Genomic DNA, 108,083 nt, shown 5'->3' with positions numbered 1-108,083 from the left:
TCCGTATGGCGCTCATAAATTCCGTATGGCGCTCATAAATTCCGTATGGCGCTCATAAATTCCGTATGGCGCTCATAAATTCCGTATGGCGCTCATAAATTCCGTATGGCGCTCATAAAAACAAGCCCTCCGCTTCGCTAGGGCTTGTTTTATTAGAAATTGCTATAAGACTGACCGCCATCGACGTTCAGCGTGCTGCCGACGACCCAGGAAGCTCTCTTAGAAGCTAAAAATACTGCTACATTTGCAACTTCTTCGACTGTACCGAAACGTCCAGCCGAAATATGTTCTTGAACGAATGCATTTATTTTATCTGGATCTTGTTCCAATCTTTTTTTCCAATTTCCTGTCTCATGCAATATAGAACCAGGAGCTACCCCGTTTACACGGACACCTTTGGAAATCATCTCATCTCCAAATGATTTAGTGAAAGAGATCATTGCCGCTTTACTTGCATTATAAGTCGGCTTTCCGCCTGATTCACGGCCGAAGATGGATGAAATATTAATAATGGCTCCCCCATCGGCATTAGCACTCATCACTTCAGCAGCTTTCTTGCTCAAGTCCACAGCTGACAAAAAGTTCAGATGCATCGCTTCTTCAAATTGCTCCATGCTAGTTTCCATAACAGTTGATCCATTACTGCCGCCCGCATTGTTGACGAGTACATCAATCGTGCCGAACTTCTCCAAGAAGTCTGTCATCACACGTTCCCGATCATGTTCATTTGTAACGTCCCCTTGAAAAATCTCGATGCCTGCTTTTTGAGTAGATTCCAAATCACTAAAGGTCCTTCCTACAATTCCAACTTTTGCACCTTCATCCAGAAATGCATATGCAATCGCCTTTCCGATGCCTTTTGATCCGCCTGTAACGAGGACTGCTTTTCCTTCGAGTTCTAAGTTCATACAATAATCGCCTCCTTTATAAGCTGAATAATTTTTTGATGAGAAACAGGAAACGGATACTGATCGAGTTCGTCTGCTGTTACCCATTTCCAATCGGGCGGCAGCTCTTCAGAACCATCCAGCATTTTCCCTTGCCATATATTGATTTCCCATTTTAAGTGTGAAAAAACATGCTCAATATAGCCTGCCTTTTCCTCAAGCAAAACCTCGACACCAATATTTTCATCCAAATATCCTTTTAACGAATCTGTTTCTGCATTTTTGTTTTCACCAACATATTCGGTATTCGGAAACTCCCACATGTTTGCCAGCAAACCTTCTGAAGGTCTTTTGTGAATAAGGAAACGTCCATCTTCTCCAGTTAAAATTCCTGCTGCCATCTTTGCTTTTCTGACCTTTGTTTTACCAAGCTTAACAGGAAGCTCATGCTGTTTTCCTTGCCCGAAACCTTTACAAAGCTCCCTCATCGGACAAAGCAAACAAGCTGGTGATTTAGGTGTGCAGATTAACGCACCAAGCTCCATCATCGCCTGATTAAAGGATGACGGATCCTCGTGGGATATGAGTTCACGAACAGCTTTTTCAAACAAAATCCGGGTTTTAGGCTTGCTGATATCTTCTTCTATTAAGAGTATTCTTGATAAAACACGCATCACGTTGCCATCGATAGCAGGTTCAGGAATGCCATAAGCAATACTTAAAATGGCTCCAGCAGTATAAGGACCAACACCTTTCAAACCTGCTATTTCCTTTGGTGTATCAGGCACTTTTCCGCCATAAGATTCGCATACTTCCTTTACAGCGGTTTGTAAGTTTCGAACTCGGGAATAATAACCTAGACCCTCCCAAGCTTTAAGTACTTTCTCTTCATCAGCATAAGCAAGATCTTGAAGAGTAGGAAAAAGACTTGTGAACCGTTCGAAATAAGGAATCACCGTATCCACTCTTGTTTGCTGAAGCATGATTTCGGATACCCAGACACGGTAGGGATCCTGGTTTTCGCGCCAAGGCAAAGTGCGCTTATTTACACCATACCAAGTAAGCAATTGTTCTTGAAATTGTTTCACATATGACGCATCGAGGGAAAATAAACTATTACTTGTTGTGTTCAATTTAGAAATCTTCCTTTTCGTTCATTTTTTCAAACGCCCAGCAGTGAATTTTTTCTGCTCCCCCTGACACAAACGGGAAAAGTTTTGAAAAAACAGGGTGATCTGAAGACGTACGTTTTTCTTTTATCGTTTCATATGCTTCTTTATCGTTAACCTTAAAATATTCAACATAAAGCGACGGCTGATCCGCAGCTTTGTACCACTGAATGTCGGCTGCGCCTAGTTTTTTAAGCTCGTCAATCACAGATGCCATTTCGTACTCATATGATTGAAGTGTCTCTGGATTTACTTTATACTCCATGAAAACTGTTAACATTAACTTTCACTCCATTCCCTTTATAGGAGGTGGTCGCCTTGGATACAGGCACACATATTGTGATGGGGTTGGGATTAGGCGGTTTAGCCATGCTGGACCCTGCAATTGCAAATGATCCAGCGACATCCCAAGCCATCCTTGCCGGGACTTTAATCGGTTCCCAGGCTCCTGATTTTGATACTATTCTAAAGCTAAAAAACAACGCAGTCTACATTCGTAATCACAGGGGTTTAACCCATTCCCTGCCAGCATTGGTGATTTGGCCGCTTCTATTATTCGGTATCATTTCACTATTTGTCCCGCAGCCAGATAGCGGAAAGCTGCTCTTATGGACCGCTATTGCTGTTTTCCTGCATGTTTTTGTAGATATTTTTAACGCTTATGGTACACAGGCATTATATCCTGTATCAAAGAAATGGATTGCTTTAGGTGTGATTAGCATCTTTGATCCATTTATCTTTTTCCTTCATATCGCTGGACTTCTTCTATGGTATGTGGGAATGCACCCAGGATATACGTTCTTGGCCGTATATGTCATTCTTGTCTTTTATTACATCTGGCGCATTCTTGCACGTCAAAAGGTAAATAAAATCGTTTTAGAAAAAATACCAGAAGCAGAAGAAATATATGCGAGTCCCACAATGCGCTGGGGACAATATCATTTGGCCATTAAATCAAAGCATGAATTTTTCGTTGCTGGTTTAAAAAATGGAAAAGTGACGATCTGGGATACATTTGACAGGCTCCCCGTTCCCCAGACAAAAATCGTCGATGCGGCAAGATTGGATAAAAATATTTCTGCCTTTCTATCCTTCTCCCCTGTTCACAGATGGGAAATTGAAAAAAATGATCATGGACATATGGTCCAATTTATCGATTTAAGATACAGAAGCAAAGGTCACTATCCCTTTGTTGCCATGGTCCAGCTCGATGAGAACCTGAACATTATCACATCTTATACGGGATGGGTATATTCTGAAGACCGTCTTAAAAAGAAAATGGATTTCTCACCGATGGATCTTTTAAACAACAATGAATAAGTAAAGAGACGGGCTTAGTTAATAGGCCCGTCTTTTTTAATGAATCGCTGAAATTTCGGATTGCTGGAGAAGTATTCGTGCAGCTTGTGGCCGTAGGAATTAATGAGCTGTGTCACCATTTTCTCGGTTACATTTTGTCCCTCATATTCCCTCCCTGCTTTTGCGCGAGTTGATTCAAAATCTTCCCATAATCCTTCCACCCATTCCCTGGATTCTTGACAACTTAGGCCAGGGTTCACTTTTTGAAGCATTTTCGCTAATCTGTCAAAACGCTCTTCCATTATTCTCCCTCCTTATCCAATTTTTAAAGAAAGCCCCGTCACATAAAGGTTTCTATTACGTTTCATACTAGTTGAGAACCGATTTAAAGGAGGTAATACCACATGCGTAACAAATCGAAAAACTTCCCTAATCGGATCTCCTTCTCAGGTGAGCCGAGAGCAAAAGAAGAGTTCTCTTCTAAACGGCCAGATGGATCAACTCGCGACCATCCACAGGAGCGAATGTTTCTTTCCAATCAACACCGAGATGATCAGTAACTCTTGCGGTTATGAATTTCATTCTGGGGGGTGAATCAGTTGAACAAGAAAGATTACTTCTCATCAACACGATTTAACGGAAAATACTCTGACCCCTTTCACTCTCCGCGTGCCAATTCGAAGCATGCGTACAATCAAGTGAATGGGGAGACCCAGCAAGCACTAAATAACTATGTGCTTGAAATTCAAACACGTAAGCGTTCATAGTGAAGAATAAAGAAGCGGTCCTGTTATCGCTTCTTTATTTATGTTTCGTAAAGCTTTGTTGTTCTTGAAAGTGGTTGATTTCCGTTACAGGTGCTCGCTTTCCGGGGGGCGTGCGGTGAGCCTCCTGCCGCTCTGCGCCATAGGAGTCTCACCTGTCACACTCGTCCCCCAGGAGCCTCGCACCTTCCACTACAATCAACTTGTCGAAGAAGTCTTTTACAAATCCTTTAGTTATTCCAGCACCGAAATCGGCAGTGCCTCTAAATTACTTTGTTTATTTTTATAGCCCCAGGCAAAAATACCATTTAAGTATAGAACAGAAAAAGTGGAGCCGGGATCTCCTTGTATGCCATATTCTTTTCCGCTTTCAATGGTTGCAGGATCCATCAGATAGCATTTAGCCATAGCAATTTTGCGTTCATGAACAGCGTACTCACTTACCATGCCCATCTGTTCTGCTTTTTGTGCTTTTGCCCTTAAGGAAGCAATTTCTGCTCTAATTTCAGACTCAGTCATCTCGCTAAATCTTTTTTCCATTTGAATCTTTCCTCTCTTTTCTGTACGCTGAAACGTGGATTCAAACCTACTTTACATAGGAGTGATTATTTTGAATAAAACTGTCATTATTACAGGCGGCGGTTCAGGTCTTGGCCTGGCCTTAGCAAAGCAATACAGCAAAGAATTTAATGTATGCCTGATCGGGCGCACGGAAACGAAACTTCAGCAAGCCGTACAATCTATAACGCAAAATGATAATCGCGTTTCCTATCAAGTTTGCGATGCTGCCAATTATGAGCAAGTACAAACCGTTTTACAGGCAATATTTGAAAAAGAATCTGTACACCTTTTAATAAACAACGCAGGAATTGGTGTTTTTGAACCTCTAAACGCCTTAACAAAAGACGATATTGAGCTCATGGTCAATACAAATGTGTATGGAACGATTTATCCTTCACAAGCAGTCTTTCCTCTTTTTAAAAAACAAGGCTTCGGCAAGGTCATTAACATTATCTCTACTGCCGGCCTAAGAGGAAAAGTGAATGAATCTGTCTATTGTGCGACTAAATTTGCTGTACGCGGTTTTACAGAAAGCCTCGTTAAAGAATGGGAAGGAACCGGTATATTCCCTACAGCGGTCTATATGGGTGGCATGGATACGCCATTTTGGGATGAGACAGATCACATTAAAGACCGCTCCCGTTTAAAATCTCCAGAAACGGTAGCAAAAATGATTTTTGATCAGGACGATAACCGATCAGAAATTTTTATAGATCGTTAAGCTCTTCACCATTTAGAACTTCCGATATAACTGATGAATCAAAGCCCTTGCTGTATAAAAACCGCTTCATGCGTGACTCGTACTCATAACCGCTGTATTTCTTATACTTTTGATGCGCTTTTTTCGCATGAGCCAGCAGGGCTTCTTTTTCTTCTTCAGCAGTCTGGCTGATCTTTGCTTCTTGGAAAGCCATCTCAATCACTTCCCAATTGAATCCTTTTTGCTGAAGCTGCTGAGCGATTTTTTGCTTTTGCTCTTTTTCAGAACGTTTTGCATTGCTTCTGAATTGTTTTTGAATAAACTTCACGGAAGCCTCCAGCTGTTCCTCATATGTGAACTGGTCAAGCGCTTCTTCCGTATCGCCTTCACCGATTCCTTTTTTCTTAAGCTCCTGGCGGATAGCACCCGGTCCTTTAAAAGAAGTATTCATACGAGTTTTCACGAACGAATCCGCAAAAGTTTTATCATTAACAAAATCATACTCTGATAATTTATCGATTACCCTTTTAATCGTGGATTCAGTGACCTCTTTTTTCATAAGATACGCTTCTATTTCATGGGCAGTCCGCATTCGATACGATAAAAAATGGAGTGCTTTATTAAAGGATTTTCGATATTCGTCTTCTTCGATGATTTCTTCCCATTCATTCTCATCGATCTCCATACCTTTTTGCAGCTGAAACTTTATTAAAACATCAGCATCCACGCTAAAAGCGAACTCTTCTTTTTTTCCCTTTTGAATAAATACATTAAATCGTTCATCATTTTTTTGCTGAGCAGAAATCCTTGTTATTACAGCCATCTACCCACCTTCTTTCAACCATTAGTGTACCATAATTCGTTTTTTATTAGAAAAAAGCATCCTCCCATTAGAGAAGATGCTTTTTCGTGAAAGTGCAGCCTGCACTTGTTCTTAGCTTATCAACAGCGCTTTGCGTTAGCGCCATATTTATTTTCAAGTAATTCCGCAAAGAACTCCTTTTCAGTTGGAGGTTTCTTTTCAGGATGGTTTTTCTCCAAATGTTTTACATAAGCTTGGTAGTCAGGCAGGTTTGATATGCCTTTTCCTATATAAAAAATCACTTGAAAGATACTTCTCACCCATTCCCAAGCGGCTTTAGAACTCATGAAACCTCACCAAGCTTTGTCTGTACAAATGGCTCTTCAACCGTTTCTAAAGGTTTATCACTCTTGATGGCTTTATACCAGATTCTCATTGCATCAATTAGCACACCTAAAATAAGCAGCATAAAGATCGCTGTTAAATAAGCGTTTAATGTGTTATTAAAAACAAGACGCTCTGCAGCTTCAATGGATGGGACAGTAGGCGGCAAGTTTCCGCTTGCTGCAGCTTCTTTCATAACCTCTGCCTGCTTTAAGAAACCAATCTTCGGGATATCAGAAAAAATCTTTTGCCACGCAGCATAGAATGTCACGATCATCAACCAGGCAAGAGGCATTAACGTTACCCACACATATTTCTTTTTCCCCATTTTTAAGATAACAGTGGTTGCTACAATTAGAGCGATTGCAGCGAGCATCTGGTTAACAATACCGAACAATGGCCACAGGGTATTAATTCCTCCTAAAGGATCTGTAACACCAACTACCAGGAAGTAACCCCAGCCTGCTACAACAAGTGCACTTGTAAAATAAACGGCGGCCATTGAATCCGTTTTTCTAAGTGGTTTATACACCTGGCCCAGAAGATCCTGAAGCATAAAACGCCCTACCCTTGTACCTGCATCAATGGTGGTCAATATAAACACCGCTTCAAAAAGTATCGCAAAGTGGTACCAGAAAGCCATCAATTGAGGCCCGCCTATAACTTGTGAAAATATTTGTGCAATACCCACAGCGAGTGAAGGTGCTCCTCCTGTTCGGGAAAGAATAGACTCTTCATCTACATTTTTAGCAAGTTCATTAATCTCATCAGCTGAAACGGTATAGCCCCATGAAGAAATCGTTGTTGCTGCTGTGGCAACATCAGGACCAATTGCTGCCCCTGGTGAATTGATTGCAAAGTAAATTCCAGGAGTTAATAATGTTGCAGCAACCATAGCCATAACAGCTACAAAAGATTCTGTCAGCATCCCCGCATAACCTACCATTGGAGCATGACTTTCATTTGCAATCAATTTAGGTGAAGTTCCTGAAGAAATAAGAGCATGGAAACCAGAAACCGCTCCACATGCAATCGTAATAAACAAGAACGGAAATAGATTACCTGCAAATACAGGACCAGTACCATCAATGAACTTTGTAAGAGCAGGCATTTGAATTTCAGGCATAACAATTAAAATACCTAGTGCCATCATTCCAATTACTCCTACTTTTAAGAATGTGCTTAAATAGTCTCTCGGTGCTAAGAGCATCCAGACAGGAAGCACTGATGCTAAGAAACCATAAATAATCAGCATCCAAGCCAATGTTTCACCATCAAATGTAAAAAGTGGTGCAAGTGTTGCGGAATCAGCAACCCATTGACCGCTGATCAATGCGAAAACTAATAAAACAAAACCAATTATTGATGCCTCTCCAACTCTACCCGGTCTTAAATAACGCATGTAAATGCCCATAAACAGAGCGATAGGAATCGTCATTGCAATCGTGTAGGTACCCCATGGACTGGATTTGAGTGCATTAACAACGACCAATGCAAGTACTGCAATTAAAATGATCATAATAGCAAAAACACCGATTAAAGCTAAAATACCTCCAACTGGTCCAATTTCTTCTTTAGCAATCTGACCAAGTGATTTACCTCTGCGTCTCATAGAAATTATTAAGATAACAAAGTCTTGAACTGCCCCCGCCAGTACTGCTCCGACAATAATCCAAATAGTCCCTGGCAAATATCCCATTTGTGCAGCTAATGTCGGACCGACAAGTGGACCAGCTCCTGCTATAGCTGCAAAGTGATGTCCATACAAAACCCATTTATTTGTTGGGACATAATCTTTTCCGTCCGTGTATCTTTCAGCAGGTGTAGCATTGTTTTTGTTGAGGCTGAAAATCTTTGTTGCAATAAATCGCGCATAAAACCGATAAGCGATCGCATACGTACACAAAGAAGCAACTACAAACCAAATAGCGTTGATCTTTTCATCCCGTTGCAGAGCAATGACTGAAAGTGCAATTCCTCCAGCTAGCCCTATACCTATCCACAAAAGCGCTTTCAAAAAAAGATTCTTCTTTTTTGCGGGTACATTTCGTTGAAGCTCCATATGCATTTTCTCCTCCTCAATAGTGGTACTATAATATGTACAAGATGAATTATAACAAATATTCTTAATTTTTAAATAATATTATGATAAGAGGTGGATTTTTTTTGAAAAATATTTTAATTACGGGAGGCACAGGTTTTGTTGGAAGTGCACTGACAAAATATCTAACCTCATTTGGAAATGAAGTATTCATTCTTACAAGAAGCAATAAAAAGACAAACGAAAGAAAAGTTCATTATGTTCAATGGCTAGCCGAACAAGAAACTGAGCTTCCTCCTATTGACGCTGTGATAAATCTTGCTGGCGAGTCCATTAATGGGAGATGGACTGAAGAGAAGAAGAAAGCAATTTTAAACAGCCGTTTAAAAGTGACCGAAAACCTTTTGCGACTCGTTCAAAAAATGCCCCAAAAGCCTGAGGTATGGATTAACGCTTCAGCAATTGGCTATTATGGCACTTCAGGATCGGAAGTGTTTACTGAAAGAACAACATCATCTGGTACCGATTTTTTAGCCGAAGTTGTAAGAGCATGGGAAACAAAAGCAAGTGAGGCAAGTGAGTTAGGCTGCCGAACTGTGATTACGAGGTTTGGACTCATTCTTGGACGAAATGGCGGTGTCCTTCCCCAGTTGTCTCTCCCTTATCGTTTTTTTGCAGGAGGAACTGTTGGATCCGGCAGCCAATGGGTTTCATGGGTTCATATAGAGGATGTTGTATGGGTAATTCAAAAAGCCATAGATGACAATGATTATAGAGGTCCTGTAAACGTTACCTCTCCCAATCCTGTTACGATGAAAGAGTTTGGCCAAGTTACAGGTGAAGTGATGCACCGTCCGCACTGGCTGCCTGCCCCTTCATTTACATTTAAGCTCCTTTTTGGTGAAATGAGCATGCTGATCTTAAAAGGCCAGCAAGTACTTCCTGAAAAAGCGATAAACTTAGGTTATGTGTTTAAGTTTCCTCACCTAAAGGGGGCTTTACATGATTTGTTACAATGATAATAATAGGCTGTTTTCCTAATACTTGTTGCTACTAGATGATGTTGATTTCCGCTCCAATCAACTAGTCGAAGAAGCGTACTCCAATAAAATGTTCAAAAGCAACAATTTTTTCGAAATGAGCCTAATAAAAACAAATGACTAGGTGATTCATTATGAAGAAGTTAATTCAAAAAGCAAAAGTATATCCAATAACAAGCTCTGAGCTGGAGCAAGGAGATGTATTAATAGAAAACGGCAAGATCGTTGCCGTTGAAACTTCAATAGAGCCTGCTTCTGAAATGGAGGTTATACATGCAGAAAACCTTCATCTTCTCCCTGGATTTATTGATGTACATACACATCTGGGTCTTTACGATGAAGGAACTGGCTGGGCCGGAAATGATGCTAATGAAACACACGAGGTGCTTACTCCGCATATTCGTGCGATCGATGGCTGTCATCCTCTGGACATTGCATTTAAAGATGCTGTACGATTCGGGGTTACGACCGCCCACATCATGCCAGGAAGCGCGAATGTAATCGGCGGCACGACTTCAGTTATTAAAACACACGGCCATGATATAAGGAAAATGATTATTAAAGAAACGGCAGGACTTAAAATTGCACTAGGAGAGAATCCTAAACGGATTCATAGCGGACGCCACAATGATTCCATTACCCGCATGGGAATTATGGGTATGCTCCGTGAAGCTTTTTACCAGGCACAGGGTTCTGCTTATCAAGATAATCTTCGTGTCGCCCCGATTGCTGCAGCATTAAATCGCGAAATACCTGTGCGCATTCATGCTCATCGTGCAGATGATATATTGTCAGCTATCCGTTTTGCAGAAGAGTTTAACCTGGATTTCAGAATTGAGCACTGTACAGAAGGACACTTAATTGCAGATTTGTTAAAAGATTTAAATCTAAAGGTCAGCGTTGGGCCAACATTAACCCGAAAGTCTAAGATTGAACTAAAAAACAAAACATGGGACACGTATCGCATACTATCTGAAAATAATGTCGAAGTTTCGATCACAACTGATCATCCATATATCCCTATCCAATACTTGAACGTTTGTGCAGCTATTGCAGTACGGGAAGGATTAAGCCAAAAAAAGGCGCTTGAAGGAATCACGATTGCACCAGCCAGAAACCTTGGAATAGCGAATCGTGTCGGAAGTATTGAACCCGGGAAAGATGCTGATTTATCCTTATGGACAGAGCATCCGTTCCACTTTTCTGCAACCCCTGTTATGACGATGATTGAAGGCGAAATAATTTACAAAAAATCTACAAAATAACTATTTTCTTTTTTAGAAAAATGTCTTATGATACAAGAAGAGCAACATGCGGATTTTAATTAATCCGGTCTAACTAAAAAGTGCTCCTTTGAACACCAAAATTATTTTCATAAATTAAATATTGAGCAAGGGAAGGCAATTGGTGCGCCACCAGCTATGACTGGTCCTAGTGGGTTCGATTCCCACCCCGAATTAATTTTTATTCTTAATTCGAGGGTGGGGGATAATTCTGCCCTCTAGGAGGGATTAAATTGTTGAAAAAGCGTGATTTATCAGAAAGTCATGTTCTTTACAATTTAATGGTGCACCCAGACGTCTTCCCTTTTGTACGTCAAAAAGCTGCTTCGTTTGAAGAATTCATGTTCTTAACGAAGCAAACGATCGAGGAAGAAGACCAAGGAAAAATCATTTCCAGAACGATTTTGGATGAGTGGCATAATCCTATCGGCACCATTAATTTATTCGATGTTCAAGATGGCTACGGGTTTCTTGGAACATGGATAGGTCAGCCATACTTTGGCAAGGGTTATAATAACATAGCAAAAGAAGCATTCTTTTCTGAGTTATTTTTTGAAAAGGATATTCATACCGTATTTATGAGAATCCGAAAGGTAAACATTCGCTCACAAAAAGCTGCAGAAAAAATCCCTTATGTGACACTTGCAAATGAATCACGCAAGGATATTTATGACCAGCTCAATCAAGGCGAAGAAATTTATAACCTTTATCAGATTGAAAAAGATAACTATTTAATGCATCAGCTGCGTACTCAGCCGCTTGAAGTGGCAGAAGAGCAATTAAAGGAAGCTTAATACACGTAACATGTTAATAAAGCCTGCACATACTAAGACCACCTTCATCTTTTGAAGGTGGTCTTTTTTTGGCTTTTTCGGTACAACTTTGATGCTCTTGAAAGCAGTTGATTTCCGTTACAGGATGCTCGCTTTCCGCGGGGCGTGCGGTGAGCCTCCTGCCGCTTTGCGCCCTAGGAGTCTCCACCTGACCGCTCGTCCCGCAGGAGTCTTGCACCTTTCACTTCAATCAATTTTTCAATGAAGAGCAACACAAAAAACTTTAGAAAATTTTTAAAGGAGGTCTTTATTATGAAAAGCAGCAAACGTGAAGCTAAAGAGCGAAATAATGATTTAACCAAAACGCAAGAAGTCACTTACAAAGAGGAATTAAAATCTGCAGAATCTGTTGCAGAAACTAAAGAAATGACGAATGAAGACTATTCATAAGTGGTGAATTCTTCCTGTATCAGAATTTAGTATTCTGCACATTCTAAGTTCGAGGGCAAGTTCCTCACAAGCTTTTGATTTACGTTTCAAACATTGTATATCTTTAAGGAGGTATTTTTGTGGAAAAACGTAACCGAAAGTCCCCATCGCACAACAAAGCTAATGCTTCTCAAGCCAAAGGACTTGACGTCGAGTACTCAAGTGAATTGGCAGATCAAAACGATCTTGAAGCGCAAGCTCGTGCACAAGCCGCTGACCGACGCCAACAAAAAGGCCGTCGCTAAGTGCAAAAAGACCTGCTGGGATAGCAGGTCTTTTTTTAATATAAGGAATTTTCGAAAGTGCATAACCTGTGGATAAAGTTATCAACAGTCATGTGTATAATGTGAATAAATTGATAAACCATATAACTTATTATGTGCAATTCTGTGCAAAAATTGTGGATTACACACAGTTTCTGTGGAAAACCTTGTGGATAGTGTGTATATATCAGAATTTTTGAAGCAATAAAATTATTATTTTACTGAAAGATCTTTAATAATTTTTGCTGGGTTTCCACCTACAACTGCATTATCTGGGATATCTTTCGTGACTACTGCTCCTGATGCAATAACAGCATTGTTGCCGATTTTTATCCCCGGATTAATAATTGAACCGCCTCCGAGCCAAACATTATCTCCAATATGAACAGGTTTTCCAAATTCTTTACCTGAGTTTCGTTCATCAGGATCTAATGGATGTGTTGCCGTATAGATATGAACTCCGGGGGCGAGCATGCAGTTATCTCCAATACGGACTTCACAAACATCTAAGATTGTACAATCAAAGTTTGCGTAGAAGTTTCCCCCAACATGTATGTTGTACCCGTAATCACATCTGAAGTTAGGTTCTATACCAATGTTTTCACCCGTTGAGCCAAATAGTTCTTTAATCAGCTTACTCCTCTTTTCGGTCTCGTTCTCGAGAGTTGCATTGTATAATCTCGTTAACCTTCTGGCTTCTATGCGCTCTTTCTCTAATTGCGGATCATTTGACCGATACATTTTGCCGTTAATCATCTTTTCTTTTTCTGAAGTCATAAGAAAGCCTCCCCATGCTAACCTGGTTTTATTTTAAGACCAATGAACAAACAGCTTCTACTTGTGCGGTTTGGGGAAACATATCCACAGGCTTTATATTTTCAACTTCAAATCCTTTACTTATCAACATGTGGACATCTTTTGCTAAAGTTGAAGGATTACAAGAAACATAAACCATTCGTTTTGGTTTTATCTTTGCAACGGTTTCAAGAAATGCTTGATCACAGCCCGTTCTTGGCGGATCTACAACAATCACGTCAGGTCGCCAGCCTTCTTTTAGCCATTTAGGCAGCAGTTTTTCAGCTTTGCCCGTTTCATACTGGGCATTCGTAATCCCATGTTTCTCAGCATTTTTTCTAGCATCCTCTATTGACTCTTTAATAATGTCCATACCTCGTACTTCTTTTGCCCCATCAGCCAGCCACATACCTATTGTTCCTGAGCCGCAATAAGCATCTACCACCTTTTCTTTACCTGTCAGTTTAGCCTGCTTTTTTACTTCATCATAAAGTTTAACTGTCTGCTGCGGATTTAATTGAAAGAATGCACGTGCAGATAGTTCAAAGCTAAGATCTCCTAAATGCTCTGTTATCGTGTCTTTACCGTATACCTCTTCTGTTTGATCACCAAAAATTAATGATGTTTTTTCTTCATTAACATTTTGAACAAATGAAGTTACTTGCGGAAGACGTTTTTTGACCTCTGCTATGAACAGTTCTTTTTTAGGAAAAGCTTCTGTAGCAGTAACAAGAACAAGCTGTATTTGATCGGTACGAAAAGCAGTACGAACCACAATTGTGCGGATGCTCCCTGTACGCTTTCTTTCGTTATATACAGGAAGGTTAAGATCACGTATGATCTGTTTAACTTTATTCGTCACGATGTTCGTATCTTCGTGCTGAACCAGGCAGTGATCAATATTGATCAGTTTATGAGAATTGCTGCTGTATAGCCCAGCAATGACTGTATCATTTATCTTGCCTACTTGAAACTGGCTCTTGTTTCGGTAATACCATGGTTCTTTCATTCCAACCGTTTTCTCTAGAGGAAGTTTCTCTTTAGAAATTTTGGTGTATCGTTCAAACGCCTGAGCCACAATATCTCTTTTTTCTTTTAACTGTGACGGATAGGTTAAATGCTGAAGCTGGCAGCCTCCGCATTCCTCATAAATGGGACATGGAGGAGTGGTCCGGTTTTTTGACTTCTTTTTAATCTTTTTAATTTTTCCCTCTGCTCTGTTCGGAAACACTTTTGTGATTTCCACATGAATTTCTTCACCAGGAAGAGCACCAGGAACAAATACCACTTGGCGTTTATAAAATCCGATTCCTTCTCCATTGATTCCGAGTCGTTTGATCGAAAGCGGAAACGTTTGACCGATTTTCATGATTGGATTTTCTTGCTTTGTATATTTCATATTTTTTCACTCATTTCTTCGCTAAGAAGTTGCTTTTCTTATTGTAGACGAAACGAACCGCTTCTACCAACTTCATCACACATTAAGCGATTTTTATTCATAAAAAAAGCGCCCTTGTATCATACAAAGGCACTGTTTAAGGATTAAATAATAAGGGAGGTGCAGACTTTTTCAGCTGTAAGTCATCAAGGCTTTTGAAAGTATACCCTCTCTTTTGAAGAGCTTCTATCGTTTTCTCTAATGCATCCGCGTTGTCTTTTGAAACGGTATGCAATAATAAAATGCTGCCTGGATGGATCTGTTTCATGATCTGGTTGTAAGAATACTGCCAACCACGCTGTTTGTTGGTTTCCCAATCGAGAAATGCAAGTGACCAAAACACATGAGTGTAGCCTTCTTTTTTAGCAATCATAATCGTTCTTTCACTGAAAACGCCTCTTGGCGGACGCAGATAGTGCATATCTGTTCTACCGGTTAGTTCCGTGTATCTCAGCTTTACTTTTTCTAATTCATTTTTTAATCGCGAATCAGAAACTTGTGTTAAATCTGGATGATGATATGAATGATTACCTACTATATGCCCTTCTTCAGCCATTCTTTTTATTAGGTGAGGGTGAGTTTTCATAAATTGTCCGGTTACAAAAAAGGCAGCAGGGACTTTGTTTCGTTTCAATACATCCAGCACATTATCTGTATATCCGTTTTCATACCCATTATCAAACGTTAAATAAATGTCTTTTTTGGTTGAATCCCCTATAAAAAGACTGTCATATTTTTTAATGAGTTCAAGATATCTCGAATCAGTGGTCGGTGGAGTTTCTTTCCCCTTTTTTTCAAAAAACCACTCCAGTCTTTGATTCGATACACCTCGTTCGGCATAAATTACATGTGATTGGGTGAAAAATAAGATGGAAACCAAAATCAGGCACAGGAGCCGGTTGATTTTCATAAGAACTTTCCTCCTTCAAACGACAACCTATACCTTTATTGTGGTTTGATTAGCCAAAACCATGCTAGGGATATTAAGGAAACCCGAAATATAAGGAGTGATTGATACAAAATTTGTTGAGTGTTGTCGACTCGCGGCTTTATGACCAAAACTCGCGGGATTAACTCCAAAACTCGCGGGATTATGCATCAAACTCGCGGGATTAAAGCTTTTTCCAAGGATTCCGCTCTCACTGGGCACCCAAATCCATAGAAAAACCCGCAGTTTAATACCATAAACTGCGGGTTTAGCATTTTTTATTTAAAAACCGGATCTTTAAACTGGTTCAGCTTCTGTAAAGATGATTTTTCAACATGTTCATGAAGGCTATTTCCGTGAGAATCCATCGTTACGACAGCGGTAAAGCCGTTAACACGGATATGCCACATCGCTTCAGGAATACCAAATTCCATTAGATCGACACCTTCAACCTTTTCCATGCATTCCGCATAATACTGTGCTGCACCGCCGATCGCGTTTAGGTATACACCGCCATGCTCTTTAAGGGCAGCCAGTGTTTTTGGTCCCATGCCGCCTTTACCGATTACAGCACGGATTCCAAACTTTTTCATGATGTCTCCTTGATATGGCTCCTCACGAATACTTGTGGTTGGCCCAGCAGCTTTTACTTCCCAGTTTCCTTCAGCATCTTTTGCCATAACAGGTCCGCAGTGATAGATGATCTGGCCATTTAAGTCGATCGGAGCAGGATTATCCATAAGATGCTTATGAATCGCGTCGCGCCCAGTATGCATCATGCCGTTAATTGTGACAACATCTCCAACCTTCAGCTCACGTATTTGCTCTTCTGTAATCGGAGCTTCCAAAACAATGCTTCTTGTTTTCTCTTCTTGATGCTCTAGTGCTGCAGCTGCTTCCTCATCTGCTTTTTTAAAATCGATCTCTTCGCCTTCTTGATACAGCCATTCTTGGATTTCTCCAGTATCAGCGTTCAGCTTTACACCTAAACGGCGATATGCCCAGCAGTTATAAGCAACAGATACGAAAAAGCTAGCAGGGATACGGTTAATAACGCCTATTTTACAGCCTAACAGCGTCGTTTCTCCGCCGAATCCCATCGTTCCAATTCCGAGTTTATTTGCGTTGTCCATTACATACTCTTCAAGCTTGCGAAGGTTTTCATTCGGGTTAACGTCATCTACTGTACGGAACAGCATTTCCTTTGCAAGTTCATATCCAGATGTGCGGTCTCCGCCGATCCCAACTCCAATAAAGCCTGCACTGCACCCTTGTCCTTGTGCTTGGTATACAGAGTGCAAGATGCATTTCCGGATACCATCCAAGTCACGTCCCGCTCTTCCCAAGCCCTCTAATTCCGCAGGCAGACTGTACTGGATATTTTTGTTTTCGCATCCGCCTCCTTTTAGAATAAGGCGAGCATCGATATAATCTTCTTCCCATTGTTCGAACTTGATAACAGGAGTTCCGTCACCCAGGTTGTCTCCAGTGTTATCCCCAGTAATGGAATCAACAGAGTTCGGACGAAGCTTCGTATCCTTTGTTGCATCTGCAATTGCCTGGCGGATCGCCTTTTTCATCTTAATCTGGTTCGCACCTACAGGAACTTTAATTTTAAATGTAGGAAGTCCTGTATCTTGGCAGATCGGTGATACATTCTCGTCTGCTTTTAAAATATTATCTGTAATCGTATCTAAAGACATAGCTGCGCGAGTTCCTGCATTTTCTTTAAGTTTTGCTGCAAGAATGGCACGGCGAACGTCTTTTGGCAATTTGGTTGATGTTTCTACAATCAGTTTATACATACTTTCCTGAAATTTTTCCATCTCTCCACTACCCCTTTATGACTTGGCTTTCGTAAGCGTAATCACTATTAATGCTTCCATTATAACAAAAAAATCCGTTCCTTTAATAAAGAAACGGATTCCAAAATTATTTTTCTTCCCAATCGTGACGGAATTGTTTGCACTTTTCTTCTAAGTCATCAAGCATTCCAATAATTCTGTCGATCTCATCAATCCCGGCTGTTTCAGCATCTATAGAATCTAAAACATCAACTAATAAATCAATACGGTTTTTAATATATTCTTTTTGAGAGGATTTATCCTGAATAGAGTTACCCATGTTAATCTCTCCTTTCCATCCATTCTACTTTAACAAGGCCAGACGCTTTTGCCAATATTAGATTAGGCTTTTCACAACTTAAGTTTACCCTTTTTCTTTACCAATTGTTCAGTTAAGATAAGTATTGTCCATTTTGGAATGAAGGAGATTTTTATAATGATTACAAAAGCAGCTTTAAAAGCAATAACCCCTGACTATGATCCATGGGAAGCTTATTTAGATATACACGAACATCAAAAACTGCAGCTGTCTAATATTGAGATTACGACTACTACACTCTGCAACATGCGATGTGCGCACTGTGCTGTCGGTTATACACTGCAAACAAAAGACCCTGAACCGCTTCCACTGGAGTTAGTCATAAAAAGGCTTGATGAAATTCCTCAATTAAGAGCGTTCAGTATTACGGGCGGTGAGCCTATGCTGTCATTGAAATCAGTAAACAGCTATGTCGTTCCTCTTTTAAAATACGCAAGAGATCGGGGTGCCCGCACACAGATCAACTCAAATTTAACGTTAGATTTAGCGCGCTACGAAAAAGTTATTCCATACTTAGATGTACTTCATATCTCCCACAACTGGGGTACACTGGAGGAGTTTTCTGAGACTGGTTTTGCCATGATGGAGAAAAAGCCTTCGATAGCACAAAGAGAAGCCTATTTTTCAAGGCTGACTGAAAATGCACGTGCTCTTACAAATGCAGGTGTTATGGTTTCAGCTGAAACTATGCTTAATAAAAAGACAGTTCCTTACTTGGAAGACATACATAATCATATACTTGAGATGGGCTGTCAGCGGCACGAAATACACCCGATGTACCCAAGTGACTATGCTAGCACGCTAGAAACAATCAGTCTTGATGAAATGCGTGAAAGCATCCACAGACTTCTAGATATACGAGATAAAAAGACATGGATGCTGTTTGGAACCTTGCCTTTTTATGCCTGCTCCGACAACAAGGAAGACCTCCAATTGCTGAGAAGGCTTCAGTCTGAGGAAAATGTAACGGTTAGAAATGACCCTGACGGAAGATCACGACTGAACATAAATATATTTGACGGCAATATTATCGTGACTGATTTCGGTGATGCTCCTCTGCTTGGGAATATAAAAGATACAAGCCTGCTTAATGCATATAATACTTGGAATGATTCTAAGCTCGCTAAAGAACTTGGATGCCACTGCCCTGCTGTTAAATGCCTTGGTCCTAATGTTCTTGTTAAGCATTCTTATTATCAAGATATTGATTTTTCCGGTAGAACAGCAAAGCTTTAAAGAGGTAAAAAGTTATAAACTTTACAAAAGTAAGTTTAAAACGTATAATAAAAGGCAAGTATTAAACTGTAGTTTAAGCTTTGTAGTATAGAGGTGAATGATATGGATTACAGCACTATGTGTCCGAAATATGAAGTAGCCATGGATATAATCGGTAAAAAATGGACAGGACTCATCATCCGAGTGTTGATGGACGGTCCTAAACGTTTTAAAGATATTAAATCTCAAATTCCCGAGATGAGTGACCGTATGCTTACTGAACGCATGAAGGAATTAGAATCAGTTGGAATAGTAAATCGCAACGTTTATCCGGAGACTCCTGTAAGAATCGAATATTCACTAACGGATAAAGGAAATTCATTAAAATCAATTATTAATGCTATACAAGATTGGAGCGAACAGTGGGTCGACCATTGTTAGTCTCTGTATAAGAAAAAGGACAGCCTCTAGACGCTGTCCTTTTTTACATGCTGCTCGTATGAAAACGGAATGATACGTGGTCTTGGATTGGAATCCAAGCCCCGATTCCCTGCTGTGTTACGTTCTGAATGACGATTTTTCTTTTTCCGCCTTTTAGAACAATGTACACTTCTCCATAAGTAACTCTTCCTCTTTCGTTAACTGCCGGAACATAACTGTGTAAGTATCCGACTTGCTTCGGAGAAACATGGTATACGTTTGATTTCTTTGTTCCTGCACCTATTGCTGTCTGAAAAGCAAGCGGCAGTTTTGATTTTTCCGCTGCTGTAATGAGCATCATCTTTTGAACCGCTTCGCTGTTTGGAATAGAAGCTGTCAGTCCGCCGCTCACTTTTTTATGAGCTGTCTGGTTGTAATATAATTTAGCTACTGCCTTTGCCCCTCGGTTATCCAAGCGATTTGTATTGATATGCTGGTGCTCCCAGTTTACTGTAGTCTCCGTTGATTGATAAGAAAGCGGCCATTGACCTAAGTAAATTTTAGCACGGTACCAAAATGCCACTTTAGATGCATTAATGCTTGATTCATTCAGAAGTCTGATAAGATCAGGATTCGTGATCGGCACATCAGATGTTTTAAGCATCGCCTTTGCAAGCTTGCTTGGCTCAAGATATGGGAGATCTTGTGCTGAGTTAGGGTACGTATTTTCTTTAGAGATGCTTAGCACCGAACCAGGAACTTTTATGTCTGCGTTTTTGCCAGCTTTGTCATCCACTTTTTCAGCTGTTTTTTCAGTTGTTTTTTCTGACGGTTTTTCTGCAGGATTTTTAGTTGTTTTTTCCGCTGCAAACGCCTGGTTTGTAAAAGCAAAGAGCATAACGAATATGATAATAAAAATTCTTTTTCTCATAATTTCCTCCTTTACCCCTATTTTTTTCTATCACATGAAATTTATCCGCGAGTACTGCTCTCTTTCTCTGGGGTATTGTTGGAAATAAAAAAAGCCCCGATTCACAGTTAGAATCAGGACTTCTTACTATGCGTGTATTTCAAAGCTTTCGGTGATGTTGATGCTGTCTTTAACAGACTGCACCATCGAACAATTTTTACGAGTTACCACTAAAGCTTTTTCTACTTTTTCATGCGGAAGTTCATTTCCCTTTATTACAAAATGCAGATGAATGTTTGATACTCTGTTTGCTTCCTTTTCATCACGTGTCACTTTTGCTTGAACATCAATGTTTTCGTATGGCAGTCTCATACGTTCTAACACTTTTCTTAAAACACCCCCGCTGCAAACCGCTACAGATGATACAAGCAGCTGAAATGGCCTGAATCCATATTCGGCATCTCCGCTTATTTGCAGTGTTCCATATTCAAAGGTCGTTTCAAATCCTTTTTCATTCATTTTAAAGTCCATCGTCACACACCTCTGGTAAAGTTTTTATTCAACTTTTAACTGCATCCATTGTACAATGGTTTTAGTTTGTTTTGAAAAGGAGATGCTCATGCAGCTTTCAACATATAGATTCTCTGTTTTAGTCAGCATTGTTTTTATTTCTGGTTTCGCACAAGGAATGTTATTGCCGCTGATTGCGGTTATTTTTGAGCAGAACGGAACCTCTGCATCGTTAAACGGTTTCCATGCTACTGCGCTGTATATCGGGATTCTGATAGCTTCCCCGTTCATAGAGAAGCCCCTGCGCAAATTCGGCTATAAACCGCTTATTATGTTAGGTCTCTTAGCAGTAATATTATGTTTTTCTTTGTTTCCAATCTGGAAAGTATTTTGGTTTTGGTTCGTGCTGCGGCTGCTTATCGGAATCGGTGATCATATGCTCCATTTTTCTACTCAAACATGGATCACTTCAAATAGTCCAGAAAACAAGCGGGGACGGAATATCTCCCTTTACGGTATAGCTTTCGGTGCTGGTTTTGGAATCGGACCTCTCATGACAAAAATGCTCGAGGTAAACGAAAACCTGCCGTTTTGGTTAGCAGCAGGGCTTTGCTTAATCTCTTTTATACTAATGACAAGTATCCGAAATGAAAAACCTGAGACCGAGTCGGCACGAATGGCTGGTGTTACTGCATTTTCACGTTATAAAGATGTTTTTAAAATTGCTTGGGTTTCATTGCTACCTCCGTTTGCATACGGGTTTTTAGAAGCAACACTTCATGGTTCTTTTCCTGTGTTTGCCCTTCGCAACGATATAAGTCTGGATTGGGTAGCAGTTTTATTGCCTGCATTTGTATTAGGCAGCCTGGTTTTTCAGCTTCCATTAGGGGTGTTAAGTGATAAATATGGACGAAAGCCTATTCTGATTTTTTCTTTCGTTTCAGGGTTTTTCTCGTTTTTAGCTACCTATTGGACAATGCATTCCTTCTGGGTACTTCTTGCACTGTTCTTTTTCTCGGGTATGTTTGTTGGATCTATGTTTTCTCTGGGAATCGCCTATATGAGTGATCTGCTTCCAAAATACCACCTTCCTGCCGGCAACATTTTAGCAGGAATCAGTTTTAGCATCGGAAGCATGTCAGGTCCATTAATCGGTGGGAGTTTTATCAGCTGGTTTAAAGGCGGTGCTTTTGTTTTTGCGATCTGCGGTATGTTATTTATTCTCTGCCTTCCGATTTTATTTACGAAAAGCCGCACTTCTGCTGATGCTGTACAGACAAAAACAGCATAGGTTAAATATTTTTTTGTACTTTACCCATATTATGAAAAGCAGGAATTTTGACATTGAATGCGCAATCTTTAAACTAGAATTAATGATACTTACACAATTTTGATTTATAAGGAGTAGATTTGTATGATGAGATTACGTTCGGATATGCCTGAACTTAGCGGTGCAACAGAGTGGATCAATAGTGAGGTCTCTAAGAGCGACCTTGTTGGCGACAAGCCGACCCTTATTCACTTCTGGTCAGTCAGCTGTGGTTTATGTAAAGAAGCAATGCCAAGCATCAACCAGTTCCGAGATGATTACAAAGATGAACTGAACGTTATTGCCGTTCATATGCCCCGTTCCGAAAAGGATCTTGATCTTGCACAGATCAAAGAAGTTGCTGCAGAACATGATATTACACAGCCAATCTTTGTAGACAATGACCATGCATTAACGGATGCATTTGAAAATGAGTATGTTCCTGCTTACTATGTATTCGATGCAGAAGGAAAGCTTCGTCATTATCAAGCTGGCGGAGATGGAATGAAAATGCTGACAAAACGTGTTAACCGTGTACTAGGAAAAGAAACAAAATAAAAAACCGGGCTGAGCCCGGTTTTATTTTTTTCTCTTTTTTCCATTAAAGGGTCTTTCCATTAGACGAAATAGAAGGGCAAAGAACTTATAGATAAATAAGCCTGTCATTGCGCCTAATCCGTTAAGAAGTATGTCATCGATATCAAAAATTCTTTTCGCATATTCGTATTGCAGCACTTCAATAACAAAGCTCGTACCAAACCCGATTACAAACATAAGCCGCCATGAATTAAACACACGGAATATTAAAGGCAGCAAAAGACCAAGCGGTAAAAATAAGATAATATTGCCTATGATGTTCTTAAAAATCAGGTAGTAGTCTCCGCTTCTCCACATGAGGCGTATACTATCGAACAAAACAAGATTTGCTGATTTTCCATATACGTATTCATTAAATGAGAAAAGCGTGGCTTTTATAAGAACAGCCATGTAAACAATAAAGAAAAGTGCACCTATTACACTAAAAAATATTCTAACTTTTTTCATATTGCCTTTCTCCTGCCTTTATTTCAAAAATTCCCATAAGTGCCTTTTTAAGTTTAACACGCAAAGGTCTTAAGGAGATACAGGTAAAAGACACAAAATCTCTCCAATATTTTTCTTCAAACTTACGCGGTGTATTTCCCCTTTTGCTGTTATTTTTAGCATTGTTGCTATTGAAAGTGGTTGATTTCCGTTCCAGGTACTCGCTTTCCGCGGGGCGGGCGGTGAGCCTCCTTGCGCTTTGCACCTTTAGGAGTCTCACCTGTCCCACTGATCCCGCAGGAGTCTCGCACCTTACACTCCAATCAACTATCAAAGAAGAGTCTTTTACACAGATGTCCATTTTCTAGCCTTTTTAAAAACAAAAAATAACAGAATGGCTGTCACGATAATTGCAGCGACGGGGAGCATATATTCTTCTGCCTTTGCGCCGACATCTTTCCACTGCAATCCAAATTGTTTCCCAAGATAAATATAAAATGCAGTAATCGGAAACATCGCAATAAATGTATAGAGGGAAAATACCCAAACATTCATTTTTGCCATGCCGCACGGAACAGATATAGTAGTCCTTACGCCAGGAAGGAACCGTCCGAAAAACGAGACTCCTGCACCATACTTCTCAAAAAAGCGATCAGCAGCATCAATTTCTTTTTCTTTAATAAAAACATACTTGCCGTACTTGATCAGAAAAGGTCTTCCGCCATATCTGCCGAGTGCATATAGCGTCAGCGGGCCTAGCGTACCTCCTAAAGTTCCTGCAAATACAGCAAGCCAGTAATTCATATCACCTTCATATACCCAAAACCCTGCGAGCGGGAGAACAAGCTCAGCGGGAACAAATTCAAAAGTAAGTGCAATAATAAGTCCAAAATAAGAAAACTGCTTTAAAAATTCAATAAATGAGAGTATAAGCTCTTCCATCTTATCTCCCTCCCTTTCTGTCCAGAGGCACAACGAGAAACATTATAACACAATCAAAATTGCTTTAAAGTCTTCGCAATAAACCAAAAAAAGCCGCCCGTAACCGGACAGCTTTTATTTATTAATGAAAGTTGTTCTTTTTGTTAGCACTGCTGCTTGTCTTGTGTTTACTTTCATTTTTGTTGTTCTTGCTCTGGTTTGTGTTTTGTTTGTTGCTTTTTCCCATTTAGCAATACCTCCTTAATACAAGGTACTACTAGCTTTTCCAATCATTCCGCCTTTAACAAGCCCCTTTTCTTGGCAAAATCGATCTTATATTTATGGAATGTAGCATTAAGTACACCGCCGGAAAGCAGTACGATTCCTGTTAGATAAAACCACAGCATGAGTACAATAACAGCTCCAATACTTCCATACGTTTGCGAATAATTCCCAAAGTGATCTACATAAAAAGCAAACCCTAATGATACGATCTGCCATAAAAATGTAGCAAAGAGAGAACCATACCAGATTTCACTGTATTTTAACTTTTTGCACGGGGCCATATAGTAAAGAATAGAAACAACGGTTGCGATGAGAAAGAAACTGATAAGCCATCGAAGTACGGACCAAATCGTCAGAAATTCATCACTTAAACCTAAATAGGAAAATGCTGCATTGCCCAGCATCTTACCGAACACCGGGAAAACTAAAGCTACAATAAATGCAAAAACAACGCCAAAAGTTAAAAAGATCGATAAGAGCCTTGTCTTTACAAAGCCTCTGCATTCTTCAACTCCATATGCTTCGTTCAATGTTTTAATAACAGCATTAATGGCGTTTGATGCTGACCAGATAGTAGCTAAAATCCCGATAGATAGCAATCCTCCGCTTCTTCCTTCAAGTACTGCCAACAAATTTTCTCTCACTGAATCCATTGCCTCTGCCGGTACAAAATGTTCGAGCAGATCAAGTGCTTCAGCAGGTTCTATAAAGAAAGCACCAAGTGTCAGTAAGAAAATTAAAAAAGGAAACAAAGATAAAAGAAAATAGTAAGCAAGCTGTGCTGCCAGCCCTGTTACATCACCTCTTTTAAAGCCGTGCATAAATTCAATTCCGAAAGATTTTGCCTTCATGTGTTTAAGAATATGCCATAAAGTCAATGGTCCTCTCACCCCTAACTTAGTGTATATTTCCTTTATCATTCCCTTTCCTTATGGTGATAAAAACTTTTTTCGACAGAAGTTTATATTTTTTTATAATGGGTAACTTAAGAATAATTCCATATTACAACCACACAAAAAAAAGGAGGAATTTTAAATGAGTTTATTATGGGCACTTATAATTGGAGGAATCATCGGTTGGTTAGCAGGACTATTAACAGGGCGTGACGTACCAGGTGGAATCATCGGTAACATTATCGCTGGTTTCGTTGGTGCTTGGTTAGGTGGCTTACTGTTAGGAGACTGGGGTCCAACTGTTGCTGGTTTCGCGATTATTCCAGCTATCATCGGTGCTATCGTAGTCGTACTTATTGTAAGCTGGATTATGCGCAGCATGCGTAGCCGTGCTTAATTAAGAAACACCAAAAGAACATAACCAACAATCAAAGAAAGCTGGCTCAAAAGATCTAAATCAAGATCTTCTTGGGCCAGCTTTTTTCATTACTTAGGGATATTTAAAGAAATATAATCACACATTATATTTGTAAAAATGAATAAGGAGGAAATGAAAATGGACGCACAACGCGCACAAGAGATCTCTGAATCATCTGCCATGGCTAACGTAACATATAATGGACAAAGCATTTATATTGAGCATGTTGATCAGCAAAATGGAACAGCTACAATCCATCCACTCGATGAACCAAACAACAAACAAAGTGTTTCAGTTTCCAGTCTAGAAGAACAATAAAAACAACCCACCACATCCTGTGTGGTGGTTTGCTTAATCTTTATTTAAGATTATTTTCTAATGATTGTTGCTTTCAACTCATTTCTTCATTGACAAGTTGATAGGAGTGCAAGGTGCGAGACTCCTGGGGGATCAGCGGGACAGGTGAGACTCCTAACGGCGCAAAGCGCAGAGGAGGCTCACCGCACGCCCCCCGGAAAGCGAGCATCCTGGAACGGAGATCAACTACTTTCAAAAACTAAAATATACGAAAACAGCCTTAGTTAAAACCGTTTCTTAAATACATAACTCGGCTTTTCATAATGCATTTTTTCTTCATAAAAACGGTGAGCATCTATACGATTCAAATTCGAACTCAACGCCACACAGTTACAGTTGTTCTGAACCGCAAATGATTCCAAAAAGGCTAGCAGTTCCTCCCCATACCCCTTTGAACGTTCCTCTGAATCCGTAATCAGATCATATAAATATACATGTTTTCCATCATAAAAGTTCGTTAGAATGGCGAATCCTGCAAGTGCAACAATCTTTTCGTTATGGTAATTCGCAAATAATGTGTAGCCTTCTTTTTGCATTTGAAGAAATAATTCATAAAACAAGTCCTCTGAGAGATGCGGCCGCAGCTGGTTCATCACAGGAAAAGCTTCGCGTACTTCATGTTCTAATGACAATTGCCTGATCTCACCCATTGTTACTCCTCCTGATTAAAGAAGCGATTCTCTATTTTTTATCTCGATAAGCAATCTTTCGCACCCGGCTGTTACTAGGTCATATACTTCTTGAAAATTACCGGTAAAATACGGATCTGGTACATCTTCAAACTCATTCTCAGGCACAAAATCAAGAAGTCTTGCAATCATGCCTGTCTCCGATTGCCCAGCCATCTTGTGCATGTTCCCAATGTTCTCAGCATCCATTCCAATAATATAATCAAATTGTGTCAGATCGTTCGTTTTAATTTGACGCGCCTTTTGACCTTCAAATGATATTTGATTCTTCGTTAAAATATTTCTTGTGCCTTCATGCGGCGGTTCGCCTACATGCCAATTGCCAGTTCCTGCAGAGTCTATCGATATTTTCCCCTCTAGACCCTCTTTTGTAACGAGATCCTTAAAAATAGCCTCAGCCATTGGTGAACGGCATATATTTCCTAAACAAACAAAGAGTACTTTAATCACGATTCATACCCCTTTCTTTTTCCCTTTAAATTATAACATTTCTGACCAATTTCAAAAGGAATTCTACAGCAAAAAAGAAAACCGGGCTTTTCTTCAGCCAGGTTTTCTTCTGCGGCATTTAAGCTAGATATGCTTCACGGACTTGTTCATTTGTAATTAATTCCTGTCCCTGCCCTGCCATCACTATTTCCCCAGTTTGTATCACATACCCTCTATGTGCAACCTGCAGAGCCTGATAGGCATTTTGTTCGACCAAAAGAATAGTCATCCCTTCTTTGTTTAAATCACTGATTATGTCAAAGATTTGTTCAACAATAACTGGCGCTAATCCCATGGATGGCTCATCCAGCAGCAATAGACGAGGCTTTGACATTAACGCCCGTCCTATCGCAAGCATCTGCTGCTCACCGCCGCTCATTGTGCCTCCCTTTTGGCTCAAACGTTCCTGAAGACGGGGAAAGTATTGAAACACTTTTTCCATTCGTTCTTTTACGATCCTTTTATCTTTTACAATAAAAGCACCCATCTCAAGATTCTCTTTTACAGTTAGTCTTGGGAAAATTCTTCTTCCTTCAGGGACATGAGCAATTCCGGTTTGTGCCGTCAAATGAGCCGGCTGTTTTGAAATATCTTTTCCTTCATAAATAACGGTGCCTGTTTTTGGCATCACCTGGCCGCTGATCGTTTTTAGCGTAGTCGATTTTCCTGCGCCGTTCGAACCGATTAATGTAACGATCTCCCCTTTTTCAACAGAGATGCTGATCCCCTTTAGCGCATGAATACCACCGTAAAATGTGTTTACATCATTCAACTGCAAAATACTCATTGTTCTCCCCCTTACGCTGGTGTTACGGCACTTTTTCCAAGATAAGCTTCAATCACTTTTACATTATTGCGGATCTCCGCAGGTTTTCCTTCAGCAATTTTTTCACCATGATCCAATACAAAAATTTGTTCCGAAATTTCCATTACGAGCTTCATATCATGTTCAATCAATACGATCGTGACATCAAGATCCTCTCTCAAACGGTGAATGAATTCTGTTAACTCGCGCGTTTCCCTTGGGTTCATTCCAGCTGCTGGTTCATCGAGCAGAAGGAGTTTCGGTTTTGTCGCTAGAGCACGGGCTATTTCAAGCCTCCGCTGCGCTCCGTATGAAAGATTTTGAGCATCTTCATTCAAATGCTTAGCAAGACCGACATATTCAAGCCAATGATACGCTTCTTCCTGTGCACGCTTTTCTTCCTCTCGCACTGTTTTAGTTTGAAAAAGTGTTCCGACTAGACCTGCTCTTAATTGTTTGTGCAAACCTACCATCACATTTTCCAAAACTGTAATGTTTGAGAACAGACGGATATTCTGAAACGTTCGTGCAATACCTTGTCTTGCAATATCATGCGGTTTCTTTCCGATTAAGGAAGTTGAGCCGAGCTGCACATTCCCTTTATCAGGCTGATAGACACCTGTAATCAAATTAAAAAAAGTAGTTTTCCCCGCTCCATTAGGACCAATAACGGCTGTTATCGAACCTTTTTCAACGGTGATATCCACTGAATTAACAGCAACGAGACCGCCAAATTGTTTTGTTAAATTGCTCACTGTTAAAATAGACATTTCATACCGCCCCCTTAAGCTTGAAATCCTTTATCAGGTTCAACCGTAATCTGTTCTTTTCTGTGCTTTTTGGAACCCTCTTTTAAAGATTCCTCATCGAACACAGGATTTTTCGCAGGAATTAATCCTTGAGGGCGATAGATTGCAAATACGATTAGGATAGCTCCAAAAATAAATCGCTGCATTTTAGCTGGTGCCAGTGCCTCTGGAAAACTTATTACTCCGTTAAGGCTTAACTGGTTCAAGTAATTCGTTACTTCCGTGAGAACTTGTAGGTTTAAAATGGTGATTACCGCAGCCCCTAAAATAACGCCAGGCACACTGCCCATTCCTCCTAAGATAACCATTACGAGAATCGTAATAGACTCGAGCAATGTAAAGCTTGTAGGATCAACGAACGTCTGCTTAGCTGCAAAGACGACTCCCATCATTCCGGAGAAAGATGCTCCGATCGCGAATGCCAGTAGTTTTGTCCTTACAAGGTGAATTCCCATAGATTGTGCAGCAATCTCGTTTTCTCGAACCGCTTTCCATGAACGGCCAATCTTTGAATATTCGAATCTTCTTACAGCCAGAATGACAAACAGTAATATTGCTAGAACGATAAAATAAAACTGATTCGGATACACGAATTGATAGCCGAAAATTTCAGGCGGCTTTACAGAAGCAAGCCCCATCGCACCGTTCGTGATATTAACAGGCTTATCAAGGTTGTTGAAAACAATTCTGATTATCTCCCCAAAGCCGAGTGTTACGATTGCAAGATAATCACCTTTTACACGCAAAACCGGAATACCTAGAAGCACTCCGAAAAGTGCCGCTACAAAACAGCCAATCAAAATAAAAATCCAGAAGCTCTCCCCAGATAGCGGAAAATCACCGAATGGCATAAAATTAGCCGCCTGACCAGTAGCAAAGATTCCGTACGTGTAAGCGCCAATGGCAAAGAATGCAACGAATCCGAGGTCCAAGAGACCAGCCAAACCGACTACAATGTTCAATCCAAGTGCCATCGCAACATAAATTCCTACAACTGTAGCCACTTCCATATAAGACTGGTATCCTGGTCCTGTACTTGATACGAATGGTATGACACCAATCAAAACCACACCTGCAACTACCCATTTTAATCGGTCAGGCAGTTCAGTGTAGTACAAGAGAAGCAAAGAAAATAACAGAAGAAGAAATGCTGTTACAGAAGCTTGAGCCAAATATAAGCTCAGTGAAGTTACTAACACATAAAGCACGAGAAGTATGATTTGAGCCAGTTTGTTGCCTTTTAGTTTATTTGTCAGCTTATGCATGCACCTTCACCTACACTTTCTCAGTAACTGCTTTTCCAAACAGTCCTTCTGGTTTAAAAATCAAAACTACGATCAAGATCGCAAACGCAAAAACATCTTTATATTCAGCCCCAAAAATACCGCCGGTTAAAAGCTGGAGATTAGCAGCAGCAAACATTTCTAGAAGTCCCAGCATAATACCGCCTGCCATAGCTCCCCGAATATTTCCGATTCCGCCTAGTACTGCGGCTGTAAATGCTTTTAAGCCAAGGATAAAACCAATATAAGGATCGATCGTTCCATATTGAACGGCAAACAGTACACCCGTTGCTCCTCCAAGAGCAGATCCGATAAAGAAAGTTAGCGAGATGACTTTGTTCACGTTGATCGACATGAGCGATGCTGTTTCACGATCTTGTGCAACAGCTCTCATCGCCATTCCCCATTTTGTTTTATTAACGAAAAAGTCCAGTCCTATCATCATTAGCACGACAGAAATGATGAGGATAATCGTTGAAGTCTTAAAAAACGCATCACTGAATGATGAAGAAATGCTAGAAAATTTAATAGCAAACTGCTCATTAAACATGGAAGGGCCAGTTAAAATGTAGTTCCCTCTCTTGTATTCCGTTATAAAACGAACCAAATCTTGAAGCAAAAACGAGACACCAATCGCAGAAATCAGTGTGATAAGCTTAGGAGAGTTCCGAAGCGGCCTGTAAGCCATCCGTTCAATACCTACACCCATAAATCCGGTGAGAATGGAAGTAACGACCAGCACAAGAATCAAAGCCAGAATTGCAGGCATAGCAGCCAGCCAGCCCATTCCTGTCATCAAAATGAGCATCGCTACACCTATAAATGCACCTGTCATGAAAATTTCACCATGAGCAAAGTTGATAAGCTCCAATATTCCATAAACCATTGTGTATCCAAGCGCGATAACCGCATAAATTGCACCAAGAGCTATACCATCTACAAGCACTTGAGGCAAGGATTGAATAATTTCAGCTAACATAAATATTCCTCTCTTTCACAACTAGGGAGTTTATGTAAAAAAGAAGAGGGATATGGCCTTTAGGGTCATTCCCTCTCATGTAAACGTTGGTTTACTTACTGATTTCGCCTTCTTGAACTCCAGGATATTTAGCTTCACTGAATTTATAGATATATACTTTAGCGAACTTGTTATCACCTTTGTCATCGAATCCGACTTTTGTTACTACACCTTGAAAATCTTGAATTTTACGGATTGCTTCTGCAACTTTCTCACGGGATGGAAGATCTCCATCATTGCCTTCAATTGCAGCTTCCAGTCCTTTTAATAGAACGCTCATAGAATCATAGCCATAAGCAGAATAAGATTCTACGTTCTTGTTGAATTTCTCTTTGTATTTTGAAGAGAAATCTTTGCCTTCTTCTGTTTTGCTCGCATCAGCCGCAACAGATGTGTAGTATACGTTTTCTACAGCATCGCCTGCGATCTCAACAAGTGTAGAAGAGTCCATTCCGTCTCCGCCCATGAAAGGAATCTTGATCCCTTTGTCACGTGCTTGACGAATCAGCTGGCCGCCTTCTGTATAAAGTCCGCCAAAGAATACTAAGTCAGGTTTCTTTGACAGTACTTGTGTAAGAACACCATTGAAATCTTTCTCTCCAACAGTAATTCCTTCATATCCAAGAATTTCAGCCCCTGCATCTTCAGCTGCCTTTTTGAACGCATCAGCTAATCCTGTTCCGTAAGCTGTTTTATCTTGGATAACGAAAATCTTTTTAGCTCCTAATTTATTAATCGCAAAGTCTGCACCTGCAGGACCTTGGAAATCGTCACGTGCAACGATACGGTTTACTGTCTTAAGTCCGCGGTCTGTAACTTCCGTAGCTGTATTAGCTGGAGAAACCATCGGAACGTTGTACTTTTCATAGACTTCAGATGACGGGATAGAAACACCTGAGTTCAAGTGGCCGACTACCCCAAGGATGGATTTATCAGAACCGATAAGCTGGGCGTTAGCTACACCTTTTTTAGGGTCAGCTTGATCATCATATGGCTGAAGCTGAAGCTTGTACCCTAAATCTTCAAACTTCTTCTTGTTTTCTTCAAGAGCAAGCTGCGCACCAAGTTTAATAGATTCTCCCAGTGTTGCACTTCCTCCTGATAATGGAGTCTGTGTTGCAATTTTAATAACCTTCCCGCTTCCTCCACCACTGCCTCCTGATCCTCCCGAAGCATTGCAGCCTGCTAAAAGTCCTAAAGACAATGCAGAAGCTGCTAATACTTTTAACCCTTTTTTAATCCCCACCTAAAATCCCCCTCGAAAGAATATTTTGATAATTGCAACTATTTAAAAAAATATTACATGAATCTGCGGCAGTAGACAACTAAAATTTTAAAAAAATAGATATTTTATTTTAAATTTAAAAGTTTTCCCTAATGTTCAACAAAATCCCTAATATTTCGCAGCTAGAACTTTAGTAGGAAAAATAAAAAATCCGCTGAAATGTACTCAGCGGATTTCATCAATTAATTTTGATTTGACAGTATTTTTACGTGATACTTTCTAGTCCTTGGTCCATCAAATTCACAAAAATAAACGCCTTGCCATGTTCCAAGTAGCAATTCGCCATTCTGGAACAATATTACTTGTGAGGAACCAACCGTGCTGGCTTTTAAATGAGAAGCTGAGTTCCCTTCAGCATGTCTGTACTTCTGATGTTCCCACGGATATACTTCGTCAAGCCTCATCAGCATGTCTTTTACCACATCAGGGTCTGCGTTTTCATTAATAGTAATGCCAGCTGTGGTATGCGGACAGTACACATACATCACTCCGTCTTTTAAACGCTGCTCCTCCAGATAAGCTTGCAGTGAACTCGTAATCTCATACATTTCGTCTCGCTGGTGTGTTTGAATCGTAAACGTTTGAGCCAATTCCTATCCCTCCTCTACACTTCTTAATTTGATGATTCCCTATAAAAAACCTTTTTATATCGGAAATTATATAGAACAATGATTACATAAGCAGTTTTTTAATGATAGCTTAAGAATTTTCGGTATCGCTCGTAAATCTCAAGAAACGGTCGCAAATCCCAAGAAACGCTCGTAAATCTCAAAAAACACAAAAATAATAAATCCCCAAAAGGACATTTCCTTTTAGGGATGATTGGAATATGTTATTTTCTATGAACTCTCGTACGGTCACCCGCGAGCTTTTTCCAGCGTGCTTTTTCTGCAAGAGCCAGTTTTTGATCTTCTTTTCTGGCAAAATAAGCGAGTTCACGCTGAAGCTTTAGGAAGCTGTTATAACGTTCTTCATCCAATTCACCGGTTTCAATAGCAGTCTGGACGCCGCATCCCGGTTCATTATTATGTGTACAGTCACGGAACCGGCATTGCTCTGCAAATGCCTCAATATCCTGGAAGCTCTGACTTAAACTGTTGTCACCTTCCCAAAGCTGCAGCTCGCGCATTCCTGGTGTGTCAATCAGTATTCCGCCGTTTTCAAGTACGAGCAGCTCGCGGTGAGTCGTCGTATGCTTTCCTTTTCCATCTTCTTCACGAATATCGTTCGTCTTCAATACTTCCTGGCCAAAAAGCTTATTGGCTAGCGTTGACTTTCCAACCCCAGAGGATCCTAATAGCGCGACTGTTTCTCCTTCTTTTATAAAGGAAGATAGTTCATCAAGACCCGTTCTTTTTTCCGCACTGACTGCGAAAGTGGGTACTCCAAAAGCTATTGTCTCCACTTCATCCATATACCTTTGTACATCCTCGCACAGATCAGCTTTACTTAGAACGATAACTGGTGCAGCACCGCTTTCCCATGCCATCAATAAGTAGCGCTCCAATCTGCGCAGATTAAAATCTTGATTTAGCGCATTCACTAAAAATACAGTGTCTACGTTAGTCGCTACAATTTGTTCTTCTGTCGTCAGACCTGCTGCTTTCCTTGAAAACTTGCTCTTTCGAGGCAAGATCCCATGAATATAAGCTTTTCCTTCTTGAGGAACAGCTGAAACAGCAACCCAATCACCTACTGCAGGATAATCGTGTCTTCCAGTAGCGTTGAATCGGATTTTCCCGGTAATTTCGCCAAGCAGTTCACCGTGTTCAGTAAGAACGTCATAAAGACCTTTATGCTCAACGCTGATCCTGCCCGGAACAAGTAATTGATTTTCATATGCTTTAAAAGCTTCTTCAAATGTTTGATTCCAACCTAGTGATTTTAAATTCAATGTAATACCCTCCGAATAAATGTTGTCTAATTTTTTGTAATAAAAAAGAACCGCAGAATACGGTTCTTTAAAGAAAGAGAGGTGCTCAAATAACCTCTTTTTCATATAAAAAACCATGAACTGATTGCACAGCCCATGGTTAAATGACAAATTTAATCGCAGAAATTACAAATCAAAAAACGTTATCTGCTATCTTTCATTGTCCCAAAAGGCTGTACAAGAAACAATACACTCTCTGAAGTCAATCCTTTATGTTGTCTCATCATACATCCCTCCTTGGGTTTTGTTAGAATAATTTACTTCTCCACTATACCAGTATATGCATATTTTGTAAATAGATGCATTCAGATTATTTTGTTATTGAAGAATTATCTCGATAGCCTTTAATAATTCTTTTTATCATCTCTTCATCCATTTGGAGTGGTTTTTTATCTAATGATTTAATTAGTTTTTGCGTGTTTGAGTCATCAAACGCTATGTTTCGATTCAAATAATTCTTATATACATCAACAACATTGTTTAACAGCTGTTCTTCTTCAATAAGATTTGGCTCATAATCATACGGTGCAAGCTTGAAAAGGTCGAGTCCAGCCTTGTCTCTCATGATTTGAAATACATCTGCACTTAACGGCGGATTGCTGTTTGTAATATGATATATGTTATCTTCTCTGCCTTTTTGCAGCACATCTGATAAAACATCCGCCACATAATCTACAGGAACGAGATTCTGCGTGCTGCCTTCCTCACACAATAAATGAAAAACGCGGTCACCCAGTCCTTTACGCTGAAATCTCTTTTTGAAAACTTCCAGACTTCTCATTAATCCATAAAGAGTAAACTTCGAATCAGCTTCACCTGTTTCCGAATCGCCGATAATGATGGCAGGTCTTAAAATTGTAACGTTGAAGAATTTTTTATAATCCATACAGAGGTGTTCAGCTTTACACTTGCTTTCCTCATAAGGATTATTAAAAGAACGGTCTAGCGAATGAAGCTCTTCTTTTGCAAATTCATCTTTTCCTAATGTGTAAGCCGTACTCACGTAGTAAAAATGCGACACACCCATTTTTTCCGCTGCTTCTAGTGCATATTTAGTGCCAGAAAAATTTATTTGAAAAAGTTCTTCTTTTAGATCAAGATCAAACTTTACAAGGGCGGCCATATGATAAAAAACATCAATTTTATTGGCAAGTTCCTGTTGAGTCTCTTTGTTCATACCCAGATAAGGAACTGTAATATCTCCTTTAATAATATGAATATCGCCTTTATGATCAGCTGTCTTTAGAAGAAGCTGTTCTGCTTTTTTTATATTACGCGCCAGTACAAATAACGTATGTCCTTCACGCGCTAGATTTTGAATTAAGCGTCCACCTAAAAAACCGGTAGCTCCGGTAAGAAATATATTCATTAAGCCGGTTCCTTCCTATTCCTATATCAGCATATTTTCTCTTCTATAGTAACACATCATCTTAAAGATGGCGCCGTATTCATGGGGTTTTGTACAAGCTTCCTCAAAAAAATAAAGCCGCTAAATGCAGCTTTATTTTTCATCATCAAGTTTCGCAATATTTACCGCTGGCATCTCATTGTTCATATAGTCAGTAGGATGACCATCATCTTCCTGATTTTCATCATAGAAAAATTCATTAATTTCCTTTTCAGCATGTGCTGTTGGATCTTCATGCTGATTTTTGGATTTATGTTCCTTGTCCATTGCTATTCTTCCTTTCCACAGTTTTCACAAGCTTTAAATACTTCCTCATATTGAAGCCTTTCGTTAGCATCAAACTTATGATTGCAATAGCGAATGATCCCGTCTTGGTCGATCACAAAACAAGAACGAATTGCGGTACCATTCTTTTCGTTTAATACGCCAAAAGCTTTTGTCACTTTTTTATGCCAATCGGCTAAAAGCGGATAAGGAAGCGTTCCAAGGCTAGCAGAGAAAACATTATGGGAATAAATATGATCCACACTTATCGCAAGCACTTCTGTATTAGCATCTTTAAAACGCTGGTAATCCTCTTTCCAAGAGGTGATTTCCTTTATTCAGCCAGGTGTGAAGTCCAGCGGATAGAACGCTACAAGTACATTCTTATTGCCTCTGAAATCTGCTAAAGAAATATCTTTTTGAAGCGTGGATGGCAACGTAAAATCTGGTGCTCGATCGCCCGTATTTAACAACTAACACACCTCCTTAGTTCTCTTGAATATAGTTCCCTGTTCCTTTAAAAGAAAACGTTGGAATATATAGTTATTCTTTAATGTATGCGGCAGGGAAAGAGCTTGTCCCCATAAGTGCTGAGATTGTTGGATACATTATTAAAGATGCGGGTGTAGCTGTCTAACGGATATAGAGGAAAACTAGCGAAAAAACATCAAATTTAGAGTGGACATACTAAGAAATCGTACAAAATTAGGCAGCTTGGCTGAAGCCAAGTACTTAATCACCGGTTTTGTTGGCACTTTGAAGTTCAGAAGGAGCCACCTAGAATTAATTTCACCAAAAGTACCAATATTTCATCATCTTTGGTGTTATATTGAAAAATCTAATCATTATTTTCACCAAATTGGTTATTTTATTGACACTTCTACAAGAACAAAAATAAAAAAGCCAGGGGACACTACCCCTGACTTTCAAAAACAATTATTTTACTTCAATTACAGCTGTCTCTTCTGTAGTTCCTTCTTCAGTTGCTGGTACTTCAACAACTTCAGGAGCATTTTCTTCTAATACATCTTCAACTGCTAAAATAGCTGCATTAATTGCTGCATAAAGTTTCGCATTTTCACTTGCATGCTCTGCTGCTAAAGAACGGATCTTGTTTAAAAGAGCAGTAACTTCTTCAGTTGCTTCTTCTTCAGTTGTAGTTTCTTCTGTCGCCGGAGCTTCTTCAGTCACTTCTTCTTCAGTCGTAGTTTCTTCTGTTGCTGGAGCTTCTTCAGTCGCTTCTTCTTCAGTCGTTGTTTCTTCTGTTGCTGGAGCTTCTTCAGTTGCTTCTTCTGTTGTTGTTTCTTCTGTTGCCGGAGCTTCTTCAGTCGTTGTTTCTTCAGTTGCTTCTTCTTCAACTGGAGCTTCTTCTGCTTCTACCGCGTGAACAGCAGCGTTTGGTGCAGCATGCAGCTTCGCGTTTTTACTTGAACGCTCATATGCATTAGAGTTGATTTTGTTTTGAAGAGATTTGTTTTCTTTTGCTTCTTCTTCAACTTCTTCAGTTGTTTCTTCAGCTGCTGGAACTTCGTCAGTTGCTTCATCTTCAGTCGCAGTTTCCTCAGTTGCCGGTGCTTCTTCAGTCACTTCTTCTTCAGTAGTAGTTTCCTCAGTTGCTGGTGCTTCCTCAGTTACTTCTTCTTCAGTCGTTGTTTCTTCAATTGCCGGAGCTTCCTCAGTCACTTCTTCTTCAGTAACTTCGTCTTCTGCTGGTACTTCTTCAGCATCTACAGCATGTACAGCAGCGTTTGGTGCAGCATGCAGTTTCGCGTTTTTACTTGAACGCTCATATGCATTAGAGTTGATTTTGTTTTGAAGAGATTTGTTTTCTTTAACTTCTTCTGTATCTTCAGATTCTTCTTCGTCAGAATTTTCTTCATCAGAATCTTCGTCTTCTTTTACTGCATCTTCGTCAGCGATTTCATCTGTGTCTTCTTCTTCTTTTACCGGATTATCTTCATTTTCCTCTTGGATCTCTTCCGTGTCAGAGTCATCATCGTCTTCTTTCACAGCTTCTTCATCAGAGTCCACATCAGTATCCTCTTCGTTGCGAGTTGCATCCTCTTCTTCAGCTGCAGTTTCATCCGTTTTACCTTCATCACTGTCTGCTTCAGGGATTTCAATTTCAATTACTTCAGTTTCCTCTTCCTCAACTGGAACTGTAACCTCAGTTGGTTCCTCTGTTACAGGCTCAGTTACTACTGGCTCTTCTTTTTCAGCAGGAACAGGATAAATAGCTGAGTTAGGAGCAGCATGTTCCTTTGCATTTTCACTTGCATGCTCTGCACCTTGAGAGTGACTCTTATCTTTAACAGGCTTTTCAGCTTTTGCAGGTTTTGCTGCTTTTTCAGCCTTAACCGGCTTTTCAGCTTTAACTGGCTTTTGAACTTTTACAGTAACTTTAGATGGTTTTGCATACTTCTCATCCTTAGCTTGTACTTGTCCTTGAGATGCTTTTGAGCTTTGGGCTTTTATCGCATGCTCTGTTTTATGACCAGCCGCTTCAGCAGCACCTGTTCCTACAACTGCCGCAAGAGTTAATGTTCCAGCAAATACTAAAGATTTTACAAATGTACGGTTGACTTTTTTCATTATAATTCGCTCCTTAATTTTCAAATGGTTGATTTAATAACATCACAATATCTCCATGAAAAATTAAAGAGCAGTTTCCGGTGGCATTGATGGCGGTGCGTTCACCCATTGACTTCTCAAGAGGTCCATTCTGCTAAAATACACAGAAACTTTTTCACTATCAGCAAAGATTAACGGCAGGACCAAATTAGCCTTAACATTGGCTAAAGGCGCTCCTCCATTTCCAGCGTCCTTAGAGGATGATGAATGTGAAGAGCTTTGTCCAGCATTTAATGGTATTGCCTTTGTATCCGGCTGTACGGGAAGTTCTTTAGAAGGAAGCTCGATAGGAAGTTTTGATACAGCTTTTTCCCGCTGTTCTTTAATCTTCTTTTTTGATAGAAGGAGCTTCTTCTTTTGTTCCTCCTCTGCCGTTACTTCAGGCAGTACTGATTGGTTTATACGCGTTTCTGTATGTATGTACTTTGATGTTTCAGCCCTTTTCTTCTCGGGCTGATTTATTGGAACATTCTTTTTGAGTTGTCCTTGAGGAACTGATTTTTTTAGTCCATTCGAGTATTTTGTTTGCTGAGAAGACCTATTTTTTTCAGCAGCAGCATTCTTCTCTTTGGCTTCATACCTTTTCTCTGAACCTTTAGAGATAGATGTATCCCCTTTCATTTTCTTCGTCTTAGCTTCAGAAACTTCAGGTTTTGATACATTCTCTTTAAGAGATTCTCGGTCAGGAATATCAGCTTTTGCATTATCCTGTTTAAGATCCGATTGAGTTTTTTGTTCAGCTGCTGAATTTTGTTTATCTTCATTATTTTTCTCGGCAAATACTTCACCAGGAATAAAAAGGATGGCACCTGCGATCAAACCTTGCATAATGATGCTTGGAATTCGCACAAATTCACCTCCCTTCTTTCATCTATATAATACATCCAATTTATGTTTTATTTGTCGGTCTTTGTCCAAAATAGTCATTACTTCCTAAAGAACCATAATTTCAAAAAAAATCAAGAGGGACTTGTGTCTTAAATTGGAGAGAAGTAAATGGCTTAAACATGAAACTTTACAATAAAAAAATCGTATAGTTATATTGAAGAAAGGTAAGGAGGTAGATATTATGAGAAGTGCTAATCCTGCTTTAAAAAGTTCAACCTTTAATAAATTTGGAGGAACATCTTTCAGTAAACAGATGACATTATCAGGAACAGTTTATAAAACGTTTATTTTACTGGTCATTTTAATGGCTTCTTCCTTTTATACTTGGCATCAATATAATTTAGGGGAACCTGTAGGACATTTAATTATGATTGGTGTGATCGGGGGACTCATTTCAGCTTTAATCATTGCCTTTGTTCCTAAGACTGCCCCGCTCCTGGCGCCGGTTTATGCAGCTCTTGAAGGTTTAGCGGTAGGCGGAATATCAGCAAACTTTGAATCTCAGTTTAATGGAATCACAATGCAGGCCGCGGCATTAACATTCGGTACGCTATTTGCCTTGCTGCTCGCTTATATGCTCCGAATCATAAAAGTTACACACAATTTCAGATTGATCGTTTTCTCTGCAACAGCCGGAATTATGCTTGTTTATCTTACGAGTTTCATTTTAGGTTTTTTCGGAATCGATATTCCCTACCTTCATAGTTCAGGACCAATAGGTATTGGTATCAGTCTATTTATCGTAGTCATAGCGGCGCTTAATTTGGTTCTTGATTTTGACTTTATCGAATATGGAGCAAGCCAGCGTGTTCCCAAATACATGGAATGGTACGGTGCATTTGGCTTGATGGTAACGTTAGTCTGGTTATACTTTGAGATTCTTCACCTATTAGCAAAGATTAGACGAAACTAACAAAGAGAAGCCCGCGGGCTTCTCTTCTCTTATGAAAGGATCATTATCCACCTGTTAATCGTCCACCATCCTATGCCGATGTTAACGGCAAATAAACCAATTCTCATAACTTTATTCTGGTGGGTTATGAGCTGAGCAACATATAAAATCCCCCATAGAACGAGGATCAGAACCGACCATAACACCCCGTTTAGATCACCTTGCATAAATGCTCCATAGCTATAGATTAATGTATAGGGCATCAAAAGGATGGCTGTCAGAAAATACATCCCATGTACCGTGTGTCTGCTCACTGAACTAGAGAGCGGGGCTGATTTAACAGCTAAACTATATAATAGAGCTATTCCAATTCCAGACCCAAGGAAAAATAGAGCCTGGAAGATTTCATAAAAGAATATCGGCAAAACTTGAAGGGCATCGACCCAAAGAATTCTGCTATAAAACAGCAGCCATAGCATAGGGATGACACTGGCTATCGAGACAAAGGTATTAATTCCTCTATAGACAGCAGAACCTAGCAGCATAACACTAAAAATAAAAAACAGAGAACCTAGCAGTTTGCTGGAAAATAGTAAAAGAAAACTATATAAACAGAGAAGAACGGCAAACGCAATATGAAGAATATAATCATATTTTGAATGCTCAGCTTGTTTAAATGTACTGTAAATTGGAATCATGCTGCACCTGCCAAGTCTTGTCGTGTTTATACATTTATCGACATGTATCTATAATTACTTAAATTATTCTTTCGGCACTTTAACAACACCGCGAATGTGCCACATGTTAATAAGCTCAATTCTTTTACGGTATTGTTTTGCCTGCAGCCTTCCCTTTTTGTATCTTCTTTTTAACAGCTGCAAGTAATCTTCAATCTTAAGATGATAATCATTCATGCTTTATACCCACCCTCGCCATTTTTCTCACTGTCATATTCCCGAAAATAGTCGATTTGTAACATAAAAAAATCTAAAAGATTGCTACTTTGGAATATTTTTAGTTGAGTAGGCTTCTTTGACTAGTTGATTGGAGAGTAAGGCGCGAGACTCCTGCGTGCCAACTACCTGAATATACTTCTTGCAAGGCATGCGACGAGGAACATGCTTCGTTAGGATTTGCTTATAGACGCAGGAGCACACAAACTTACTTGATGGTAAGACTCCTAAAGGTGCAAAGCGCAAGGAGGCTCACCGCACGCCCCGCGGAAAGCGAGCATCCTGGAACAGAAATCAACATCTACAAAAGCAACATTGCTTAAGAAAAACAGGGATAGTTAGGAAAAAACAGCTACAAGGTTGCAGCTGTTTTAAAATTATTCGCCGAGTTTTTTAATTTGTGATAACAGATCATTGTAAACAGCGATATCATCCAGTAATCCGCTTTGTTCGAGCAGATCAGCATTCAGTTCCCCATCTTTTATGACTGTTAAATATTTATCAATTCCCTCTTGAAGCTTATTATTTTGTTCAATCACCTGATTGTGAACATCTTCAAACACAGAAGGCGGTGTTAAATCCCCAAACTCACCAATGTCTGATTTCATATCTTCCAGCAGCTGTTCAAGTTCTCCTCTCGCCTTTGGATCGTTTACTGCCGTTTCTGCAATTGCAGAAATCTCTTTTGAAAATTGTTGTACATCATTAATATATTCAGTAGCTTCAGGTACATAGTTCAGGCCATTCGTTACTTCATTCACTGCTGAGCAACCTGTTAATACCGTGATTGATAATATAGCGGCAATTAAAGTCTTTTTCATTTGTTTCTCCTTTTCCCTTTTATATTTGGAATGGATTTGAATTAAAAAAACGCCCCTTTTGTCTTGAGCGTCTCAATTTCTGCTTATTGTTTTATACGGCTGCTGATGCTTTAAGTTTCATTACTTTCTTAACGAGTAAAAAAGATCAGTGAACTTATCGATTACATTCTCAAATTTTAATTTTTCCTTCTCACCATAAACCTTTGATTTTAAACGTTCAGGGTTAATAGAGGACAGTTCTTTCAAATAAGCTTCAATCTTTTTTAGTACGGCATTAAAACGTTCCAGCGAAATTTCTTTTTTATACATTTTAGAATCCTTAATACGGTCTTCAAAAAGCTTCTGGAGCGTTTCATTAGAAAATTTAATATCTACTGCTTTTCTCGCTCCATATCCGTCCACGATATAAAACATGGTTGTTCCTTCTGACTTTTTGCTAGGATCAGCAAACTTTATTTCTGAAGTCAGGCTTCCGACTCTTACCTCCATTTTAAACGAACCTGAAGAAAACACCTGGTTTGGCGCAAGTGTTACAACAGGATTGTTCCCTGAAGGATTGTTTGCTGGAGGATTTTGAACTGGCGGGTTTGTTTCCTCTATTGGCAGCTCTATTTCATTCGGTGGGCCACTTTCCCCGTTTTGATTTTCTGGTTTCCCAGGTACATGTTCCTTAACGATATCTTCAATTTGGTTCCATAATAATTCCCGGACCGTCTCTAATAATCCTTCAGCAGATTTTAAATGTTTCTTTACTTGCCCTTGCGGAGAGTCTGCAAGCGATGTCTCCAGGTCATTCTTTAAACTGAGCAAAAACTTTTCAAGTGACTCAGAGACTTCTTCTTTAAAGGTATCTAAACCCATTTCAGGAGTTTCTTTCAGCTCACCTTTAATAGAATGGATAAAGTCAGCGGAGCTATCCGCTAATTCATGCCTCCAGTTGCTATAGATCCGTTCCGCTTCTTTTGCTCCTTGATGATGTTTCTCTATATCTTTTCTGGTATACGTTTTAAAAGGTTTATTTTCATGAACACTCTTTTTAAAATAGTCTTCTCTTTTATTTTCTTTATAAGGTTTCTCGGGAGGAACGGCTTCAAGATGCTGCTTTTTTACATAATTCTTTTTCAAATGCCCATAAGCAAAATGGTTTCCCCGATTATATGAAAATGCCTGTGCAGCGTGATTTACCATCTTGAAAACCTCCTTTACCGTTGATTTTTGTTTTTCTTCCTGACTTTTAGGACAAAATAAAAAAGCCCACAACAGAAGATACGATCTTCCTAATGCCGGCCGGTTGCATCACTAGCTCCACATACTTATAGATGCCCAAATAAAAAGTATGCTTCCACGCTTCCATTAATTTCAATTATCATAGCAAGAATCTTCGGCAACAACATATTTTTTCTGCTTATGAAATAAACTTCATTGACTAGTTGATTGGAGAGTAAGGTGCGAGACTTCTGCGGGATTAGCGGGATAGGTGAGACCAATCAATGTCGCAAAGCGACGAGTGGGCTCACCGCACGCCCGCGGAAAGCGAGCACCTGGAGCGGAAATCAACAACTTCCAAAAGCATCAAAGTTTACAAAACAGCCTTTAATTAATAAGAAAGGATGAAGAAAATGAGTAATAAGGATAAAGCTTATGAAGGAAAAGATGAACTGTACTTAGATATTGATAGGATGATTAACGAAGGAATGGCTGGCGGTACTGTGGCAGACACTGAAGATCTTAAACAAATCGGATATGATACTGATATTACCTCACAAGAAGAACCGCCAACAATTGCTGGTGAAAGAGAAGAAAAAGATAAATAAAGAAACAAAAGGATGCCCTAAATATAGGGCATCCTTTATAAGTTATATTACAAGGGCTTAGAAATCTCAGTAAGTGCATCTCCTGCTTTATCATTGTCTTCATGTTTAACAGCAAGGTCGCCTAATGAAACAATACCAACCACATTTCCATTATCCAGAACTGGAAGTCTGCGTATTTGATATTCAGACATTAGGTTCTTAGCCTCATCAATCGTCATATCAGGTGTCCCTGTAACAGGATCTAATGTCATAACATCACTGACTGTACCTTCAATATTCCCGTCAGCAACACATCGAATGACGATGTCCCGATCGGAAACAATCCCTTTTAGTTCCCCATTTTCAGAAACCGGAATAGAGCCTACTCCTAAACTTTTCATCAAGCCGGCAACTTTAGTAATTTTCGTATTTGGTTCACACGTCTCAATATCTGAAGTCATAATATCTCTTAATTCCATTTTATCGCCTCCTAATAGGTAATACGGTTATTCTGTACCTTTTTAAGAGGAAAGCTAAACCTTTCAACTGCAGCTCGAGCATCAATATTATTGAGCCTTTATCAGTCTGATTTTCTTTAAAACTTCTTGATACCTTTGATCAAGTCTTATTTTCTCTTCTTCATTCAAGGTTAATGAAAGCTGCCCGATTAAATCTGTCATTTCAAGTTCAAGCTTCAGTAAATGATCTTTGTGATCTGTGGTTTTTAGACCTGGCTTTTTATCGCCATTCTTATTTTCAAGATATTCCTTATAGCTCCCCTCAAACCAATATGCTTTTGGAGGCTGAAGCTCCAAAACATGCGTTGCTGCTTTTTCCATTAATCTTCTATCATGTGTTGCAAGGATAAAGGTACCAGGATACGCGATCAAGACTTCTTCTAATGCTTCTCTCGTAAACAAATCCAGATAATTCGTCGGCTCATCAAGCAATAACAAATTATAATCATTTAAGAATAGCTTCGCTAATGCGGTTTTCATCTTTTCTCCGCCGCTAAGCACCTCAACTTTTTTAAATACATCTTCACGTTTAAATAATAGCCTCGCTAATATTGTTCTTACCCAGGTTTCATCATATAAGCTGTTTTCCATGACATTTTCTAAAATACTTTTTGTCTTATCAAGAATATTGAGATGCTGATGAAAGTAACCGATTTTAAGCTGCTTCGATTTTTCGATCTGTTCATTTCCTCTATATATTGTTTCTAAAAGGGTTGATTTTCCTGTTCCGTTTTTACCTGTTAAAACAACCTTCATCCCTGGCTTTACAGTAAAAGATAGGTCAGTAAACAGCTGACGCTCGTCATACCCAACGGAAAGTTGTTTAACAGCCAGCGCTTGTTTGCCATGAATGACTGAAAACTGCTGAATATCAAAATCGATTTTAGGCTGTTCTTTTGGCTTTTCTTTCTTATCCATCATCTCGATTCTTTTTTCAATTACCTTCGAAGCTTTTTCCAAAGACCTTTTTGCGCTTTTGACCTTCATCTTCCCCAATTTCGCTTCACTATGTGACATGCGCGCCGGTTTATCTTTCATGCCCTTCGCTTTTGATGATTTCTCTTTTGCGGCATTCTCCAGCCTCGTTTTTTCTTTTGTGTATTGCTCATATTCAAACTGCTGCCGCTCTTGTTTTTGCTCTTTTTGAATAAGATATTCTGTGTAATTTCCGTGATACAACGTAAATGTTTGCGGATCAAGCTCGATTATTTTTGTGCAAACCATATCAAGAAATGTTCTGTCATGAGACACGAGCAATACAGCACCTTTATGATGATTAAGAACTTTTGCCAGCTGATCCATCCCATCAACATCCAAATGGCTCGTCGGCTCATCAAGAATAAGAATGTCAGGCTGCTGCTCAAGAGCTGCCGCTATCTGAGTACGCGTTTTTTCACCGCCGCTCATTGTTTCATAGTTTTTCCCTTTTAGGTTCCACTGACCTTCACTTCTTGCTGTAATCGTTTGTGAACCTTCTTCAAACTGGCTGACAACAGCGACCGTGCCGTAGTGCTGAACAAATCCTGAATCTGCTTCTTCCATCAGGGAAAGCAGCTTTAAGAACGTTGATTTTCCTGTTCCATTCAGCCCTACTAACCCAATACGATCTTTACTAAAGAGCTGAAATGGCTCTGTTTGTTTTAAAATTAATTTTCCTTTGTAAGACTTTTCAAGTCCGATTGATTCCAATAAAAGCATAAAAAAACCTCCCAGTTTTACTAGAGAGGTCTGCCCACGCCGAATATCACCATACAACCGCGTGAAAAAACGATTTTTTGGCAACAAAAAAACAGGCCTGTAGTTAAGTCCTAAAAATGGGCAGAGTAATCCTATCTAGCGTTCTACTTAATTATTCAAGTAAATGGCTAAAAATAAGATTAATTGCTCATTGGACGTATACACCTGTTCCTTCCGTTATTTTTCTAAATTGTAAGCGATAACCCAAACTGCAGTCAAGCTTCATTTCTTATTCCTGTACCCATTGCAGGTTTACTTTTCTTTGATTGGCACCAGGTCTTGTATCTTTCAGCATACGGATAAAAAGCAGCCCTTTTCGGTAATGCGCTTGAACAGGATCTTGGTGTACCCGGACAGGAAGTGTGATCTCCCGCCTAAATTCCCCAAGCTGAAATTCTTCGGTATTCAAGCGATAGGAATCAAGAGAAATAGATAATTTCCCTTGCACCGTCAATTTGAATGGATCTACAAGTACTTCTACGTCATCCGTGCGGTTCAATCCAGGCATCGCAAGTACACAGCAAATTTCCTGAGGTGTTTCGTATATGTTGCAAAGCGGATTTTCGTTCCTTATATCAGAACTCGGTGCTTCATTTGGTGCAAAGAACTGATCGCCAAAGTATTCTTCCGCCATTCTTTTCCAGTCCATCATTTGTTTCCAAGTGTCCATTCCTATTCACCTCTTATGAAGGCGGTCCTAAAGGAACTGAAGGAAGATCAGGATCAGGAATTTGAGGAGCCGGACCTATATGACCGCCTGTGTTAAATAATTGCGAGACCGGTTGTATAACGCCAGCGCTGCCGATCTGGAGTACTGAGGAATTTTGAATGCCTTCTACTTTTAATTGCTGAATTACAATTGTCTGACTGACAAACAGATTCATGATTCCTCCTCCTCAATTTCTGGATAAGGATCTTTAAGAAAGTTACGAATATGCTTTACACGGGATTGCAGCGTCATTTCGTTGACTGAGCCTATATGAAGAAGTGCGGAACTTGATACACCGAGAATATCAATTTTGCCAACTCTTATAAACGGACAAGCGTTAAATGTTTTTTTGATTTGTACTGACGGACATACAGGAACAACGACTGGCTGCGAAAAAATGTCGTACTTGTTTAACGGGATATCAAACCTGCCAAAATCTGTACGTTCTCTTTGAATAGCAAGAGCAGCAGAAAAACATTGAATTTTTTCCGTATCCCCTGTCTGGAGTATGGAAGATGAGGCAAGTGAATTTAAGATCACTTCATCAACTGCAGATGTTCTGTACATTTTCTCACCTCTATAGCGGAACGAGTGATGTTCCCAAAACAAGCGACTCAGGCGGAGTGTCAAACGCTGACCCAAGATTGATGCAATCTACATCTCCTACTAAAACAACAGAGGATAAACCTACTCCGATGATGTTGATCTCACCAACAAACAGCTCATGGTTGGTTACGCAAAATTTCACTCTCTCCACCTCCATCTGCCTTTGAATCTTTTAAGTGAACGATGAATGTTTCAATTCCCCGGTAGATATCCTCTTTCGTTTTTTGAAGAATATCTTTGCGGCCCCGCTCATCTTTTGGTTCATATTTTGTAAGATAATGCTTTATTCTTCCCGGCACCTGACGCTGAACATCCTCCAAGATAAAAACACGGTATGATTCATCAAGCGGAACATTTATTTTATTTTCAAGAGATTTCAGATACACAGGAGCTTCTTTTATAAAAAACTCATCCATCGCTTTTATCATTTCACGGTAATTAGGATTTTCTATGACACTTCGCTTCATTTGCCCTGGCGTTTGAACTGTATTCTGGCCGATATTGAATTGCTCGATTAAATCTTTGCTTTCAGCGGAATGGCCTATGCCGATATGAAGGGTTCCCTCAAGCTTTTCTACTTTTAATTGATCAAACTTGTATTCTACCGTTTTAGGTTCATCAGCGAGTACATTAACCTGCTTTTTAAGCTTTTTTATCTGAAGTTCCAATACTTTAATTCTGTCATTCTGGTCCTCGATCATCTGTTTCATCTTGCTTAAATAATAGTTGTTCTCCTCGTTCATACAAACATCAGCTCCTTAGTAAGATGTATGCCTTCTTGCTAAGGAATTTGCATGTCGCTTAAAAATTTGTAGTGTTAGTGTTGTCATTCACATCCGGGTCCTGCGTATACGTAACGTTGTAGCCATTATGCAAACAAAGATTATCACCTGTATTAAATGAACCAGCACCTGCATAAGTTTTGGCATAACTAACCGGGCAGATCGTCTGGACGTCACCTACATGGAATACGGAACCGCTTGAAACGGAGTTTACAGAAATCTTTCCTACGATAGCCGGCATACACGTTCAGTCCTTTGTAAGGTTCTCCTCATATGCTATGCATACGCCCATCTTCCTGTGATAAAAAACATCCATTCACCTTTAGGCTCCTACCTACATAAGCTATCTCAAAGGGACGACGTCACACTCGTAAAACCTTTTTTATAAAAAGGAGGTGTTAAAGTGCCCTGTTTGATTGTTGCACCTATCAACATCAATGCGGCAGAAGGGGTTGTGAATTTCGGCGATACGCTAGTAATCAACCCTAAAACTACAGGGAAAGGGTACAATGGCGCTGGCGGCGGGAATACAGGGAACTTTATACAGACCATCTCTGTTGTCAGTGCTACAAATACGTTGGATCCTGATGTTTTTGATTCGAATAATGCCGGAAATGCGTAGGGGGAATAGCGGATGTTTGGAAGAGGTCCTTTAAATCCTTTCTCTAATAACCGATCTATGGATGACTGGCTTAAATCGTTTGAACAGTTCGTAAACAAAGGGTTAACCCAGTTTGAGCGTTACGCTGACCAAATATCATTTGATGTTGATACAGAAGAGACTGCTCAAGATTATAGAGTCTATGCCAATCTTAAGGCATATAATCCTGAAGATATTCAAATTGAAGTTCTAAACCAGGGTCTTCAGATTAAAGCTCAAAGAGAAGAAATCAAATCGATGAAGAATAAGCGTACGGGGCATTTTCAGGAGAGAAAGTCCATGAAACGAACAGAACGATTTGTACAATTGCCTTTTATGTTTAGAAACGAAGATATAAAAGCTCAGTACAATAACGGCATCTTAATGATTACCGTGAATAAGAGTAATGGAGAAGCTGCTAACCCGACTGTTCCGATTGAGGTTGCAAATGAGAAGAATGATAGTGAATTTGAAGAGTGAAATATGAAGGCCCCTCTTTTAAGACTAGAGGAGCCTTTTCTTCGTTTTATCTGCCTAATGTAGGAGCCAGCCACACTTCACCTGTTCCTTCAAATACATGTAAATAGCCTTCCCCGCTAGTTGCAGATCCAACGATGGAAGAAGATGCGCGCTTGACTGAAAAATCGATGTCTCCTTTTCTAAGAAGAGCGAACGTACCGTCTACTTGAAGCTTTTCATCATTCAACTGTACTTTCATAATCTGGTCTAGCGGCACTGGACTTTGCAGGACACAAAATCCCGAACCCTTTAATCTTGTCTGAAACAGCCCATCATCACCTTTTATAGAAGACGTTAGTTTTTGTCTTGAGACACCAAGCTGGACTGTAGGCTCCGCGGCATAAAACATTCCTTTATCTGCAACTACTTCTTCTTCGTTAAGGTTCATTAGAAGGTAATGTCCATAAGAAGGCTCTAAATAGATCTCTCCCGTACCCTCATAGAGAGGCTTGAACAAAGACTCATCCGTCAGAATATTTGAAGCCATCTTTTTCATAAAACCGCCAACACCGCCTGCGTTACTTTTCAGCTGCAAATCACCCTTCATAAACTGAAGAGCACCCGCCTCAGCTTGTACCGCACCTTGACGTAGTGTAATCCTAACTTGTTTCAGTTTAATTCCCGTTTCCTTTGCATAATAAGATGAACTGGACCCGGCACTCGTTACAGGCAATTGTTTATATTCAAGGACTTCAAACGTTGCACGGCGTCCTTCCTGTTTTTCTATTACTGTAAACAGAGAATCATTCATGTTATCACCCTCCTCCTAACTAGGATACCAAAGAGTCTCTTAACCTAGTCAAAGCATGGTATAATTCACATAAAATTATAACAAAAGAGAGGCGTGATTTTTTTATGCAAAATAAAATCATTCTAGTCACTACAGATTCTTTTGGTACTGGCAATGACCCTGCCCTTGGCGAAAATGTGATGGAAACGTATTTTACTGTTTTAAAACAGCAGACGGATCTCCCGGCAGCTATCTTTTTTATGAATCGCGGTGTTTACTGCCTGACAGAACAATCATTGTGCTCCCTTCACCTGAAAGAAATCGAAGAAAAGGGAGTTAAAGTGTTCGGCTGTAAAACTTGCGTGGACCATTACAATGTGGAGAATGAACTGGCAGCTGGAGAAATCTCAGGAATGGCGCATTTCGTTGAACTATCGGCGCAATATGAAGTCATTACGATTGCTTAATACATAAATTAATCGATGGTAACCGAATCAAAAAACGCACACCCCCAACGTCGGGAGTGTGCGTTTTTACAATTTATCTGCGCTTCTCTTTAATAATTCTCTTCTCATGCGATGTTGGCTCTTCCCTGATCACAGTCTCTCGGTGTACGGGTTCTTTTCTGACTGTGAAAAGACGCTTAAGCAGCATACCCACCACTCCATAGACAATGATCGCTATGATGGTTGAAAGCTCTACAACAAAACCATTTGCGAGTTCGATGTTCGGGAATATAGCTTTGAAAGGCAGCAGCAGCGGCTCACTTAATCCGTATATCAGCTGAGCAAAGGCGGCTCCTTCATTTGCGTTGAACAATTGGAAAATGAAACGTAAAACTAAAATTAATTGAATGATGCCTACAATAAATGAAATAATCGTTGCAGGTACGGAACGTCTCATAACAATTCCCTCTTTTCAGTGGATTTGCTCATAAGATACCCGTAAATTCTACAAATTAAGCATTCGTTGCAGGCTTTAATGTCTTATCGTAGTTTGCAAGCAATTGTTTCGTGAAGTCCACTAGTTCCACTTGCGGAATCAGACGGCATTCTGCTAATCCTGCTTTCCCTTTTTTTACTGTGTGACCTGCTTCCTCATATGCATTGCCGATCTCTTCAAAAAGTTCCTCACGATAAGAAACTTGAGTAAAAGTCTTCCAAACGCGCTGGCCATCCAGATAATATGGTCCTGCGTTCTCTTCTGTTTTTGGGTTAGGAACACGGTGTTCTGCCAGATGCATCGTCGTATTAGATTCATAGCCCACGCCAATTAAAAGAACGTGGCCACCCAGTTCATACATTTTCCCAAGCGGTGAATCCTCTCCTAAAGCAAAATCAAGAGTTTGACCGTTTATGATCGTTTCTTTATTTTTCCCCCACGCCGCAAAAGATTCAGTAGGATGGTTGCTTCTTATTACTCCAGGAAACGTTCGAAAAGCTTCAACAATCGCTCCCATAAAATAGGTCGGTGTAATCTCAGGATCAAAAGCCGGCATTTCATCACGAATGACTGGCCACCATTCTTCAGGTACTGGCGGATTCAGCCAGCCAGCGGGATCTGAATAATGAGCAGTATGTGCAGGCATCACAAGTGTTCCTTCTTCTGTAATGATATCCATTAAAGCTTGTACGACTGCAACCGGTCCTCCCACTACCCAGCCTAGCGATTTTAGGGAGGAATGCACAATTACGGTCATGCCTCTTTGTAAACCCAGTTTGCGGAAATCTTCTGCTAAAGAAGACCTCGTTTTTGGAAAATCAGTTTTTAATTCCATTCAGTTCACTCTTTTCTACGGGATCTTTTTTTAAAATGATTGTCCTTTTAAATATCTTTTTTCCAAAATCTTCATTGAAATAAGTTGATTGGAGCATAAGGTGCGAGACTCCTGCGGGATCAGCGGGACAGGTGAGACTCCTATGGACGCAAAGCGTCGAGGAGGCTCACCGCCCGCCCCGCGGAAAGCGAGCATCCTGGAGCGGAAATCAACTGCTTTCAAGCAACAACAATGATTATGAAAACAGCCCTTTAACATGTTTTTTTTATTATAACAAGCAATTGGATGAATTTGGTGATGATATCATTTGATTGTTTTTGATTGCATTTGAATGTTTTTGATTGAAAAATGTAAGGGCTTACGTTAAACTGGGGTCAATGAATGAAGATTGTGGGAGGTTTATAAAATGTTAACTCCTGAAAGGCACCGTAAAATCATTGAACGTTTAGGCGAAAAGCAAGTCGTTACGATACAAGAACTAGTTGAAGCAACATCTTCTTCCGAATCAACAATCCGGAGAGATTTGAGCCAGCTTCAAAAAGAAAAGAAACTTAAACGAGTACACGGAGGCGCTTCTCTTCTGCACCAAAAAAGTGAAGAGCTAAGCGTGGTCGAAAAGTCGGCAAGAAATTCTTCAGAAAAAGAGAGAATCGCAAACTTTGCCGCAATGATCGTGAATGATGGCGACTGTATCTACATTGATGCCGGAACGACAACCCAGTTAATGATCCCTCATTTGAAGGATAAAGCGATTACAGTGGTAACGAACGGGATTTCTCATCTAGAGGCTTTGACTGAACACCAAATTACTACGTATTTGGTCGGCGGTCTCGTTAAACCCAAAACCAAAGCACTTGTCGGCAGCGGAGCACTTAACAGCTTAAGCTCTTACAGGTTCGATAAATGCTTCATGGGAATAAACGGCATACACCTTGAGGCAGGGTTCACTACACCTGACCCAGAGGAAGCAGCTGTAAAACGGCTGGCAATCTCTCTTTCACAAGAATCTTTTATTCTGGCTGATCACAGCAAGTTTAACGAAGCTTCATTCTCGAAAGTTGCTGATTTAAATGAGGCAGTCATTTTAACAAACGAAATGGACGAAGATGCTGCTTATGATTTTGAAGATAAAACAGAAATAAGGGTTGTGACATCATGATCTATACTTGCACACTCAATCCATCCATTGATTACGTAGCAAGAGTAAATGACTTTAAAGAAGGCCATCTGAACCGGACAGAAACAGCACAAATGTATCCTGGCGGAAAGGGAATCAATGTTTCGAGAGTCCTTAAGCGTCTGGGAATTGAAAGTACTGCTTTAGGATATACCGGTGGCTTTACGGGAGAATTCATAAAAGAATTTCTCACAAATGAAACGATTACCCACGATTTCATAACAGTTTCGGATGTTACAAGAATCAATGTAAAACTCAAATCCGAAAAAGAAACAGAGATTAATGGACTTGGTCCAAGTATCCCTTCTTCTAAGCAGCAAGAACTGCTTGAAAAGATAAACAGTATGAATGAAGGTGATTTTCTCGTTTTAGCGGGTAGTATCCCTCAATCTATCACAGAAGATTTTTACGGAGAGATTGCAAAAGAATGCCTTCAAAATGGTGTAAAAGCAGTTATTGATACAGCAGGAACGACACTTATAAAAACTTTTCCTCATAGCCCATTTTTAATAAAACCTAATCATCACGAACTGGGCGATCTTTTTCAAACTAAGATTGAGAGTATTGAAGACGCGTTTTTTTATGGGAAGAAATTGCTGAATGAAGGTGTGGAGAATGTCATCGTTTCTATGGCTGGCGAGGGAGCAATCTTCCTTAATAAACAGCACGCTCTTCTTGCTAATGTACCAGCTGGAATCGTGAAAAATTCTGTTGGCGCAGGAGATTCAGTAGTAGCTGGTTTTCTATCAAAGATTATCCAGCATAACGATGTTCAAACCGCATTTAAGTACGGTGTCGCTTCAGGAAGTGCTACTGCATTTTCGGAGGATCTTTGCACAAAAGAGCTAGTTGAAAAATTAGTAAAAGAAATCTCTATTAAAGAGATATAAAGCTTTACCTTATGGGGAGGTAGTATTATGAAAATCACAGATTTACTTACGAAAGATACCATTATCTTAAACCTGGCCGCTCGTACGAAAGAGTCAGTAATCGATGAACTAATCGAACAGCTGGATGCTGCGGGCAAGTTAAATAATAAAGAAGAGTATAAGAAAGCGATTTTAGCGCGTGAAAACCAGAGCACAACAGGTATTGGCGAAGGCATCGCAATCCCGCATGCTAAAACAAATGCCGTCAGTCACCCCGCAATAGCATTCGGCCGTTCTCAAGACGGTATTGATTATGATTCATTGGATGGTCAGAACGCTCATTTGTTCTTCATGATCGCAGCTTATAAAGGCGCAAACAATGATCACTTAGCCACCCTTTCAAGACTTTCAAGCTTTTTGATGGACACGGAGTTCAGAAAAAAACTCAAAACCGCTGCAACGAAAGAAGAAATTCTGCAGGCTATTGACGCTAAAGAGAAAAAGATGCAAACAGAAGAAGACCCTATCGTTTCAGCATCACGTCAAAAAATCTTAGCGGTTACAGCCTGCCCGACAGGCATAGCCCACACATATATGGCGGCCGATTCCCTTAAAGCAAAAGCAAAGGAAATGGACGTAAATTTAAAAGTTGAAACAAACGGTTCGAGCGGAATCAAGAATGGCCTGACAAAAAAAGATATTGAGGAAGCCGACGCGATTATAGTAGCAGCGGATAAGCAGGTAGAAATGGACCGTTTTGACGGAAAGCATGTTATTCAGGTTCCTGTTGCTCAAGCGATCAGAAAACCAAAAGAACTTATTCAGCAAGCACTTGATCAAGATGCACCTGTTTATAAAAGCAGCGGCTCCTCTCAATACGGTGAGAAAAATAACACATCGAAAAGCGGAAGATCAGGATTTTACAAGCATTTAATGAGCGGTGTATCAAACATGCTTCCTTTTGTTGTCGGCGGAGGTATCTTGATCGCCATCTCATTCATTTTTGGAATTAAAGCCTTTGACCCGAATGATCCTTCTTATCACCCGATTGCTGAAGCGTTAAATACGATCGGCGGTGGGAATGCTTTTGCATTAATGATCCCTGTACTTGCCGGATTCATTGCGATGAGTATTGCGGACAGACCAGGTTTTGCTCCTGGTATGGTCGGCGGTTTTATGGCTGCAACAGGCGGAGCTGGATTTTTAGGCGGATTGATTGCTGGTTTCTTAGCTGGCTATCTCGTTCTTGGCTTAAAGAAAGCGTTCAGTACATTGCCAGATTCACTGGAAGGCATCAAGCCTGTTCTTCTTTATCCATTGTTCGGCATTTTACTGACAGGTCTTATTATGATGTACATTGTAATCGAACCTGTAAAAGCACTGAATGATGCGCTGACAGTTTGGCTGAAAGGAATGGGGACTGGGAACCTCGTATTGCTTGGGTTGATCTTAGGCGGAATGATGGCAATCGATATGGGCGGTCCGATCAATAAAGCTGCCTTTACATTTGGAATCGCGATGATTGATGCTGGTAACTTTGCGCCGCATGCTGCGATTATGGCTGGTGGAATGGTACCGCCGCTTGGGCTTGCATTATCAACCACATTATTCAAAAAGAAGTATACGAAAGCTGAAAGAGAAGCCGGCAAGACAAACTACATCATGGGTGCTTCATTTATTACCGAAGGAGCTATTCCCTTTGCAGCTGCCGATCCAGGTCGTGTCATACCTGCAGCCATCGCAGGTTCAGCTGTCGCTGGGGCACTTTCCATGGTATTTGGCATCGGGTTGCCTGCACCGCATGGCGGAGCATTCGTCATTCCGATCGTAAACGGCAACCCTCTTCTGTACGTATTGGCTATTGTAATTGGTGCAGCGGTTACCGCGTTTATCGCTGGACTTCTAAAGAAAGAAGTTAAAGAATAAAGAACAAAAGAGGGTGACTCCGTATCCGGAAACCCTCTTTTTCTTATGTGGAGTATTTTTTGGTGGAAATTTTACGGTACGTGTTCTTTTCTTTATTACACGTTCGCCCAATAGCGATGGAGTTTCACCCGAACTTAAGCACGTTTCGCCCCAACTAGTCATGGTTTCGCCCCATCTGCTTTAAGTTTTACCCCATGAAGCTTCATCTTCACCCAAGCATAATTTCTCGCTAAAAATCCTTGAGAATGGCGAAGAAAAAGACTCAAAAGGCTTCTTTCAAAACCAGTTGAGTCCTAATAATCTTACTTTATGCAGCTGCATGTTCATCTTTATCTGCTTGTGATTTCTTTTGGCCGATGCTCCACCCTGTGTACGCGAGCAGCAATGTAAACATTGGTGATAACCATAAGAACAATGCGTATGGAATGTATTCAATAACTGACACTCCAAGTGTTGACGCGAAGAATGCTCCGCTCACGCTCCACGGAACGAGCGGGTTCACGAGTGTTCCTCCATCTTCCACTGTTCGTGACAAGTTCTTTAATGGTACACCTGATTTTACGTATGCATCTTTTAACGCCTGCCCAGGTAAAAGAATGGACAAGTACATCTCGCCTGCAAGCAAGTTTATTCCTACGGAAGAAGCTAATGTTGTTGCAATAAGCTTCCCAGCTTTTTGCGCAGTGTCTTTTACAGCACCAAACAATAGATCAAACAGTCCAAGTGCTTGAATCACTCCGCCTAAACCTAGTGCAATAAGTACAAGTGAAATCGACCACATAATCGACAATAAGCCGCCTTTGTTTACGATGCTGTCTACTGTTGCGTTTCCGGTTTCCATCTGTAAACCGTTCTGCATCACGTTCATCACTTTTTGTACAGTCAGATCTGGCACTAGGAAAAATGAAACCGCAATTGAAACGACTACAACTGCTAATAAAATTGGAATGATCGGAAGTTTTCTAAACGCTAATACAAGTACAACGATCGGTGAAATAAGCGTTACTGCATGGATCGGAAATTCATTGGAAAGTACAGATTGAATCTGTTGAATTTCCTCAAAATTAGCGGCTCCTGTCCCTTTTCCACCAAGAACAAAAAATGCAACTGCCGTCAGTATGAATGCTGGTACTGTTGTCCACATCATATGGCGAATGTGTTCGAACATGTTCACACCGACAACACCAGGTGCGAAGTTAGTAGAATCTGATAATGGCGACATCTTATCACCAAAACATGCTCCGGAAACAACGGCTCCGGCTGCCAATGCCGGATTAACACCTAACACGTGTCCGATTCCCATTAGAGCGACTCCAACCGTACCAACCGTCGTAAAAGAACTTCCCGTAAACGATGAAACGATCACTGTAATAAGGAGTGCGCTGACAGCGAACCATTCTGGCTGAATGATATCCATACCGTAAAACAGCAGCGTAGGAACCGTTCCGCTTAACATCCAGCTGGCAATAACAAGACCAACCGTTAAAAGAATCATGATCGGCTGAAGACCTGCAATAATTCCATTAAACATTCCCTTTTCGAGGGTTTTCCAGCTGGCTCCAAATGCCGCACCAACTGCGGACAGTAAGACTAAACAAACAAGCAATGGAATGTGTGGTTCTACTTTTATAAAAACAAGACTCGTAAACATAACAGCAAAAATCGCTGCAAATAAAACGAGCGCTATCTGTAATGAGATTTGTTTTTTCATAATGATGTATCACTCCGTTCGTATAAATCATAAATTTCACTTACACGCTTAAACGCTTTTATGCGTTGAAGTAAATGAGTAACTGTTTTACATACTAACGGTCTTTACAGATGCTGTCAACACTTTAAGAGTGGTAAATTAAAGTAAAGACTAATATTGGAGGGTGTTCAATTGTATAAAATTCGAAGTTCTGTGAAGGCGTTAATCATACATAATCATCACCTACTCACGATTGAAAAACAAAGCGGTGATAATAAAAAATACATAATGCCCGGCGGCGGACAGGATTTTAATGAAACACTATCAGACGCTGTTGCCCGTGAATGTATGGAGGAACTTGGCGTGAAGGTTGAAGCTGGCAGGCTTCTGTGGGTGCGAGAGTTTATTAGTAAAAATCACATTTCTGATCAGCTTATGGACAATCAAGGACACATTGTAGAGCATATTTTTGAAGCTTTTTTGAAGGAGATTCCAGAGAAATTTGAACCGAAGCAGCCGGATTCTACTCAAAAAGCAGTTGTTTGGCTGCCGATTGACCAGCTTTTGGATGTTAACTACTATCCTAAGGAGATGATCCCGTTGATTCAAGGGATAAATAGCGGTAATGGTGTCCTTGAGGTGTATGTGGGAGATATTAATTAGTGGCGGAAGATCATGAATCCGAAAGTTTTAGGCGTGAATCCAAAAATTTTGCTCTTCAATCCAGAAATTTTATGCGTTTATCCACGAGTTTACATTTTGCCGACAATAACCGACACGCCAATTGCCATAAAACCAACAAAAAAAGGAGCGAGGCAAATTCCCCCTCACTCCTTCATTCTCCTATCTCCCCCGCCTCGCAAAGTCCACAAATCGAAACTTATCTAATCGGTGGCGGGATTCGGTATATTGAAAAAGACTAGCATCGTCGAGATACACATAATTTTTAACAACGACAATGTGCTGAAATCCATCTAGATCCATCAGCTGTTTATCTTCTTCTGTACACTCAACGACTACGATTTCTTTTTTTGCAAAGCTGATTGTTAATCCCAGCTCTTTTTCTAAATAAGCATAAATGGATTTTTCACCGATTTCTTTTGACAGCTTCGGAATGTATTTTTTCAAGAAAAAATCCTTGTCCAAAATGATGGTTTCCCCATCAATCTGTCTGGAACGGATTACTTTCCAAACGAGATCATTCGAATCAGCCTGCAGCTGCTGCTGTAAGAAAGTGTCTGGTTCAATCAATCCAAACTCATGAACGGTCGTTACACTGCTTTTCCCCATCGTTTCTGACAGCTCTTGAAAGCTGACTAGCCCTGAAACAGGAAAACTGAACTTGTTCGTCTCAAGGACGATCGAGCCTTTCCCCCGGATTTTTTGAATAAATCCGTTTTGTGATAAAAGGTTCAGCGCCTTTCTAACTGTCTCTCTTGATGTTTCGTATCGGTCTGCAAGTTCGTGTTCAGATGGAAGCTGAGTGTTCGCCCCAATAATTCCTTCTGCTATTTGTGAAGAAAGTTCTTGATAGATTTCTTGAAATTTATTTTTTCGCATCATTATTCACCATACTTATTGTAGCATTATTTTTTCAAGTGAAAAACGACAGATTCATACGGTCTCATCATAAATGAAGAAAAATCATCCGGTGCAGAATCATAGTTGCTTATCAGCACATCCGCTTTATAGCCTTCAGCCTTATTTTCTTCAGGCATAGTGAACTTTGTCTCCGTGCCGTAAAAGTTATTAACGACCAGCAGTTTTTCGCCATTATCGCCGTTACGGAAATAAGCAAAAATCCCAGGGTGATCCTCTAAAATAAGCTCATAATCACCATATGTCATAATGTCCAGATCTTTTCTGAGCTGATTCAGTTTTTGATAATGATAAAAGACGGAATTATCATCCTTAACAGCCGCTTCTGCATTAATTTCTTTATAGTTCTCCGCAACCGGAATCCAAGGCTCACCTGATGTAAATCCAGCGTTCTCTTCAACGTTCCACTGAACAGGCGTACGGGAATTATCACGGGATTTATGCTTCAGAATTTCTAAAATCTCATCTTCACTTCGTTCTTCTTTTTTTAAGAGCTTGAACATGTTCAAGGACTCGACATCGCGATACTGCTCGATCGAATCGAACTTCGGATTTGTCATGCCGAACTCTTCACCTTGATAGATGTAAGGTGTACCTTGCATCATATGGATCGTTGTGGCAAGCATTTTTGCTGATTCTACACGGTACTTTCCATCATCCCCATAACGGGATACGATTCTTGGCTGATCATGGTTGCACCAAAAGAGCGCATTCCAGCCTCCGCCTTTATGCATCTCGACCTGCCATGTGGATAAGATCTCTTTAAGCTTCAAGAAATCAAAATCAGCAACACTCCACTTTTCACCATTCGGATAATCCACTTTCAGATGATGAAAGTTGAAAGTCATGCTTAACTCTTTACGGTCTGGATTTGTGTACTTTACACAATTGTCGATCGTTGTAGATGACATTTCTCCTACGGTCAACACATCATACTTCGAGAACACCTTTCTGTTCATCTCCTGCATATATTCGTGAACGCGCGGTCCGTCTGTGTAAAATTTACGGCCATCACCAGGTGCCACTGATCCATCATCATCAGGAAACTCTTGATTTTTTGAGATTAGATTAATAACATCCAGACGGAAGCCATCAACACCCTTCTCAAACCAGAAGTTCATCATCTCATAAACTTTCTGGCGGACCTCTTCGTTTTCCCAGTTGAGATCAGCCTGCGTAACGTCGAAGAGATGAAGATAATATTGTCCTGTTGCTTCATCTAATTTCCATGCAGAACCTCCAAATTTGGAAACCCAGTTCGTCGGTTCGCCGCCATCAACAGGATCCTTCCAAATGTAAAAATCTCGATACGGGCTGTTTTTAGAGGAACGGGACTGCTCAAACCATTCATGTTCAGTGCTTGTGTGGTTTACGACAATATCCATGATGATTTTCAGATTTCGTTTGTGCGCTTCAGCCAATAAGCGGTCGAAGTCTTCCATCGTTCCATATTCATCAAAAATTTTATAATAATCACGGATGTCATATCCGTTATCACGCTGCGGAGAATCATAGATCGGGGTCAGCCATAATACATCGACCCCTAAGTTCTTCAGATAATCCAGCTTATCAATGATCCCTTGAATATCTCCAGTTCCGTTCCCTGTTGTATCATTAAAACTTTTCGGATATATCTGATAGACAACTGATCGTTTCCACCATGGTTCGTTCTTCATTTTTTTCACCGCCATAATTATTTTCGATAAGGCTGTTTTCGTATTCTTTGTTGTTCTTGAAAGTAGTTGATCTCCGTTTGAATGAGGTTAATTTCCGCTGCAGGACTCGCTTTCCGCAGGTGTGCGGTGAGCCCAATCGTCGCATAGCGACATGATCGGTCTCACCTGTCCCACTCATCCTGCAGGACAAGGAAGGCTGCGACAGCATTACATCGCACGAAGAAAATGTAAATTGCATTTTCGAGGAGTCTCGCCCTTCCTCTCCAATTAACCGTTTCAAAGATGTGCTCTTCAATATCTCTCAGGAGAACAATCTTCTTTTTGAAAGCAGCTTTTTGAAAAGAGCCTTCTATAATGAATGAAAACAACCGGAATTTAAAGTTCATCCGGTTGTTTGGTTTTACTTGTTTTAGTGTTTACTTATCTTTTTTCAATTTTGCATAGAAATACGTCAATACAAATGGCACGACGATTACGATTCCCATTCCGATAAAGAATGAACCCCAGCTTCCAGGCAGGATTGAAAGGAATCCAGGAATTCCGCCTACACCAATGGAAGATGCTTTTACGCCAGCAATCGTAATCACGATACCCGCGATTGCAGAACCGATCATCGCAAAGATAAATGGATATTTAAAGCGTAAGTTAACCCCGAACATAGCAGGTTCTGTGATTCCGAGATAAGCTGATAAAGCAGATGTTCCAGCTAAACCTTTAAGCTTCTCATCGCGTGAAGCAACGAACATGGCAAGTGCAGCTGAACCTTGAGCGATATTTGATAATGCAAGCATCGGCCATAAGAATGTTCCGCCCGTATTTGAAATAAGCTGCAGATCGACAGCTAAGAACGTATGGTGCATACCCGTCACAACGAGAAGTGCGTAGAATCCTCCGTAAATCAATCCGCCTAACCAAGCAAAGTTATCAAAAATAGATACAAAGAAGTCTGTCACAGCATTTCCAATCGAGAACGTAATTGGACCGATAACGATAAATGCTAAGAATCCTGTTACTAACAATGTGATTGGTGCAACTAACAACAGCTGCAGTGAATCGGGAATACGCTTTTTCAAAAAGAGTTCAATTTTAGCCAATACATAAGATGCAATTAGTACTGGCAATACTTGACCTTGATAACCGACTTTTTCAATCGGCAGACCAAACAGATTCCATGTTGGAATATCCTTTGTTTTACCGTAGTCCCAAGCATTTAAAAGATCTGGATGGACGAGCATCAGTCCAAGCACGATACCAAGCAGCGGACTCCCGCCAAACTTTTTAACCGCTGACCATCCGATTAAAGCAGGCAAGAACACGAAAGCGGTATTGGCGATCAGGTTAATGATGCCAGCGAGATCTGCCCAGTTTTTATGAACATCAATAAATGATTTTTCATCATAAAAAATTCCCGGGCCTGTCAGAATGTTGTTGATACCCATTAATAAACCTGCTGTAACGATGGCAGGAAGGATCGGAATGAAAATATCCGCTAATGCTTTGATCGCTCGTTGAAGCGGATTCAATTTCTTGCTTGCTTCGTCTTTAATGTCTTCCTTTGAAGCCCGTCCTGTACCAGTAATGTCGATAAATTCGTTGTACACTTTATCAACAGTTCCTTGTCCGATTACGACTTGATACTGGCCGTTTGCTGAGAACGATCCTTTAACTAGATCAATATCCTCAAGTGCTTTTTCATCTACTTTCCCTTCGTCCTTCAATGCAAGGCGAAGCCGTGTGACACAGTGTGTAGCCGCAGATATATTATCTTTACCGCCGAGAGCCACGACGATTTGTTCAGCTGTTTCGCGGATTTTGCTCATTAATGTTCCCTCCTAGAAACCGTTTCCATTACTGCTGATAAAAAAAGGTCTTATCGTTTCTATACCCTTAATTATCATTTGATGAAAACTAGTACTTTAATCAAACTGCTGTATTAAGCGTTTGCAAAGAATTTAAGACTTGTATATACATATTACAAAAACAATTTTACCTGTATATACAAATAAGTCAACTATTTCGTTTGATTGGTGTTATTTACTAATAAACGCTTCTTTTCCTTTTCCTATTTTCTTTTGATATAATCTGTTACAGAAGCAGAAACAACTGAAAAGGAGATCATAGAATGTCACCTAAAAAAGCACTTACTATCGCAGGCTCTGATACTAGCGGCGGAGCAGGTATTCAAGCAGATTTAAAAACGTTCCAGGAGCTTGGCGTTTACGGCATGACAGCACTTAACGTTGTAGTCGCTCAAGATCCGCATCGCGACTGGTTCCACGAAGTATTTTTACTTCCGGCTGATATGTTTAAAAAACAGCTGGAAACTGTCGTATCAGGAATTGGAGTTGATGCATTAAAAACAGGCATGCTTGCATCTGTGGAAGCAATCCAAATAACAGCTGATCTAATTGAAAAACATAACCTTCAAAACGTAGTAATCGATCCAGTAATGGTTTGTAAAGGAGCAGAACCACTGCACCCTGAACTGGCAAGCACACTGCAGAACGTCCTTGTACCAAAAGCAACAGTTGTTACACCTAACCTTTTTGAAGCAGCACAATTAGCTGGAATGGAACCAATCACAACAGTTGAACAGATGATGGAAGCAGCTCATAAGATTCAAGCTAACGGCGCAAAATACGTTATCGTAAAAGGCGGCGGCAAGCTGGATCACGAAAGTGCTGTAGATGTTTTATATGATGGAAACGAGTTCGAAGTATTAGAATCAGAGAGAATCGAAACAACGTGGACGCATGGAGCAGGATGCACTTTCTCAGCTGCAATCACAGCTGAACTTGCAAAAGGAAAGCCTGCCCGTGAAGCGATTCTTACGGCAAAAGATTTTATTACAGAAGCGATCGCATCTGGTTTTGAACTTAATCAATATGTAGGACCAACATGGCACGGAGCATACCGCGATAAATTGAATAAGTAATTTTTTATGAGAGTCTGGTTCTTGCAATCAGCTCTCTTTTTTATAGCAGGCATATCATACACGATTTCTGCTGTTTTGAATTATAATAAGTACATCTATCATAAGCAGGAGTGTGAAGTATGCAGCCTATTCAAGCTAATGACGTCCAGAACGCACTGGATCAACTTATCGGTAAAGAACTTTATTTGCATTTGGAAACCACAAACGGCGCTTATGCCAATCACAATAATGAATCAGTACTTACTGTTAATGCATATATCCGAAACGGAAAAGTAACACCTTTGTCTGGAAAGATCATGGGAATCGGTCCTTTTCGTGTCGGTTTAAAGATTGAACTTGGCTGGATCTATGCCGAAGGATTAACACATTGGGAAATCGACTCAGAAGGAAGGCTTCTTCTAGCGGGTCACGATCAGGAAGGACGTCTGGCTGTCGCTCTTCAGCTCAGTTCTTCCCCATTTGATGTATAAAGGAGGTTATCATTCATGAACGATCACTTATTAGTCATCTTTCCTCATCCGGATGACGAAGCTTTCGGAGTATCAGGAACAATTGCCAAACACACGAAAAAGGGTTCACCCGTTACTTATATTTGCCTTACTTTAGGCCAGATGGGGAGAAACATGGGAAATCCGCCTTTCGCAACTCGTGAATCCCTCCCTCTTATCCGCCAAAAAGAATTGGAAAATGCTTGTGCGGCAGTCGGCATTGAAGATCTTCGTCAATTTGGACTTCGCGATAAGACGATTGAATTTGAAGACGAACAGCTTCTCGCTGAACAATTTTTATCTGTCATTGATGAAGTGAAGCCAGCAACTATTATTACTTTTTATCCGGGATACAGCGTGCACCCCGATCATGAAGCAACGGGAAGAGCCGTAGTTCGAGCGGTTAAAAGCATGGCTGAGTCGGAACGTCCAGAGCTTTTGTGTGTAGCTTTTGCCAAGAATTCTGAAGAGGACCTTGGTGCTCCTCACATCGTTACAGATGTTTCTGATGTTTTTGAAGATAAAATGAACTGCATCAAAGCACATCGCTCCCAGACGCAATGGCTTGTTAATAGCGTAGAAAAAGATCCTGCGATGCTCGAATGGGTTCAAAAAGAAAGATTTTGGCGGTATCCGTTATAATTTTAAGTATAAGAATTCGTTGCCTGCTGGGCTTTCGAATTCTTTTTTTACGATTAATAACTTGAATTTTCAAAAAAATGTACAAATCCATGTGGCATTTTCCTCCTATTGTGGTATACTAAATGTAACAAATCGTTCACATTTTAGACGCTAATTTGTCAAAATTGTAAGCGTGTACACTACTTCAAGGGGTTGATATGTAATGGATGTTTTTATGGTTTATTTGTTTGTAGCAACTGCGACACCGCTATTCTTGTGGCATGATAGTCGCAAGCTCGCACTTGCACAGATACCGTTTATCGCCCTGTTATGGACTTACGTTGGATTATTTATGGCATATGACAGTTTAAGCCTGTTTGTTCATAGTTTCTTTATAACGGTATTCATTGCAAACGTCGTTTTTGCTCATTATGCAGCATACGTTGTTTGGGGCCGTCCATACTTGGCGAAACGCAAAATGGAAAAAGAATATTAAGAAATAGCCATTGATCCCCTCTATTAAATTAGAGGGGATTTTTCATTTATTGGTAAATTAAACCTCAAAAATTTCACTATATATCGCTGCTCATCACCTTGTCATCTCCACTCACCCTCTATAGCGTATTTATCCTTCTTTTCTTCGATTTTCTTCACTTTTTTCCCGTTTTCTACACTATCTCACCAAACCCTGTTGTCAAAAAATCTAACCATGTTATACTCAGTAACGTTGAATTTTTGACCGGACAAGTAAATAAAAATACAAAAAACTAACTAACAAAACAGGAGTGATTAACACCGAATATGGCTTTTAATGAAACAAAAAATAAACGTATTGTAATAAAGATTGGTTCCAGCTCATTGACGAGCGGACTTGGTGACATTAGCAGACGTAAATTAGAACGTCTTGTAGATGAAGTCGTAAAATTAAAAGATGAAGGACACGAAGTATTGCTGGTTTCATCAGGCGCAGTTGCAGCAGGCTATAGAAGATTAGGATGTTTAAACCGTCCAACTACCTTATCTGAAAAACAAGCAGCTGCTTCAATCGGGCAAGGTCTTCTAATGGAAGCTTATTCTGAAAGATTTGTTTCACATGGCTATACTGCTTCACAAATCTTGATTACTAGAAGTGACTTTTCTGACCGCAATCGTTATCACAATGCACGAAATACAATAAATGTTCTCTTAGACCGCGGCATCATTCCAATCGTGAATGAAAATGATACGGTAACAGTCGAACGTTTAAAGTTTGGAGATAACGATACACTTTCTGCAAAAGTTGCAGGACTTGTAGATGCGGATCAACTGATCATCCTTTCAGATATTGACGGTCTATATACAGAAGACCCAAGAAAAAATCCAGAAGCTAAACTATTAACGAAAGTAAGCGAAATCACACCAGAAATTGAGGATTCGGCTGGCGAACCCGGAAGTGCGGTCGGCACAGGCGGAATGCGCTCTAAAATTGATGCAGTCAAGATTGCAATGGCTTCAGGCATCTCATCATTCCTTGGTAATGCAACTGCAAATGACATCATTCATAAAGCAGTTACAGGAAACGCACGAGGAACTTATTTTGTTCCGAAAAAGAATGAATTCAACCTGGATACAAAATTGCAATGGATTGCTTTCCATTCAGGTCCTGAAGGCGAAATTGTCGTAACTAATAAAGCAAAAGAAGGAATCGATGATTTGAAAAGCCTTTATCCTACTGGAATCCACTATGTAAGTGGACACTTTAAAAAAGGTTCGGTCGTCCGCATCAAAGACTTAGATGGTAATGAAGTTGGACTAGGTGTTTCTAATTATTCATCAAAACAGCTTATTAAAATCAAAGGTTTTTCAACAGACGAACTGGAAGACGTTGGTCCAGAAGAAGCGATCAACAATGATGATTTAGTGTGCCACACACGTTTAGCTGTACCGATTCACTAAGATTTTTTGATGGAATTTAAACAAACGTTTAAAAATAACAAGGAGGCGTTGGATGAGTACTTTTAAAAGTACAACCAAACCATTAAATGTAAAAGACCAGGCAAAGCTTGCACAAAAGGCTTCTAAAAAGCTGGCCTTACTGACTGAACAAGAGAAAAACGAAGCTTTATTAGTAATCGCAGATGTATTAGAAAAAGAATCGGATTTTATTTTAATAGAGAACAAAAAAGATTTAGTAAATGGTGAAGAAAAAGGTTTTTCAGACGCCCTTATGGACCGTCTGCGCCTAACTTCTGACCGTGTAAAAGAATTTGCTGATGGCCTTCGCGAAGTTGTTGAACTTCAGGATCCTGTCGGGGAAATTTTATCAGAATGGACGTTAGATAACGGACTAAAAGTAGAACAAGTACGCGTTCCGTTAGGTGTAATCGGAATGATTTATGAAGCACGTCCGAATGTAACCGTTGATGCTACTGGATTAGCACTGAAATCTAGGAATGCTATCGTTCTTAAAGGCGGATCGAATGCGATTCATTCAAACTCAGCAATCGTATCTGTCATTCATAAAGCATTAGCTGACACAAAGATCCCTGAGGACGCTGTACAGTTCATCGCTTCAACAGACCGTGAAGCTGCCGGACAATTGTTTACGATGAAAGAGCATATTGATGTTCTTATCCCGCGTGGCGGCGGTGCGCTGATTAAGACAGTTGTAGAAAATGCAACGGTACCTGTGCTTGAAACAGGTGTAGGTAATTGCCACATCTATGTCGATCAGTTTGCAGACGTTGAAAAAGCACTGGCTATTTTAGAAAATGCAAAAACTGACCGACCTGCAGTGTGTAATGCAGCCGAGACGTTCATCTTCCATGAAGCATGGTTAGAACAAAATAAAGATTGTGTCGTTGCGTTATTTGATAAGCATGGGATTGAAGTTCATGGTGACGAAAAGGCTGCTGAGGTACTGCCTGACGTTATCCCAGCTACTGAAAAAGACTGGGCTGAGGAATATTTAAGTCTGGCTGTAGCTGTGAAAGTCGTTGGATCAGTCGAAGAAGCTGTGGCTCACATTGAGCGTTATGGCACGAAGCATTCTGAAGCAGTGGTGACAGAAGATGCTGAGACGGCTGTAAGCTTCTTGAATGCAGTTGACGCAGCTGCCGTATACCAAAATGCTTCAACACGCTTCACAGACGGCTCAGCGCTTGGGTTTGGAGCTGAGATTGGAATCTCGACACAGAAGCTTCATGCTCGAGGGCCGATGGGTCTGCCAGCACTGACTACGATTAAATATCGAATGACTGGTGATGGGCAGGTTAGATAAAAAATATTGTGCTTGGCGGTCGCCAAGTTTGAAAGCAGTCTCGCTTTGGCGGGGCTGCTTTTTTGTTGTTTTTTAGGGAGGTAAAACTTCTGTTAAGGAGAAATAGTTAGATAGCAAAGGAGGTCGTCAATGCTAGTTAAAGATCGCTCAAAGTCGCTTAGAATCAAAAAGCTAGAGGTATTCCAGCGTCGTTTAATTCAAAACCACCCCAAACTTTTAACCATTGCTGATGAATTAGGCGGAAGACTTGCAGGACATCATGGTGAACAATCCAATGATTATTTTTTAAAACCTTTCTTAAGTAAAGGGTATACTGTCCTTCATGACTTGAGGCTTGCTGCCCACGATAGTTTTTTTCAGATTGATACGCTTCTTATATCCACACGCTATATTTTAATCCTCGAAGTAAAATACATCACTGGCACTCTACATTTTGATCATCTTAATCAAGTGATACGAGTAAGAGATGATGGCAGTGAAGAAGCTTTTCAAAATCCGATTTATCAAGTAAAACGCCAGCGATCACATTTAACCGATTGGCTGTCTAGAAATCGTGTTCCTAATCTCCCTATTCATTCCTTTGTTGTAATGAGTAACCCCAGAACCATCATCAAATCCCTTCCCTCTCATAAAGAAGTACTTCAATATGTCACCCATAGTCCTTATCTACAAGAACGAATTCAAGTTTTCGATAAGATGTATTCCGTTGAGAAACTGACAAAAAAAGAGATCACAAAGCTTTCAAAACTTCTCGTCCGCCAGCATACTCCAGACAACCCCGACTTATTAAAAAGGTATCAGATTGAAGAAAAGGACATAATCAAAGTGGTTTATTGTACTAAGTGCTTTTATATGCCTGTTGTGAGGAAGTATGGGGCTTGGTTTTGTTCGAAGTGTTCTTTGAAATATGTGAGCCTTCATTTACCCACACTTGAAGATTATGCACTCCTCTATGGAACTTCTATTTCAAATAAGGAAGCTTGCGATTTTTTGCAGATTTCGTCTAGACATGTGGCTACACGAATATTTTCTTCAATGAACTTGCCATATACAGGCTCAGGTAAAGGAAGACGATATCACCTTCAACTCCCCACATAAATTCAAGAAGGCTAAAGTTTTTTTGGCGAGCATAAAACTCTCAGGGCGAGCATAAATCCCCCAGGGCGAGCATAAATCCCTAGGGCTAGCAAAATTTCAATAATATCGAAGGCTCTCGCCAAACGAGAGACCTCATCATCCAATTCCCACAAAAAAGCCTCCTGCTACCTAAAGCAAGAGGCTTTCTCAATCATATTAATGACTCCCATGCTCCTCAGAATCATGTCCACCACCATGGTTTTCATGGTTCTCAGTCTTCGGTTCGTCATGTTTGTCGTGTTTTGCGTGTCCTGCTGTCAATACCCAGACAGAGCCGACAACGATTACGATCGCTACGAAAGCTGCGAATAGGATGTTACCTACCTGTACGCGGCCCGTAAGCTTAGTGCTCGATGAATTCTCTGTTAAGTGCATGAACATCAGGAGCTGCAGTGCGGCCTGCAAGATCGCAAATCCGAAAATAATAATTAAAATCCAAGTCAGTGATAAATCAGTTTCCAATGCAACCCATAATGCGAACAGTGTCAACACGATGGATAGCACGAATCCAATCAAGTGTTTCCAAGGGAATCCGCCATGTCCATTAGCTGCTGTTTTGTTAGCCATGATGCATCACCATCCCCATCAGATAAACGGCAGTGAAGATGAAAATCCACACAACGTCTAAGAAGTGCCAGTATAGACTGGTGATGAAAACTTTTGCAGAAGTGGCTGGCGTCAAACCGCGCTTAGCCACTTGGATCAATACCATCGTTACCCAGAAGATACCAAACGTTACGTGGGCACCGTGCGTACCTACAAGAACGAAGAATCCTGACCATGCTGCACTTGTACCAATGTTTGCACCCTCATGAATGAAGTGCAAGAACTCCTGAATCTCGAAGTAAAGGAATCCGAGACCCAACCCAAGAGTTATAATCATCCAAAGCATCAAGCCTTTTACATTATGACGGCGCATTTCGTGAACAGCGAGTCCACAAGTGAAACTACTTGTTAGAAGCAAGAAGGTTTGAATCAACAAACTCTTTATTTCAAACAGTTCACCAAGAGCCGGACCGTCAGCAATACGATGTGTTAATACCATATATGTTGCGAATAGCGTTGCGAACAACGCAATTTCTGCCCCTAGGAAAATCCAGAAACCGAGAATATTTAAACGCCCGACCTCCGAATGATACTCTAAAGGCGTGTTGGGGTCGTGTGTTTCTGCATGTGCCATTTTTTCACGCCTCCTTATTTAGAAATCTTTTCTGTTTCAAGTACTTCTTCAACACTTACATAATACCCGTCATCATATTCAAATGAACGATAGATCAATGTTCCGATAACACCGATTCCACCGAGAATCGCCATCCACATCCAGTCAAATACAAAACCGAATCCGAGAACGAAGAAGAACGATCCCATAATGAACGGTACACCAGAGTTGTTAGGCATATGAATCTTTTTAATATCTTTAGCAGTTAACTTCTCTACCTTGCCTGCTTGTTTCTGTCTCCAGAAATGGTCAAGACCAGTAACCTCTGGAATTTTAGCAAAGTTATAAAATGGCGGCATTGCTGAAGGAGTAGACCATTCAAGCGTACGGCCATCCCAAGCGTCACCAGTTGTTTCACGCTTCGCGAAACGGAAGCTGTAGTACATGTTGTAAACAAGAACTAAGAACGCGATACCCATCATGAATCCGCCAAGTGTAGAAACCATGTTCAGTGGACCCCAGCCAGACTCTTCGCTGTACGTGTAAACACGTCTAGGCATACCATCAAGACCTAGGAAGTATTGAGGCATGAAACATACGTTAAATCCGATTGTGAACAGCCAGAATACCCATTTACCGATACGTTCGTTCAGCTTGTAGCCAAACATCTTAGGGTACCAGTAGATTAGACCTGCAAAACAGCCAAACACTGTACCTGCGATCAGCACATAGTGGAAGTGAGATACCAGGAAGTATGTGTTGTGGTACTGATAGTCAGCAGCTGCCATTGCAAGCATGACACCTGTAACCCCGCCGACTACGAAGTTCACAATAAAGCCTAGTGACCAGAGCATCGGTGTTGTAAACTGAATCTTACCTCTGTACATCGTGAACAGCCAGTTAAAGATCTTAACCCCCGTCGGAATACCGATCGCCATTGTTGTAATGGAGAATACAGAGTTAACGGCTGCTCCTGAGCCCATCGTAAAGAAGTGGTGGACCCATACCAAGAAACTGTATCCAGCGATAAGAAGCATAGACCAGATCATGGCCTTATAACCAAACAACGTTTTTTTAGAGAACGTAGAAATAATTTCTGAGAAAATACCGAATGCCGGCAAGATTACGATATATACCTCTGGGTGACCCCACAACCAGAAGAGGTTTGCCCAAAGCATATCCATCCCTTCCCCTTGAAGAGTAAAGAAATGACTTCCGAATAAACGGTCAAATGACATAAGTGCTAGTGCTACTGTTAAAATTGGGAAAGCAAAAATGATAATAACCATTGTTACAAGCGATGACCAAGTGAACATCGGCATACGGAATAATGTCATTCCCGGTGCACGCATCTTAAGAATCGTAACAAGGAAGTTAATACCGGTTAATAATGTACCGATACCCGCAATCTGCAGACCCCATAAGTAGTAGTTCTGCCCTGGTCCCGGACTGAGTTCGTTACTTGCAAGCGGCATGTAACTCGTCCAGCCCGCTGATGGTGATCCACCGATAACAAATGAAATGTTAAACAGCATAGCACCGATAAAGAACGTCCAGAAACTTACGGCGTTTAAATATGGATAAGCTACATCACGAGCTCCAATCTGCAACGGGACAACTACGTTTATAATACCTATTAAGAACGGCATTGCCATGAAGATGATCATGATCGTACCGTGAGTTGTAAAAATCTCGTTATAGTGCTGCGAATCGAGGAACTTCGCCTCAGGAACAGCAAGCTGAGTACGCATTAATAGCGCATCGACACCACCGCGGAAAAGCATAAGAACGGCAGAAACGATATACATGATACCGAGTTTTTTATGGTCAACGGTTGTTAGCCATTCTGTCCATAGCCATTTCCACTTTTTATATCTAGTCAAGTAAAACAGGACCCCCACCATTGTTAAGACAATGGAAACGTCAGCCCCATAGATCAGCGGGTCGCCTGTTACGAAAAATTCATCCCATTTCATATTAAGTTGCCTCCTCTGTTAATGGGCATGTGAATCCCCATGAGACTCTGATTCTTCTTGTTCTTGTTGTTTCTTTTTCTTTTCTTCTTCACGTTTTTCTTTTGCTGCTTTGGAGTGAGGAATTAACGGCTCATAGCCTAATCGCTCACGAGCTTTAATCGCATAATCAGCTTCATCAGCATGGTTAACAAAACCTAAGTGAGTAGAAGAGAACGTCATTTCTTTCACGTGGCCAGGAAGCATCAGCTTATCGTATTGCTCCTTCGTCAGTTCAGGAGCATCAGCTTTTGTCTCACTCGCCCACTTTTCAAACTCTTCATCTGACATAGCCATTACATCAAACGTATGATCTGTGAACCCTTCTCCTGTAAAGTTGGAGTTTCGTCCCTCATATGTTCCTTGCTCATCAGCTTGCAAATAAAGCTTTGTCTCCATACCAGCCATCGCATACTTTTGACCGCCTAGCTGAGGAACCCAGAATGATGCCATAGAATCGGCTGAAGTCAATTTAAATAATACAGGCCGATCTTCAGGGATATGAAGATAGTTCACTGTTTCAATGTCTTGCTCAGGGTATGTGAACACCCATTTCCAATCGATAGAAGTTGCGTGGATGACCAATGGTTTTTGATCTTTCGTCTCTTCAGGAGGTCCTTCTAGAGAGTAGATCGTTTTAACCGTTGGAACAGCCAATGCAATGGTAATAATAATAGGAATGATCCACCAAATCGTCTCAAGCAAATGACTTCCTTCATTATCAGGATCATAGCCCTTATGATTTTTGCGGTCACGATATTTATAAACAATAAAAGCTGTAAGTGCATATACGACCAGCAAGATAAATAACATAAACCAGATCGAATACATAATAAGACCCTTCTGCTGTTCACCAACAGGTCCTTTAGGATCTAAAACCACCATATCGCTGCAGCCGCTTAGCATGAACACGGCCATCAATAACCCGAATGTTAAAAACGGCTTTAACCGTTGCATCACCAGGTCCACCTTCCTTTCTCTATTTAAAAGCATTCCTTTTGCCTTATTTAAATCGAACCACAAGTGATTATAGTACATTGTGAAACAAATCACAATGGATATCAAAGGCAAAACCAAATGACAAAAAACCTTTGCCTTCATAGTATCAGAATCCCTTGAAATGTGGCTTATCCGTAATTAAATGTCACGAGAACTTCAAATAAAGCTCACAACTTTATCACACTTTTGACATACAATGTTCACGAATTTGGAAGAGCCTTCATCTGCTGGTAATGGGATACCCGCTTTTAGAATGTTCAGTTTTTAATTTTTACCCTAATTGGAAAGGCTTCACACCTATTTAGCCAATTTTTACAAACATAAATAAAACGCAGGATCTTATTATCCTGCGCCTAATATTTATTCAGTTTTATCTTGATGATCCTATTTAAATTTTTCTGCAATCCATTAGAAAACGACCTCGCCCTAAGGCAAGATCGTCTCACTTATTTCTTAAGCACTTACCTCAACTTGATTTTCACTGTCATTGTAAGCATCTGTATCTAATTGTTTCTGAACTTTACTCGTTAACAGTCCCGATGTCATCGCGCCGCTCACGTTTACAGCTGTACGGCCCATATCGATCAATGGTTCAACTGAGATCAATAGACCAGCTAATGCAATCGGAAGATCCATAGCAGACAATACAAGAATCGCTGCAAATGTCGCTCCGCCACCTACACCTGCTACACCAAACGAGCTAAGCGCTACAACTACAACGAGAGTCAACAAGAACGATGGTGACAGCGGATCGATTCCGACAGTCGGAGCGATCATCACGGCAAGCATCGCTGGATAAATGCCAGCACAGCCATTTTGACCGATTGAAAGTCCGAATGAACCTGAGAAGTTCGCAATTCCATCAGGTACACCCATGCTCTTTTGTGTACGGATGTTTAGAGGAAGCGCTCCTGCACTTGTACGGGATGTAAAGGCAAAAGATAGTACCGGGAATGATTTTTTCATATATGTGATTGGGTTTAACCCAGCAAACGTCAACAATAACAAGTGAATTCCAAACATGATCAAAAGCGCTACATAAGAAGCAATAACAAACTTACCAAGCTTCGCAATCGCACCCATATCACTAAGTGCTACCGTTTTTGTCATTAAGGCAAGTACTCCGTATGGTGTTAAACGGAGAATCAGCGTTACAACACGCATAATCACAGAGTAAAAAGCGTCAACAATCTTTGCAAACAACTCAGCATGTTCTTCCTGCTTGCGCTTCACCCCCAGATATGCAATCCCAAGGAATGCCGCAAAGATAACAACTGCAATCGTTGAAGTTGGTCTAGCACCTGTAAAATCTAGAAACGGATTAGCTGGCAGCAATGATAGAATCTGCTGCGGCAATGTTAAGTCTTTCACTTCTGCAAAAGTACCTTCCATCTGCTCACCGCGCGCAGTTTCTGCGTCACCCTGTTCGATTTGAACAGCTTCAAGATCGAAAGCAACAGACGTTCCAATCCCAACAACCGCTGCTATTGCAGTTGTTCCTACTAAGATTCCGATAATTAATCCGCTTAATTTCCCGATGTTTCCTTTAAGGTTTAATCGAGTAAACGCGGATAGGATGGAAATGAACACAAGCGGCATAACGATCATTTTTAAGAATGTTACATAACCGCCGCCTACTAGATTGAACCAATCAGTGGATTTTGCTGCAACTTCAGAATCAGCACCATAGCCGTACTGAAGAACAAGACCGAAGAGAATCCCTAATCCAAGGCCTGTGAATACACGTTTAGAAAAGGAAACGTGTTTCTTTTGCATGTAAAACAAAACACCTAAAAGTATAAGCATAATTGCAATATTTGATAAAACTAAATAAGTAGTCACCTACAAGTCCCCCCTTTAGTTAACTAAAATAAATTAATACAATAAAACCTATCTGTCAAGTAGGAATTACTGAGGGAATATTTTTAGCAGTCACCTCCTCTTTTGCACAATAAAAAGGCAAGCCTTTCCCAATAGAAAGAACGAGCCTTTAGTGTGATTGTGTCTTCGTATTTTGTGAGATTATTTAGTTGTGTTTCAGATATATTCCTTCGAGAAATAAATTATGCTTGTTTTTGTAGCAAATTCATATGAGCAGGTGCTAAAATTTGGATATACAAAAGGAGGTCAAGATATGAAAAAAGTATTACTGTTTGTGTATGATTCTTTCGCTGAATTTGAAATTTCAATTTTAATCACTTGTTTAAATGGTTCTGACTATGAATTAGTTACATGTTCACCATATTCATCTGGCAGATCGGTTACATCAGCCGGCAAATTGAAGATCATGCCTGATATAACAATTAATGAAATTGATCCGGATGAATACTCAGCACTTATCATTCCAGGCGGAAATCCCTATCACTTGCTTGAAGACACTGGTGTGACAAACATAATTCGCACTTTTTTCGATAGCAATAAACTGATAGGTGCTATATGCGGAGGACCAGCATTGCTGGGAGCTGCCGGAATTCTGAACCACGTAAGATATACCGCTTCACTCACTCAAAATGACACACAATTTCTGCCTGTAATGAACTGGGACAACAAAAAAGAAGAACATCTTGTTGCAGATCAAAATGTAGTAACTTCTACAGGCTCAAACTACATCAGTTTCGCTGAAGAAGTATTGCGTCAGCTGAAAATTGTACCTGCAGATGAAAAAAATCCTTTGCAATATTTTAAAGAACCCTCTATGTCATAATTATTTGTTAGAGATCAACTCTTTAATTTCCTTTAAAACGGGCATGGTTTCCATGTCCTCTTCACTTACCTCTTCCCAGACAATCCCTGTCGGTTTTGGATAAGGTGATTTTGTTTCGATCAATCCTTTTTCAGTAGCAATCCAATCCACCGTTAAGTCAAACACATTAACAGGAATATTATCATCCACCAGCTAAGCACTTTGAATGGAAGTGATCACGGGTACTCCTTTATTCCCAAGCTCACGGATAATCGCATATTCCCTGACCGCATACCCTTCCCCTTTACCAAGTCTTCTGCCGTCACGGTGAATGGCAACCGATCCCACTACAATCAAGTCGATCGGAGGCATCTTAGATAAAGGAAGCACTTTCCCATAGTTCATAATGCTTGAAAGACTTGCCGCTTTTCTTTCCTCACCCTTCGGAACCCACTCCGGCTTAACTTGAATGAAACCATCCTTAAGTCTCGGCGTCGGCACGAGCAGCATTTTTCCGTCCTTTAAAATTTGAGTCCTAAGAGGCAGCTGAGGCGAATCAGGATTAACTTTGATGACTTTAGCTTCTTTGTATTCTTTCATTTCCGTTATGTATATAGCAGCAGCCTCTGCTCCTTTAAAATTAGGGATTCGATTTGTTAAAGGAAACGGAAATCTGCCCAGCTTTTCTTCAGTGAGTTTGTTCCAAATTTTATGTCTGATTTCATCCTTTTGGTTCATTATTGCATCTCCTCTTTGTTCTCTTAGGATAAAAGTCATTATTAAAAAGAGGACTATTCTCCTGTTTAGTGTAATAAATTGTGTGGGGGAAAGAAAAATTTTTTATTGAAATGGGGGATTATTTATATGACGCTATACGGAACACTTGTCTTGCTTCACATTATTGCAGCAGTTGTAGGTCTTGGCGCGAGCTTTGCGATGCCAGTCGTTACAAAATTCGCAAAAACTGCCGCACAGGCACGGTTTGCACTTGAAGTGAACGCAAAGATTGAAACCTTACCGAAGATTGGAAGCTTAACACTTCTTGCAACTGGACTTTTATTAGGTTATTTAAATTCTGCACTTTTTAGTGAAGTTTGGTACATCTCATCTCTGGTGATTTATGTTCTGGCACAAATACTTGTTATGGGCATCATTCCTAAGAAACAAAAACAAATGAGCGAAATTCTTGCATCACATGAAGGCGACGAACTGCCCGATTCTTATCGGACCGTTGATAAACAGCTTGACCCTTATGTTTATATTTTACACGGTTTAGCTGTCGTACTAATCGTTTTAATGGTTGTAAAACCTTTTTAGGTGTTCATAAATTCCCTCTCTCTTGGACACAATACGGTGTAAAGAGACGAGGAGTGAAAAACACATGGCACGCGGAAAAGAATTCGAACATAAGAAAAAGGGCCATCCAGGTCGCTTTCCAGATAATACACTGCAAAACAGACTCGTTCAAAAAAGTGACGAGACTGATTCAGCAAACCTGGCTACAAAAGAAGCTTTTAAAAATCGTACTGGAGAACAAGAATAATACACGAAGGCACTCATGGAATTTTTCTCCTTGGGTGCTTTTTCATTGTCACGATTCGTCATACACCTATTGAGTTCCTTCCCCATTCAATACTATAATCAAGAGTGTACAAATTACTGACAGAAAAGGTGTTATATAGATGAGTATTTTAACAGTACAAGGATTGAGCCACGGTTTCGGCGACCGTGCCATTTTTAACGATGTTTCTTTCCGTCTTCTAAAAGGAGAGCACATCGGTCTAATCGGTGCAAATGGTGAAGGTAAGTCTACCTTTATGAATATTATCACTGGTAAATTGAAGCCTGATGAAGGAAAAGTTGAATGGGCGAAAAAAGTACGCGTTGGTTATCTGGATCAGCATACCGTTCTTCAAAAAGGAATGACGATCCGCGACGTGCTGAAGAGTGCGTTTCAATATCTGCTCGACATGGAAACAGAAATGAACAGCATGTACGAAAAGATGGGTGAAGTCACTCCTGAAGAGCTAGAGAAATTGCTTGAAGATGTAGGAGTAATCCAGGATACGCTAACGAATAACGACTTTTATGTAATCGATGCAAAAGTTGAAGAAATCGCGCGGGGTCTTGGACTTGATGATATCGGTTTAGACCGTGATGTTCACGACTTGAGCGGCGGTCAGCGTACAAAGGTATTGCTTGCAAAACTTTTATTAGAAAAACCAGAAATTCTATTGCTGGATGAGCCGACAAACTATCTGGATGAACAGCATATCGAATGGCTGAAGCGCTACTTGCAGGAGTACGAAAACGCGTTTATCCTGATTTCGCATGACATCCCATTCCTGAACAGCGTTATCAACTTGATCTATCACATGGAAAATCAAGAGCTAAACCGCTATGTTGGCGACTACGATCACTTTAAATCAGTTCATGAGATGAAAAAATCCCAGCTGGAGGCGGCATTCAAGCGCCAGCAGCAAGAAATTGCCGGCTTAAAAGATTTCGTGGCCCGCAACAAAGCGAGAGTTTCAACTCGTAACATGGCGATGTCCCGTCAGAAGAAGCTAGATAAGATGGATGTAATTGAGCTGGCAAAAGAAAAGCCAAAACCAGAATTCAACTTTAAAGAAGCCCGCACGCCGAGTAAGCTGATCTTTGAAACGAAGGATCTCGTAATCGGATATGATGAGCCATTGTCGCGACCGCTGAACCTGCGCATGGAACGCGGACAAAAAATTGCTTTGGTCGGTGCGAATGGTATCGGGAAAACAACATTGCTCCGCAGTATTTTAGGTGAAATCAAGCCTGTTTCTGGTTCGGTTGAACGGGGTGAAAACCTGGAAATCGGCTATTTCGAACAAGAAGTAAAATCTGCAAACTACAACACATGTATCGAAGAAATCTGGAACGAGTTCCCTGGTTTCTCTCATCATGAAGTTCGTGCAGCTCTGGCGAAGTGCGGATTAACAACAAAACATATCGAGAGTAAAGTAGAAGTTCTTAGTGGGGGCGAAAAAGCAAAAGTTCGCTTATGTAAACTGATCAACCATGAAAATAACGTATTGGTACTTGATGAGCCTACAAACCACTTGGATGTTGAGGCAAAAGACGAGTTAATGCGTGCGTTGAGAGCCTTTAAAGGAAGCGTCCTCTTGATCTCCCATGAACCAGAATTTTATAAAGAAGTAGCAAACGAAGTCTGGAACTGCGAAAACTGGACAACGAAGGTGTTTTAATCGAATTTTTAAGCCCTCACTTTTAAAAGTGAGGGCTTTTATTTAGGAATAAAAATCTAATTAAGTCTAAATTTCAATAATAAAGTCTAAATAAGAGTTAATTAGGTCTAAATTAGAAAAATTAAGTCTTTTCTAAGGTCAATTAAGTCTATTTTTAAAAAAATAGGTCTCTCGACAAAAATTGACATAATGCTTCTTTCACTTCTCAACAAAAACACCTCCTGCCAGCCGCAAGAGGTGTTTCTCAATTAATTCTCCAGTTCCTCCACAAGAAGCGACAGCTCTTCCCAGCGTTCCATCGTCACTTCGAGCTCTGTCTCTACTTTTTTCTGTTCCGCATAAAGCTCACTGATTCGTCCGAAATCACTGCCCGCTGCGACGATTTCAGCTTCGATCTGCTCTTTCTTCTCTTCAAGCGCCATGATGCGATCTTCAATTGTGTCCCATTCCTGCTGCTCTTTATAAGATAGCTTTTTCCGCTTTTCTTTCCGCGGCTGACCGCCACCATCCGCCTCAGCTGCGACAGCCTGAGCTTCCTTTTTAACAGAAGCCGCAACCTCGTCACGCTCTTTTTTCTCCTCCATATAATCGGAGTAACTGCCTTGGAACCTGACGACCCTGCCCTCACCTTCAAATGCCAGCAGATGATCGACCACGCGATCTAAGAAATAACGATCATGCGAAACGGTTAAAACGACACCCGGGAAGTTTTCCAGATACTCTTCTAAAATACCGAGAGTCTGAATATCCAAGTCATTCGTAGGCTCATCCAGAAACAGAACGTTTGGCTCTTCCATCAGCACCTTCAGCATATAAAGTCTGCGCTTCTCTCCGCCTGAAAGTTTGCGAATATACGTATATTGCATATAGCGCGGGAAGAGGAAACGTTCCAGCATCTGTTCAGCTGTAATCGTCTGGCCATCAACTGTACTGATCACTTGTGCCGTCTCTTTTACATAATCGACCACACGAAGGTTGCCATCGAGTTCATCATGATCCTGCGTATAATAACCGATTTTAACGGTTTCGCCGACTTCAACAAAACCCGAGTCAGGCTTCATTCTGCCTGCAAGCATGTTCAACAAAGTTGTTTTTCCGCTGCCATTTGGTCCGATGATACCAAGACGTTCACCAGGAACGATCAAATAATCCAATCCGTCAACCAACTTCTTGCCATCAAGACTTTTCGTCAATTCTTCTACCTCAATTACCTTTTTGCCAAGACGCTGTGATCCGATTGCAAATTCAACAGAACCTTTTGCAGCAGGACCTGTTTCCTCCTGCAGACTATCCACCCTCTGAATACGGGCTTTTTGCTTAGTCGTACGTGCTTTCGCTCCGCGGCGCAGCCAGGCTAATTCACGTCTGAGCGTGTTTTGGCGTTTATCTTCATTCTGCAGGGCGATCTCTTCCCGCTCTGCTTTTTTCTCTAAATAGGTTTCGTAATTCCCTTCGTAAACATAGAGTTTTCCGTTATCAAGCTCAAAAATATGATTTGTAACACGGTTTAGGAAATAACGGTCATGGGTAACCATTAAAAGTGAGCCTTTGTACCCAGCGAGGAATGTTTCCAGCCATTCAACCGTTTCATTATCAAGATGGTTTGTCGGCTCATCCAGAATCAAAAGGTCAGCTGGCTGAATCAAAGCTTTTGCGATGGCAACACGCTTTTTCTGTCCGCCGCTCAAGAATTTCACTTGTCTTGAAAAATCGCGCAGTCCTAGTTTCGTTAGAACAGTTTTCGCAACGGTATTCGCTTCCCATGCTTCTTGATCGTCCATTTTTTGCTGACAATTCATTAAGCGCTGCAGCTTTTTCTCATTTGCAGGATCCGCTTCCAAATCCAGCAATGCTTGCTCATAGTCACGCATCGTTCGCATGATGGCTGAATCGCCATAATAGATCTGCTCCAAAACAGAAAGCTCTTCCTCCAGCTCAGGCTCTTGGGCGACGTATTCAATCTGAAACTGGTTTGCGTGAGTGATGCTGCCCTGTTCAGCGGGGTCCAATCCTGACAGAGCTTTTAACAAAGAAGACTTCCCTGTACCGTTTGGACCAATCAACCCGATTCTTTGTTTTTCACTTATTGAAAAAGAAATTTTATCAAAGAGAGTTTTCTCTCCATATGTTTTATATAAATTTTCTACTAGTAAAATACTCAAAACGAAATCATTCCTTATGGTAAAATTCTTATTTTCTATTGTAGCTTAACAGCGTCAGAATAGCATCTTTAGGTTATGATTTGGGTTTTTTCTTAGTTTTTGTTATAGTGATAAACATGTTCTGAAAAGGAGTGGGCACGTTTTTTGCTCAAAACGGATGCCGCTATTTTCGATTTTTTCGGCTTGGCTTTTATCTTGTGGTTGATGCCGGGTAACATTTTTTCCGGCAATGTTTGTTATGCGTTTTTCTACCGCGCTTTTGACTTCAAGTTTTTTTGTCACTCCTCGCAAACTCTTTTTGCAAAACTAAAAAGCTCTAGTTTTAAAAACCTGTCATCTTTTTCATAAACTTGTAATCCGTTGAGCAAACTAACGTGACCTATTTCATGAAAAAAGAAAAGGAGAGATTTTTTTACATGCAAACAGGAGTTATTATTTCTTTAGTTATCTACATGGCCGGTATGCTGTATATTGGGTACTGGGCTTACAAGAAAACAAACGACCTATCTGATTACATGCTCGGAGGAAGAGGACTTGGTCCAGCTGTAACAGCATTGTCTGCTGGGGCTTCCGATATGAGTGGCTGGATGATGATGGGGATCCCAGGTGCGATGTTCACAGATGGGATTAGCAGTCTTTGGATTACGATTGGTCTGACGATTGGTGCCTATTTGAACTATATCCTTGTTGCACCTCGACTTCGTACGTATACAGAAGTGGCAGATGATTCTATTACAATCCCTGATTATCTTGAAAATCGCTTTAATGATACGAAGAAAACGCTGCGTATCGTTTCAGGTCTTGTTATTATTATTTTCTTCACACTGTATTGTTCTGCAGGACTTGTTTCTGGAGGCAAGCTTTTCGAAAGTGCGTTCGGCATGGATTACATGACTGGGATGCTTTTAACAGGAGCAGTAGTAGTAGCTTATACACTGTTCGGCGGGTTCCTTGCCGTGAGCTGGACAGACTTTGTTCAGGGCTGTATTATGTTCATCGCCCTTGTATTAGTGCCGATTGTGGCATTTACAGACATCGGTGACGCCCAATCAGTAATAGACACAGTACGCGGTGTAGATTCATCATTGCTTAATATGACAAAAGGTCTTTCAGCTCTCGGATTAATTTCTTTATTAGCTTGGGGATTAGGTTACTTTGGTCAGCCGCATATTATCGTTCGCTTTATGGCGATTACATCTGTAAAAGATATTAAAAGAGCAAGACAGATTGGTATGAGCTGGATGATTATCTCATTAATCGGTGCAGCACTAACAGGCTTCATCGGTGTAGCATGGTTCGATATAGCTGGTAGAAAACTCGCAGATCCTGAAACAGTATTCATCGAGTTTGCTAATCTATTATTCCACCCGCTTATTACAGGATTCTTGCTTGCAGCAATCTTGGCAGCAATCATGAGTACCATTTCATCACAGCTTCTCGTTACATCTTCATCTGTGACAGAAGACTTTTATAAGCAGTTCTTTAAAAAAGATGCATCACAAAAACAGCTTGTACTAATCGGAAGAATTTCTGTTTTAGCTGTTGCAGTTATTGCAACATTGTTATCACTGAGCCCGAATGATACGATTCTTAGCCTTGTCGGATATGCATGGGCAGGTTTCGGTTCAGCATTCGGACCACTCGTTCTTCTAAGTCTTTTCTGGAAACGAATGACGAAGTGGGGAGCTTTAGCAGGTATCGTTGTTGGGGCTGTTACTGTTCTAACTTGGGTTCAGTTCCCGGATTTAAAAGAACAAGTATACGAAATGATACCAGGATTCTTCTTAAGCTTAATAGCTATCATCTTAGTAAGCTTAGTTACGAAGGACCCTTCTCAAAAAGTACAAGACCAATTCGAGAACATGGAAAAAACATTGGAAGATGTATCAAAATAAATATACAAAAAAGCGTTCCTGTTTTTCAGGAGCGCTTTTCTTATGGCTTGTTTTTCAGCTTTTCATCAATCGTTTTGTAGTTTTTAGTTCATCAATATTTGCAGCACCAATCCCAAACATGGCAGCTTTAAGTTCAAATTCAATTCGGTCCATTTGTAAAATCAAAGCTTCAGCATCTTTCTCCACAGCCGACTGAAGCAGGCTCCGGCCAAATCCAGCTAGGTCGGCACCTAACGCAAGTGATTTCGCAGCATCAACACCATGTTTCAGCCCTCCGCTCGCGATAACGGGTATCTTCTTTGATACTTCCCTGACACCTGCTATACTCTCAGAAGTCGGAAGGCCCCAATCTAGGAATGCTTCAGCAGCTTTTTTCCTTGCAGCATCTTCTGAACGGTAACTCTCTACCTGAACCCAAGATGTTCCGCCAGCCCCTGCAATATCAATAAACTGAGCACCTGCTGCAATCAGCTTTTCAGCAGAAGTTTTATCAATTCCCATGCCGACTTCTTTTACACCAACCGGAACGGATAACCCGGAAATAAGCTTTTCGATTTTACTTAATAAATGAGAAAAATCCGTATCACCTTCTGGCTGGAACACCTCCTGCAGCGTATTCAAGTGAAGAACGAGAGCATCCGCTTCAGCAATCTCGACCGCTCGTTTACACTCCTCCAGCCCAAAACCATAATTAAGCTGCACAGCACCGATGTTTGCAATAACAGGGATGTCAGGAGCCCATTTTCTAATCTGAAAAGTGTAAGCAAGCTCCTCTTTCTCCACCGCCGCTCTCATAGATCCAAGACCAATCGCCCAGCCTCTTTCCTGTGCTGCAACAGCCAAGTTCTGATTTATCCTAAGCGCAGTTTCCGTACCGCCAGTCATCGAACTGATCAAAAAGGGAGTCTTCATCGATTTTCCTAAAAAAGAAGCAGAAAGAGACACATCCTCAAAAGATATCTCGGGCAAAGCATTGGGTATAAATCGATAGTTCTCTAATCCCGTTGTAATGTTCTTCCCCTCAACATCTTCATGAAGACTGATCCTAATATGCTCCGTTTTCCGTTTCTCTGTGAGATCTTTAGGATGATCCAAGTTCATTTCCTCCCTTCTTGCTGTTATTCTATCTTCCCTCAAAAACCATACCATTACACTTTACATCTTCTAAACAGCTCACGCTAGGGGGACTGACCCCCAACAATTTATTTCCCGCTCCAAAACCGAGCAAACACCCGTTAGGAATGCTCCATTTCACTCCTTCATTGATACCCATTTCATTTTCAGCCTTCAAAAATCTAAATTTCAAATACCATCCAACCTACAATTTGTGTTAAACTACCAATTAAAACAATTATTGGGGGTTGTTTGCATGGAGATTCGCTTGCTCACACCAGATGATGCCGAAGCGTATTGGGAGATGCGTCTTGAGGCACTAAAAAATCATCCTGAAGCTTTTGCTACAAGTTATGAAGAAGCTCTAGAACGTAAAAATCCAATTGAACAAGTGGCCAGCAGGCTTAAAGGTGACGGTGATTTTACTTTCGGAGCATTTCAGGAAAATGCACTGATTGGTGCCGTTACATTAGTCCAAGACAAAATTGAAAAAATGAAGCACCGCGCTCACATTGTCGCCATGTATGTAAAACTTGACAGCCGCCGCTCAGGTGCCGGGAAAGCCCTCGTAACAGCTGCGATCAGCCATGCAAAACAGATTCCCGAAATTTTAAAACTTAATTTGACAGTTGTCTCCAGCAATGAAAAAGCAAAAGGACTTTACAGTTCACTAGGCTTTACGACATATGGTAAAGAAGAAAAAGCACTTCGAGTAGATGAAACATATTATGATGAAGAACTAATGGTTCTTTTCCTTAAATAATCTTAAACGCACCAAAAAAGCCTGCAATCGAAATGCAGGCTTTCTTTACTTTTTATTATCATTTGAATGATCATTATTATGTTCGAGATAGTCTTCTTCTTGATTTTTTGGCTTTTTCTTTCTAGTCTGACGCACGATTAGTATTACAATAATGATTACTAACAATAAGCTGACGTTTAAGAAGCCGCCTAAAAAACGAAAAATATCTGCCATAAAGTTATCCATGCTGCTTCACCTCTTTTCAGCATTTTCCCCTTTATAACAATTTTTAAACCGTCTCTTCATCAAACGAGCTGATTAAAGGAAGCGAGACACTAACCTTCGTACCTTTTCCAATCTTGCTCGTATACTCCACCTTGCCGCCCATGGATTCTATGATCCGAATCGATACCATCGTTCCCAACCCAGTTCCTTGCTGCTTCGTTGAAAAAAACAGAGAGCCAATGCGGGACAGCTGTTCTTTAGTCATCCCTTTTCCTGTATCTCTCACGATAATCTTAACCTGTTCCCCGTCAGGAATAAGCTTAATGGATACACGTCCCTCTTTCGGAGTTGCCTCAACAGCATTCTTCAAGATATTGATCAGCGCCTGTTTTAGCTGGTTTCGATCTGTCGTAATCTTCGCATCCGATTCAATCAAATGCGAAAGCGAAATACCGTCTTTTAAAGCATACGGATTTAGTAAAATACTTAGTTCCGTTACTAATTCAGCTATTGAAAAAGTTTCGATCTTTTTAAACTCCGGTTTAGCGAAGTTCAGGTAATCACTTATAATGCTTTCTGCTCTGCTTAATTCACTTAAAATCAGTGGATAGTAATGCTTATGCCGTTCATCTTCACCTTCCATCAGCTGAAGAAAACCTTTTACTACAGTCAATGGATTCCGGACTTCATGAGCAATAGAAGCCGCCAGTTCCCCAAGCGTGTGCTGTTTCTCAGAACGCCGGATCTCATCTTTCATTAAGTTTCTCTCTATGACTGCTTCATTTAAGATAGAGCCAAAAACGACGGCTAAAATTTGAATAATACCGAAAACAGCTATGTATAAAAAGATAACTTGGTCTGCCTGCAAAGCTTCACCATTCATGTATAGGTAGCTTAGAAGTATTAATAACTGGACAATAGCAGGCCATAATCCAGCTACGATGAACATATAAATTCTTTTTCGCGGAGGAAATCTCCAGAAATATTTATAAAGAATAAAAGGAACAGTACAAGCTACCGCTGCACTTATGTAACCAAGGTATAGCGTGTCTCCCCCTATCGCCGTTCTTGTCGCTAAGATGGCAGTAAGAGTAATAATCCCTGAAACAGGACCTCCATAAAAAATAGAAAGCACTAAAGGAACATAACGCAGATCCCAATTTAACCCCGAATTAAAATAGGCAAAATTCATGCAAAGTGAAGCAGATACACCATAAAGAATACCTAAAAAATAGGGGGATTTTCCTATCTTTCTGCTTTCGAACAAAAAGCTATAGCTAAGTACTGGTGCAATAACAATCAATACATGCAAAAGCAGCTTTTCAATGATCATTTTCTACTCCCTGGTCAAAATGGCTTGTGTACTATAATTACGACAAAAAAAGGGAGGTTCCTGCAAGAATCGCCCTGAAAATATGACAAAAGCATCGTTTCCATAAGACAAAAGTTGTAATCCCGATAGTACTAAGCTTCTTGTTTCAACTGACTGTTATATAATGAATGGTAAAATCCTTTATGGTTTAACAGTTCTTCATGAGTTCCTTTTTCCAAAATACCGCCATCATGAAGAACTAGAATCTGATCAGCTTGCTGAATCGTGTTTAATCGATGTGCGATTACAAAGCTTGTTCTGCCGGTCATCAATCTCTGCAAAGCCTCTTGAATCTTCATCTCCGTAATCGTGTCGATACTGCTTGTTGCCTCATCTAATATCAACAATGACGGGTCTGCCAGAATTGCCCTCGCTATGGATAAGAGCTGTTTCTGCCCTTGGCTGATCCCGCTTCCCTCTTGATTTAATATCGTATTATAACCTTTTGGAAGCTTTTGAATAAATGAATGGGCATTTGCAAGTTTCGCAGCTTCAATGACTTCTTCATCAGAAGCGCCAAGCCTTCCATAACGAATGTTTTCGAAAATAGAACCTTCAAATAAAAAGGAGTCTTGCAGCACAAAAGCCATATGACTTCTTAGACTGCTTCTTTTTACGTTCTTAATATCATGACCATCAATTAAGATCTGTCCATTATCTGCATCATAAAAGCGTGAAAGCAAATTCACAACTGTTGTCTTCCCAGCTCCGGTAGGTCCAACTAGTGCTACCGTTTCACCTTCTTTTACCGAAAAACTAAGACCTGATACTGTTTGGTCATCACCTTCATACGAAAAAGAAACATCTCTGAATTCCACTTTCCCTTTAACGGATGAAAATTCGATGGCATCATCTTCATCTCTTTCTTCTCTCGACTCGTCTAAAATCTCAAATACTCTCTCTGCACCAGCTACAGCAGAAAGAAGTGTATTAAACTGATTTGCCAAATCATTTAATGGTCTCGTAAATTGTCTTGAATACTCTACAAAGATGACGATTACCCCGATCGAAACTTTTCCGTTCAATGCCAGCACACCGCCAACACCTGCTATTAATGCGAAACTTCCGTTATTTAGTACGTTCATAAGCTTTGGAATAAACCCCGAGAAGGTTTGAGCCCAATAGCCAGATTCCTTCAAACGCTCATTTTTCTCCATGAATTCTTCAATAACTCTCTTTTCCTGCGAAAAAGATTTAACGATACGCTGGCCAGAAGTGATCTCTTCTACATAACCGTTGATTTCACCAAGGTTTCTTTGCTGTTCTTTAAACCTAGCACCTGTCCTTTTCGTAATCCATTTTAGTCCAAAGACCATAAGCGGAACGATGGAAAGAGAAATAATAGTCAGCAGCGGACTTAAATAAATCATGACAGCAATTGTACCAACAAGCGTCAAAATACTTGAAAACACCTGGATAAAAGAGCTGTTCAGGGTGGAACTGACATTCTCAATGTCGTTGGTCACACGGCTCATCAGCTCTCCATGCTGCCTTTTATCAAAAAAGGAGATCGAAAGTCTGTGAAACTGCTTAAACAGATCGTTGCGCATGCGATACACCGTCTGCTGAGCAATTCCGATCATCCAATAGTTCTGAAGCCAAATCGATAAAGACTGTCCGATAAAGACAAAGATCAGACCGATTAATAGCTTCGTCAAACCTTCTGCATTTTCTTTAACGATATATGAATCAATTGCGACCCCGATTAAAAATGGCCCTAGCAAACTTAACGCGGAGCTGATGATCACCATGAGCAAAACCAAGCTTAATAGCCATTTTTGACTAGAAAAATAACCTCCAATACGTTTTACCGTACTTGCCCAATTTTTCGGTTTTACTTTTTGTCCGAACAAATGATTATGTGGATGAGGTCTATTTGAACCTTTTGACATGCCGGAAACCCTCCTCCCCAAATTGTGATTGTACGATCTTCACATAAAGTGGCGACGTTTCAAGCAGCTCGGCGTGCGTACCCCAAGCTTCTACACGGCCATCATCTAAAAGCAAAATGTGGTCGGCTTCCATCGCTGTACTGATTTTTTGTGTAATGATAAACGTTGTGCAGGAATATTTTCTTAATGCTGCTAATAGCTTTGCTTCCGTTTTCAGATCCAGTGCACTCGTACTGTCATCAAGCATTAATACTTTAGGTTTTCTAACTAACGCACGTGCTATGGACAAACGCTGTTTTTGACCTCCAGAAAGGTTCACGCCCCGCTGTCCAACCCGTGTTTTATATTGATCCGGCAATTTCTCTACCGTCTCATGTATTTGTGCATCTTTTGCTGCCTGTACAATCTCCTCTTCCGTCGCCTCTTCTTTCCCCCAGCCGATATTCTCAAGTACCGAGCCAGTAAAAAGAATAGCTTCCTGGGGAACAGCACCTATTCCTTTTCGAAGTGTGTCAATAGGATACGCCTTTACATTTCTGCCATCGACAAGCACTTCCCCGTCTGTTACATCATATAATCGCGGGACGAGTTGATAGAGTGAAGTTTTACCTGACCCTGTCGAGCCAAGGATGGCTAACGTCTCACCAGCTTTTACTGAAAAAGATATGTCCTGCAGCACAAAAGCTTCACTTTCTGGATACTTAAAAGAAACGTTCTTAAACTCAACATGACCTTTTTGAAGGGTTACCGATTGATTAGTATCTTCTGATTCAATGAGATCAATCTCGGTATCCAGCACTTCTCCAATGCGCTGAGCAGATGCTTTCGCACGGGAAAATGCCATAATAATAAAAGAAATGATAGTTAGAACGGATGAGATGCGAAAAGAATAGTTCACAATTGCAACCACTTCACCCACTTCGATCGCACCAAGGTTCAATTGTCTGCTTCCGAACCAAAGAATGGCTAGAATTGCGATATTCATAACCAAAAGCAACACAGGAATGGAAACTTCAATAAGGCGGAGTGATGATACCGTCTGGACTTTCAGATCATCACTTGCTTTTTCAAATCGTGAGGATTCATGATCTCTTCGTAAAAATGCTTTAATCAGCCTCATCCCCATCAGGTTTTCACGCATTACACGGTTCACACCATCAAGTCTGTCTTGGACATCACGAAACATTGTCCCTGCAGTCTGAAGTACCCATCTTAAGAAAAACAAAAGAAAAGGAAGTGCTACTACCAATACCATTGCAAGCTTCCAATTGACGATGAGCGACATGATTACCCCGCCAGCTAAAAGCAGTGGTGCTCTTAACATAATCCTCAAGCTCATAAAAACCGTATTTTGAAGCTGTGTTACATCATGAGTCATTCTTGTAATCAATGACGATGCCGGAAATCTATTAAAATTAACAAAAGAAAAAGCCTGAACCTTTTCAAACACACGCCGCCTAATATCGAACCCGTAGCTCTGGCTGACATGCGCGGAGAAAAAGGAATTGGCGATCCCAGCAATAAAAGCAGCAAGAGCAAGCCCGAACATGACCGCACCCCAGAACTTAACCACTCCTAAATCACCTTTTAAAATTCCATCATCAATGATCTTAGCCATAATTAACGGCTGCATCAGCTCCACTGCAAGTTCAGAAAGCGTCAGGAATAGAGCAGCCGCTATAGCCACCCGGTAAGTCTTTAAATAAGAAAATACTTTCCACATAGATATATCCCCCGTACTCCCTAGATGTTTAACGAACTTAACAATCTACTATTATTCTATCCTTTTTCTTGAAAATATTTAACTATTTCGACTTCTTATCCTATTTTTCACGAAAGAAAAACCCGCTAATAAAGCTTAGCGAGTTTTTTCAGTATCATCTTCATGACCGTTCACTTTAATTTCCGCTTCTTTAGGCCAAGTTTTCACATGGTCAGTTTCCAAGATTCCCATCGTGACGTCCCCAATATCAGGATCTTCTAAGAGTGTATCACGGACGCGGAACTTGATATCATCTGCATCTGCCAATGTGAATCCTTCTTTGAGTTCAATATAGCTTTCAACATGATATCTTCTTCCCTCTTGAAGAATTCGAAGTTCCTTAATATCTACTACATCCTTATCAGATAGGATGGTTTCAGCAATTCTGTCTTCTACAACCTTTGGTGCAGCTACACCAATCAGGCCTCTTGTGTTTTCAATACCGAGTTTAAACGCGACAAACACAAGAAGGATACCAATCAGCAATGTTCCGATTCCATCCAGAATATAAGCACCCGTCAGATCTGCAAGTACAATTGAAACAAGTGCCAATATAGCACCTGAAGTCGCAATCAGATCTTCATAAAAAACAAGACGGGTTGGCGGTGCTGCTAAACTTACATTCTTAAACGACTCTTTTACGATACCAAACCCTGTAGCTTTGCTTCTGGTCTCATGGACGATCTCTTTCATCGCCTTGATCAAAATAAAACCGTCAACTAAGATCGCTAAAATCATAATTCCGATGTTCAGCAGTAAATTCGTTGATGGATGCGGGTCTTGAATCAGTTTCCACCCTTTTAAAATTGTTTCGTAGGCCATAATTGAAACAACTATGACTGCCACTAAAACGAATAAATTAATGACTCGGCCAAACCCCGCTGGATATTTATCAGTTGGTTCTTTTTCCGAAAGGGCACTCCCCAAAAAAACAAACGCCTGATTCAAAGCATCTGCTGCCGAGTGAAGTGTTGTCGCAAACATCGCACCACTTCCACTGACTGCGGCTGCAATACCTTTAGCTATAGCGAGTACCGTGTTTCCTAATGCCGCGATTCCGGACGATTTGTTTCCTTTTTTAAGTAGATTAATCAAAGGTCTGCCTCCCACTCCTGTTATATGTCTTTTTATAAGAATTCCTGAAAATACATGAAATTAAACCCCATAAAAAACAGGCCGCAAAAAAATACGGCCCGCCTTAGATTGAAATATTATGAATACTAGTTGAATCCCAATAACAGCCATTTTCATAGTAGAATATGATTGAAAATGTTCACATACAAAAAACCAGCTGTCTTGTTCAGCTGGTTTCAATCTTATTGACATTATTTTTTACTGCGACTTATTTACGATCGTCTTCAACTTTGATTTTCTGATAATCTGATTAATTACCTCAGAAAATACAAGTCCTATAGCGATCGATCCTGATATCATAAAAGCTTTTGCTGCTAAATTAATAGCGAGATTGTAATCATTCTGCACAAAGTTTCGCATCGCATTGTAGGCAATACCGCCTGGAACAAGCGGAATAATACCTGCAACACTATATATGATGACAGGTGTTTTATATTCTTTTGCAAAATATTGTGAAGCGATCGCGATCGAAAACGAAGCGATCACTGTCGCCAGCACCATATCAACCCCATTAGCCTCTAAGAGAAAATATAAAATCCAGCCGACCATTCCAACAAGACCACAATGAAACAATGAGCGTTTTGGCCCGTTAAAAATAATAACAAATGCCGCCGACGCGATAAAACTTGTTATAAGCTGTTCAATAATCGTCATCGTGAACGCTCCTTTCTAAAAGAATGAAAATGTAACAGCAATCCCAGCTCCAATGGCAAATGCAGTAAGGAAGGCGTCTGCACCTTTTGCGAGCCCCGAGATCAGATGTCCAGCCATTAAGTCACGCACTGCATTTGTAATCAATAATCCAGGAACGAGCGGCATCACCGATCCTATTATGATCTTATCCAGCTCTCCGCCAATACCCGTTGAAACAAAAAAGAGAGCCTGCAAACCAATTAACAGCGAAGCCGAAAACTCCGAGAAAAACTTAATCGGAACGAGCTGATGAAAATAAAGGAGTAAAAGGAATCCTAGACCGCCCGTTACGAATGCCGGAAAAAAGTCCCCCCAGCTTCCTTGGAACATGATTAAAAAACAGCCAGATGAAATGGCTGCAGCAAGAACATGGATCCAGAGCGAATACGGAGAACCTGATTCACTGATTTTCTTTAATTCTTTATATGCTTCCTCGATCGTATACTCGCCAGCACTTATTTTACGAGAGATTCCGTTGACACTTGCTACTTTTTCTAAGTCCGTTGTACGCTCAATAATCCGGATCAGCTTTGTTTTAGTAGGTTCGGTACCTTCAACTGAAAAAAGTATACCTGTCGGTGTTACATATGGGTGTGATTGATGTGCACCAAAAGAAGCTGCAATGCGCATCATCGTATCCTCGACCCGATACGTTTCCGCTCCGCTTTGCAGCATAATTTTACCCGCCAGCAAACAAACCGCCATTATGTCGTAAGTTTCTTGTCTTTCCATCTCCATTAAGCATACTCTCCAATTTCGTACTTACATTCATTCTGCCCAAAATCGAACATTTAATATTTTTACAGTTTAACTGATTGGAGTTTAGAGGGCAATAGAGTTGAACCACCCCAAACATACTAAGTTTCGCTCAAGATGCTTGTCGAACCGCCTTTAACTTGCTGGTTTTCGCTCAAACTGCCTGCTACAACGCCTTTCAACAGCCATTTTCACTTTCAAAACATGTCTAAAATACTATAATGAAAGACGCTATTTAATAAAGAGACCCAAAAGTACAATAAATTACTCTTGGGCCACTCTTTTTATTAATTTATTTGTACTTTTATTGGTTTTAGGTTAATTCTATTATCCTTACTTACAATCTCCGGATAAACCATTAAGTAATTTACATCTTTTTTAATTTTGCCCAATGCTGCCTCACTTCGCTTAGTGATTACACCCTGGTTTTCAGTTACTTTTATATCTCCATTTTGTCTAAGCTGCACCCTTCCGCCCTTATCATCTAACACTTTCAAATTCACATGTTCTTCAATACCATCCACTTGGTGTATAGATATATAATCTAGCGTCGCCGTTGCCTTTCCAACCGATAGCGAAGTCATTTCAATTTTATGTGCACCGTCTTTTGAAGCTCCTGATGCATTTAATTCTATTTTTTTCATAGGAAGCTGCGTAACCGGAATATCAAATTGCCATGTACCTTTTTTGTTTGCTATAAGATTAAACGTTAATGGCAACGTATAATTCTTAGGCAACTCTTTATCTGGCAATTCAAATTCCATTGCGGCAACATAACTTCCATCTTTTGCTTTTTCAAGTTCAGTTCTCGTGCCCGGAAGCTGTTCTTGATCACTTCCACTGAAAGAATAACCCGCTTCCGGGCTGCGTTCCTTATCCATGGTCTCCAAAGAAAGGTCTTCACCCTCTGCTTTTATCGTTACTCCAATAACATTTCCATCATAAAAAGCACTCGTTACCGTAACATCAACCCCATTACTTGTAGCTTTTTCGTTAATTTCTGTTACTAAGTTGCTTGCAGCTAGCTCTTTTCCGATATCAAGGTTCAGCTGTTCATAGAGCTTTCCGATCAATGGGACTTCGGCTAATACTGTATTGACTGGCGAAAAAACAAATCCCGAAGATAGGACAACAGACGCAGCTGTTCCTGAAACCCATGCAGAAAGCTTCATCCCAGCTTTCACCTTATTTCTGCGTTTAATCTTTTTGCCTTCTTTCATTCCGTTTTGTATTGCTATCATAATTTCATCTCTCGGCAAATCTACATCATCTTTTCTATCAAACCATTCTTTGCCCATATGATCCCGCTCCTTCCAGTAAACCTCTTAGTTCCGCCTTGGCTCTATGAAGATAAGTTTTTATAGTCCCCTCTGGTTTCTGCATCTTTTCGGCAATCGTTTTTATCGATAGGTCATGGAAATAGAATAAGATAATCACCGTTTGATAGTTTTGATCTAAGTCGGAAATAGCATAAGCCAAATCCAGATCCTCTTCAGGACTGTGACTCGTATTTTCAGTCAGGCTATGTATAAACGCCTCACCAGTTAAGACCGTTTTACTTTTCTTTTGAAGCACCTCATAAGCTGTGCGAATTAATATTTTCACAAGCCACGTACTGAAAAATTTGGGTTCTTTTAATTTATGAATTCCTACAAAAGCTTTACAGACTGTTTCCTGAAGCACATCGAGCGCATCTTCTTTGTTTCGGACATAGAGATAAGCCGTTTTATATAACTTGTCGCTTTCGTCTTTAATCAGCTGTTCAAAGGCTTCATCGTTTCCTTTTATAGCTTTCTTAATCAACCTGATATCTAACAAGTCCTAGCCTCCTTTCACCTATTAGAGGAACTGATCACGGGAAAAGTTTCAAATTTAATTTAAAGCGGTTATTCCTTATAAGGATCGGATAATCCTGCATATTGTAAATAACGACTTACGGTACGTGTTCTTTTATTTATTACACGTTCGCTCAGAAAAGCTGAGTTACACTCAAAATCCTTGTCGAACCACACGTAACATGCTGGTTTTAGCTCAAGATGCTTGTCGAACCACCCTTACCGTGCTGGTTTTCGCTCAAGGTGTTAGATTTTCGTATTTAGAAACACCATAAAAAAGGCTCAACAGGGAACAATCGCCCTCTTGAGCCTCGTTTTTCATATGAAAAGGATTATAATCTGCTTTTTTTCCTTAGATTCTGTAATGATCCGCTTTCCAGTTGTTAATCGCTTGTTTAATTTCTTTTGGTTTCATGTTTTCTACTGCGGCTCTTTCTGCTAATCCCGGAAACTCGTTATCTGGCGCGAAACGCAATGCCACGATCTGTCCGGGAGTCAGCTTCGCGTCTAACAATTTCCCTGTTAACACATAATAACGCAAGTTCTCTTCAGCACGAATTGCACGGTCCTGTGCTTTCAATGGATATAAACGCAGCAGAGCAAAAGTAACAGCCAAGCTCAGTGACATCACCATTAAAAGTACCCCTAAAAAAGTATCCTCTGTTTTAAATAGATAAACGATACTTGCAATCTGTCCCCCAACTACCAGCAAACTCAATACATAATGATAGATCGGATGCATGCGTGCATGATTTTTATAGTTTTGTGTCTCCATCTTTTCTCCTCTTTCTCTATTAAATTACTCCCACTTAAACGTAAAGCTTGCCGCAATAAACGCTCCAACGAGCCAGCAGCCTAGAATAATAGCTTCCATGCCGAGGTCCATGAATGATGCCCCCACGTTCATCGTTTCCCGAAGTGCATGACTGAGATGTGCAATCGGCAAAATCTGAACGATTGGCTGCAGAAACTCCGGCATATCTTTTATCGGGAAAAATACCCCGCCCAAGAACAGCATCGGAAAGGACAGAAATCCTGCGATCGGTCCAGCACTCTCAGGAGTTTTCGCGATACCTGCAATAATAAAACCTATAGCCATGAATGCTAACGTTCCGAGTGTTACGAACGCAATGACCGTAAGCCAAGACCCGCGAACTTCAATTCCGAACGCCGCCCAGGCAACACCAAGCACGATCATTGCCTGCAAACCGTTCAGCATAAATCGAGCTGTTATTTGAGCTGCAATAAATGTGGATGCCTTCAACGTCGTCCCTTGCATCCTCCTCAAAATTCCGCGCTCACGCCATGAGGAAATCTGGCCGGCCACACCGTTCATGTTGTTGCTCATGATCATCATCGCAACGATTCCAGGTACAAGGAAGTCTATGTAACGTAGGTTCAAGGCTTCAACACCTTTAGAATCTGTCACAACAGCAGGCTTGTAATCTACTTGTTTTTTACTGATTGTATCTACCGCATTATTCACGAGCTGCAGTCCTACCTGTGAAACGGTAAGATTCGTCTCATTATAATAAACTGGCAGTTTGAACGGGTTATCATTATCTCCAGCAGACACACTGTTGCCATAGCCTTCAGGAATGGTTACAACTAATTGCAAGTCACCATCTTTCAGCTGTTTTAACATATCCTTTTCATCCGAACTTTTCTCAAGTGAAATCGCTTTGTTTTTTTTCAGTTCCTCCACTAAAACCTTCGACTGCTTACTGTTGTCTTGATCAACTACGGCGACCGTTAAAGAGATGCCGTTTCCGTTTCCTAAGAACGACCCGAGCATAATCATTAAAAAAATCGGAAAAGCGAGCGTCCAGAACAATACTTGCCGGTTTCGAAGGAAAATCCGGAGCTGGGCTAAAGTCAGTTGGTAGTATGCTCTCATCCTTCTCTTAACCTTCTTCCTGTCATATGAATAAATACATCTTCAAGCGTTGCCGTTCTTGTTTGCAGATCAACCAGCTTCAGCTCTTTTTCAGAAGCTGTAGCTATTAAGCTAGTAAGCGTTTTTTGCAGGTCATCCGTGTAAAGGATATGTACATCTTTCTGGCTTCCTACCTGTTTAACGGCTTCAATCTCTTCTAGCACCACATCCGCTTCTTCATCAAAACGGAACTCTACTGCACTATCGGACTGAAGATTCTTCACGAGCTCACCAGGCGTATCGAGAGCAATAAGCTTACCTTGATCCATAATCGCAATCCTGTCACACAAAACATGTGCTTCGTCCATGTAATGAGTCGTCAGCACGACCGTTTTACCCCGTTCTTTTAAGCGCAAGATAATATCCCACAGCGTCCGGCGGGCTTGCGGATCCAACCCTGTTGTCGGTTCATCCAAAAAGATAATCTGCGGATCATGAACGAGTGCCAGAGCAATTGCAAGACGCTGCTTCTGGCCTCCTGACATTCCCTTAATCCGGCTGTTCTTCTTCTCTGTTAATAGCATGTCTTCAATCAGATCTGGAATCGATATGTGCTCACGATAAAAACTGCCATACAGATGAAGGATTTCTTCAACCGTCAAAAGTTCAAAAAGTGTTGTAGATTGAAGCTGAACCCCAATAACTTCTTTCACTTTATCGAGCTCACGAGTAATATCAAACCCGCCTACAATTGCTGTACCTTCATCTGGCTTACGAAGCCCGACCAGCATTTCAAGTGTCGTTGTTTTTCCAGCACCATTTGGTCCAAGCAGACCGAACACTTCACCTTTATGTACGGAGAACTCACTGCCATCCACCGCAGTGAAATCTCCATATCGTTTGACCAATCCCTGCACTTTAATAATTTCTTGCTGAGACTCCATTTTTCACACTCCAAACATTAATCACTGCTTTTTGTTATTACTGCAGCCAAACATATCTTCAAATCTTGACCATAACTGTTTCAAAGCGTCCATCCACTCGCATGCGCCATCCATCGAATCTGGTTTTATAGAGTAGTACCGGTAACGCCCCTCTTTCCTTTGCGCTACAAGACCTGCATTCTCTAAAACTTTTAAATGCTTTGAGATCGCAGGCAGCGACATATCAAAAGGCTCTGCTAACTCCTGGACACTCCTTTCTCCCTTTGACAGCTGCTCGATAATACTCCTTCTTGTTGGGTCTGACAAAACAGAAAACACATCATTCAAATTTTCAGCATTATATTTAACCATTTGGTTAAGTATAATGCGCGGAAATAGAAGTTGTCAATTTATACCTGTCCTAGCTATACGTGTATTCGATTTTTACAGTAGCAGTAATTTTATTTTCCCCAGGCTGAATCGGAGTTCCAGCTCCTTGTGCCAGCGTTGCTGCTTGAAAAGGAACAGGACTGGGCGGCAAAGGCTGTGACAATTCCTGAACGACGATCGGAACAGGCTGGAGCGTGACTTGCAGAGCTCTCGCCATAGCCACTGCCTTTTGCTGCGCATTTTGAATAGCTGCAGTTAACGCTTGATTATAAAAAGCATCTGGATTCGATACAGTAAACTGAATAGACGAAACAGAATTTGCACCGCTCGCGACAGCTTGATCGATCACCTGACCGGTTTTGCTAATGTCTTTTAAAGTTACTTGAAGCTGATGTTCCACCCGATATCCGCGAAATATCTGCTGACCGTTTTCGTAGTTATACTGCGGTTCAATCCGGTAAGAAAAAGTTTGAATATCCTGCTGAGAAATCCCTAATGACATTAATGCATTAATAACAGCAGATGTCTTAGCAGCATTTTCTTTTTGTGCCGTACTTAGATTCATGTTTTCGGTAATTACCCCGATTGTTATCATCGCCTGATTAGGTACAGCTGAAACGGTACCTTCGCCTGTAACGGTTAATCGATTTGGTTTTGTTCGGTCATTAGGCTGCCTAAAACCCATATTTTGATACCCCGGCTGGCTGTAATACATCGCAAAGCTCCTTTCACTATCTATTCCATAAAAGCTATGCAAGGACAGTGAATAAAAGAAGGCGCAAAAAGACCGCCTCATTCATTTTAGGCGGCCAATTCTTGTATTTACGGTACATGTTCTTTTATTTTATTACACGTTCACGCAAAAGAGGGTGAGTTCCACGCTAACTGTCTTACATTTCACGCGGTGTCCTACTCAACTCGTCTAAAAGGAAAAGCTGAAACAGAATGCCCATTTCGGCCTGTTGTCATTTCGGCTTGAGATAACGAATTAAGTATGGCTTCTTCTGTTGCTTCTGCAGCAGCCGAGAAGAGTTCGTTCATTATAGGAAGATCTTCTCGCAGCTGAGTGCGTATTTCAGTTTCTTTTTCATTAAAATGAGCGATTTTGTGTGCCGTGGAAAAAGCAATCACAATATCCCCGCTGCCATTTCCAAAGTGGCTGCCAGTTCGGCCAAGTCCAATCCCGCATCTTTTAGCCACTCGTAAAAGCTGTCTGTCGCTTAATGGAGCATCTGTCGCCAGGACGATCATAATGGAGCCATCACTCGTTTCCGGTAACCCTTCTATCTCATCACCTTTTAAATGAGAGTATTTAAATTCTTCCCTCTTGCCAAAATTAGTGAGTACGAGACAGCCTATCGTGTATTTTTCAGATACGACGCGCGAAGAGGTTCCTATTCCGCCTTTATAACCAAAGCAGATCATTCCTTTTCCAGCCCCGACTGCACCTTCCTCCGTAGTTTCCATCGTTGCCTTAATTATTGCCTCGATCGCGTGCTCCGGTTTTACAGGGAAATGGCGGATTGAATTCAGATAGCTGTCATTGCACTCTCCTACAACGACGTTCACTGTTCCTGTCGTGTCACCAATTTCAGGGTTTTGCTCCAGCATGTACTGCAACGTTCCTTGCGTAATAGCCGGCACACCAAACGTGTTGGTCAGCATGATCGGAGACTCCAAAACTCCCAGTTCATTCAGCTGAACAAGCCCCGTTGTTTTACCAAAACCATTGATCACATAGCTTGCTGCTATAAATTTTTCTTGAAAAAGGTTGCCATCATGAGGCAAGATTGCCGTAACACCTGTGCACGCGTAATCTGTATCATTAATCGGATAATCGAGCGTGACATGACCGACCTTTACACCATCTACATCTGTTATACAGTTTTTGTTCCCTGGAGAAAGCGTTCCGATCAATATTCCTTTGTCCCGAACCTTCATTACCTTACACCTCTAGTATTTTAATTTGGAAGATAGTTTAAGAAGTTTCGATATGCAAATCCTTTTACTTCGTCTTCTGAATAATGTTTTAAAAGTTCATTAATCAAGTTCTGTGTTTTAGAAGCGTCCTCTAGATCCACGATATGTGAAGCAATCCCGTCAAAATCTGATCCAAGTCCAATCTGCTTCACACCGCCAAGCCCACAGAAATGATCGATATGCTTAATTAAATCAGAAATACTGGAAGAACCTTCACTTTTTGTAAAAGGAGGATTGTATACAACATGAACAACTCCACCTTTTTGGAACATTTCCTTTGCCATCTCATCAGTCAAGTTGCGTGGATGATCACACAAAGCACGAGAATTTGAATGGCTCGCTAACGGGTATTTCGCGATCTCCATTACGTCCCAGAATGCCCGATCACATAAGTGGGATACGTCGGTCAGAATTTTATGTTTGTTATTAAACTGAACGATTTCTTTTCCGAACAAGGTCAGTCCTGCGCCGCGCGGTTCTTTTGCCCCGTCAGCCGCAAGATTTGCATGATTCCAAGTAAGTCCAATCAGACCAACGCCAAGCTGATAAAGGATGTTCAGCTTAGTAAGGTCATCCCCGATCGCTTCAACACCTTCAAGCGTCAGCACGGCACCGATTTCACCATCTTTTATAGCGGCAAGTTCACTCCAATCCTTCACATGTTTCATCTCTGGATTTTTCCCAAGAACCTCACTGTAAAAGTAATTAATTTGATCTAGAGCAGCTTGAAACTTTTGATCTGATGGTATGAAAGGTTCTACAAAGATCGCAAAGAACTGAACCTTTACTTTTCCTTTTTGCAGACGTTCTTTATTTGTTGAAAGCTCAGGTGCATCGGCATATCGCAAATTTCCTTTTGTTTCCCAGAGTTTCAATAATGCATCACAATGTAAGTCAATGACATTCATTTGTAATCCCACCGTTCATTTGATAATTTTTTAATCATTATAAGGATAAGAGCAGTTAAATATAATCCCTATCTAATAAAAGAATACGTTTAGTTGAAAATTATTTTTGTTATAATGTAAAGTATACTTTAGTTTACATATAAGGAAAGGCTTGATACGGGATGGAGAATAGTTCTTCTAATTTTATTAAAACAATCATCCAAAGCGATCTGGAATCCGGAAAGCACAAGAAAGTTATTACACGCTTCCCTCCAGAACCTAACGGATATCTTCATATTGGACATGCAAAATCGATCGTCATTAACTTCGGACTCGCAGATGAGTTCGGCGGGGAAACGAACCTTCGTTTTGATGATACAAACCCATTGAAAGAAGATCAAGAATACGTTGATGCTATCAAGAAAGATGTTGAATGGCTAGGGTTCGAATGGGAAAACCTTCGTTATGCATCCGATTACTTTGAAGAAATGTACACGCGCGCTGTACTCCTAATTAAAAAAGGAAAAGCGTACGTTGATGATCTTTCGGCTGATGAAATCCGCGAGTACCGCGGGACACTGACTGAACCTGGTAAAGAAAGTCCTTACCGAAACCGTTCAGTTGAAGAAAACTTGGATCTTTTTGACCGTATGCGTAAAGGCGAGTTCGAAAACGGACAGAAGGTTCTTCGCGCCAAAATCGATATGAGCTCGCCAAACATTAACTTGCGAGACCCGGTAATTTACCGCGTATCTCATGCTACTCACCACAACACTGGTGACACTTGGTGCATCTATCCGATGTATGCGTTCGCTCATCCGATCGAGGATGCAATTGAAGGTGTGACTCACTCGCTCTGTACAACTGAGTTTGAAGACCAGCGCCCTCTTTACAACTGGGTAGTGGAAGAGTGCGAGATGGAAAGCAAGCCTCAGCAAATCGAATTCGGCCGTTTAGGTCTGATCAATACAGTAATGAGCAAGCGTAAGCTAAAACAGCTTGTAGATGAAGGATATGTGGACGGATGGGATGATCCGCGCATGCCAACGATCTCTGGTTTACGCCGAAAAGGCTACACACCTGAGTCAATCGTTGAATTTGTAAAAGCTGTTGGTGTATCAAAAGGTTCTGGTGCTGCTGATACAGCGATGCTTGAACACTTCATCCGTGAAGATTTAAAAGTAAAAGCACCTCGTACGATGGGTATTGTTGATCCGCTTAAAGTGGTCATTACGAATTATCCTGAAGGACAAGTTGAAATGCTGGAAGCTGAGATCAATCCAGAGAACGAAGAAATGGGAACGCGCCAAATACCGTTCTCCCGTGAAATCTATATTGAGCGTGAAGACTTTATGGAAGATCCTCCGAAAAAGTACTTCCGCCTCTTCCCTGGCAACGAAGTACGTTTAAAGCATGCATACTTCATTAAATGCGAAGATTTCATAAAAGATGAAGACGGCAACGTGGTTGAACTTCATTGTACGTATGATGTTGAAACGAAGTCAGGTACTGGTTTTACTGGACGTAAAGTAAAAGGAACACTTCACTGGGTTGAAGCTACACAAGCCGTTCCAGCCGAGTTCCGTTTATATGAGCCACTAATTCTGGATGCTGACATGGAAAACGAAGAAGACAGCGAAGGTAAAACATTCTTGGATTACGTGAACAAAGATTCTCTTATCGTAAAACAAGGATTTATCGAGGCGAACATGAAGAACGCGAAGCCGCATGATAAATTCCAATTCTTCCGCCACGGCTACTTCAATGTAGATCCAAAGCATACAACAGAAGATAAAATCGTATTTAACCAAATCGTTTCATTAAAGAGTTCGTTTAAGCTTTAATGACATATAAAAAGCAGGTTTCCGTCTGGGAACCTGCTTTTTAATTTAATTTATATAGCTTATTCATGAGCAAAATGAAATTTATGAGCCTTCATCACTTTTTATGATCCTTCAAATGAATTTATAGGCTTTTCGACAATGTCTGTCCTATCTTGCTGGAGGTCTTTCCCCATACTGCAGCTCACGTATACTTAAGCCAAAATCCATCTCTAGATGAGGATAGTCTTTAAAACCAACCCAATCTCCACCCCATTCAAAGCCTAACTCTTTTCCAATACTCACAACTTCCATCCAATCGGACTTTCCATTCTTATTATCATCCCGCTCCAAGTCCCACACGACCGTTCCGTCTTTCAACTGAAGTGCGAAATCAATGGCAAGACCGTAATTGTGATAAGACTCTCCGCCTTCTACATGTGTCACAACAGTTCCTTCCGTACTTCTTCCGCGCGTATAAAGTTCATCCTGTTCTTCCGCTGAACGGAAATCATCTGTTATCACAATCGTAATGCCTTTTTGGGCAGCTCTCTGAATCAGCTGATCTCTTTTTTCAGCAACGATCGGGTGAATCTCAGTTGGCATCGGCACATTCTTTTTTCTCATCTCATCTATAATTAAAAAAACTAGAAATCCTAACAAGGTCACAAATACTACTCTTATTATCCATTTCACCGAAGCAAATCCCCCCAGAATCTAGCATTCTATTTTCATTTTAACGTATATGTACTGGAAATGTTTCACCCTACTCTATATCTATGAAAAGAAGACATGAAAAAAGACCAGGTTTGACCCAGTCTAGTAAAAAAGATTATTTTTCTTTTGAAGCAAGTGCTTGTGCCAGATTTGATTTAACAGAAACTTGGTCAAAAGAGAGTCCGAGCTGCGTTGCAGTTAAAGCAATTTCAGGTCTGATTCCTGATAGTGTAGATTTTACGCCGATTAATCCGAGCGTTTCTATTAAAGAGAAAATCTGCTGGGCAACCATCGTATCAATTATGAGAACACCTGATAAGTCTATTAAAAGATGTGAGATTCCTTTTTCAGAACATTGCTCTAATGTATTTTCTACAATAAGCTTTGCCCTTGCCGTATCAATCACACCGATCAACGGAAGCAGACCCATATGATTATTGAGAGCAATTACCGGAGAGCTCAATTCATTAATCATTTCTTGCTGTGCAATCAATTTCTCTTCGCTGTACTTTTGGTTTTCTTCAACGAACCAAGTAACAATTTTATTGAAGGTATTAATAATCACATCGTTCCAAGAATCAACAACATTCTGAGAATATTTACCTTCATGAAGATTCACAAATTCTTTAACGAATTCAAGATACTGTCTTTGGACTTTAAAGAATTCTTTCATGATTACGGTCACAGGTGTATTTAAGTGCTCATCATCCTTCGCAATCATGACTACCCATTGTTCAAAGTCTCTTAGAAACTTGGACTCCTCTTTAACAAAAACCTCACAAAAATGCAGGTGAAATTCATGATTCTGCTTTTTTAGTGTAGCAATGGTTTCAGGATTTGTAGAAGCATAGACCCCCGCGGCTTTGCTTTTATCGATTGAAGCATACCATTCCTCGGTCATTTGCCATGTCTTATCTATTAAAAAAGAATGCAGTTCCTTGTCTCTATGCATTTCTTTTACACTCTCCCCAATCTGCCATTTTTCTCTATCATATATCGATGTTGACGTCTTTACAATTTTTAGGTTTCTTTAATCTTCATCCTTTGCATCCCAGTCTTCTGGAATCGGTTCACTTAAATATTCCTCTACTAATTTCTTATATTTTTCAAGCTGTTCAAAGTGTGTGTTGAACTGCTCCTTGTTAATCAGATGCTGTGTTCCGTCAAAGATTGTACGGATTTTCTTTTGCTGAATTAAACTTTCGACAACCTCTTCAGGCATAGACAGATATTCTGCCGTTTCTTTTATTGTAAGGTACATAATTTTTATCTTCCCTTGTTTAACATTTGTTTAACCTTAGCTTACCGCAAGAACCGAGCTCATTCAATATACCCAGAAAAAGCCATTCCGAATCTATTGAAATGATCTTTGTTTCATTATCAGTTGATTGCTCATTATCAAGGCGAACAATAACAAGATAGCATCTACAAATCCATATGCTAAATCATAACTTCCTATGTGGAATAGAAAGCTTCCTAATAGCGGTCCGATTGACATCCCCATATAGCGAAAGAAATTATATGCGCCAATTGCAGTCGCACGGTTCGTTTGAAATTCCTGTGTAAGCAATGCTGTCTGCACAGGCAGAGACATCCCCAAAAACAATCCAAATAAACTAATAGACACAATTAACATACTTAGTGAAACATCTGATACCAAGATGAAAAACAATAGTGAAAGGACATTAAGAAAAGCAGTGCCTACAACTACTTTTCTTTCGTCAAAGTTTCGCAGCTTTCCGCCGATGAAGCTTCCAACAACAATTCCCAGTGATAATGGAAGAAATACAAGTCCTTTTTGCTCTGCAGATAAGCCATAACGTTCGCTCATAATTCCGGGTAAAAATACCAAGAAGTTATACAGCGCGTAGTATTGGATAAAACCGATTCCGATTACTGAAAATCCAATTCGATTTTTTAGAATGTTAATAAAATCTGTGAACTTAAAATTTTGTTTCTTATTTGCTTTTGGCTTAGTTTCTTTCAAATAAACAAAGTTACCTGCTAAAACGATCAACCCAACACAAAATAAAGCGACAAAGATCATATGAAAATCAAACGAACCGCTTAAGAACCCCCCAGCAACTGGGCCGAGGACCGGACCAAGCGATACCATCATTTGAAAGGTTCCCATAGGCTGAATACGGTCTTTCCCTTCAAATAAATCACCTATAACCGTTACAGCAACAACAGAACCCGCTGCAATACCAACTGCTTGCAAAGAACGGAAAACTAACAAGGACTCAATAGACCCGGAAAGAAAACAGCCAATCGTTGCGCCCAAATAGATAAAGATACCAGCCAGCATTACTTTCCGCCGTCCTATAGAATCCGTTAGCGGCCCATAAACCATCTGCATGAGTGCTAAGAAAATTGTATAAATGGAAATCGAAAAATTAACTAAAAAAGAAGTAGTATGAAGTTCCTTTGTCACCTCTGGAATGAGAGGAACATAAATGGTCTGTGAAAAAGGACCAAGGAAAGCGGCAAAAGCGACAAGATAAACCAATAGAGTTCGGTGCTTCAATCAGAAAACTCCTTGCTGTATGAAATAAAAAAGTCTGCTGAAATAGCTCCAGACAGACTCACACCAACGTTTGAACTCTTAAATTATACACCTGATTAATCTTTTTTAAAAAAGATTAGCTTTTTATCTTCTTTAGTTTACGGTTAATTTCTTTCAAATTAAAATATTCTGGATCAAAATTGCGTTCACCAGTAACTTCCGCTGCCCATCGCATCATATGTTCATATTCTTCATGAGCTGGGTCTTTAATAATAGATACAAAATATTCATAACCGCCTGGTCCGCCAATATCTTCAGGAGGACAATTCCGTTCTCCTTCTAGACAATAAGGATATCCTGGATCATCCTCTACGAATACTTCTTTTTCAACTTTAATGATATGACGCCATGAATCACCAAAATCATATTCATACATAAACGAACTTTTCACTTTCATATAGTCATCAATTCTAACACTAACGGGATGCTTCTCCACCTTATCAAAAGAAGAATAAGGATCTTTTTCTTTAATATAGCAATCAGGCAGATCAAATAAATACAGATGCTGATTGTCCCAGCCAAAAGCGGTTTGGATAATCTTATGGAACTTTGTAAAAGGGATGTGATCTGGTATCAGAAGCCTTCGATAAATGACTGGTTGAATATGCTCTAAAGTAATTTTTACTTGGTAATACTTGCGTGGGTTCAATTCAGTCTTCTTCGCTTCAAATTTTCTATCTGATAAACTATTATTAAACACTTCCTGCATAGCCTCTACAGGATAAAGTTGTGGCAATTTCATCATGATGTATTTATTTAGCTTACGGTTGAGTTTATTTAAATCAGGAATCTCGTTATTCTCTTTAAATTGATTTAAAGAGAGTTCGCAATAGATAACCATTTCATTAATCTGGCTGTTAATAGATCTCTCACTCGTTGTAGTAATAGAAGATTCTTTACATTTTAATAGATATTCTTCAATAATTGCTCTATCAAATCCATCAGCTAATAAGTTCTCCTGAATTCCCTGAATAACAACGTCAGTAAAGTTCTTAAAATCACTACTTTTTAGTCCATATAATAAAAAGTTATATCTAGTATGATTATTCATGACTAGAACACATTTCTTTCTATTGTGAACAAAGATATTTGCATGCCAGCAATAAAGAGGATCTACATCAGAAACATCCACTTTTTCTGCTGGTGCTTTAATTTGTTCCAATAACTTTTTCGTACATTGAATATAAATCACTAAGTGACACTCCTTTAAGACTAAACATCTACCACCAACATATCTGACTTCGCACGTGAAACACAAGTTAAGATTCTTGAATGGCTTTGTTTTTGTTCTTCACTCAGAAAATAATCATAGTGTGCGATTTCACCTTCTACAACCTTGAGTTCACATGTACCGCATCTGCCAACACTGCATGAATAAGGTGCTTTAATTCCCTTGTTCAGGAGTGCCTCAAGCAAAGTCTGATCCCCCGCAACTTCAACAAAAGTTCCATCTTTTAGTTGTACATTAAAAGGTTGCATATCTTTAGGCTGCGGCGGGGCAAACCGTTCCATATGTACAGCAGATGGTGGATACCCTAGTTGATACGCTGACTCAGTAAGGTCTGATATAAATGACTCAGGACCACAAAAATAGACGTGAGTTCCGATAGGGTGTTCTTCTAAGGAAGATTTAGTAATCCGCTGCTTTTTATTAGAGAAATAAAAGCGGCAATGTTTTGGATAATGCTCTTTAAGAAATTCATAGAATGCACAAGCTTCCTCCGTTTTAGAGGCATAGTGAAGTTCGAATGAAGAACCTCTAGAATGAAGTTCATTCATCATCGATAAAAACGGGGTAATTCCGATACCAGCTGCGTAAAAAACATGATGCTTCGCTTTAAAGCTAAGGGGAAAA

At 40.4% G+C, this 108,083-nt stretch carries 120 protein-coding genes and 1 riboswitch (1 of these 121 cut by a window edge); of the genes, 38 read left to right on the top strand and 82 right to left on the bottom strand.

Going from position 1 to position 108,083, the window contains the following annotated elements; all coding sequences use genetic code 11:
- Positions 1 to 152: 152 nt before the first annotated feature.
- The 3 genes from ACFW35_RS18025 to ACFW35_RS18015 are packed head-to-tail and all read right to left on the bottom strand — an operon-like array spanning position 153 to position 2,336.
- Positions 153 to 908, bottom strand: coding sequence for an SDR family NAD(P)-dependent oxidoreductase (locus ACFW35_RS18025; RefSeq protein WP_379847885.1), 756 nt, complete (start codon positions 906 to 908; stop codon positions 153 to 155).
- The gene (mutY, locus tag ACFW35_RS18020; RefSeq protein ID WP_379847883.1) at positions 905 to 2,020 is read right to left on the bottom strand and encodes an A/G-specific adenine glycosylase; all 1,116 of its coding nucleotides are present in this window, start codon (positions 2,018 to 2,020) and stop codon (positions 905 to 907) included. The genes ACFW35_RS18025 and mutY overlap by 4 nt, the downstream gene beginning before the upstream one ends.
- A gap of 1 nt (position 2,021) precedes the next feature.
- Positions 2,022 to 2,336 (bottom strand): hypothetical protein, encoded by a 315-nt coding sequence (locus tag ACFW35_RS18015; RefSeq protein ID WP_379847882.1) that lies wholly within the window; start codon positions 2,334 to 2,336, stop codon positions 2,022 to 2,024.
- 38 nt (positions 2,337 to 2,374) lie between these two features.
- Between ACFW35_RS18015 and ACFW35_RS18010 the strand changes: the two genes are divergently transcribed.
- Positions 2,375 to 3,376 (top strand): metal-dependent hydrolase, encoded by a 1,002-nt coding sequence (locus tag ACFW35_RS18010; RefSeq protein ID WP_379847880.1) that lies wholly within the window; start codon positions 2,375 to 2,377, stop codon positions 3,374 to 3,376.
- A 14-nt stretch (positions 3,377 to 3,390) separates the two neighbouring features.
- Here the strand turns inward: ACFW35_RS18010 and ACFW35_RS18005 are convergent, their stop codons facing one another.
- Entirely contained in the window at positions 3,391 to 3,657 is a 267-nt protein-coding gene (locus ACFW35_RS18005) for a YfhJ family protein (protein WP_379847879.1), read from the bottom strand.
- A gap of 102 nt (positions 3,658 to 3,759) precedes the next feature.
- Here ACFW35_RS18005 and sspK point away from each other — a divergent pair, with 102 nt between their 5' ends.
- A complete protein-coding gene (sspK, locus tag ACFW35_RS18000) occupies positions 3,760 to 3,915 on the top strand; it encodes a small, acid-soluble spore protein K (protein ID WP_066286185.1) in 156 nt (51 codons plus the stop codon).
- A gap of 39 nt (positions 3,916 to 3,954) precedes the next feature.
- On the top strand, positions 3,955 to 4,122 hold the full coding sequence (locus ACFW35_RS17995; protein ID WP_077364736.1) for a YpzG family protein: 168 nt from the start codon (positions 3,955 to 3,957) through the stop codon (positions 4,120 to 4,122).
- A 231-nt stretch (positions 4,123 to 4,353) separates the two neighbouring features.
- Here ACFW35_RS17995 and ACFW35_RS17990 read toward each other — a convergent pair whose 3' ends face one another.
- Positions 4,354 to 4,659 (bottom strand): YfhH family protein, encoded by a 306-nt coding sequence (locus ACFW35_RS17990; RefSeq protein WP_066286183.1) that lies wholly within the window; start codon positions 4,657 to 4,659, stop codon positions 4,354 to 4,356.
- Positions 4,660 to 4,729: 70 nt separating this feature from the next.
- Here ACFW35_RS17990 and ACFW35_RS17985 point away from each other — a divergent pair, with 70 nt between their 5' ends.
- Complete coding sequence (locus ACFW35_RS17985) at positions 4,730 to 5,401, top strand: SDR family NAD(P)-dependent oxidoreductase (RefSeq protein ID WP_379847877.1); 672 nt, start codon at positions 4,730 to 4,732, stop codon at positions 5,399 to 5,401.
- Here ACFW35_RS17985 and recX read toward each other — a convergent pair.
- The 3 genes from recX to ACFW35_RS17970 form a co-directional block, all read right to left on the bottom strand.
- Positions 5,388 to 6,203: a recombination regulator RecX gene (gene recX / locus ACFW35_RS17980; protein WP_379847875.1), complete on the bottom strand. Its 816-nt coding sequence runs from the start codon at positions 6,201 to 6,203 to the stop codon at positions 5,388 to 5,390. The two genes, ACFW35_RS17985 and recX, sit on opposite strands and share 14 nt — an antisense overlap.
- A 119-nt stretch (positions 6,204 to 6,322) precedes the next feature.
- Positions 6,323 to 6,529, bottom strand: a complete 207-nt coding sequence (locus ACFW35_RS17975) for a YbdD/YjiX family protein (protein ID WP_379847874.1) — start codon at positions 6,527 to 6,529, stop codon at positions 6,323 to 6,325.
- Entirely contained in the window at positions 6,526 to 8,628 is a 2,103-nt protein-coding gene (locus ACFW35_RS17970) for a carbon starvation CstA family protein (protein WP_379847872.1), read from the bottom strand. Before ACFW35_RS17970 ends, ACFW35_RS17975 begins: the two co-directional genes overlap by 4 nt.
- A 104-nt stretch (positions 8,629 to 8,732) precedes the next feature.
- Between ACFW35_RS17970 and ACFW35_RS17965 the strand changes: the two genes are divergently transcribed.
- The 5 genes from ACFW35_RS17965 to ACFW35_RS17945 all read left to right on the top strand — a co-directional run bounded on the left by ACFW35_RS17965 (position 8,733) and on the right by ACFW35_RS17945 (position 12,437).
- Positions 8,733 to 9,626 carry a TIGR01777 family oxidoreductase gene (locus tag ACFW35_RS17965; protein ID WP_379847871.1) on the top strand — a complete coding sequence of 298 codons (894 nt, stop codon included), beginning with the start codon at positions 8,733 to 8,735 and terminating at the stop codon, positions 9,624 to 9,626.
- Between the two features lie 155 nt (positions 9,627 to 9,781).
- The gene (locus ACFW35_RS17960; RefSeq protein WP_379847869.1) at positions 9,782 to 10,912 is read left to right on the top strand and encodes an amidohydrolase; all 1,131 of its coding nucleotides are present in this window, start codon (positions 9,782 to 9,784) and stop codon (positions 10,910 to 10,912) included.
- Between the two features lie 251 nt (positions 10,913 to 11,163).
- Positions 11,164 to 11,724: a GNAT family N-acetyltransferase gene (locus ACFW35_RS17955; RefSeq protein ID WP_379847868.1), complete on the top strand. Its 561-nt coding sequence runs from the start codon at positions 11,164 to 11,166 to the stop codon at positions 11,722 to 11,724.
- 291 nt (positions 11,725 to 12,015) lie between these two features.
- Complete coding sequence (locus tag ACFW35_RS17950; protein WP_156774208.1) at positions 12,016 to 12,153, top strand: hypothetical protein; 138 nt, start codon at positions 12,016 to 12,018, stop codon at positions 12,151 to 12,153.
- Between the two features lie 119 nt (positions 12,154 to 12,272).
- Entirely contained in the window at positions 12,273 to 12,437 is a 165-nt protein-coding gene (locus ACFW35_RS17945) for a YfhD family protein (protein ID WP_379837547.1), read from the top strand.
- A 231-nt stretch (positions 12,438 to 12,668) separates the two neighbouring features.
- Here ACFW35_RS17945 and ACFW35_RS17940 read toward each other — a convergent pair whose 3' ends face one another.
- The 5 genes from ACFW35_RS17940 to ACFW35_RS17920 all read right to left on the bottom strand — a co-directional run bounded on the left by ACFW35_RS17940 (position 12,669) and on the right by ACFW35_RS17920 (position 17,740).
- Positions 12,669 to 13,232, bottom strand: coding sequence for a sugar O-acetyltransferase (locus ACFW35_RS17940; RefSeq protein ID WP_379847866.1), 564 nt, complete (start codon positions 13,230 to 13,232; stop codon positions 12,669 to 12,671).
- A gap of 28 nt (positions 13,233 to 13,260) precedes the next feature.
- Positions 13,261 to 14,649: a 23S rRNA (uracil(1939)-C(5))-methyltransferase RlmD gene (rlmD, locus tag ACFW35_RS17935; protein ID WP_379847865.1), complete on the bottom strand. Its 1,389-nt coding sequence runs from the start codon at positions 14,647 to 14,649 to the stop codon at positions 13,261 to 13,263.
- A gap of 136 nt (positions 14,650 to 14,785) precedes the next feature.
- Positions 14,786 to 15,598, bottom strand: a complete 813-nt coding sequence (gene pdaA, locus ACFW35_RS17930; RefSeq protein WP_379847863.1) for a delta-lactam-biosynthetic de-N-acetylase — start codon at positions 15,596 to 15,598, stop codon at positions 14,786 to 14,788.
- Positions 15,599 to 15,894: 296 nt separating this feature from the next.
- The gene (locus tag ACFW35_RS17925) at positions 15,895 to 17,442 is read right to left on the bottom strand and encodes a fumarate hydratase (RefSeq protein ID WP_379847861.1); all 1,548 of its coding nucleotides are present in this window, start codon (positions 17,440 to 17,442) and stop codon (positions 15,895 to 15,897) included.
- Positions 17,443 to 17,548: 106 nt separating this feature from the next.
- Complete coding sequence (locus ACFW35_RS17920) at positions 17,549 to 17,740, bottom strand: SE1561 family protein (RefSeq protein WP_379847860.1); 192 nt, start codon at positions 17,738 to 17,740, stop codon at positions 17,549 to 17,551.
- A gap of 156 nt (positions 17,741 to 17,896) precedes the next feature.
- Here ACFW35_RS17920 and yfkAB point away from each other — a divergent pair, with 156 nt between their 5' ends.
- Positions 17,897 to 19,015: a radical SAM/CxCxxxxC motif protein YfkAB gene (gene yfkAB, locus ACFW35_RS17915; protein WP_379847858.1), complete on the top strand. Its 1,119-nt coding sequence runs from the start codon at positions 17,897 to 17,899 to the stop codon at positions 19,013 to 19,015.
- A gap of 102 nt (positions 19,016 to 19,117) precedes the next feature.
- Positions 19,118 to 19,435: a winged helix-turn-helix transcriptional regulator gene (locus ACFW35_RS17910; protein WP_379847857.1), complete on the top strand. Its 318-nt coding sequence runs from the start codon at positions 19,118 to 19,120 to the stop codon at positions 19,433 to 19,435.
- A gap of 43 nt (positions 19,436 to 19,478) precedes the next feature.
- Here ACFW35_RS17910 and ACFW35_RS17905 read toward each other — a convergent pair whose 3' ends face one another.
- Complete coding sequence (locus ACFW35_RS17905) at positions 19,479 to 20,345, bottom strand: YfkD famly protein (protein WP_379847855.1); 867 nt, start codon at positions 20,343 to 20,345, stop codon at positions 19,479 to 19,481.
- Between the two features lie 126 nt (positions 20,346 to 20,471).
- Positions 20,472 to 20,855 carry an OsmC family protein gene (locus tag ACFW35_RS17900; RefSeq protein WP_379847854.1) on the bottom strand — a complete coding sequence of 128 codons (384 nt, stop codon included), beginning with the start codon at positions 20,853 to 20,855 and terminating at the stop codon, positions 20,472 to 20,474.
- 88 nt (positions 20,856 to 20,943) lie between these two features.
- Here ACFW35_RS17900 and ACFW35_RS17895 point away from each other — a divergent pair, with 88 nt between their 5' ends.
- Together ACFW35_RS17895 and ACFW35_RS17890 are read left to right on the top strand one after the other, a co-directional pair.
- Positions 20,944 to 22,125 carry an MFS transporter gene (locus ACFW35_RS17895; protein ID WP_379847852.1) on the top strand — a complete coding sequence of 394 codons (1,182 nt, stop codon included), beginning with the start codon at positions 20,944 to 20,946 and terminating at the stop codon, positions 22,123 to 22,125.
- Positions 22,126 to 22,251: 126 nt separating this feature from the next.
- Complete coding sequence (locus ACFW35_RS17890) at positions 22,252 to 22,701, top strand: redoxin domain-containing protein (RefSeq protein WP_379847921.1); 450 nt, start codon at positions 22,252 to 22,254, stop codon at positions 22,699 to 22,701.
- 21 nt (positions 22,702 to 22,722) lie between these two features.
- Here the strand turns inward: ACFW35_RS17890 and ACFW35_RS17885 are convergent, their stop codons facing one another.
- The 3 genes from ACFW35_RS17885 to ACFW35_RS17875 all read right to left on the bottom strand — a co-directional run bounded on the left by ACFW35_RS17885 (position 22,723) and on the right by ACFW35_RS17875 (position 25,250).
- A complete protein-coding gene (locus ACFW35_RS17885; protein ID WP_379847851.1) occupies positions 22,723 to 23,187 on the bottom strand; it encodes a VanZ family protein in 465 nt (154 codons plus the stop codon).
- A gap of 324 nt (positions 23,188 to 23,511) precedes the next feature.
- Positions 23,512 to 24,108, bottom strand: coding sequence for a DedA family protein (locus ACFW35_RS17880; RefSeq protein ID WP_379847849.1), 597 nt, complete (start codon positions 24,106 to 24,108; stop codon positions 23,512 to 23,514).
- A 269-nt stretch (positions 24,109 to 24,377) separates the two neighbouring features.
- Entirely contained in the window at positions 24,378 to 25,250 is an 873-nt protein-coding gene (locus ACFW35_RS17875) for a YihY/virulence factor BrkB family protein (RefSeq protein WP_379847848.1), read from the bottom strand.
- Between the two features lie 157 nt (positions 25,251 to 25,407).
- Here ACFW35_RS17875 and ACFW35_RS17870 point away from each other — a divergent pair, with 157 nt between their 5' ends.
- On the top strand, positions 25,408 to 25,662 hold the full coding sequence (locus tag ACFW35_RS17870) for a GlsB/YeaQ/YmgE family stress response membrane protein (RefSeq protein ID WP_066286139.1): 255 nt from the start codon (positions 25,408 to 25,410) through the stop codon (positions 25,660 to 25,662).
- Between the two features lie 159 nt (positions 25,663 to 25,821).
- Positions 25,822 to 26,001, top strand: coding sequence for a small acid-soluble spore protein H (locus tag ACFW35_RS17865; protein WP_379847846.1), 180 nt, complete (start codon positions 25,822 to 25,824; stop codon positions 25,999 to 26,001).
- A gap of 263 nt (positions 26,002 to 26,264) precedes the next feature.
- On the opposite strand, the gene ACFW35_RS17860 is transcribed toward ACFW35_RS17865, so the two are convergent.
- The 14 genes from ACFW35_RS17860 to ACFW35_RS17795 all read right to left on the bottom strand — a co-directional run bounded on the left by ACFW35_RS17860 (position 26,265) and on the right by ACFW35_RS17795 (position 39,503).
- Positions 26,265 to 26,690, bottom strand: a complete 426-nt coding sequence (locus tag ACFW35_RS17860) for a GNAT family N-acetyltransferase (RefSeq protein ID WP_379847845.1) — start codon at positions 26,688 to 26,690, stop codon at positions 26,265 to 26,267.
- 15 nt (positions 26,691 to 26,705) lie between these two features.
- The gene (locus tag ACFW35_RS17855) at positions 26,706 to 27,179 is read right to left on the bottom strand and encodes a low molecular weight protein-tyrosine-phosphatase (protein ID WP_379847843.1); all 474 of its coding nucleotides are present in this window, start codon (positions 27,177 to 27,179) and stop codon (positions 26,706 to 26,708) included.
- A gap of 118 nt (positions 27,180 to 27,297) precedes the next feature.
- Positions 27,298 to 28,005 carry an ABC transporter ATP-binding protein gene (locus ACFW35_RS17850; RefSeq protein ID WP_379837579.1) on the bottom strand — a complete coding sequence of 236 codons (708 nt, stop codon included), beginning with the start codon at positions 28,003 to 28,005 and terminating at the stop codon, positions 27,298 to 27,300.
- Positions 28,006 to 28,016: 11 nt separating this feature from the next.
- A complete protein-coding gene (locus tag ACFW35_RS17845) occupies positions 28,017 to 28,793 on the bottom strand; it encodes an ABC transporter ATP-binding protein (RefSeq protein WP_379847841.1) in 777 nt (258 codons plus the stop codon).
- Between the two features lie 14 nt (positions 28,794 to 28,807).
- Positions 28,808 to 30,097, bottom strand: a complete 1,290-nt coding sequence (locus ACFW35_RS17840; RefSeq protein ID WP_379847839.1) for a branched-chain amino acid ABC transporter permease — start codon at positions 30,095 to 30,097, stop codon at positions 28,808 to 28,810.
- Positions 30,098 to 30,107: 10 nt separating this feature from the next.
- On the bottom strand, positions 30,108 to 31,094 hold the full coding sequence (locus tag ACFW35_RS17835) for a branched-chain amino acid ABC transporter permease (protein ID WP_379847837.1): 987 nt from the start codon (positions 31,092 to 31,094) through the stop codon (positions 30,108 to 30,110).
- Positions 31,095 to 31,185: 91 nt separating this feature from the next.
- Complete coding sequence (locus ACFW35_RS17830; RefSeq protein WP_379847835.1) at positions 31,186 to 32,379, bottom strand: branched-chain amino acid ABC transporter substrate-binding protein; 1,194 nt, start codon at positions 32,377 to 32,379, stop codon at positions 31,186 to 31,188.
- 221 nt (positions 32,380 to 32,600) lie between these two features.
- On the bottom strand, positions 32,601 to 33,008 hold the full coding sequence (locus ACFW35_RS17825) for a secondary thiamine-phosphate synthase enzyme YjbQ (protein ID WP_379847833.1): 408 nt from the start codon (positions 33,006 to 33,008) through the stop codon (positions 32,601 to 32,603).
- A gap of 242 nt (positions 33,009 to 33,250) precedes the next feature.
- The gene (gene rsgA, locus ACFW35_RS17820; protein WP_379847831.1) at positions 33,251 to 34,312 is read right to left on the bottom strand and encodes a ribosome small subunit-dependent GTPase A; all 1,062 of its coding nucleotides are present in this window, start codon (positions 34,310 to 34,312) and stop codon (positions 33,251 to 33,253) included.
- A gap of 349 nt (positions 34,313 to 34,661) precedes the next feature.
- Complete coding sequence (locus ACFW35_RS17815) at positions 34,662 to 35,720, bottom strand: SDR family oxidoreductase (RefSeq protein ID WP_379847829.1); 1,059 nt, start codon at positions 35,718 to 35,720, stop codon at positions 34,662 to 34,664.
- 132 nt (positions 35,721 to 35,852) lie between these two features.
- The gene (locus ACFW35_RS17810; protein ID WP_379847827.1) at positions 35,853 to 36,026 is read right to left on the bottom strand and encodes a hypothetical protein; all 174 of its coding nucleotides are present in this window, start codon (positions 36,024 to 36,026) and stop codon (positions 35,853 to 35,855) included.
- Positions 36,027 to 36,028: 2 nt separating this feature from the next.
- Positions 36,029 to 36,496 (bottom strand): redoxin domain-containing protein, encoded by a 468-nt coding sequence (locus ACFW35_RS17805; protein ID WP_301336196.1) that lies wholly within the window; start codon positions 36,494 to 36,496, stop codon positions 36,029 to 36,031.
- A 463-nt stretch (positions 36,497 to 36,959) separates the two neighbouring features.
- Complete coding sequence (locus ACFW35_RS17800; protein ID WP_379847825.1) at positions 36,960 to 38,615, bottom strand: hypothetical protein; 1,656 nt, start codon at positions 38,613 to 38,615, stop codon at positions 36,960 to 36,962.
- 63 nt (positions 38,616 to 38,678) lie between these two features.
- Complete coding sequence (locus ACFW35_RS17795) at positions 38,679 to 39,503, bottom strand: hypothetical protein (RefSeq protein ID WP_379847823.1); 825 nt, start codon at positions 39,501 to 39,503, stop codon at positions 38,679 to 38,681.
- Positions 39,504 to 39,723: 220 nt separating this feature from the next.
- Here ACFW35_RS17795 and ACFW35_RS17790 point away from each other — a divergent pair, with 220 nt between their 5' ends.
- Positions 39,724 to 40,455 carry a Bax inhibitor-1/YccA family protein gene (locus tag ACFW35_RS17790; protein ID WP_379847821.1) on the top strand — a complete coding sequence of 244 codons (732 nt, stop codon included), beginning with the start codon at positions 39,724 to 39,726 and terminating at the stop codon, positions 40,453 to 40,455.
- Between the two features lie 29 nt (positions 40,456 to 40,484).
- Here the strand turns inward: ACFW35_RS17790 and ACFW35_RS17785 are convergent, their stop codons facing one another.
- From ACFW35_RS17785 to ACFW35_RS17770, 4 genes are all read right to left on the bottom strand, one after another.
- The gene (locus ACFW35_RS17785; RefSeq protein ID WP_379847819.1) at positions 40,485 to 41,132 is read right to left on the bottom strand and encodes a hypothetical protein; all 648 of its coding nucleotides are present in this window, start codon (positions 41,130 to 41,132) and stop codon (positions 40,485 to 40,487) included.
- A gap of 63 nt (positions 41,133 to 41,195) precedes the next feature.
- Positions 41,196 to 41,348, bottom strand: a complete 153-nt coding sequence (locus ACFW35_RS17780; RefSeq protein WP_156774206.1) for a hypothetical protein — start codon at positions 41,346 to 41,348, stop codon at positions 41,196 to 41,198.
- A gap of 416 nt (positions 41,349 to 41,764) precedes the next feature.
- Positions 41,765 to 42,208: a DUF6376 family protein gene (locus tag ACFW35_RS17775; protein ID WP_379847817.1), complete on the bottom strand. Its 444-nt coding sequence runs from the start codon at positions 42,206 to 42,208 to the stop codon at positions 41,765 to 41,767.
- 120 nt (positions 42,209 to 42,328) lie between these two features.
- Complete coding sequence (locus ACFW35_RS17770; RefSeq protein WP_379847815.1) at positions 42,329 to 43,396, bottom strand: hypothetical protein; 1,068 nt, start codon at positions 43,394 to 43,396, stop codon at positions 42,329 to 42,331.
- A gap of 88 nt (positions 43,397 to 43,484) precedes the next feature.
- Positions 43,485 to 43,566: riboswitch (cyclic di-GMP riboswitch) on the bottom strand.
- 261 nt (positions 43,567 to 43,827) lie between these two features.
- On the opposite strand from ACFW35_RS17770, the gene ACFW35_RS17765 reads away from it, so the two are divergent.
- Complete coding sequence (locus tag ACFW35_RS17765; protein ID WP_379847813.1) at positions 43,828 to 44,022, top strand: hypothetical protein; 195 nt, start codon at positions 43,828 to 43,830, stop codon at positions 44,020 to 44,022.
- Between the two features lie 47 nt (positions 44,023 to 44,069).
- On the opposite strand, the gene ACFW35_RS17760 is transcribed toward ACFW35_RS17765, so the two are convergent.
- The 8 genes from ACFW35_RS17760 to ACFW35_RS17725 form a co-directional block, all read right to left on the bottom strand.
- Positions 44,070 to 44,480 carry a CBS domain-containing protein gene (locus tag ACFW35_RS17760; protein ID WP_379847811.1) on the bottom strand — a complete coding sequence of 137 codons (411 nt, stop codon included), beginning with the start codon at positions 44,478 to 44,480 and terminating at the stop codon, positions 44,070 to 44,072.
- An 87-nt stretch (positions 44,481 to 44,567) separates the two neighbouring features.
- Positions 44,568 to 46,217, bottom strand: a complete 1,650-nt coding sequence (gene abc-f, locus ACFW35_RS17755) for a ribosomal protection-like ABC-F family protein (protein ID WP_379847809.1) — start codon at positions 46,215 to 46,217, stop codon at positions 44,568 to 44,570.
- A gap of 268 nt (positions 46,218 to 46,485) precedes the next feature.
- On the bottom strand, positions 46,486 to 46,926 hold the full coding sequence (locus ACFW35_RS17750; protein ID WP_379847807.1) for an Hsp20/alpha crystallin family protein: 441 nt from the start codon (positions 46,924 to 46,926) through the stop codon (positions 46,486 to 46,488).
- Positions 46,927 to 46,939: 13 nt separating this feature from the next.
- Positions 46,940 to 47,140, bottom strand: a complete 201-nt coding sequence (locus ACFW35_RS17745; protein ID WP_379837620.1) for a spore germination protein GerPB — start codon at positions 47,138 to 47,140, stop codon at positions 46,940 to 46,942.
- Complete coding sequence (locus ACFW35_RS17740; RefSeq protein ID WP_379847805.1) at positions 47,137 to 47,532, bottom strand: spore germination protein GerPE; 396 nt, start codon at positions 47,530 to 47,532, stop codon at positions 47,137 to 47,139. Before ACFW35_RS17740 ends, ACFW35_RS17745 begins: the two co-directional genes overlap by 4 nt.
- Positions 47,533 to 47,542: 10 nt before the next feature.
- Positions 47,543 to 47,713 carry a spore gernimation protein GerPD gene (locus ACFW35_RS17735; protein WP_077364830.1) on the bottom strand — a complete coding sequence of 57 codons (171 nt, stop codon included), beginning with the start codon at positions 47,711 to 47,713 and terminating at the stop codon, positions 47,543 to 47,545.
- Positions 47,688 to 48,314: a spore germination protein GerPC gene (gerPC, locus tag ACFW35_RS17730; protein WP_379847803.1), complete on the bottom strand. Its 627-nt coding sequence runs from the start codon at positions 48,312 to 48,314 to the stop codon at positions 47,688 to 47,690. The genes ACFW35_RS17735 and gerPC overlap by 26 nt, the downstream gene beginning before the upstream one ends.
- Positions 48,315 to 48,372: 58 nt before the next feature.
- Entirely contained in the window at positions 48,373 to 48,594 is a 222-nt protein-coding gene (locus ACFW35_RS17725; RefSeq protein WP_379847801.1) for a spore germination protein, read from the bottom strand.
- Positions 48,595 to 48,756: 162 nt separating this feature from the next.
- Here ACFW35_RS17725 and ACFW35_RS17720 point away from each other — a divergent pair, with 162 nt between their 5' ends.
- Entirely contained in the window at positions 48,757 to 48,975 is a 219-nt protein-coding gene (locus ACFW35_RS17720; protein WP_077364836.1) for a spore germination protein, read from the top strand.
- 12 nt (positions 48,976 to 48,987) lie between these two features.
- On the top strand, positions 48,988 to 49,473 hold the full coding sequence (locus ACFW35_RS17715; protein WP_379847800.1) for an Hsp20/alpha crystallin family protein: 486 nt from the start codon (positions 48,988 to 48,990) through the stop codon (positions 49,471 to 49,473).
- Between the two features lie 46 nt (positions 49,474 to 49,519).
- Here the strand turns inward: ACFW35_RS17715 and ACFW35_RS17710 are convergent, their stop codons facing one another.
- The gene (locus tag ACFW35_RS17710) at positions 49,520 to 50,263 is read right to left on the bottom strand and encodes an AIM24 family protein (protein WP_379847798.1); all 744 of its coding nucleotides are present in this window, start codon (positions 50,261 to 50,263) and stop codon (positions 49,520 to 49,522) included.
- A gap of 104 nt (positions 50,264 to 50,367) precedes the next feature.
- Here ACFW35_RS17710 and ACFW35_RS17705 point away from each other — a divergent pair, with 104 nt between their 5' ends.
- Positions 50,368 to 50,709 (top strand): DsrE family protein, encoded by a 342-nt coding sequence (locus ACFW35_RS17705; protein ID WP_066286079.1) that lies wholly within the window; start codon positions 50,368 to 50,370, stop codon positions 50,707 to 50,709.
- 73 nt (positions 50,710 to 50,782) lie between these two features.
- On the opposite strand, the gene ACFW35_RS17700 is transcribed toward ACFW35_RS17705, so the two are convergent.
- Together ACFW35_RS17700 and ACFW35_RS17695 are read right to left on the bottom strand one after the other, a co-directional pair.
- Positions 50,783 to 51,145: a YggT family protein gene (locus ACFW35_RS17700; RefSeq protein ID WP_379847797.1), complete on the bottom strand. Its 363-nt coding sequence runs from the start codon at positions 51,143 to 51,145 to the stop codon at positions 50,783 to 50,785.
- A 55-nt stretch (positions 51,146 to 51,200) separates the two neighbouring features.
- Positions 51,201 to 52,019, bottom strand: a complete 819-nt coding sequence (locus ACFW35_RS17695) for an aminoglycoside N(3)-acetyltransferase (RefSeq protein ID WP_379847795.1) — start codon at positions 52,017 to 52,019, stop codon at positions 51,201 to 51,203.
- Positions 52,020 to 52,425: 406 nt separating this feature from the next.
- Here ACFW35_RS17695 and ACFW35_RS17690 point away from each other — a divergent pair, with 406 nt between their 5' ends.
- From ACFW35_RS17690 to ACFW35_RS17680, 3 genes are read left to right on the top strand one after another with little or no spacing between them, the layout of a single operon-like run.
- A complete protein-coding gene (locus ACFW35_RS17690; RefSeq protein WP_379847794.1) occupies positions 52,426 to 53,178 on the top strand; it encodes a DeoR/GlpR family DNA-binding transcription regulator in 753 nt (250 codons plus the stop codon).
- Entirely contained in the window at positions 53,175 to 54,086 is a 912-nt protein-coding gene (gene pfkB, locus ACFW35_RS17685) for a 1-phosphofructokinase (RefSeq protein ID WP_379847792.1), read from the top strand. Before ACFW35_RS17690 ends, pfkB begins: the two co-directional genes overlap by 4 nt.
- A gap of 27 nt (positions 54,087 to 54,113) precedes the next feature.
- On the top strand, positions 54,114 to 55,991 hold the full coding sequence (locus tag ACFW35_RS17680; RefSeq protein WP_379847791.1) for a PTS fructose transporter subunit IIABC: 1,878 nt from the start codon (positions 54,114 to 54,116) through the stop codon (positions 55,989 to 55,991).
- 307 nt (positions 55,992 to 56,298) lie between these two features.
- On the opposite strand, the gene nhaC is transcribed toward ACFW35_RS17680, so the two are convergent.
- Positions 56,299 to 57,702 carry a Na+/H+ antiporter NhaC gene (gene nhaC, locus ACFW35_RS17675; RefSeq protein ID WP_379847789.1) on the bottom strand — a complete coding sequence of 468 codons (1,404 nt, stop codon included), beginning with the start codon at positions 57,700 to 57,702 and terminating at the stop codon, positions 56,299 to 56,301.
- Between the two features lie 171 nt (positions 57,703 to 57,873).
- Here nhaC and ACFW35_RS17670 point away from each other — a divergent pair, with 171 nt between their 5' ends.
- A complete protein-coding gene (locus ACFW35_RS17670; protein ID WP_379847788.1) occupies positions 57,874 to 58,344 on the top strand; it encodes an NUDIX domain-containing protein in 471 nt (156 codons plus the stop codon).
- 180 nt (positions 58,345 to 58,524) lie between these two features.
- Here ACFW35_RS17670 and treR read toward each other — a convergent pair whose 3' ends face one another.
- The 3 genes from treR to treP all read right to left on the bottom strand — a co-directional run bounded on the left by treR (position 58,525) and on the right by treP (position 62,776).
- Positions 58,525 to 59,241, bottom strand: a complete 717-nt coding sequence (gene treR, locus ACFW35_RS17665) for a trehalose operon repressor (RefSeq protein ID WP_379847786.1) — start codon at positions 59,239 to 59,241, stop codon at positions 58,525 to 58,527.
- Positions 59,242 to 59,267: 26 nt separating this feature from the next.
- Complete coding sequence (treC, locus tag ACFW35_RS17660; RefSeq protein WP_379847785.1) at positions 59,268 to 60,956, bottom strand: alpha,alpha-phosphotrehalase; 1,689 nt, start codon at positions 60,954 to 60,956, stop codon at positions 59,268 to 59,270.
- A gap of 416 nt (positions 60,957 to 61,372) precedes the next feature.
- Positions 61,373 to 62,776 carry a PTS system trehalose-specific EIIBC component gene (treP, locus tag ACFW35_RS17655; RefSeq protein WP_379847783.1) on the bottom strand — a complete coding sequence of 468 codons (1,404 nt, stop codon included), beginning with the start codon at positions 62,774 to 62,776 and terminating at the stop codon, positions 61,373 to 61,375.
- A gap of 302 nt (positions 62,777 to 63,078) precedes the next feature.
- On the opposite strand from treP, the gene pdxK reads away from it, so the two are divergent.
- The 7 genes from pdxK (at position 63,079) to ACFW35_RS17620 (ending at position 69,357) form a co-directional block, all read left to right on the top strand.
- Positions 63,079 to 63,891 (top strand): pyridoxine/pyridoxal/pyridoxamine kinase, encoded by an 813-nt coding sequence (pdxK, locus tag ACFW35_RS17650; RefSeq protein WP_379837651.1) that lies wholly within the window; start codon positions 63,079 to 63,081, stop codon positions 63,889 to 63,891.
- Between the two features lie 119 nt (positions 63,892 to 64,010).
- A complete protein-coding gene (locus ACFW35_RS17645; protein WP_251323263.1) occupies positions 64,011 to 64,361 on the top strand; it encodes a YojF family protein in 351 nt (116 codons plus the stop codon).
- A 15-nt stretch (positions 64,362 to 64,376) separates the two neighbouring features.
- Complete coding sequence (gene bshB2, locus ACFW35_RS17640; RefSeq protein WP_379847782.1) at positions 64,377 to 65,021, top strand: bacillithiol biosynthesis deacetylase BshB2; 645 nt, start codon at positions 64,377 to 64,379, stop codon at positions 65,019 to 65,021.
- Positions 65,022 to 65,223: 202 nt separating this feature from the next.
- A complete protein-coding gene (locus tag ACFW35_RS17635; protein WP_066286041.1) occupies positions 65,224 to 65,496 on the top strand; it encodes a spore morphogenesis/germination protein YwcE in 273 nt (90 codons plus the stop codon).
- Between the two features lie 305 nt (positions 65,497 to 65,801).
- Positions 65,802 to 66,935 carry a glutamate 5-kinase gene (gene proB / locus ACFW35_RS17630; protein ID WP_379847780.1) on the top strand — a complete coding sequence of 378 codons (1,134 nt, stop codon included), beginning with the start codon at positions 65,802 to 65,804 and terminating at the stop codon, positions 66,933 to 66,935.
- Between the two features lie 52 nt (positions 66,936 to 66,987).
- Positions 66,988 to 68,259 carry a glutamate-5-semialdehyde dehydrogenase gene (locus ACFW35_RS17625; RefSeq protein ID WP_379847778.1) on the top strand — a complete coding sequence of 424 codons (1,272 nt, stop codon included), beginning with the start codon at positions 66,988 to 66,990 and terminating at the stop codon, positions 68,257 to 68,259.
- A gap of 129 nt (positions 68,260 to 68,388) precedes the next feature.
- Positions 68,389 to 69,357, top strand: coding sequence for a nuclease-related domain-containing protein (locus tag ACFW35_RS17620; RefSeq protein ID WP_379847777.1), 969 nt, complete (start codon positions 68,389 to 68,391; stop codon positions 69,355 to 69,357).
- 195 nt (positions 69,358 to 69,552) lie between these two features.
- Here the strand turns inward: ACFW35_RS17620 and qoxD are convergent, their stop codons facing one another.
- From qoxD to ACFW35_RS17595, 5 genes are all read right to left on the bottom strand, one after another.
- Positions 69,553 to 69,963 carry a cytochrome aa3 quinol oxidase subunit IV gene (qoxD, locus tag ACFW35_RS17615; protein WP_379847775.1) on the bottom strand — a complete coding sequence of 137 codons (411 nt, stop codon included), beginning with the start codon at positions 69,961 to 69,963 and terminating at the stop codon, positions 69,553 to 69,555.
- Positions 69,956 to 70,576, bottom strand: a complete 621-nt coding sequence (qoxC, locus tag ACFW35_RS17610) for a cytochrome aa3 quinol oxidase subunit III (protein ID WP_379847774.1) — start codon at positions 70,574 to 70,576, stop codon at positions 69,956 to 69,958. The genes qoxD and qoxC overlap by 8 nt, the downstream gene beginning before the upstream one ends.
- A 14-nt stretch (positions 70,577 to 70,590) precedes the next feature.
- A complete protein-coding gene (qoxB, locus tag ACFW35_RS17605; RefSeq protein ID WP_379847772.1) occupies positions 70,591 to 72,531 on the bottom strand; it encodes a cytochrome aa3 quinol oxidase subunit I in 1,941 nt (646 codons plus the stop codon).
- Positions 72,532 to 72,549: 18 nt separating this feature from the next.
- Complete coding sequence (gene qoxA, locus ACFW35_RS17600) at positions 72,550 to 73,527, bottom strand: cytochrome aa3 quinol oxidase subunit II (RefSeq protein WP_379847771.1); 978 nt, start codon at positions 73,525 to 73,527, stop codon at positions 72,550 to 72,552.
- 492 nt (positions 73,528 to 74,019) lie between these two features.
- Positions 74,020 to 75,372 carry an L-cystine transporter gene (locus tag ACFW35_RS17595; protein ID WP_171978959.1) on the bottom strand — a complete coding sequence of 451 codons (1,353 nt, stop codon included), beginning with the start codon at positions 75,370 to 75,372 and terminating at the stop codon, positions 74,020 to 74,022.
- A 328-nt stretch (positions 75,373 to 75,700) separates the two neighbouring features.
- Between ACFW35_RS17595 and ACFW35_RS17590 the strand changes: the two genes are divergently transcribed.
- Positions 75,701 to 76,270, top strand: a complete 570-nt coding sequence (locus tag ACFW35_RS17590) for a DJ-1/PfpI family protein (protein WP_379847769.1) — start codon at positions 75,701 to 75,703, stop codon at positions 76,268 to 76,270.
- Here ACFW35_RS17590 and ACFW35_RS17585 read toward each other — a convergent pair whose 3' ends face one another.
- A complete protein-coding gene (locus tag ACFW35_RS17585; RefSeq protein ID WP_379847768.1) occupies positions 76,271 to 76,459 on the bottom strand; it encodes a hypothetical protein in 189 nt (62 codons plus the stop codon).
- Between the two features lie 3 nt (positions 76,460 to 76,462).
- Positions 76,463 to 76,987: a 5-formyltetrahydrofolate cyclo-ligase gene (locus tag ACFW35_RS17580; protein ID WP_379847766.1), complete on the bottom strand. Its 525-nt coding sequence runs from the start codon at positions 76,985 to 76,987 to the stop codon at positions 76,463 to 76,465.
- A 126-nt stretch (positions 76,988 to 77,113) separates the two neighbouring features.
- On the opposite strand from ACFW35_RS17580, the gene ACFW35_RS17575 reads away from it, so the two are divergent.
- From ACFW35_RS17575 to ACFW35_RS17565, 3 genes are all read left to right on the top strand, one after another.
- Positions 77,114 to 77,566 (top strand): DUF2269 family protein, encoded by a 453-nt coding sequence (locus tag ACFW35_RS17575; protein ID WP_379847765.1) that lies wholly within the window; start codon positions 77,114 to 77,116, stop codon positions 77,564 to 77,566.
- A 64-nt stretch (positions 77,567 to 77,630) separates the two neighbouring features.
- Positions 77,631 to 77,792 carry a hypothetical protein gene (locus ACFW35_RS17570; protein WP_165389522.1) on the top strand — a complete coding sequence of 54 codons (162 nt, stop codon included), beginning with the start codon at positions 77,631 to 77,633 and terminating at the stop codon, positions 77,790 to 77,792.
- A 139-nt stretch (positions 77,793 to 77,931) separates the two neighbouring features.
- Positions 77,932 to 79,488: an ABC-F family ATP-binding cassette domain-containing protein gene (locus tag ACFW35_RS17565; protein WP_379847763.1), complete on the top strand. Its 1,557-nt coding sequence runs from the start codon at positions 77,932 to 77,934 to the stop codon at positions 79,486 to 79,488.
- 248 nt (positions 79,489 to 79,736) lie between these two features.
- Here ACFW35_RS17565 and ACFW35_RS17560 read toward each other — a convergent pair whose 3' ends face one another.
- Complete coding sequence (locus ACFW35_RS17560) at positions 79,737 to 81,650, bottom strand: ABC-F family ATP-binding cassette domain-containing protein (RefSeq protein ID WP_379847762.1); 1,914 nt, start codon at positions 81,648 to 81,650, stop codon at positions 79,737 to 79,739.
- 416 nt (positions 81,651 to 82,066) lie between these two features.
- On the opposite strand from ACFW35_RS17560, the gene putP reads away from it, so the two are divergent.
- Complete coding sequence (gene putP, locus ACFW35_RS17555; RefSeq protein ID WP_379847760.1) at positions 82,067 to 83,545, top strand: sodium/proline symporter PutP; 1,479 nt, start codon at positions 82,067 to 82,069, stop codon at positions 83,543 to 83,545.
- A gap of 54 nt (positions 83,546 to 83,599) precedes the next feature.
- On the opposite strand, the gene fni is transcribed toward putP, so the two are convergent.
- Positions 83,600 to 84,646, bottom strand: coding sequence for a type 2 isopentenyl-diphosphate Delta-isomerase (gene fni, locus ACFW35_RS17550; RefSeq protein ID WP_379847758.1), 1,047 nt, complete (start codon positions 84,644 to 84,646; stop codon positions 83,600 to 83,602).
- A 268-nt stretch (positions 84,647 to 84,914) separates the two neighbouring features.
- Between fni and ACFW35_RS17545 the strand changes: the two genes are divergently transcribed.
- On the top strand, positions 84,915 to 85,421 hold the full coding sequence (locus ACFW35_RS17545) for a GNAT family N-acetyltransferase (RefSeq protein WP_379847757.1): 507 nt from the start codon (positions 84,915 to 84,917) through the stop codon (positions 85,419 to 85,421).
- A gap of 45 nt (positions 85,422 to 85,466) precedes the next feature.
- On the opposite strand, the gene ACFW35_RS17540 is transcribed toward ACFW35_RS17545, so the two are convergent.
- From ACFW35_RS17540 to ACFW35_RS17465, 16 genes are all read right to left on the bottom strand, one after another.
- Positions 85,467 to 85,646, bottom strand: coding sequence for a hypothetical protein (locus ACFW35_RS17540; protein WP_379847756.1), 180 nt, complete (start codon positions 85,644 to 85,646; stop codon positions 85,467 to 85,469).
- A 43-nt stretch (positions 85,647 to 85,689) separates the two neighbouring features.
- Positions 85,690 to 86,958, bottom strand: coding sequence for an ATP-binding protein (locus tag ACFW35_RS17535; protein WP_379847754.1), 1,269 nt, complete (start codon positions 86,956 to 86,958; stop codon positions 85,690 to 85,692).
- A gap of 131 nt (positions 86,959 to 87,089) precedes the next feature.
- Entirely contained in the window at positions 87,090 to 88,889 is a 1,800-nt protein-coding gene (locus ACFW35_RS17530; protein ID WP_379847753.1) for an ABC transporter ATP-binding protein, read from the bottom strand.
- The gene (locus ACFW35_RS17525; protein ID WP_379847751.1) at positions 88,870 to 90,612 is read right to left on the bottom strand and encodes an ABC transporter ATP-binding protein; all 1,743 of its coding nucleotides are present in this window, start codon (positions 90,610 to 90,612) and stop codon (positions 88,870 to 88,872) included. Before ACFW35_RS17525 ends, ACFW35_RS17530 begins: the two co-directional genes overlap by 20 nt.
- A 135-nt stretch (positions 90,613 to 90,747) precedes the next feature.
- Entirely contained in the window at positions 90,748 to 91,746 is a 999-nt protein-coding gene (locus tag ACFW35_RS17520; protein WP_379847750.1) for a cation diffusion facilitator family transporter, read from the bottom strand.
- Between the two features lie 237 nt (positions 91,747 to 91,983).
- The gene (locus ACFW35_RS17515; RefSeq protein ID WP_379847749.1) at positions 91,984 to 92,439 is read right to left on the bottom strand and encodes a threonine/serine exporter family protein; all 456 of its coding nucleotides are present in this window, start codon (positions 92,437 to 92,439) and stop codon (positions 91,984 to 91,986) included.
- A 15-nt stretch (positions 92,440 to 92,454) separates the two neighbouring features.
- A complete protein-coding gene (locus tag ACFW35_RS17510) occupies positions 92,455 to 93,216 on the bottom strand; it encodes a threonine/serine exporter family protein (protein ID WP_379847747.1) in 762 nt (253 codons plus the stop codon).
- A gap of 305 nt (positions 93,217 to 93,521) precedes the next feature.
- Positions 93,522 to 94,532: a DUF4179 domain-containing protein gene (locus ACFW35_RS17505; protein ID WP_379847746.1), complete on the bottom strand. Its 1,011-nt coding sequence runs from the start codon at positions 94,530 to 94,532 to the stop codon at positions 93,522 to 93,524.
- Positions 94,513 to 95,052, bottom strand: coding sequence for a sigma-70 family RNA polymerase sigma factor (locus ACFW35_RS17500; RefSeq protein ID WP_379847744.1), 540 nt, complete (start codon positions 95,050 to 95,052; stop codon positions 94,513 to 94,515). Before ACFW35_RS17500 ends, ACFW35_RS17505 begins: the two co-directional genes overlap by 20 nt.
- 369 nt (positions 95,053 to 95,421) lie before the next feature.
- Positions 95,422 to 95,844, bottom strand: coding sequence for a DUF6526 family protein (locus ACFW35_RS17495; RefSeq protein WP_379847743.1), 423 nt, complete (start codon positions 95,842 to 95,844; stop codon positions 95,422 to 95,424).
- A 24-nt stretch (positions 95,845 to 95,868) separates the two neighbouring features.
- Complete coding sequence (locus tag ACFW35_RS17490) at positions 95,869 to 96,966, bottom strand: ABC transporter permease (RefSeq protein ID WP_379847741.1); 1,098 nt, start codon at positions 96,964 to 96,966, stop codon at positions 95,869 to 95,871.
- Entirely contained in the window at positions 96,963 to 97,889 is a 927-nt protein-coding gene (locus ACFW35_RS17485; protein ID WP_379847740.1) for an ABC transporter ATP-binding protein, read from the bottom strand. The genes ACFW35_RS17490 and ACFW35_RS17485 overlap by 4 nt, the downstream gene beginning before the upstream one ends.
- Before the next feature lie 21 nt (positions 97,890 to 97,910).
- Positions 97,911 to 98,240, bottom strand: a complete 330-nt coding sequence (locus ACFW35_RS17480; protein ID WP_425590102.1) for an ArsR/SmtB family transcription factor — start codon at positions 98,238 to 98,240, stop codon at positions 97,911 to 97,913.
- Between the two features lie 49 nt (positions 98,241 to 98,289).
- Positions 98,290 to 98,973 (bottom strand): SIMPL domain-containing protein, encoded by a 684-nt coding sequence (locus ACFW35_RS17475; RefSeq protein ID WP_379847737.1) that lies wholly within the window; start codon positions 98,971 to 98,973, stop codon positions 98,290 to 98,292.
- A gap of 194 nt (positions 98,974 to 99,167) precedes the next feature.
- Positions 99,168 to 100,199 (bottom strand): P1 family peptidase, encoded by a 1,032-nt coding sequence (locus tag ACFW35_RS17470; RefSeq protein ID WP_379847735.1) that lies wholly within the window; start codon positions 100,197 to 100,199, stop codon positions 99,168 to 99,170.
- A 20-nt stretch (positions 100,200 to 100,219) separates the two neighbouring features.
- The gene (locus tag ACFW35_RS17465) at positions 100,220 to 101,146 is read right to left on the bottom strand and encodes a dipeptidase (protein WP_379847734.1); all 927 of its coding nucleotides are present in this window, start codon (positions 101,144 to 101,146) and stop codon (positions 100,220 to 100,222) included.
- A 161-nt stretch (positions 101,147 to 101,307) separates the two neighbouring features.
- On the opposite strand from ACFW35_RS17465, the gene ACFW35_RS17460 reads away from it, so the two are divergent.
- Positions 101,308 to 102,969: a glutamine--tRNA ligase/YqeY domain fusion protein gene (locus ACFW35_RS17460; protein ID WP_379847732.1), complete on the top strand. Its 1,662-nt coding sequence runs from the start codon at positions 101,308 to 101,310 to the stop codon at positions 102,967 to 102,969.
- A 147-nt stretch (positions 102,970 to 103,116) separates the two neighbouring features.
- Here the strand turns inward: ACFW35_RS17460 and ACFW35_RS17455 are convergent, their stop codons facing one another.
- From ACFW35_RS17455 to ACFW35_RS17430, 6 genes are all read right to left on the bottom strand, one after another.
- Positions 103,117 to 103,608, bottom strand: a complete 492-nt coding sequence (locus ACFW35_RS17455; RefSeq protein ID WP_379847920.1) for a M15 family metallopeptidase — start codon at positions 103,606 to 103,608, stop codon at positions 103,117 to 103,119.
- A 169-nt stretch (positions 103,609 to 103,777) separates the two neighbouring features.
- The gene (locus tag ACFW35_RS17450; protein ID WP_379847731.1) at positions 103,778 to 104,614 is read right to left on the bottom strand and encodes an STAS domain-containing protein; all 837 of its coding nucleotides are present in this window, start codon (positions 104,612 to 104,614) and stop codon (positions 103,778 to 103,780) included.
- Between the two features lie 78 nt (positions 104,615 to 104,692).
- On the bottom strand, positions 104,693 to 104,923 hold the full coding sequence (locus ACFW35_RS17445; RefSeq protein ID WP_066285947.1) for an excisionase family DNA-binding protein: 231 nt from the start codon (positions 104,921 to 104,923) through the stop codon (positions 104,693 to 104,695).
- A 93-nt stretch (positions 104,924 to 105,016) separates the two neighbouring features.
- A complete protein-coding gene (locus ACFW35_RS17440) occupies positions 105,017 to 106,189 on the bottom strand; it encodes an MFS transporter (protein ID WP_379847729.1) in 1,173 nt (390 codons plus the stop codon).
- A 115-nt stretch (positions 106,190 to 106,304) separates the two neighbouring features.
- On the bottom strand, positions 106,305 to 107,420 hold the full coding sequence (locus ACFW35_RS17435; RefSeq protein WP_379847728.1) for a plasmid pRiA4b ORF-3 family protein: 1,116 nt from the start codon (positions 107,418 to 107,420) through the stop codon (positions 106,305 to 106,307).
- Positions 107,421 to 107,440: 20 nt separating this feature from the next.
- On the bottom strand, positions 107,441 to 108,083 hold the 3' portion of the coding sequence (locus ACFW35_RS17430; RefSeq protein ID WP_379847726.1) for a PDR/VanB family oxidoreductase. 311 nt of this gene lie beyond the right edge of the window; only the last 643 of its 954 coding nucleotides appear in the window; the start codon falls outside the window, past its right edge — the gene reads right to left on this strand; it ends in the stop codon at positions 107,441 to 107,443.

This window comes from Fictibacillus sp. NPDC058756, assembly GCF_042746035.1.
Lineage (GTDB): Bacteria > Bacillota > Bacilli > Bacillales > Fictibacillaceae > Fictibacillus.
The sequence above is the reverse complement of the archived record's forward strand: the minus strand, read 5'-3'. Positions and strand labels throughout refer to the sequence as shown.

Bases quoted from the DNA above. Each gene is read 5' to 3' on its own strand.
- ACFW35_RS18025 (WP_379847885.1), bottom strand. From the start codon at position 908: ATGAACTTAGAACTCGAAGGAAAAGCAGTCCTCGTTACAGGCGGATCA.
- ACFW35_RS18015 (WP_379847882.1), bottom strand. From the start codon at position 2,336: ATGTTAACAGTTTTCATGGAGTATAAAGTAAATCCAGAGACACTTCAA.
- ACFW35_RS18005 (WP_379847879.1), bottom strand. From the start codon at position 3,657: ATGGAAGAGCGTTTTGACAGATTAGCGAAAATGCTTCAAAAAGTGAAC.
- sspK (WP_066286185.1), top strand. From the start codon at position 3,760: ATGCGTAACAAATCGAAAAACTTCCCTAATCGGATCTCCTTCTCAGGT.
- ACFW35_RS17990 (WP_066286183.1), bottom strand. From the start codon at position 4,659: ATGGAAAAAAGATTTAGCGAGATGACTGAGTCTGAAATTAGAGCAGAA.
- recX (WP_379847875.1), bottom strand. From the start codon at position 6,203: ATGGCTGTAATAACAAGGATTTCTGCTCAGCAAAAAAATGATGAACGA.
- ACFW35_RS17975 (WP_379847874.1), bottom strand. From the start codon at position 6,529: ATGAGTTCTAAAGCCGCTTGGGAATGGGTGAGAAGTATCTTTCAAGTG.
- ACFW35_RS17970 (WP_379847872.1), bottom strand. From the start codon at position 8,628: ATGGAGCTTCAACGAAATGTACCCGCAAAAAAGAAGAATCTTTTTTTG.
- ACFW35_RS17960 (WP_379847869.1), top strand. From the start codon at position 9,782: ATGAAGAAGTTAATTCAAAAAGCAAAAGTATATCCAATAACAAGCTCT.
- ACFW35_RS17950 (WP_156774208.1), top strand. From the start codon at position 12,016: ATGAAAAGCAGCAAACGTGAAGCTAAAGAGCGAAATAATGATTTAACC.
- ACFW35_RS17940 (WP_379847866.1), bottom strand. From the start codon at position 13,232: ATGACTTCAGAAAAAGAAAAGATGATTAACGGCAAAATGTATCGGTCA.
- rlmD (WP_379847865.1), bottom strand. From the start codon at position 14,649: ATGAAATATACAAAGCAAGAAAATCCAATCATGAAAATCGGTCAAACG.
- pdaA (WP_379847863.1), bottom strand. From the start codon at position 15,598: ATGAAAATCAACCGGCTCCTGTGCCTGATTTTGGTTTCCATCTTATTT.
- ACFW35_RS17925 (WP_379847861.1), bottom strand. From the start codon at position 17,442: ATGGAAAAATTTCAGGAAAGTATGTATAAACTGATTGTAGAAACATCA.
- ACFW35_RS17920 (WP_379847860.1), bottom strand. From the start codon at position 17,740: ATGGGTAACTCTATTCAGGATAAATCCTCTCAAAAAGAATATATTAAA.
- yfkAB (WP_379847858.1), top strand. From the start codon at position 17,897: ATGATTACAAAAGCAGCTTTAAAAGCAATAACCCCTGACTATGATCCA.
- ACFW35_RS17910 (WP_379847857.1), top strand. From the start codon at position 19,118: ATGGATTACAGCACTATGTGTCCGAAATATGAAGTAGCCATGGATATA.
- ACFW35_RS17905 (WP_379847855.1), bottom strand. From the start codon at position 20,345: ATGAGAAAAAGAATTTTTATTATCATATTCGTTATGCTCTTTGCTTTT.
- ACFW35_RS17900 (WP_379847854.1), bottom strand. From the start codon at position 20,855: ATGGACTTTAAAATGAATGAAAAAGGATTTGAAACGACCTTTGAATAT.
- ACFW35_RS17895 (WP_379847852.1), top strand. From the start codon at position 20,944: ATGCAGCTTTCAACATATAGATTCTCTGTTTTAGTCAGCATTGTTTTT.
- ACFW35_RS17890 (WP_379847921.1), top strand. From the start codon at position 22,252: ATGAGATTACGTTCGGATATGCCTGAACTTAGCGGTGCAACAGAGTGG.
- ACFW35_RS17885 (WP_379847851.1), bottom strand. From the start codon at position 23,187: ATGAAAAAAGTTAGAATATTTTTTAGTGTAATAGGTGCACTTTTCTTT.
- ACFW35_RS17880 (WP_379847849.1), bottom strand. From the start codon at position 24,108: ATGGAAGAGCTTATACTCTCATTTATTGAATTTTTAAAGCAGTTTTCT.
- ACFW35_RS17870 (WP_066286139.1), top strand. From the start codon at position 25,408: ATGAGTTTATTATGGGCACTTATAATTGGAGGAATCATCGGTTGGTTA.
- ACFW35_RS17865 (WP_379847846.1), top strand. From the start codon at position 25,822: ATGGACGCACAACGCGCACAAGAGATCTCTGAATCATCTGCCATGGCT.
- ACFW35_RS17860 (WP_379847845.1), bottom strand. From the start codon at position 26,690: ATGGGTGAGATCAGGCAATTGTCATTAGAACATGAAGTACGCGAAGCT.
- ACFW35_RS17850 (WP_379837579.1), bottom strand. From the start codon at position 28,005: ATGAGTATTTTGCAGTTGAATGATGTAAACACATTTTACGGTGGTATT.
- ACFW35_RS17845 (WP_379847841.1), bottom strand. From the start codon at position 28,793: ATGTCTATTTTAACAGTGAGCAATTTAACAAAACAATTTGGCGGTCTC.
- ACFW35_RS17840 (WP_379847839.1), bottom strand. From the start codon at position 30,097: ATGCATAAGCTGACAAATAAACTAAAAGGCAACAAACTGGCTCAAATC.
- ACFW35_RS17835 (WP_379847837.1), bottom strand. From the start codon at position 31,094: ATGTTAGCTGAAATTATTCAATCCTTGCCTCAAGTGCTTGTAGATGGT.
- ACFW35_RS17815 (WP_379847829.1), bottom strand. From the start codon at position 35,720: ATGAATATATTTCTTACCGGAGCTACCGGTTTTTTAGGTGGACGCTTA.
- ACFW35_RS17810 (WP_379847827.1), bottom strand. From the start codon at position 36,026: ATGGACAAGGAACATAAATCCAAAAATCAGCATGAAGATCCAACAGCA.
- ACFW35_RS17800 (WP_379847825.1), bottom strand. From the start codon at position 38,615: ATGAAAAAAGTCAACCGTACATTTGTAAAATCTTTAGTATTTGCTGGA.
- ACFW35_RS17790 (WP_379847821.1), top strand. From the start codon at position 39,724: ATGAGAAGTGCTAATCCTGCTTTAAAAAGTTCAACCTTTAATAAATTT.
- ACFW35_RS17785 (WP_379847819.1), bottom strand. From the start codon at position 41,132: ATGATTCCAATTTACAGTACATTTAAACAAGCTGAGCATTCAAAATAT.
- ACFW35_RS17780 (WP_156774206.1), bottom strand. From the start codon at position 41,348: ATGAATGATTATCATCTTAAGATTGAAGATTACTTGCAGCTGTTAAAA.
- ACFW35_RS17775 (WP_379847817.1), bottom strand. From the start codon at position 42,208: ATGAAAAAGACTTTAATTGCCGCTATATTATCAATCACGGTATTAACA.
- ACFW35_RS17770 (WP_379847815.1), bottom strand. From the start codon at position 43,396: ATGGTAAATCACGCTGCACAGGCATTTTCATATAATCGGGGAAACCAT.
- ACFW35_RS17765 (WP_379847813.1), top strand. From the start codon at position 43,828: ATGAGTAATAAGGATAAAGCTTATGAAGGAAAAGATGAACTGTACTTA.
- ACFW35_RS17760 (WP_379847811.1), bottom strand. From the start codon at position 44,480: ATGGAATTAAGAGATATTATGACTTCAGATATTGAGACGTGTGAACCA.
- abc-f (WP_379847809.1), bottom strand. From the start codon at position 46,217: ATGCTTTTATTGGAATCAATCGGACTTGAAAAGTCTTACAAAGGAAAA.
- ACFW35_RS17750 (WP_379847807.1), bottom strand. From the start codon at position 46,926: ATGGACACTTGGAAACAAATGATGGACTGGAAAAGAATGGCGGAAGAA.
- ACFW35_RS17745 (WP_379837620.1), bottom strand. From the start codon at position 47,140: ATGAATCTGTTTGTCAGTCAGACAATTGTAATTCAGCAATTAAAAGTA.
- ACFW35_RS17740 (WP_379847805.1), bottom strand. From the start codon at position 47,532: ATGTACAGAACATCTGCAGTTGATGAAGTGATCTTAAATTCACTTGCC.
- gerPC (WP_379847803.1), bottom strand. From the start codon at position 48,314: ATGAACGAGGAGAACAACTATTATTTAAGCAAGATGAAACAGATGATC.
- ACFW35_RS17725 (WP_379847801.1), bottom strand. From the start codon at position 48,594: ATGCCGGCTATCGTAGGAAAGATTTCTGTAAACTCCGTTTCAAGCGGT.
- ACFW35_RS17715 (WP_379847800.1), top strand. From the start codon at position 48,988: ATGTTTGGAAGAGGTCCTTTAAATCCTTTCTCTAATAACCGATCTATG.
- ACFW35_RS17710 (WP_379847798.1), bottom strand. From the start codon at position 50,263: ATGAATGATTCTCTGTTTACAGTAATAGAAAAACAGGAAGGACGCCGT.
- ACFW35_RS17705 (WP_066286079.1), top strand. From the start codon at position 50,368: ATGCAAAATAAAATCATTCTAGTCACTACAGATTCTTTTGGTACTGGC.
- ACFW35_RS17700 (WP_379847797.1), bottom strand. From the start codon at position 51,145: ATGAGACGTTCCGTACCTGCAACGATTATTTCATTTATTGTAGGCATC.
- ACFW35_RS17695 (WP_379847795.1), bottom strand. From the start codon at position 52,019: ATGGAATTAAAAACTGATTTTCCAAAAACGAGGTCTTCTTTAGCAGAA.
- ACFW35_RS17690 (WP_379847794.1), top strand. From the start codon at position 52,426: ATGTTAACTCCTGAAAGGCACCGTAAAATCATTGAACGTTTAGGCGAA.
- pfkB (WP_379847792.1), top strand. From the start codon at position 53,175: ATGATCTATACTTGCACACTCAATCCATCCATTGATTACGTAGCAAGA.
- ACFW35_RS17680 (WP_379847791.1), top strand. From the start codon at position 54,114: ATGAAAATCACAGATTTACTTACGAAAGATACCATTATCTTAAACCTG.
- nhaC (WP_379847789.1), bottom strand. From the start codon at position 57,702: ATGAAAAAACAAATCTCATTACAGATAGCGCTCGTTTTATTTGCAGCG.
- treR (WP_379847786.1), bottom strand. From the start codon at position 59,241: ATGCGAAAAAATAAATTTCAAGAAATCTATCAAGAACTTTCTTCACAA.
- treC (WP_379847785.1), bottom strand. From the start codon at position 60,956: ATGAAGAACGAACCATGGTGGAAACGATCAGTTGTCTATCAGATATAT.
- treP (WP_379847783.1), bottom strand. From the start codon at position 62,776: ATGAGCAAAATCCGCGAAACAGCTGAACAAATCGTCGTGGCTCTCGGC.
- pdxK (WP_379837651.1), top strand. From the start codon at position 63,079: ATGTCACCTAAAAAAGCACTTACTATCGCAGGCTCTGATACTAGCGGC.
- ACFW35_RS17645 (WP_251323263.1), top strand. From the start codon at position 64,011: ATGCAGCCTATTCAAGCTAATGACGTCCAGAACGCACTGGATCAACTT.
- bshB2 (WP_379847782.1), top strand. From the start codon at position 64,377: ATGAACGATCACTTATTAGTCATCTTTCCTCATCCGGATGACGAAGCT.
- ACFW35_RS17635 (WP_066286041.1), top strand. From the start codon at position 65,224: ATGGATGTTTTTATGGTTTATTTGTTTGTAGCAACTGCGACACCGCTA.
- proB (WP_379847780.1), top strand. From the start codon at position 65,802: ATGGCTTTTAATGAAACAAAAAATAAACGTATTGTAATAAAGATTGGT.
- ACFW35_RS17625 (WP_379847778.1), top strand. From the start codon at position 66,988: ATGAGTACTTTTAAAAGTACAACCAAACCATTAAATGTAAAAGACCAG.
- ACFW35_RS17620 (WP_379847777.1), top strand. From the start codon at position 68,389: ATGCTAGTTAAAGATCGCTCAAAGTCGCTTAGAATCAAAAAGCTAGAG.
- qoxD (WP_379847775.1), bottom strand. From the start codon at position 69,963: ATGGCTAACAAAACAGCAGCTAATGGACATGGCGGATTCCCTTGGAAA.
- qoxC (WP_379847774.1), bottom strand. From the start codon at position 70,576: ATGGCACATGCAGAAACACACGACCCCAACACGCCTTTAGAGTATCAT.
- qoxB (WP_379847772.1), bottom strand. From the start codon at position 72,531: ATGAAATGGGATGAATTTTTCGTAACAGGCGACCCGCTGATCTATGGG.
- ACFW35_RS17595 (WP_171978959.1), bottom strand. From the start codon at position 75,372: ATGCTTATACTTTTAGGTGTTTTGTTTTACATGCAAAAGAAACACGTT.
- ACFW35_RS17590 (WP_379847769.1), top strand. From the start codon at position 75,701: ATGAAAAAAGTATTACTGTTTGTGTATGATTCTTTCGCTGAATTTGAA.
- ACFW35_RS17580 (WP_379847766.1), bottom strand. From the start codon at position 76,987: ATGAACCAAAAGGATGAAATCAGACATAAAATTTGGAACAAACTCACT.
- ACFW35_RS17575 (WP_379847765.1), top strand. From the start codon at position 77,114: ATGACGCTATACGGAACACTTGTCTTGCTTCACATTATTGCAGCAGTT.
- ACFW35_RS17570 (WP_165389522.1), top strand. From the start codon at position 77,631: ATGGCACGCGGAAAAGAATTCGAACATAAGAAAAAGGGCCATCCAGGT.
- ACFW35_RS17565 (WP_379847763.1), top strand. From the start codon at position 77,932: ATGAGTATTTTAACAGTACAAGGATTGAGCCACGGTTTCGGCGACCGT.
- putP (WP_379847760.1), top strand. From the start codon at position 82,067: ATGCAAACAGGAGTTATTATTTCTTTAGTTATCTACATGGCCGGTATG.
- fni (WP_379847758.1), bottom strand. From the start codon at position 84,646: ATGAACTTGGATCATCCTAAAGATCTCACAGAGAAACGGAAAACGGAG.
- ACFW35_RS17545 (WP_379847757.1), top strand. From the start codon at position 84,915: ATGGAGATTCGCTTGCTCACACCAGATGATGCCGAAGCGTATTGGGAG.
- ACFW35_RS17540 (WP_379847756.1), bottom strand. From the start codon at position 85,646: ATGGATAACTTTATGGCAGATATTTTTCGTTTTTTAGGCGGCTTCTTA.
- ACFW35_RS17535 (WP_379847754.1), bottom strand. From the start codon at position 86,958: ATGATCATTGAAAAGCTGCTTTTGCATGTATTGATTGTTATTGCACCA.
- ACFW35_RS17530 (WP_379847753.1), bottom strand. From the start codon at position 88,889: ATGTCAAAAGGTTCAAATAGACCTCATCCACATAATCATTTGTTCGGA.
- ACFW35_RS17525 (WP_379847751.1), bottom strand. From the start codon at position 90,612: ATGTGGAAAGTATTTTCTTATTTAAAGACTTACCGGGTGGCTATAGCG.
- ACFW35_RS17515 (WP_379847749.1), bottom strand. From the start codon at position 92,439: ATGACGATTATTGAACAGCTTATAACAAGTTTTATCGCGTCGGCGGCA.
- ACFW35_RS17510 (WP_379847747.1), bottom strand. From the start codon at position 93,216: ATGGAGATGGAAAGACAAGAAACTTACGACATAATGGCGGTTTGTTTG.
- ACFW35_RS17505 (WP_379847746.1), bottom strand. From the start codon at position 94,532: ATGGGCAAAGAATGGTTTGATAGAAAAGATGATGTAGATTTGCCGAGA.
- ACFW35_RS17495 (WP_379847743.1), bottom strand. From the start codon at position 95,844: ATGGAGACACAAAACTATAAAAATCATGCACGCATGCATCCGATCTAT.
- ACFW35_RS17490 (WP_379847741.1), bottom strand. From the start codon at position 96,966: ATGAGAGCATACTACCAACTGACTTTAGCCCAGCTCCGGATTTTCCTT.
- ACFW35_RS17485 (WP_379847740.1), bottom strand. From the start codon at position 97,889: ATGGAGTCTCAGCAAGAAATTATTAAAGTGCAGGGATTGGTCAAACGA.
- ACFW35_RS17480 (WP_425590102.1), bottom strand. From the start codon at position 98,240: ATGGTTAAATATAATGCTGAAAATTTGAATGATGTGTTTTCTGTTTTG.
- ACFW35_RS17475 (WP_379847737.1), bottom strand. From the start codon at position 98,973: ATGTATTACAGCCAGCCGGGGTATCAAAATATGGGTTTTAGGCAGCCT.
- ACFW35_RS17470 (WP_379847735.1), bottom strand. From the start codon at position 100,199: ATGAAGGTTCGGGACAAAGGAATATTGATCGGAACGCTTTCTCCAGGG.
- ACFW35_RS17465 (WP_379847734.1), bottom strand. From the start codon at position 101,146: ATGAATGTCATTGACTTACATTGTGATGCATTATTGAAACTCTGGGAA.
- ACFW35_RS17460 (WP_379847732.1), top strand. From the start codon at position 101,308: ATGGAGAATAGTTCTTCTAATTTTATTAAAACAATCATCCAAAGCGAT.
- ACFW35_RS17450 (WP_379847731.1), bottom strand. From the start codon at position 104,614: ATGCATAGAGACAAGGAACTGCATTCTTTTTTAATAGATAAGACATGG.
- ACFW35_RS17445 (WP_066285947.1), bottom strand. From the start codon at position 104,923: ATGTACCTTACAATAAAAGAAACGGCAGAATATCTGTCTATGCCTGAA.